Origin of the sequence: Pigmentiphaga sp. YJ18 (assembly GCF_038066655.1) — a bacterium.
Taxonomy (GTDB): Bacteria; Pseudomonadota; Gammaproteobacteria; order Burkholderiales; family Burkholderiaceae_B; genus Pigmentiphaga.
In genome coordinates this window covers 1,005,181-1,117,969 of record NZ_JBBUKU010000002.1, presented here as the reverse complement: position 1 = coordinate 1,117,969, position 112,789 = coordinate 1,005,181, and the positions used below count along the sequence as shown (strand labels likewise).

Genomic DNA, 112,789 nt, shown 5'->3' with positions numbered 1-112,789 from the left:
ATCTGGGGCGGCTACTGGGATCCGCTGCTGGCGCGCGACAAGGAAGGCATCCTGCGCCAGATCATGGAAGAGACCGTCGACGGCGAATACCAGGCCTACAAGGCCAACGACGGCGCCTTCGTGCGCGAGAAATTCTTCGGCAAGCATCCCAAGCTGCTGGAGATGGTCAGCCGCATGAGCGACGAGGACATCTGGCGCCTGAACCGCGGCGGCCACGATCCCCACAAGGTGTATGCCGCGTTCGACGCCGCGCAAAAAAGCGAAGGCCGTCCGACCGTCATCCTGGCCAAGACCATCAAGGGCTACGGCATGGGCGCCGCCGGCGAGTCGCGCAACCCCGCGCACCAGCAGAAGAAGCTGGACGACGACATCATCCGCGCCTACCGCGACCGCTTCAACATCCCGGTGCCGGACGACAAGCTGTGCGACCTGCCGTACTTCAAGCCGGCGGACGAATCGCCGGAAATGAAGTACCTGCACGAGCGCCGCGCGGCCCTGGGCGGCTACCTGCCGCACCGCCGCCAGAAGGCCGACGAACACCTGCCCGCGCCGGCGCTGTCGGCGTTCCAGGCCGTGCTCGACCCCACCGCCGAAGGCCGCGAGATCTCGACCACGCAAGCCTTCGTCCGCATCCTCACGCAATTGCTGCGTGACAAGACGCTCGGCCCGCGCGTCGTACCCATCGTGCCGGACGAGTCGCGCACCTTCGGCATGGAAGGCATGTTCCGCCAGATCGGCATCTACGCCCACGCCGGCCAGAAATACGTGCCGGTCGACAAGGCGCAGGTCATGTACTACCGCGAGTCCGAAGACGGCCAGATCCTGGAAGAGGGCATCAACGAGGCCGGCGCGATGAGCTCGTGGATCGCCGCGGCCACGTCGTATTCGACCAACAACCGCATCATGGTGCCGTTCTACATCTATTACTCGATGTTCGGCTTCCAGCGCATCGGCGACCTGGCCTGGGCCGCCGGCGACATGCAGGCCCGGGGCTTCATGCTGGGCGGCACCGCCGGGCGCACCACGCTCAACGGCGAAGGCCTGCAGCACGAGGACGGCCACAGCCACCTGATGTCGGCCACCATCCCCAACTGCGTGTCGTACGATCCGACCTTCGCGCACGAACTGGCCGTCATCATCCAGAACGGCATGAAGCGCATGGTGGAAGACCAGGAAAACGTCTTCTACTACATCACGGTCATGAACGAGAACTATGCCCAGCCCGGCCTGAAGGCCGGCGACGAAGAGGGCATCATCCGCGGCATGTACCAGTTGAAGAAGAGCGAGGCCAAGGCCGAGCACCGCGTCCAGCTGCTGGGTTCGGGCACCATCCTGCGCGAAGTCATCGCCGCCCAGGAACTCCTCGAGAAGGACTGGGGCGTGGCCGCCGACATCTGGAGCGTGACCAGCTTCACCGAACTGCGCCGCAACGGCCTGGACGTCGATCGCCACAACCTGCTGCATCCGACCGAGAAGAAGGCCCAGGTCGCCTACGTGACCGAAGCCCTGGAAAAGACCGAAGGCCCCATCGTCGCCTCGACCGACTACATGAAGTCCTTCGCCGACCAGATCCGTCCGTTCATCCCCAAGGGCCGCACGTACAACGTGCTGGGCACCGACGGATTCGGCCGTTCCGACTTCCGCGCCAAGCTGCGCGAACACTTCGAGGTGGATCGCCACTTCGTCACGCTGTCCGCCCTGAAGGCGCTGGCCGACGAAGGCAAGATCCCGATGAAGAAGGTGGCCGAGGCCATCAAGAAGTACGGCATCAACCCCGAGAAAGCCAACCCTCAACACGCGTGATCGATGGCCGGGATGGGTAAGATAGGGACTGCCCCTGTTTTGCCCGCCCGGCCGGCGCGCGCCTGCCTGCGGCGGGGGCGCCGGTGGGGTCCGGCTTTCTGGAGACTACAGAATGAGTAATGTGAGCGAGCTGAAAGTCCCCGACATCGGTGATTTCAGCGAAGTCGAAGTGATCGAGATCCTGGTTTCGGTGGGCGACACCATCAAGGCCGAGCAAAGCCTGATCACCGTCGAGTCCGACAAATCGTCCATGGAAATCCCGGCCGCCACCGGCGGGGTGGTCAAGGCCATCAAGGTCAAGGTGGGCGACAAGGTCAGCGAAGGTACGCCGCTGGTCGAGATCGAAGCCGCCGGCGGCGCCGGGGCGCCCAAGCAGGAAGCGGCGCCGGCCAAGGCCGAGGCGCCCGCCGCTGCCGCTGCGCCCGCTGCCAGGCAGGAAGCCGCGCCCGCGCCCCAGGCCGCGCCCGCCCAGGGCGGTGCCGAGGAAACCGTGGTCGTGCCCGACATCGGCGACTTCAAGGACGTCGAAGTCATCGAGCTGCTGGTCAAGGTTGGCGACAAGGTCTCGGCCGAGCAAAGCCTGATCACGGTCGAGTCCGACAAGTCCTCCATGGAAATCCCGACCTCGACGGCGGGCGAAGTCACCGCCGTGCTGGTCAAGGTGGGCGACAAGGTGTCCAAGGGCAGCCAGCTCGTGAAGGTCAAGAGCGGCGCCGCCGCCGCCGCGCCCGCCGCCAAGGCCGAGAGCGCCCCGGCCCCGGCCGCGCAGGCCGAAGCGCCCGCCGCCGCGTCGGCTCCGGCCCCCGCGGCCAAGCAGCCGCCCGTGCCGGCCGATCCCGCCGCCGAACACGCTCCCTCCAAGGCCCATGCCTCGCCGTCCGTGCGCAAGTTCGCGCGCGAACTGGGCGTGGACCTGGCCAGAGTGCCCGCCACCGGTCCCAAGGGCCGCATCACGCCCGACGACGTGCGCAACTTCGTCAAGAAAGCGCTGGCTGGCGGCGGCGCCGCCGCGCCCGTGGCGGCCGGCGGTTCGGGTTCCGGCCTGGAAGTGCTGGCCTGGCCCAAGGTCGACTTCGCCAAGTTCGGCGAAATCGAAGCCAAGCCGCTGTCGCGCATCAAGAAGATCTCCGGCGCCAACCTGCACCGCAACTGGGTGATGATCCCCCACGTCACCAACAACGAGGATGCGGACATCACCGACCTGGAAGCCTTCCGCGTCCAGCTCAACAAGGAAAACGAGAAGTCCGGCGTCAAGGTCACGATGCTCGCGTTCCTGATCAAGGCCGTGGTCTCGGCGCTGAAGAAATTCCCCGAGTTCAACGCCTCGCTGGAAGGCGACAACCTGATCCTGAAGAAGTACTTCCACATCGGTTTCGCCGCCGACACGCCCAACGGGCTGGTGGTGCCGGTCATCCGCGACGCCGACAAGAAGGGCGTCCTGGAGCTGGCCAAGGAAACCTCCGAACTGGCCAAGAAGGCGCGCGACGGCAAGCTCTCGCCCTCGGAAATGCAGGGTGGCTGCTTCTCGATCTCGTCGCTGGGCGGCATCGGCGGCACCAGCTTCACGCCCATCATCAACGCGCCCGAAGTGGCCATCCTGGGCGTCAGCCGCTCGGCCATGAAACCCGTGTGGGACGGCAAGCAATTCGTGCCGCAACTGACGCTGCCCATGTCGCTGTCGTACGACCACCGCGTCATCGACGGCGCCGCCGGCGCCCGTTTCAACGCCTACCTGGCCTCGGTGCTGGCGGACTACCGCCGCATCCTGCTGTAAGGAGCAACGGATGGCGATAGAACTGAAAGTACCCGACATCGGCGACTTCAAGGAAGTCGAAGTCATCGAGATCCTGGTGGCCGTGGGCGACACCATCAAGGCCGAGCAAAGCCTGATCACCGTCGAATCCGACAAGTCCTCCATGGAAATCCCCGCCGAACAGGGCGGGGTGGTCAAGGCCATCAAGGTCAAGGTCGGCGACAAGGTCAGCGAGGGCTCGGTGCTGCTCGAGATCGACGCCGCCGAAGGCGGTGCCGCCGCCAGCCCGGCCCCGGCCGTGGACACCAAGTCCCGTACCGGCTTCCCCAAGGTCGAACTGGCGCCCGCCGCCATGCACGAACTGGGCGAACCCACCTCCGACAAGCCGGACCCCGATCCCGTCCCGCTGACGACTCCGGCACCGGCCGCCGCCAGCTTCGGCGGCAAGGCCGACCAGAGCTTCGACGTCGTGGTCCTGGGCGCCGGCCCCGGCGGCTACTCCGCCGCCTTCCGCGCCGCCGACCTCGGCCTGAAAGTGGCCCTGATCGAACGCTACGCCACCCTGGGCGGCGTCTGCCTGAACGTCGGCTGCATTCCCTCCAAGGCCCTGCTGCACACCGCCGCCGTGGTCGAGGAAGCCGCCAAGATGGCCGAACACGGCATCACCTTCGGCAAGCCCGAAATCGACCTCACCAAGCTGCGCGCGTTCAAGGACGGCGTCGTCGGCAAGCTGACCGGCGGCCTGGCCGGCATGGCCAAGGCCCGCAAGGTTACCGTCGTGACCGGCGTGGGCGCCTTCGTCGGCCCCAATCACATCGAAGTGCAGGGCAAGGACGGCAAACAGGTCATCCAGTTCGCCAGCGCCATCATCGCCGCCGGCAGCCAGTCCGTGAAGCTGCCCTTCGCCCCCGAAGACGAACGCATCGTCGACTCCACCGGCGCGCTGCTCTTGAAGAGCGTGCCCAAGAAGATGCTCATCATCGGCGGCGGCATCATCGGCCTCGAAATGGGCACGGTGTATTCGACCCTGGGCGCTCGCCTGGACGTTGTCGAAATGCTGGACGGCCTGATGCAGGGGGCCGACCGCGACCTGGTCAAGGTCTGGCAGAAGATGAACGAACACCGCTTCGACAACATCATGTTGAAGACGAAGACGGTGGGCATCGAAGCCAAGAAAGACGGCATCTGGGTCACCTTCGAGGGCGAAAAGGCCCCCAAGGAACCCCAGCGCTACGACCTCGTGCTGCAGGCCGTCGGCCGCAGCCCCAACGGCAAGAAGATCGGCGCCGACAAGGCCGGCGTGCAGGTGGGCGACCGCGGATTCATCCCCGTCGATTCCCAGATGCGCACCAACGTGCCGCACATTTATGCGATCGGCGACATCGTCGGCCAACCCATGCTGGCCCACAAGGCCGTGCATGAAGGCCACGTGGCCGCCGAAGCCGCGGCCGGCCAGAAGAGCCACTTCGACGCCACCGTGATCCCGTCCGTGGCCTACACGGATCCGGAAGTCGCGTGGGTGGGTCTGACCGAAGACGAAGCCAGGAAGCAGGGCCGCAAGGTCACCAAGGGCATGTTCCCCTGGGCCGCTTCGGGGCGTGCCATCGCCAATGGGCGGGACGAAGGGTTTACCAAGCTGCTGTTCGACGAAGAAACGCACCGGATCGTGGGTGGCGGCATCGTGGGTACGAATGCCGGCGACATGATCGGCGAGGTCGCCCTGGCGATCGAGATGGGGGCGGATATGGTGGATATCGGGAAGACCATTCATCCGCATCCGACCTTGGGTGAGTCGATCGGGATGGCGGCCGAGGTGGCGGAAGGGGTGTGTACGGATTTGCCGCCGGTTAGGAAGAAGTAGGGTACTCCTTTGCGATCACAAAAAAGCTGCACAGCTGTGCAGCTTTTTTTCGTTGTACGGGATAGCTAGCTAGAGATACCGAGAGGCGGGTGCGCACTTGTTGACAGATTCGTAAGTTCTAGCTATAAGTTGAATTACTTAGTCATATTTTGAATTAAATAGAAACATTTGCGCTCGGAGTCGGAGGGGACGAAATGAAAAAAGTTGCTTTTTTGATTCCTGTCACTGCTGCGGTAGCCGCACTAAGTGCCAATGCCGATGCAAAAACTATTGATCAGCCATTAGGTATAGATAATTTGAAAATGGCCGCTGATGGAATCAAAACTAATGATGCTGAGGTAGTCGAAAAATTCTATGTCAAGGGTGAGGAGTTGCACTCGCTCATGATGAAGCCTATGTCGACAGAACTAGTGCTGTCGTACCACCGTTCTCATTCTTCGCACTCATCTCATTCAAGCCACTCCAGCCACCGTTCTGGTCGTTGAGGAAACTACGGTTGTGCTGATGAATACGTAACGCCCCTAGGAAAACTTTGGGGCGTTTTTGTTTGTATATGTCTCGAGATAGTTTTACCTTCGAACTGTTGGTCTATGGAAAATTCTTTGAAAGAATCTATCTCTATCGAATTTGATGGAAAGTCGTATTCGATTTTGGCGGTTCAAAAAGCATGCTATCGATTTACTAACATCGCTTCGTTTGATGTTCGAGTGAAAGAAGGCAATGTTCTGTTGGTCGAAGTGAGCTATTTGAAAGGTGTTTCCCCGGATGTATGTGGAAATTTGGAGCAGAGGTTAAGGAATGAAGTGCTTGACCAGCAACTGCGGGAAGTAATTCGTGCTCAAACTGAGGGTGTGAGAAATCTGATCCTTGCTCATGCTTTCTCTAAAACCGGCTTAATCGCGGTTGATGGGGTATTGCCCAGCGTATGAGGTGTTATGAGCAAATTTCAGTCAATCGATTTTTATGATCGCCAGTTGTCGAGTGATCACGGCTCTTATCGTCTGTTGCCGTTTAGATTTACAGAACTGGAGCAGGGGGAGTATGTAGTTACCAATATGGTGGGAGAGTATCTGATTCTTACCCGGGAAGCTCTGCAACGTTTTGTGAATGGAGGCCTGAAAAGTTCTGAGCCTGAATATCTTGAACTCCGGTCTCACCATTTTTTGACTGATAAGCAGTCGGTAATGGGGCCTGATTTGCTTGCTATAAAAACTCGCACTCGGTATGAGAGATTAGCTCAATGGACAGGGTTGCATATATTTGTACTGACGCTTCGGTGCGAGCATTCCTGTCCGTATTGCCAGGTGTCGCGGCAATCCGAAGATAAAGCCTTGTACGATATGACTATTGATCAAGCAGACAAGGCAATAAGCTTGGTTTTTAGGTCTCCAAACTCTGCCGTCAAAATTGAATTTCAAGGAGGCGAATCCTTCCTAAATTTCCCGCTTATGAAGCATATCGTGTTGACTGCAAAGAGCGAGAACAAGAAACTTACAGTTCCAAAGGAGTTGGTCTTCGTCGCAGCTACAAATCTAGCTGTCATTACTGATGAGATGCTCAGCTTTTGTGCGGAACATGAAATAAAAATATCCACATCGCTGGATGGTCCAAAAGAGCTTCACAATAAGAATAGGCCACGCCCAGGTAGAGATTCATATGAGCGCACAATTGCAGGAATTGAGAAGGCGCGTCACTTACTAGGGCGCGATGCCGTGAGTGCGCTGATGACAACTACGCAGGCGAGCTTACCTTATGCTCAAGCCATTGTTGATGAGTATGTCGAACAGGAATTTAATGGAATATTTCTCCGTCCATTATCTCCTTATGGTTTCGCGCTGAAAACGAAATATTATCGTGCTTACGACTCCAAAGCTTGGTTAGAATTTTATGATCAAGGCTTGAATTATATTATCCAGCTCAATAAGGATGGAGTGGATTTTAGAGAATACTACGCCTGTACGATCCTGTCCAAAATGCTTACCAGTAAAGATCCAGGTTATGTTGATCTTATGTCGCCTGCTGGCATCGGATTGGGGGCACTCGTTTATAACTACGATGGAAAAATTTACGCCAGCGATGAAGCAAGAATGCTAGCAGAGATGCACGACTTCAAGTTTCAACTTGGCACGGTTGATGATGATTTTGAAATTCTCTTCACAAACGAGACTTTTCTGAGAGCGCTTGACGAGAGTTTTAGCTATTCCGTTCCAATGTGCAGTGATTGTGCTTTCGAAACTTGGTGTGGAGCAGATCCAGTCTTCCATTGGGGGCAACAGAAGGACTTCATAGGTAGGAAACCCGAGAGCGAGTTTTGCCAAAGAAATATGCACATATTTAAGGGGCTGGTTCGACGTATGGAGGCAGATCCCTTCGTGAAGAAGCTTTTTACGCGTTGGGCAAATTCATGTTGAAACTCCGAGGAAAAATCAGCGCTTTAAACGTTTCGGATGCCAAACCTCGCTTGCTTAAAATAACGAAAAATCCGAGGCTTCCATCACCGCTCCGAAAAAAGGCAGCGTTGCTACTACATTACAAAGATATTGAAAATTTGGTCGATGATGATTTGGAAAAATTGTTCAGATCCTCTCGGTTTTCTGCATTTTTCTTACGTGGATTATCGAAAGGGTTTGCTGGTGTTGGCGACCGCCTTTGTGAGCTAAGTGATGTTTATCTATTGCCGGATGATTATGAGTATTTGGATGATGGCGATATCGTCAAATTAAACCCAGAGGATCAGTATTTGTCTGTCGTTTTTCGGAATAAAACTCCGAATAATTCGATTTTTCTTACTGAGCGTTGTAATCACCTTTGTTTGATGTGTAGCCAACCACCGAGGGATGTTGATGATTTCTGGCTTCTTGATGATGCATTTGAGCTTTTAAAAATGCTCCCGTCGGATACGCCAAATATCGGCTTTACGGGTGGGGAGCCAACAATTTACGGTGATGAGTTTATTGATTTGATCAGGGCCGCAAAACTAAACCTTTCTCAAACGTCAGTCGATGTCTTGAGCAATGGGCGGGCCTTTAAAGACTTCGCTTATGCTCGACTGTTGGGACAGGTTGAACATCCTAATTTGATGTTGGGAATTCCGTTGTATTCTGACGATCCTGTACGGCACGATTATATCGTTCAGGCTCAGGGAGCGTTTGATGAGACTTTGCGAGGAATTATAAACTTAAAGAGAGTTGGGGTTCGGGTAGAAATTCGACTGGTAATACATAAGCAGACATTGCCGAGAATGGTTGAAACTTGTCGGTTCATCGTTCGCAACTTACTTTTCGTTGATCATGTCGCTTTGATGGGGTTGGAAATTACTGGCTATACTCGTGCGAATTTGGCCGCACTTTGGGTTGATCCAGATAGTTATCGCAATGAGCTGTCAGATGCGGTAGAGGTGCTGCGGGCATATGGGATAAATTGCTCTATTTACAATCATCAACTGTGCACAGTAAATAGTGACGTCGAGTTGGTATGCCGAAAATCGATATCTGATTGGAAAAATGAGTACTTGCCGATATGCCAGAAATGTTCGCGCAAATCTGAGTGTGGTGGATTTTTTTCGACTCAAATTATGTATCGCCATAGCGAGCATATCAAACCTTTTAATGCATGATTTGAAGCAAGGTTTGGTGAGGTTGCCGATGTCGATAATTTCCCTCTCTAGTTTATTTGCACGAATGACGATTCGTGGTATTTAGTGTGTCATTGTTGGACTTCAGAGCTGCCGCGTCGTGACTTGACAGTTAACCAAACATCGGCAGGCATGGAATAGAGCAGCACATGTTGTCGGGCTTGGGGTCTGGTAGCGACCGTATCGTGGAGGCCGGTAGAATGTTAATCAGTGAAGTCGCTACTGCGATCCAGATGTTCAGGGCCGTTTCAGAAACATGTTCAACCGATGATGCACAGTGCTTGCAGCACGCAGTTTATAATGAGTTAGGGGACCCGGTCGTCGATGGCGACGTGGTTTAGTAGCGGCAGAGTACGGGGCTGCTCAAGGTGTAAGCTATGAGACGACATTTACAATTACCGTCAAATGGCAATGAAACTCCTCACTCTTCAGAAAGGGAGGCATAAAGCGGCGGCTACAAGATGCTGGACTTATCAAATTACCCGAGCCGAACGTCAGAGCCGAATGACAACCGCGTAAAGATCCAACGCCGCGAGTGCGGCGTTCAGAAACAACAGCCCGCGCTCGCGCAGCAGGATCGCGTATAGGCCAAGGCAGATATGGCCGGTCAGGAATCCGCCGAATATCAGCGGTGACGATGCGCTCTCTGGTTGTACGGAAATCGCGATAGCCCCGCGATCAGCAGGAGGTTCGCTATATAAATCGTGAGCTGCGGGGGGCTGGCGAATGTTCGCCGGGGAGCGGTTTTCTCGCCGGCGGCGTGGACGATCCTCTCGCGTCCGCAATTCGGGCACGGCTCTGGAGGGGCGAGATGAATGGTCTGGGCGGAGGGCGATGCCATGTGTATCCTCGAAGCAGTCGAATAGACAGCGCATGGCCACAGGGCGGTACGCCGCTTTACCTGCATTGAGTGGCGGGAATGTGGACGTCGGGTCCTCCAGGGAGTTTCTGCCAATGAAACCCGCTCAAGCCGATTTCTTCGCCGATCGAGGCTACGTCCGGTTGGAGGGTTTTCATCCGCGCAAGCGGATGATGGCTGTCCGGCAGAAGCTGCTTGATGAACTCAAGCGCGTGTCCGAGGGAAAGGGCATGCCTGCTTTGGTGCGTGGCCTCCCTATCTTCCAGCAGATCGGCAAGCTGTCTTCGCTGGTCAGGCTGCCCGGCCTGCATGAATCGCTGGTCACGCGGGAATTGCTGGTCGAGGTGGCTCGACTGGCCGGACGAGCGCCGAACCTGGTCCAGGATGTCGAACTGCTGCTGTCGCCGCCCCGTCAGGGCGCCTGGACGCTGCAAGGTTTGAACTGGCATGTGGACGTGGCGGCGAAGCCGCCAGACCGCTTGCCGGGGATACAGGCATTCTTCCTGCTCGACGACGTGGCCAGCGGCGGCGGGGGAACGTTGGCGCTGGCCGGATCTCATCGTGTCGATACGCGGCCGGATATGTCGTCATCACAGTTGCGCCGGATATTGAAAACGGCGGGGGGGCTGGAGCGCCAGCTTGATGACCTGGGGATCGGGATCGTCGAGATGTCCGGACGCGCAGGCGATGTCTTCCTCATGGACATGCGCCTGCTGCACACTCCGTCGGTCAATTCGACGCAGCAGGTGCGAATGATGGCGACCTCTCGCTGCTTTCTCGACCCCTGATGCCGCGTACTTATTCGATCTTGATGTTGGCCTTCTTGATCACCTCGCCCCAGAGCCGATAATCGTCCTTGATCATCTTCTCGAACGCAGCCGGCGGTCCGCCGATTTTTTCCGCTCCCAGCGCCGTCAGCCGCTGTTTGAATTCCGGGGTTTCCATCACCTGGTTGATGGCCTGATTCAATTTGGCGACGATGCCGTCCGGGGTGCCGGTGCGCGCCACGATGCCGAACCACGAGTACAGTTCGAAGCCCTTGATGCCCTGTTCGTCCAGCGTGGGAACGTCGGGAAACTGAGGGGACCGCTTCAATGCCGTGACGCCCAGCGATCGCAGCCGGCCCGATTTCAGCAGCGGTTGCACCGAGAACTCGATGTCGAAGTGCACCGGCACGTCGCCCGCCACCAGCGCGACGTTGGCCGGTGCGGAGCCCCGGTAGGGGATGTGCTGCATCTCTACGCCGGTAACCTGTTTGAACCGCTCCGTGCCCAGGTGCGGCATGGTGCCTGAACCGCCGGAGCCGTAGTTCATCCGTCCGCCTTCTCGCTTGGCCAGGGCGATCAGGTCCTGGATACCCTTGCCCGGAAAGTCCGGCGCCACCGCCACCTGGTGCGGGCTGCGGAACACGCCGGCCACGGCGCGGAAGTCGCGTACGGGTTCGAAGTTCATGGAGGGGTAGAGCCATTTGCCGGTGGAGATGACGTTGCTGGCCATCAGTAGCGTGTAGCCGTCGGCGGGCTGGCCCAGCACGACTTCGCTGCCGATGATGGCGCCGGCGCCGGGCTTGTTTTCGACCACGACGGATTGCCCCAGCACCTTGCCCAGGCCTTCGGCAATGGACCGTGCGGTGGTGTCGGACGGGCCGCCGGCGGGGAAGGGCACGATCAGGCGGATGGGTTTGCTGGGATAGTCCTGTGCCAGCGCGGGGACGGCGCCGGCAGCCGTGATGGCCATCAGCACGGCCGTGGCCAGTGTCTTGCGTCGAACGATGTCGTGCATGGTTGTCTCCTTATCAATCCATTCAGGCGGGGCGAGCGTCGACCGCGTTTTGTTCCGCGTCGGCCACCGCCTCGTCGGCCGATATCAGGGCGCCCTGGCTGCGCAGCACCTGGCGCAGCGAGTCGATGGCGGGGTTCTCCAGGGTGCCCTGGCCGCTGGCCGCCAGGGCGGCGTAGGCGCCGGCGGCATGGCCCAGGCACATGGCGGTGCCCATGTGGCGGGCGCCGCCGTTGGCCTCGCGCGTGGCGGAGATGGCCCGGCCGGCCACGACGATGCCTTCGATGGACTGGGGCAGCAGGCAGGCCAGGGGGATCTCGAAAGGGGCGGGCGGCATCCACAGGTCGACGCCGGTGCCGCCGGCTTCGTGCAGGTCCATGGGACCGGCGCCCAGGGCGACGGCATCGGCAAAGCGTTTGCCGCCGACGATGTCGTCGGTCGTCAGGGTGTGGCGGCCGACGATGCGGCGTGTCTCGCGTATGCCCACGCGTTCGGCGATGCCGGCGAGCACGGATCGTTCGAAGCCGGGAACGTGTTCGCGCAGGAAGGGCACGATGGTCTTGATCTGTTGCCGCCCGATCTGTTCGGCCCGCGTCAGTTCGGCGCCGTCCAGCGCGTCGATGCCGTGGATGCGGCTCATCAGGCAGATGGCGTCGGTGTCGCCGGGCGTGCTGCAGAAGGACAGGCTTTCCCAGGCGAGCTGGCCGCGCCGCAATCCATCCAGGGCGATGGCGCGCTTGCGCTCGCGCGGGATGGCTCGGAAGGCGCGCACGTCCACGTTGGACACGCGGAACACCAGGGTCAAGGGCTGGCGTTTGTCGCGCAGTTCGGGTTCTTCGCCAACGCAGGGGACGCCGGCCGCGGCGGCGATGACGGCATCGCCGGTGGCATCGACCAGCATGCGCGAGCGCAGGGCGCGGCGGCCGGATACGTTTTCCAGCAGCAGGCCGGCCACGCGGCCGTCTTCCATCAGCGGCCCGACGACGCGCGAGTGCAGGAGCACGTCCACGCCGGCTTCGCGCGCCATGTCGTCGGCCACGATCTTGACGACTTCCGGATTGAAGGGGAAGTTGGTGATGGTGACGGGGTTGGCGCTGGCCTCGGCCAGGGTGTAGCGGCGGAAACCGTCGCTGCCGCCGGCGGCTTCGATGCGCTGCGTGAGTTCGAAGCCCAGGCCGCCCACGCAGCGCACGGTGCCGTTGAACAGGCCGATGTACTGCGCGACCATGCCGGAGGTGGCGGTGCCGCCCAGGCAACCGGCGCGCTCAATCAGCGCCACGCGCGCGCCGCCCCGGGCCGCCGCGACGGCGGCGATCAGGCCGGAGGCGCCGCCGCCCGCGACGATGACGTCATAGTGGTCGAGTACGGGCGTGTTCAGGGTTTCGGTAATGACCGAAGCATTCATGTCGTGTCTCCTTGCGGATCAGAAGGGCAGCGGCTCGGTCCAGCGCAACTGCTTGGGACTGACGCCTTCGCGGACGGCGCGCGCGGCGGCGTGGCCGGCCACTTCGCCGGTCTGGCAGCACCAGGGGAAGTTGCGCATGACCATGAAGATGGTCTCGAAGGTGAAGGACAGCGAGGCGCCGGTCAGCAAGAGGTTGTCCACTTCCTTGGGCAGGAAGCAGCGGTAGGGCACCTCGAAGCGGTACTTCGTGTACTGGTCCCAGAAGAAGGTCTTGGTCATGGGGCGCGTCACGGCGTCGGGGAAGCGCCGCTGCTCGCGCGCGTCGTCGATGGAGAACACGTATTCGCCGATGGGATGGCGGCCGTCCCGCACGCCCACGTAGCGGCCGACGTGGGAGATGAAGGCGTCCTGGAAGCCCGGCACGTATTGGCGCAGGAAGGCGGCCTCGATATCGATCAGGCGGCGCAGCTCGCGCTTGGCGCGCGAGGCGTGCTCGGTGTCCTCGTCCATGTGCAGCGCCCACTCGTAGGGCACGTTCTGCCACAGGATGAAGGTGCCCGGACCCTGGATGGGGCTCATGTCCACCGTCGGGTGGCCGATGTAGTGGTCGCCGTAGACGCCCTGGTCGGCCAGGCGCGGGCGATACAGTTCGGGCGGGATGTCGCCGGCCGCGCGCGCCGCGTTGATCAGCTTGCTCAGCGCCGGGTCGTTCTCGCGCTTCTGGTAGGCGGCGGTCCGGGCGAAGTCGATGCCGCTCATGATCCACAGCAGGCCGCCGGGTATGGGGCGCTCCTGGGCATCCCTGGCCACGGTCTCGGGTTGCCGTCCGCCGCCGCGCACGAAGGGAGCGCCGGCACGCGCCACCACTTCCGCGGTACCGCTGCCCTCCACGAAGACGCGGCCCCCGATGGCCTGGCGGCCTTGCACCGTTTCGATGATGGCGTGGGTGATGCGGCGCTGATCGCCCTCGGCCTGCACCTCGACGTCCACGAAGGCGGCGCCGTAGATGGCGTGCACGCCGGCTTCGTCCAGCATGCGCAGCATGATGTTGCCCGCAGCATCGGGGTTGAAGGAGGCGCGCCGGAAGGGCGAGCCCGGCTCCAGGTAGTGGTCGTAGTGGGACAGCGCGTTGCCGGCCCAGTCGGGCAGGTCCTTTTCGGTAACGGTGTAGATGGCGCCGGCCGAGGCGAAGCGCTCCATCAGTTCGGTATGGATGCCGCCGACGCCGGTATTGGCGGCGCCCTGGAGCCCGGAGGTGTGGACCCCGCCCGGCATGTCGAACTTCTCGACGAGGACCACGCTGCAGCCTTCGCGGCGCGCGCGCAGCGCCGCCGCGAAGCCGCCCGGCCCCGCGCCGATGACGACGACGTCGGCCTGCGCCACGATCGGCACGCCCTGGGCGGTGCAGCCCTGGGGCTGGTTGCTACGGCTTTTCACTTCTCGTTCTCCGTTTCACTATTCGGCGGTGATCTTGTTGTCGATGATCACGGGTTTCCAGCGCGCCAGTTCTTCCCGCATGAAGGCCTTGAACTGCGCGGGCGTACCGGGCGCGGGTTCCATCAATTGCTGGCGCAGCAACTCAACCACCTGGGGCTGGCGCAGCACCTCGCCGATCGACGCGCTGATGCGCGCGGCCAGCGCGGGGGCCATGCCGCCGGGCGCGACGAAGCCCATCCAGGCGCTGCCGACGATCTCGGGGTAGAACTCCCGCAGGGCCGGCACCTCGGGCAGCAGCGCTGCGCGTTCGGCGGTGGAGACGGCAATGGGCACCACCTTGTCGCCGCGCACCTGCGCCATCGTGGCCTGGGCGGGCAGGCAGCCCATCTGCACCTCGTCGGTCATCACGGCGGTGGTGGCCTGGACCGCGCCGGCATACATGATCGGGACGATCTGCGTGCCGCTCTTGTTGGCCAGCAGGGTCATGACCAGATGGCCCAGCGAGCCGTTGCCCACGTACGAGTAGTTGTATTTGCCGGGATTTTTCTTCAGCACGTCGACCAGTTCCGGTACGGTCTTGACGCCCAGCGCCTTGGACGCGATCAGCAGGCAGGGCTGGTGCACGCCCAGCGTCAGCGGCGTGAGGTCCTTGTCCGGGTCGTAGGCCATGCTCTTGTAGAGCAGGGGGTTGTGCACCAAGGGGCCGGCGATGCTGACGCCGAAGGTGCTGCCGTCCGGGTGGGCGCGGGCGACCAGCGTGGTGCCTATCATGCCGCCGGCGCCGGGCCGGGAATCGACGATGAAGGGGGTGCCGAATTTTTTCTGCAAGCCTTCGGCGACGACGCGCGCCACGGTGTCGGTGGTCGTGCCGGCGCTGAAGGGGTTGATCACCGTGGTGGCGCGGCTGGGCCAATCCTGGGCGGCCGCCACGGTGGCCGTGGCTAGCAGGGCGAGGCAGGCGGTGGCTTGTCGTGTTCTTTTCATGGATGTCTCCTGGGAAATCTCAGGCGGGCGGGTTCTGGGGCGCGACCTGCTCGCGGCGGAAAAGGGCATGGGCCTGTGCCAGGCGCTGCTGTACTTCCGAGGCGGGAACGTCCGAAGGGCGGCGGCCGCCGGCTGCGGCGATGGCGCCCAGCGTGCCGACCGCCTGTCCCATCGCCATGGAGGTCGCCATGTGGCGCGCGCCGGCCATGGCCTCGCGGGTCGCGCTCAAGGTGCGGCCGCATACCAGCAGGCCTTCCACGTCCACGGGCAGCAGCGCGCGCAGCGGTATCTCGAAGGGCTGGGGCGGCGCATACAGGCGGATGCCGGTGCCGCCCGGCTGGTGGCGGTCCATGGGGCCGGCGCCCAGGGCGATGGCATCCTCGAAGCCACGCGCCTGCATGATGTCTTCTTCGCTTAGCGTGTACCGGCCTTCGATGCGGCGCGTCTCGCGTACGCCCACGCGTTCGGCGACATCGGCCAGGACGGCGTGCTCGAAGCCGGGAATCTCGCGCCGCAGGAAGCCCACGATGCTGGCGATCTGCCGGCGGCCTTCCTGTTCGGCGCGCGAGGCGTCGCGCGCATCCAGCGCGTCGACGTCCTGGATGCGGCTCATCAGACAGATGGCGTCGGTGCCGCCCGGGGTGCTGACGAAGGACAGGCTTTCCCAGAACAGTTCGCCGCGCCGCAAGCCGTCCAGCACCCGGGCTCGGCGTTCGTCGGAAGGCACCGCCCTGAAGCGTGGCACGTCCACGTTCGACAGCCGGAAGGACAGCGTGCAGGGCTGGCGCTCGCCGCCGTCGTCCTTGGACGGCACGCCGGCGCTGGCGCACACCAGCGCGTCGCCGGAGGCGTCCACCACCACCGGCGCGAGCAAGGCCAGGCGGCCCTGTACGGTCTCGACCGTAACGCCGGTGATGGCGCCGTCCCGCGTCAGCGCGCGCGCGAAGCTCGTATGCAGCAGCACCTCCACGCCCGCTTCGCCGACCGCGCCGTCGAGCACCCATTTCACCGTTTCGGGATTGAAGGGCAGCACGCGCAGCGGGAACGGCGTGCCGGCGGCTTCGCCCATCACGTAGCGGTGGAAGCCGTCCGAGCCGCCGGCGGCCTGCACGCGCTCGGCCAGCTCGAACGGGATGCCGCCGACCACGCGCGTCTCGCCGTGGAAGAACGCGACCCATTGGGCCACGAGATTGGCGGTGGCGGCGCCGCCCAGGCAGCCGCCGCGCTCGACCAGCAGCGTGCGTGCGCCGGTGCGCGCCGCCGCGATGGCTGCCACGGTGCCGGAGGCGCCGCCGCCGACGACGATGACGTCATAACGGCCCGCGATGGGCGTGTTCAGGGTTTCCTGGATGGTGGCGGGGTGCGGCATGCATGTCTCCTGGGCACCCTGGGCGGGTGCCTCCTGTCATGCCGTGCAGTGTTGCGCTCAGCGCCGCCTGCCGCCAGAGGGTGTTCTCATATGTGAACACTTTTCGCTTCGGCGGACCGGGTCTTGTCCATGGCCGCCGTGATTTTCGCGGCGGCGCTGCGCAGGGCCAGTTCCAGCTTCGGCTTGCGCGTGTCGTCCAGGCGGCTGGCCGGCAGGGCGAAGCCCAGGGCCGCCAGCGCGCGTCCATGCACGTCCAGGACAGGCACGGCCAGCCCCACGATGCCGACCGTGAATTCACTGAAGGACCAGGCCACGCCTTCCTCGCGGACCTGGTGCAGTTGCCGCCGCAGGACCGCCGCCGAGCGTATCGTCTGCTCGGTGCGCGGTTGCAGCCTGACGCGCTGGAGATAGGCTTCGCGCTCGGCCGGCGGCAGCCACGCCAGCAGCACCTTGCCCGCCGAGCTGGCGTAGAGCGGCTGCATGACGCCCACGTGCACGGAATACAGCACGGCCTTGGGCGACTGCGAGGACGCGATGCGCTCGGCCATGTCGTTGCGCAGCACGCTGAGCCCGGCCGATTCCCCGGTGTCGTGCGTAAGCCGCTGCAGCCACGGCTCGCTGGCGCGCAGCAGGTCGCGATTGTGCGCGCCGCGCCGCGCGAGCGCGTAGGCGCCTTCGCCCAGCTGGAACTGCTGCGTATCCTGCAATTGCTCGATGTAGCCGCGGCCGACCAGATTGTGCAGCAGCGCGGTCAGGCTGCTTTTCGGGACGCCGGTGCGCCGCGCGATTTCGGCATGCGTCATGGCCCGGCCCGTGCTGGCCAGCAGCTCCAGCAGATCGAGGACGCGGTCCGCCGATTTGACGCCGGACCGGACGGGGGCGGGTTGGCCGCGCGCGGTCGAGGCCACGCGGCGCGGCTTGGACACAGGGGTGGGGTTCACCCGGGGGATTGTAGGGCAGGGTGCCGAAGCGCCTGTCAAGGCATCGCCATGGGTCCGCCGAGGCTTGCGGACGGCCTGTCCGTCAGCGTTTCCAGGAACGCATCGAAGTCCGGCGCGCTGCCCGCGGCCGCCAGCACGTAGTCCGCGGACTGCTGCGCCCCCAGGATGCTCAGGTGGTTGTCGTCCACCATCAAGGGCACGTGGTCGCGGGTCTGGTAGCTGTCCCTGAACAGCATCGACCGGGTCAGGATGTACAGGTTCGGCTTGTCCTTGGCGTAGGCGTCCAGCGCGCGGTGCGCGTCCACGTTCATCGCGTCGTGGGTGGCGGGCACCCGGTCCGCGGAAAACGCCAGGCCCAGCAGCAGGCTTCGTTCATAGGCCGACCGGAGATTCTTGTCGAAGCGCTTCGGGGCTTCCATGATGACGATCTTCCTGTCCAGGCGGTTCATGGATTCCAGCGTGTCCAGCATCGAATCCATGAGCCCCCGCTTGTACACCGGCCCCCAGTTCCCGGCCAGGAGGATGTAGTCGTACTGTGCCAGGTTGTCCTTCACGTAGGCCCTGTCCAGCAGACACTGTTCGTAGGCCTTGTGCGAGGTCGGGCCGATGAATGCCTTGCCCAGGGTCGGGAAGCACCAGCTCGTGGCGACGACATGCACGTTCAGGTGGAAATGCTTGCCGACCTTGTCCCAGAACGGCAGGTTGTGGCCGGCGAAGGAGTCGCCGAACAGCAGCGCGGTCTTGGGCGCGCCGGCCTCGCCCACGTGGCAGTCCAGGCCTTGTTCGCCGACTTCCAGGGTCTTGACCGCATCCAGGCTGTAGAAGCACCAGCCGGTGGCGGGTAGCGGCATGGACATGAGCAGCGCCTTGTCGGGGCTGATTCTTCCGGCCAGTCTTTCCGGAAATCCTTCCTGGCCGGCCGTGTAGAGGCTGGCGGCGACCAGGCAGGCCACGGGCAGGGCGATGACGGCGAATTGCCGGGCTTGCGGGTGTCGGACCAGCGATTGCCGGCTGGTGTTTTCGACCAGCTTCCAGGACAACCATCCGAGCGCCAGGCTCAGGACGATGGCCGCGACCGTGGGCGCGGGCTGGCCCTGGGTGCCCGTATAGATCAGCGCCACGCACAGCGGCCAATGCCAGAGATAGAGCGAATAAGAGGTCTTGCCCAGCCACTGGGCGGCCGGCGTCGCGCTGAGCGGGGAGTCGTCGTTCCCGGCCAGGATGACCAGCGCCGTCCCCAGCACGGGAACGATGGCCTTCCATCCCGGCCAGAGGCCGGCGCCATCGAACGCGGCGATGCTGGACGCGATCATCAAGAAGCCCAGAGCTTCCAGGATCCTGTTGCCGCCGCGGGCCAGCGGGTTCCTGTCCTGGTACAGGTAGACCAGGCCGCCCGCCAGCATTTCCCAGGCCCGGGTGGGCAGGAGGTAGAAGGCGGCGCTGGCTGCCCTGGGGGTGAAGGCCACGGACAGGAGGAACGATGCGGCGAACCCGGCCAGGACGGCCAAACCCAGAAACTTCCTGCCAGGGCGGATTTTCCAGACGAGCAGCAGCGCGAGCGGCAGGGCCAGGCAGAACTGCCATTCCACCGAAAGCGACCAGGTGTGAAGCAGGAGTTTTTCATGGGCCTGGGCGTCGAAGTAGCCGGCCTCGCGCCAGAACTGCACATTCGACAGGAACAGCAGCGCGGCGGCGGCATGGGTGGCCAGTTGCGCGTAGTCCAGGGGGCCGAGGAAGAACCCGCCCGCAGCGAGCAAGGCCGCGCACAGTACCGCCAGCGCGGGCAGGATCCGCCGGGCGCGGGCAAGGTAGAAGTCCAGGACATCGAACGTCCAGGACCTGGCCCCGCCCGGCCGCTCCATTTTCCCGACGACGATGCCGGTCATCAGGAAGCCGGAAATCACGAAGAAGACGTCGACGCCGACAAAGCCGCCTTCGAAGCCGGGAACGCCGAAGTGGTACAGGACGACGGCAACGACGGCCCAGGCGCGCAGGCCATTGATGTCTTTTCTGAAACGGTTCAAGGCGGTCCCTGGTCGAGCGGATGCGGTTTTCCGCCCGAACTGTACGCGAAATCGGACTCAGGGACCGCGGGGCAGAACGTCAATAGGGTTGCGGCCGGGTGAACAATATCGGCAGACCTACTTGCGCGGAGGGCAGCGCGGCCTTGAGTGCACGCAGCGCTTCGACCGCCTGGGCGAAGTCGGCATAGGTCGATACCGTGATGCCCGTTGCCTCGTAGCGCTTGACCGAAACGGGGCGCGGCTGCGTCTGTTCGATCAGGGCCTGGACGCCGGCGGACGCCTGGGCCACGACGACTTCGTTGGCGCTTTTGCCGACCACCCCTTGCTCGTTGAGCACCAGGGTGTCCTGGCTATCCGAATACTGGGGCGGGATCACCCGGATGCGGCTGCCGTCGATGTCGTAGACGGGCAGGGCGCCCCACTGGGCGATCTGCGACTTGGGAAGCTTCTGCCCCGGTGTCAGGGCAAACGCCGCGCCGCTGGCCAGCGCCAGCGACATGCCGATCAGCCCGATGTAGCGTCGAAAACTCTTTTTCATGTGTCGGATTCCTGGAACGGGTGGCGGCCTGGCTTATTGGGCGATGACGCGGGCTTCGACGACGAGTCTGAAATTCCGGTCGGAGCCGTCGTCGTTCGTCGAGGGGCAGGGCTCGGACAGGCGCTTGCGGGGGTTGCCGTCGGGATCGCGATCGACCACGGTGATCTGCGTGTCGGAGTTCGAAGCGATGGCGAAGAATTCCCAGGCGCCTTGTGCGGCCTCTCCATGGAAAGCATAACTTCCCAGCGTATAGCGCCGGAACTCGTCCCAGCCGTCCGCCTTGAAGTGGTCGTTGGGCAGCTTCAGCAGGGAAACCGTGCCCCCGGGCGACCTGGCGGCGATGCCCAGCGAGCCCAGGCAGACTCCTTCGCCGGACAGGCGGACCTGGAGCTGGTCCACCGTTCGCGCATCGCCCTGGAATTTGCCCAGCGACGTGATGCGCCGGTAGGGGAAGGGACCGGTGCGGACGGTCGCGCCTTCGAGTTCGTCGAGGTCCACGTCCGGCGCCAGCTCGTTCAACTGCCAGTAGGCCATGGGCCGGAACTCCGGTATCTGGACGTCGCCGGAACGGCTCAGGCCGGGATTTTCCTTGTACTTCAGCGCCAGGGCCACCGCCTTGGCGGCATCCGGCACGCCGAAGCCGTACCAGTTGGAGTACTCGTAGCCCGCGGCGTTCTTCTGCCAGCCCAGGTCCATGGGGAAGGCCGTGGCGCCGTCGTGGATGTCGGCGGGACCGCCGATGCGGTCGGTGGGCTTATTGGTGGCGAGGTCCAGCAGGGCGCCGAAGGGCTTGTCGCCCCGGAAGGGAATGTGGCGGATGTAGTCGGCATCCACCTTGCGGGCGGAGACGCGCAGGATGTCGCGCACGTCGCGCCACGTAAGCGCCGGATTGGCGCTGAGCACCAGGGCGGCCACGCCCGCGAGGGTGGGGGTGGCGGCGGAGGTGCCGTTCATGTAGGTGTAGTCGCAATCGACGTTGTCGGGCTGGCCGTTGCGCACGGTCTGGCCGCGCAGGAAGGGCGTGCCCGCGCCGGCGCGGCTGTAGCCGTGGACGCAGCCGCGCAGGTCCGTCGAGAAGATGGTCGGTCCGTCGTCGCCGGCGCCCGCGCCTTCGCCATAGGTGCCCTGGCTGCCGTATTCGCCGCCCATGCCCGTGACCCACACCACCGAGCCCGAGCTGCTGTAGCTGCTGGCGCTGCCCTTGGCGTTCAGGGCCGCGATGGTGATGATGTTCGGTTCCAGGTTGGTCGTGTCGTTGGTGGGGTTGGTGCAGTCGAAATAGGCGGCCTCGATGCCGCACAGGCCCGGATCGAAGGAGTTCCCGGCGGCCTTGAGGAAGACGGCGCCCTTGCCGTCGCGCAATTTCTTCAGGCCCCGGATCGCCACGATGTTGCCGATGCCGGTATCGGATTCATACGGCATCGCGACCGTATCGGCGCCATACGAGGCGTTGAACACGTGCGCCTTGCTGGACCAGGGCGCGCCGCCGTAGGCCTCGAAGATCCTGCCTGGCTTGCTGATGAAGTTGGCGCCCCCCACGGTGGCCAGCGGCGCGATGCCCATGACGCCTTTCCCGTTCTGGGCCGCGGCGATGATGCCCGCGACGACGGTGCCGTGCGGAGCACTGTCGGGGGCGGCCAGATCGGGATAGGGATCGTTCGTTTCCGTCAGGAAATTCCACGACATGCCGAAATCGGCGTTGGGCGCCAGGTCTTCGTTGCGCAGGTCGGTGCCGGTATCCAGCACCAGCACGTTCACCCCCTGGCCCTTGACGCCCTGCCGATGGACCGCTTCGACGTTCAGGTCCAGCCCGCCGCCGAACACGGCGGCGAAATCCTTGAAATAGCTGGCGGCGTAGTTCAGCGCCCATTGGAAGGTGTAGAGCGGCTCGGTCTCGCCCGTCTTGCAGGCATAGGGACCGGTTTCCACGCAGGCCACGGGCTGGTCGCCGTTCGAACCGCTGCCGCCGCACGCGGCCAGCAGGGCGGCGACCAGGGGCAGCAGGGCAAAACGCACTGTTCTCATGTTCATGGGTCGTGAGAGGGATAATTGCCAGGCCATGGCGCGAGGGCACATGGATGAGCGTCGCGAACCGACCCCAATATTATGAGTCAAAACATTTCAAATGTGACTATATGATTCTTGATTTCAACGCATCGGCGTGAATGTCCGATGCTCGATGACATCCTGCAATCGGTCCCGCGCCGCTACGGCCTGCCGCCGGATGCGCTCTGGCTGCCCGGAAAACCCGCGGCCCATCCGTCGGCCGCGCTCGCGCTGGCCATCGAGCAGGCCCGCCGGGCCGCCGCGGATGGAGGGCGGCCGGACGCGAAGCTGGCACGGGCCTTCACCGGGGCGCTTGCTTGCCTGATCCGCGAAGCGATGCAACCGGGATCCGGCGACCCGGTCATCCAGGCCATGGTGTTCAGGCACCGCCATGCGCACGTGCGCGAATACGCCTCGCTGGTCGCGCGTGCCGGCCAGGACGGCCGGCAGGTCCGGGCGGCGGTCGATGCCGTGGCGCATCCGGCCCGGCTGCAACGCATGCCCGATGGGCCGGTGCGGCAAGCCCTGGCGCGATGGCGCGCCGCCGCTTCCCACGCGTCCTGGCGCGACGTCCATACGGCCCTGCCGCGCCTGCTGGCCAGGCCGGACATCGCCGGCGACACGCCGCTTCAGACCGGCCTGGCCAAGTTGCTGGACAACCCGGCCCTGGCTCGCCTGCAACGCCTCGACGCCTTGGCCTCGGACGAACTCGTGCGCCACTACCAAGCGCTCCGGGAGCGGCATGGACCGCCCCCGGGAAGCGCCGAGGCCGTCGCGCAAGGCGGTATTTCGCAGAAACGCGGCAAGGCCGTCGAGGCGTCGGCCGCCCGTGCGCTCGGGGCGCTGGCCGAACGCCTGTGCAAGGAAGAACATGCCGAAGCGGCCTATCGGGTGGTGACGTCGATGCGGGTGCCGTCCTTGATACCGGCCAGCCACGAACACGCCAAGACCGAGTGGGACGCGGTCCTGCTGCGGCGCGCGCCGGAGGTAGAGGGCGAGCCGGCCTGGGACGTCCGCCTGCTGGTCGAAGCCAAGGCCTCCATCGAGGCGGCGACGACCGACCTGCCGCGGTTGCGGCGCGGCGTGCGCCTGTTGGCGCAGGCCGAGGAACACAGGGTCTATCCGTTCCAGGCCGGCGAAGGCACGGTGCATTTGCGCGGAGCGTCGCTGCGCGCGCTATCCGCCGACGAAGCGGGCCTGGCCCGTTCGGTGCTGTACTGCTGCGACGCGCCCGCCGAACCCACGCCGCGCCTGCTGGGCGCGGCCAGCCGCATGCAGTTGCTGTCGGCACCGGCCAGCCTGGCGTTCGCCGGCGCGCTGGAAGCAGGGCGCGACGCGGACCCGCGGGAGCTCGAACCGGTCTGGAACGAATTGCTGCATGCGCCGGGCTGGGCGGCGGTGCTGGATCAGTATCCGCGGCTGCGCCAGGTGCGCGGGCTGATGGTGCATGTCGACGACCTGATGGCCGCGATTGCCGGCAAGCCGCGCTGATCTTGCCGGCGATCGCGAACCTCAGTTCACGGTGATGCCGCTCTTCTTGACCACGTCCTGCCACTTCTGGATCTCCGCGCGGCGGAAGGTCTCGAGTTCGGCGGGGCTGGAGCCGACCAGTTCGGCCCCGATGCCTTCGAGCTTGGACTTGATGTCCGGATCCTTGAGCACGTCGGCCAGCGCGGCCGACATCTGGTCGACGATGGCCTTGGGAGTGCCGGCGGGCGCGAACACGGCGTTCCACTCGTAGGACGAGAAGCCCGGCACGCCGGATTCGGCGATGGTGGGAATCTGCGGCAGCACGGCCGAGCGCTTGTCGCCGCCGACCGCGATGGGCCGCAGCTTGCCGTTCTGGATGTGGGTCCACGCCGAGCCCAGGCTGGCGAACATGATGGGCACCTGGCCGGACATCACGTCGACCATGGCCGGGCCGCCACCCTTGTAGGCGACGTGGACGAGCGAGGTCCCGGCCATGACGTTGAACAGTTCGCCGGCCAGGTGTTGCGCCGACCCGGGGCCGGCCGAGGCGAAGTAGGCGGGGGTCTTGGACTTGCCGTTCCGGATCAGGTCCTGCACCGAGGCGATCTTGCCTTGCGGCGAGGTCACCAGTACGTTGGGCACGCGCAGCAGCAGCGATACGGAGTCGAAGGCCTTGAGCGTGTCGAAGCTCATCTTGCTTTGCAGCGCGGGGTTCTGAGCGTGGTTGGAGGCATCGAGCATGAAGGTGTAGCCGTCGGGGGCCGAGCGGGCCGCGGCGGCGCCGCCGATCATGCCGCCGGCGCCGCCCTTGTTGTCGATGATGACCGACTGGCCGAGCCGGGCCGACAGCTTGGGGCCGATGATGCGGGCCACCGTGTCCACCGTGCCGCCGGGCGGATAGGTGACGATCAGGGTGACGGCTTTCTCGGGCCAGGCCGCGTGCGCGGCCGACAAGGGCAGGGCGAAGGCCAGGGTGGCCAGGACGGGAATGCGGATCATGGTGTCTCCTTAGAATGCAAAGCAGCGGCTCGGGTTGGCCGCGAGGATGCGCAGGCGTAGATCGATGTCGCCGATCCAGTCGGCGAGTGCCTGAAAGGTTTGCGCATAGGTCACGCCGGGGTGCTGGGTGTGGGGCCAGTCGCTGCCCCAGACCAGGCGGTCCGGTCCGGCATGCTCGATCAGTAGTCGCGCGGCCTGGCGCGCCGCCGGTCCGGCGGGCTCGGACCCGTTGCGATAGGCGCCCGAGAGCTTGACCCAGACGCCGTCGTCGCGGGCGGCCTCGAGCAGCCATCGGAAACCGGGGTCGGCCGCTCCCAGCGCGGGGGCGGGCCGGCCGAAGTGGTCCACCACCACGCGGCACTGCGCCGCGCGCAGCGGGCCGACGATAGCGGACAGGCGCGCCGCTTCCACGTGGACTTCGACATGCCAGTCCAGCGCCCGCAGGCACGCCAGCAAGCGGGGCCAGCCGCCTTGATCCAGCAGCGGCAGCGGCTGCCCGATCAGGTTCAGCCGGATGCCGACGATGCCGCCGCGCGCCAGCCGCTCCAGTTCGGCCGGCGCGGCATGCTCGTCCACGACCGCCACGCCCCGCAGGCGGTTCGGCGCCTGGCGGATGGCATCGAGCATGTAGCCGTTGTCCGTGCCCAGGAAGCTGGGCTGGATCAGCACGCCGGCCCCGAGCCCGTGCGCATCCAGGTGTCCGAGATAGTCCTCCAGCGGCGCATCGGCCTGCGGCGCGTAGCGGCGGTCCGGCGCCAGCGCCAGCGTACGGGCGAAGACATGGGCGTGGGCATCGATCAGCGGGGGCGTGGGGTCGGCCACGGGGAATCTCTCCAGAGTCGGGTCCGGCCGGGGCGAGTGCCGGATTCGGGCCGATTCTAGGAAGGCTTGTTATATTTATCTATCCAGCACAGCATGTTTTTATATAAGGTTTTGTGATGGATATCCGGCGTCTGGAAGAGTTCATCGCGGTCCTGGATACGGGCAGCCTGAGCAAGGCGGCCGAGAAACTGGGCGTGGCCCAGCCGGCCCTGAGCCAGTCCCTGGCGCGGCTCGAACGCGAACTGGGCGTGAAACTGTTCCAGCGGTCGCGGCGCGGCGCCGAGCCCACGCCGGCGGCGCGGCAGATCGCCGAGGAAGTACGGCGCGGGGTCTTTCGCATCGTCAATGCCATCGATGCGGCCCAGGCGATCGCGGCGGGGCGGGCCGGGGTGCTGCGCGTCGGCCTGGTCTCCAGCGCGCTGGTCGACATCCTGCCGCGCGCCTTGCGCGCCCTGCGCGACGAGGCTCCCGGCCTGCGCGTCGTGCTGCGCGAGATGAGCAACGCCGAACAGGCGCAGGCCTTGTCGCGCGGCGAAATCGACGTGGCGCTGGTGCACACGCCGGTGGCCCTGTCCGGGGTCATGCACGAGAAAGTGCTGATGCGTGAACGCCTGGTGGCGGCGGTACCGGAAGACCTGTTGCCCGGCGGCCAGGACCGGGTGTCAATGGCGGACATCGCCCGCGCCGGCCTGGTGATGTTTCCGCACGAGCAATTACCCACCTTCTACGAGTCCGTCATGGACGCGTTTCGCAAGGAGGGCCTGGACGCGGAAATCGTGCAAGAGGCGAACCGGACCCTGACCGTGCTGGCGTGCGTGGCCGGCGGCTGCGGCATCGCGCTCCTGCCCAGCTGGATACGGTCGCTGGATTTCGCCGGCGTGCGTTATTGCGAAGTCGTGGACGGCTCGAGGCTGCCCAGCTTCGACGTCAGCGCCATCTGGCCCAAGCGCGCCGTGGCGGGGCTGGCGGACGATTTCGTGCGGGCGTGCGGGGCGGGACAGTAAGCGCGGGGCGCGTCACCAAGCCGCGCGGTAGTCCCGCGCAGGGGGCCGCCTGTCCGGCACCAATGACCGGTACACTGCGCGTTGCCGAGTCCCACCGACGACACGTATGCCTGATCCCTCGCCCCGCAAGAAGCCACGAATCAAGCGCTCCGCCGGCCATCCCACGGAGAGGACCATGGTGGGGAAGGCCGCGATCATCGACGCGGCGATCGCGCTGATGAAGACCAAGACGCCGCAGGAATTGAGCGTGCTCGAAATCGCCACGGCCGCCGGCGTCGATCCCGCCTTGATCCGGTATTACTTCACCAACAAGCAGGGCCTGATGCGCGCCGCGGCCACGCATATCATGGACCAGCTCCAGGCCAGGAGCCAGGTCATGCTGGGGCAGGATGCGCCGCTGGAAGCGCGGATCCGCAAGCGCCTGGTCCTGCTGATCGAGGCGCTGAAGGACAATCCGCGCTTCCTGCAACTGGTGCTCAACGAGATCTACAGCCACGTCGACACGCCCGAGCGCATCGACACGCTGCAAGGCGTGGCCTTGCGCGGCCTGGCGCTGAGCGAGGCGCTGCTGGTCGGGCGCGACGGCGATCCGCAGCTCGATGCCATCGACCCGCGTTTCCTGCATGTCGCCTTCCTGGGGCTGTGCACCTTCTTCGTCGATGCCCAGCCCATGCTCAAGGTGTTGTTCAACGGCGAGCCCGACGCCGAGGACCTGACCGGACGCTACCTGGATTTCGCCACGCGCCTCATCCTGCACGGCATCGTGAAGTAGGCGTTTTCGCTAGTCTGAAAATTCTTGACACCTTTTTTCGCGGTCGATAATCTGCTCTCTATTCCTAGTTTTAGGAATAGAAAAAACTCAATGCCAGCGCCGTTTCTGGCCGACTCATCGCGAGGAAGGTATGCCCGAGCAATTCAACGTCCACCTGAGCAGATGGAAGGGGAACGAGCCCAGTCCGCACGCGGGCCTGGGCATGGTGGAAGCCCCCGGCGAAGGGGTGAACCTTCGCTGGCAGAGCAGGGAATCGGCTCCCACCGATTACGAGAACGCGCTGGCCGATGCGATCGAAAGCGCCTACCTGGCAGGCGCCAGGACGTCGCAGCAATTCGCCGACCACCTGAACACCGCCGGCGTCGCCAACCTGTCGGGACGGGCCTGGAGCGCCGCGAGCCTGGAACAGGAAATGTCCCGCCTCGGCTACTAAGCCGCCCACGTTCACCCAAGGAAGCCGCCATGAGCCTGCTGTCCGCCGCAAGAGCCGCCGCCTGTATCGCCGCCGTGTCCCTGATGCTCCCGCAGGCACGGGCGGAAAACCTCCGGGACGTGACCTATCTGCTGCCGGCCCCGCCCAGCCTGCCCGCGTTCGCGCCGTGGATGATCGCGCAGCAGAAGGGCTACTACGCGCAAGAGGGCCTGAAGATCAATTTCGTGGTCGGCAAGGGCGGCGCCGACGTCGCCAAGCAGGTGGGCGCGGGCAATGCGCCGCTGGGCGGCGGCGTGGGGGATACGCCCATCATCGTCCGGCCCAACGGCGTGCCGGTCAAGGCGGTGGCGGTACTGGGCGGCGCCTCGCTGATGCACCTGGCCATCAACCGCGCCGCCGCGCCGGGCGGGATCCCGGACCTGAAGGGCAAGACCATAGGCGCGATGTCCTACGCCGACACGACCTACTACGCGCTGCTGGGCATGCTGCGGGCGAACGGCCTGCCGAAGTCGTCGGTCGACATCCAGGCCAGCGGCCCCTCGGTCTGGCAGCTCTTCGCCGAACAGAAGATCCCCGCGCTGGCCTCGGTGCCGGAGTGGACGGTCAGCGCGCAGGAGGCGGGCGTGAAGGTCGAGCTGATTCCGGCGGACCGCTATTTCAAGAGCATGGCCCAGGCCATCCTGGCTTCGGACGAGACCATCAGGAAGGAGCCCGAGCTGATCCGCAAGTTCGTCAAGGCCACGCTGCGCGGCCTGGCCGACATCTCGCGCGATCCGGTCGCGGCCACGGCCGATTACGTCAAGGCGGTGCCGGGGTACCAGGGGCGGGAGAAGTACGTGGAGTCGGTCCTGCGGCTGTACAACGCCACCGTCTACCAGGGCCAGCCCCGGCTGGGCGCGATCGACCCGGACCGCGTCGCCACGCTCCAGGCGTTCTATCTGAACGAAGGCATCATCTCGCGCGCGGTCCCGCTGAACGATTTGTTCACGAACGACTTCGTGCCGGCGAAACAGTAGGAAGACATCCCCATGAACCCCATCGTCCAGGACGGCCTGGCCCTTGCCGCCGCGACCCGCGTGGAAACCGGCCTGCGCAACCTCTGGTACCCCGTCACACCCAGCTATGCCGTGCGCGATACCCCGCTGGGCATCACCCGGCTTTCCGAGAACATCGTGCTGTGGCGCGATCGCGCCGGCACGGTGCGCGCGGTCGAGGACCGCTGCCCCCATCGCGGCGCCCGCCTGTCGCTGGGCTGGAACCTGGGCGAGCGCATCGCCTGCTGGTACCACGGCGTGGAGGTCGACGGCGAAGGCAAGGTGGCCGACGTGCCGGCGCTGGAAAGCAGCCAGCTCGTGGGCAGGAAATGCCTGCGGTCCTATCCGGTGGTCGAGTACGGCGGCGCCGTCTTCCTGTGGTTCGGGTCCATGGAGCACGGGCAGCCCAGGCCGTTCGCGCTGCCCGAGGAAATGACGAACGACGAGTACTCCGGCTTCCTGTGCATGCAGAACTGGAAGTGCAACTACCGCTACGCCATCGATAACGTGATGGACCTCATGCACGGGACCTATCTGCATTCGAACTCGCATTCGATGGCCGAGGGCGACAAGAAGGCGGAAATGGTCATCCGCCACACCGACTGCGGCCTGGTCTTCGAGAAGGTCGGCCAGCGCGGCGTGAACTTCGACTGGGTCGAGTTCGGCCACACGTCCTCGCTGTGGATCCGCCTGTCCGTTCCCTATCGTCCGCAGTATGGCGGCGGCGAGTTCTTCATCGTGGGCTTCGTCACGCCCGTCGACGACGGCAATTGCCAGGTGTACTTCTGGCGCATCCGCAAGTCCCAGGGCTTCGAGCGCAACCTGTGGCGCTTCCTGTACCGCAACCGCCTGGAAGGCCTGCACTGGGACGTGCTGGAACAGGATCGCGTCGTCATCGAAAGCCTGGCGCGCCACGCGCGCAGCCAGGAGAACCTCTATTCCCATGATCTCGGTCTCGTGCGGGTAAGGCGCGTGATGGAGAAGCTGGCCAGGGAACAGGTCGAGGCCGAACAGGCCGCGGCGGTCCACTGAACGGCAACGACGAGTAGTCCCCTCGGGCGGGCCTGCCCGATATCCTCCTTTCCTCAGGAACGACCATGAAACTCGGACTTTCAGGGGGGCTCGCGCTCGCCCTCGTTTCCCTGCCTTGCCTGGCCCAGTCGCCCGCCGGCAACGTGACGCTGTACGGCGCCATCGATACCGGCGTCGAATACATCACCCATGCCAGCGCGAGCGGCGGATCGGGCGTGCGCATGCCCACGCTGACCGGTGGGCAGCTGCCGTCGCGCTGGGGCCTGCGCGGCAACGAAGACCTCGGCAACGGCTGGCGCGGCATCTTCAACCTGGAAAGCGGCTTCTTCGCCGACTCGGGTTCGTCCGGCCAGGCGGGCCGCCTGTTCGGGCGCACCGCGATCGTCGGTGTCGAGGGGCCATGGGGCAGCTTCACCCTGGGGCGCCAATCGACCATGCTGGCCTGGTCGCTGATGGACGCCGACGTGATCGGACCGTCGGTGTTCAGCATGGCGAGCTTCGACAGCTACATCCCCAACGCGCGCGCCGACAACTCGCTGGCCTACCGCGGCAGGTTCGGCGGCCTGACCGTGGGCGCGACCTATTCCCTGGGCCGCGATACCTCCGCCGCGGGCAATTGCGGCGGCGAGCGCCCCGGAGACGCCCAGGCGTGCCGCGGATGGTCGGGGCTGCTGAAGTACGACGGCGGCGGCTGGGGCGTGGCGGCCGTCATCGACGAACAGCGCGGCGGTCCCGGCGCCGCCCCGGCGGTGGTGGTGCCGGGCGTGGCCGGGGTCGCGATCGCGTCGTCCGACAGCCGCGACCGGCGCTACATGGCCAACGGCTACCTGCACATCGCCGATCTGAAACTGGGCGCCGGCTGGATGCACCGCCGCATCGAAGGCAGCGCCGCCGATGTCTCGACCAACCTGTATTTCGTGGGCGCGACCTATCCGATCGGCAGCTGGACCCTGAACGCGCAGGCCACGCGCATGATCGCCAACGCCTACCAGGCCAAGGGCACGATGCTGGTCGGCCGCGCCAGCTACAGCTTCTCGAAGCGCACCGCCGCCTACGCCATGCTGGCCCACATGGGCAACAGCGGCGCGGGGGCGGTGTTCTCGGTGTCCAGCAGCAGCATCGTGCCGTGGTCGCCCAAGGCGGGGCAGGGGCAGATGGGGGTGATGGTGGGGCTGCGGCATTCGTTCTAGCGGGCCAGGCCGGGGCCGCGGGCCTGGCGTGGACCGGAAACTGTCGTGTCGGCATGAGATGATGGGGCTTTGCCATGCCTTGCCCCAAGGAGTCCCATGACCAGCACGCTCGCCATCGTCGTTTCCCTGGCGCTGTTGATGTACCTGGCCTATCGCGGCGTTACCGTGCTGCTGCTGGCGCCGCTGATGGGCGCGCTGGCGGTGGTGCTGTCGGGCGACGCCGCGCTGCTGCTGCCCATTTATACCGGCACCTTCATGACCGCCCTGAGCGGCTACGTGCTGCAGTTCCTGCCCATTTTCCTGCTGGGTTCCCTGTTCGGCCAATTGATGGCCGACTCGGGGGCGGCCAATACGCTGTCGCGCTGGATCGTGGCCAGCGTGGGCGAGAAGCACGCCATCGTCACCGTGGTGCTGGCCTGCGCGCTGCTGACCTATGGCGGCGTGTCGCTGTTCGTCGTGGCCTTCGCGATCTATCCGGTCGCGGTCGACCTGTTCAAGGCGGCGCGGATACCCAAGCGGCTGATTCCCGCCACGATCGCGCTGGGGGCCTTCACGTTCACCATGACGGCCTTGCCCGGCACGCCCGCCATCCAGAACGCGATTCCCATCCCGTACTTCGGCACCAACGTCTTCGCGGCGCCCGGGCTGGGCATCATCGCGGCCGCGATCATGTTCGGGGGCGGCACCTGGTGGCTGCGCCGCCGCGCCGCTTCCGCCCAGGCCGCGGGTGAAGGCTACGGCGACCACGACGACGCGGAGGAGGGCGCGCCCACCGACGGCCGCGCGGAGCAGGATGCCCGGTGGTCGATCATGCCCGTGCCGCTGGCCTTGCTGCCGCTGCTGCTGGTGGTCGGGATCAACGCCCTGTTCACCTACGTGGTGTTCCCGGCGGTGGATTTCTCGTTCCTGGCCCGGCGCTTCCCCGACCTGGAACCGCAAAAGATCGTCGGCCTGTGGGCGTTGATCATCGCGCTGGCCACGGCCTGCACGGTGCTGGTGCTGCTGCGGCTCAAGCACTGGAACAACCTGAAGGACACCATCAACCAGGGCGTGTTCGGTTTCATGCTGCCGCTGTTCAACACGGCTTCCGAAGTGGGCTACGGCGCGATCATCGCGGGCCTGGCGGGGTTCGCCATCATCCGCGACACGGTGTTGAACGTGGCGCCCGGCAATCCGCTGATTTCCGAGGCGGTGGCGATGAACGTGCTGGCTGGCATCACGGGTTCGTCCTCGGGCGGCCTGAGCATCGCCTTGCAGACGCTGGGCCAGGACTACTTGCGCATGGCCCACGAGGCGGGCATCAGCGCCGAGCTGATGCATCGCGTGGCCGTGATGGCCGCCGGCGGCATGGACACCTTGCCGCACTGCGGCGCCATCATCACGCTGCTGGCCATCTGCAAGCTGACGCACCGGCAGTCGTATGGAGACATCGCCGCCGTGACGATCCTCTTTCCGCTGCCGGCGCTGGCCCTGGTCATCGCACTGGGCACGATGTTCGGCGGGTTCTGAGGCGGGCGTTCAGAACTTGTACTTCAGGCTGACCGTGACGTTGCGCGGCGCGCCGTAGGTCAGCTGGCTGTAGGCCGCGAACATGCCGTAGTACTTCTTGTCGAACAGGTTGTTGATGTTCAGCTGCGCGGTCATCTGCTTGTTGATCTCGTAGCGCGCCATCAGGCCGACCAGGGCGTAGTCCTTCTGCTCGACCTTCTCGACCACGCCCAGCGGGTTGGCGGCATGCGTGTAGGTCTTGCCCTGCCAGCTCAGGCCGCCGCCCAGCGTCAGCCCGCTCCATGCGCCGGGCAGGCGGTAGGTGGTGAAGAGGCGAAACAGCCGGCGCGGATACAGGCTGTTCACGTCCGTGCCGTCGGCGGCCTTGGCCCGGAAGTGCGTGTAGCCGGCGCTCAGGTTCCAGTTGGGAGCCAGTTCGCCCGCGACTTCCAGCTCGAAGCCCTTGCTGGTCGCGCCGTCCACGGCGCGGTAGGCCGTTTCCGGCGGGTTGGTTCCGGGCACCGTGTCCGTGGTCTGCTGTGCCAGGTTGTTCTGCTTGATGTGGAACACGGACGCGGACGCATTCACCCGGCCATTCAGGAACTCGCCCTTGATGCCGGTTTCCATGGCCTTGCCCTTGACGGGATCGAGATAGCGCCCGGTGACGTCGCGCGCGTTCTGGGGCAGGAAGATGTTGGTGTAGCTGGCGTAGAGCGAGTACGTGTCGTTCAGGTCGTAGATCACGCCGGCGTAGGGCGTCACTTCGTTGTCGCTCTTGACCTCGTAGGCGCCGCTGTAGGCCACGTCGCCTTTCTTGCGGTAGTCGGTGACCCGGGCCCCGACGATCACCTTGAGCGGATCGGTCACGTTGAAGCGCGCGACGCCGTACAGCGCCTGCTGCGTGGTGGTGCCGTTCTCGTAGAAGGTGGGGGCGCCCCAGACGGGTTCCGGGAAGGAGCCGTTCCAGGCGTTGAAATCCGGCGCGAGGCCGCCGGCCGGCGTGGCCGCCCGCGCATCGGCGTTGAACTTCTGGTTGGCGTAGACGTAGCCGAAGGCCAGTTGGTGCTTGCGGCCCAGCAGTTCGAACGGGCCGTCGGCCTGTACCGCCACGTCGTCCTGGGTCGTCTTGACGTCATAGGAACCGGCGAAGGTGGTCATGCCCAGGCCGGTCGTCCGATCGGGCGCGCCCGACAGGTACAGCAGGTAGGAGTCGGCCTTGCGTTCGCTGCGGTTGTAGCTGAGCTTGACCCGCCAGTCGTTGTCGAATCGGTGCTGGAGCGAGGCGAAATAGGTCTGGTAGGTGGTGTTCCAGCGCGTCCAGTCGGCCGCCGCGCTCTTGGATCGGTCCCAGTTCGTGGGCGTGCCGTCGCTGTACCACAGCGGCAGGCCGCCCCACATCGGGCCGCGCGCCTTGCCCTTCTGGTAGCTCAGGCCCGCCGTCAGCAGGGTGTTGCTGGTCAGGTCGGCTTCCAGCGTGGCGAACAGCGTCTGATTCTTGTTGCTGAGCCGATCGGCCCAGCTGTCGCGTTCCGCGTGTTCGCCCACGACACGCAGCCGCACCGTCTTGGCCGTATTGACCGGGGTGGACAGGTCGACCATGCCGCGGCGCTGGTTCCAGCTGCCCAGGTCCAGTTCCGCGGCGCCGGTGAATTCCTTGCTGCTGGCCCGTTTGCGGACCATGTTGACGGCCGCGGAGGGATTGCCCGAGCCGGTGGTCAGCCCGGTCGCGCCGCGCACGATTTCCACCCGGTCGTAGGTGACCAGGCTGCTGAAGATCTCGCCCGAGCTCCAGGGCTGGTCCCAGGTGGTCGGCACGCCGTCGATCATCAAGGCATTGATGTCGAAGCCACGCGCGTTGAACTGGGCGCGATGCGTCTCGTACTGGTTCACCGAGACGCCCGTGGTGTTGTTCAGCACGTCCGTGATGGTCTGCAACCGCTGGTCTTCGAAACGCTGCTGCGTGACCACCGTCACGGACTGGGGCGTGTCGCGCAGGCTCAGGCCCAGCGGGGTGGCGGTGCGGGAGGGGCCCGTCGTGGTGTATGACCCGGTGCCTTCGGTGGTGGCGGAGTCCTCGCCCTCGGGGGCGGCGTTCACCGTGATTGCCGGCAACACGGCCGGAGTTTCCTGCGCCAGGGTGGACAGGGGCAGGGCTGCGGCGATGCACAGGCTGAGCTGCTTGAGTCGAACGGGTACGGCTGGGCGGGCTGCCATTTTCTCCCTCATGATGGTCGGTTTGAGTTCCCCAATTTATTATTGAATAATAATTGTTTTCATTTGTACTTATGTTTACTTTTTGTTCGAATGTTTGCTGAAGGCAACAGTCTGGGGCCGGAGGAGAGCGCTGCTAGCCGATGACGCGCTGTTCCCGCAGCGCCTGGATCGCGGCGTCGTCCAGTTCCGCGAGGCCGTGCAGGACCGCGTCCGTATGCTCGCCCAGGTAGGGTGCGCGCACGATGTCCACGTGCGAGCCGGACAGCCGGATGGGCATGCCGACGGTGGCCCAGGGGCCGCGCCGGGCGTCGTCGATGTGCACGTACATGCCGCGCTGCCGGACGTGGTCGTTGGCGGCCAGCTCGCCCGTGCCCAGCACGGGGCCGCAGGCGACGCCCAGCTTCGTCAGGGCCTCGAACATGTCCGTCTTCGTGTGGCGCCGGGTGATGGACTCGATGCGGGCCCAGAGCGCGCCCTGGTTGCGCTGCCTGGCGGCCGCCGTGGCGAAGCGCGGATCGCGCGCCAGCGCCTCGCCGCCCAGGAAGCGGGCCAGGGGTTCCCAGGTGGTGTCTTGAAGGACGATGTAGAGATAGTCGTTGGGGCCCTCGGGCTTGCACCGGACGGTGTTGCCCGGCAAGGCGCCGCCGGAATGATTGCCGGCGCGGGGCAGGTCGCCACCGGCATCCTGCTCATGGGCCAGCCGCTGGTGGTCGCGCCACTTGACGCGGCCCAGGTTCATGACCGCATCCATCATGGCGCATTCGACCCGCTGGCCCAGGCCCGTGCGCGTGCGCTGGTGCAGGGCGGCCAGCAGGCCGACGGCCAGGTGCAGGCCGGTGCCCGAGTCGCCGATCTGCGCGCCGCTGACGGTGGGCGGGCCGTCGGCTGTGCCAGTCACGCTCATCGCGCCGCCCATGGCCTGAGCGATGTTCTCGTAGGCCTTCAGGTCCTTGTAGGGGCCGGTGTCGCCGAAGCCCTTGATGGAGCCGACGATCAGCCCGGGTTGCGCGGCATGCAGGGTCTCCCAGCCCAGCCCGAGCCTGTCCATGACGCCTGGCGCGAAGTTCTCGACCAGCACGTCGCAGCGCCGGGCCAGCCGCAGCAGCAGCGCCACGCCTTCGGCCTGCCTGAGGTCGATCACCACGGATTGCTTGTTGCAGTTGAGCATCGAGAAATACAGGCTGTCGATGCCGTCGGCGTGTCGCAGGTGGTGGCGGGTGATGTCGCCCTGCGGCGGTTCGACCTTGATGACCTCGGCGCCCAGCCACGCCAGCAATTGGGTCGCGCTCGGGCCGGCCTGGACATGAGTCAGGTCGAGTATCCGGACGCCATGCAGCGATGTCTCCATTCTGGAATCCTTATCCATGGGCCGGGCGAAAAAAAACAGGCCGCGGCCTGTTCGGAGTGTATGGCAGGGCGGTCCGCCTAGCGCGATCCGGTGTAGCGCTCGACGTGTTCGACGAAGCGGGCGGGATCCTCGATCATGGGGAAGTGTCCACAGCCTTCCATGATGGACAGGCGGTCGGGCGGCAGGGCCTGGCGCAGCGCATCGAGACTGTCGCCCACCGGGCCTTTCGAGCCCAGGATCGCGTAAGTGGGGACCTGGGAACGGGCCAGCCCTTGCGGCGCGTCGTACTCGCGCAGGGCCCACATGGCGTCCATCATGGCATGCGCGCCGGCCTTGCTGCGATCGATGTTCCAACGCTGGTGCAGCTCAGGTGTCAGGTTGCCGAGGCGGGCGGCCACGTTGTCGAAGGTCTGGATGGGCAGCGCGAAATTGCTTTCCACGTAGGCCCAGCGGTCCGCCCAGGCCTGGGCCGAGCGGATGGGCGTCTCGACCAGGATGACGGCGCGCATCCGCTGCGCATGGTGTTCGGCCAGGGCCAGGCAGATGACGCCGCCTATGGAGGTTCCGAGCACGGTGGCCTGGGCCAGACCGTGCTCATCCATGAAGGCGGCCACGGCGCGGGCATACATGGGATAGGTCCAGTGATGGACGAGCGGATCGGAGTCCCCCTGGCCGGGCAGGTCGATGGCGTATACGTGGTGGCGCCGGGCCAGGTCCTCGATCACGAACTGGAACTCGAAGACGGAGCTGCCGTTGCTGTGCAGGAGGATCAAGGGTTCCCCCTGGCCGGCCTCGACGTAGTGCAGCCGCGTGTCCCCCAGTGCGGTGAAGCCTTCCTTCCATCGCGGATCCGAACTTCCAACCATGTCTGTCCCTGCTCCAGGTTCTTGCCCGCCGGATGCCGGCGGGACGGGTTCATCGTGCGGCCAGTCTAGCGAGCGGGGTCTGGCGCCATCAACGGCGTCACGGGCGATTTCCCGCGGTCCCGGCGAATATTCCGTATCATGGAAATATTTTCCGACATCATCCACGAGACATGGCCACGACGACATCGACGACGCGCATGGAAGGCGCCCAGAGCACCGCCCGGGCGGCATTGCTGCTGCGGACGCTGGCGACCTTCGGATCCATGGGGGCGCCGCTGATGGACATCAGCCGCTTGACGGACCTGCCCAAGGCCACCGTGCATCGTTTGCTCGCGGCCATGGTGGACGAGCGCCTGGTCGAGCGCCCGGCGGGCACGCGCAACTATCGGCTGGGGCCGGACATCTTCGCCTTCGGCATTGCCGTGCGTACCTGCTTCGACCTGCAGCCGCTGGCCGGGGCGTCCCTGGCGCGTCTGGCCGAAGGGACGGGCACCGCGGCGTACCTGGGCGTGCGCAGCGGCTACGACATGCTGTGCCTGGACAAGCACGTGGCCGTGGCCGACGAGGCCGGCCTGCTGCTGGAGGTGAACGACCGCTGGCCGCTGGGCATAGGCTCGTTCAGCCTGGCCGTGCTGGCCTTCCTGCCCGAGCCGGAAATCCAGGACGTCATCGGCTTCAACCGCCGCCGCGTCCGCCCGGAGGACACCCTGACCTTCGAGCATATCGCCGAGTCCATCCTGAAGACCCGCCGCAACGGCTACGCCCGGCGCACGATGCGTTCGTACAAGGGCAACGCGGGCGTGGCGGTGCCGATACTGGACGAGCGGAACTATCCCATCGGTTCCTTGTGCGCGGTGGCCGAGGCCAGCCGGATGAAGGGGGGCTACCTGCAGGAACTGGTGGGCAGGCTGCGGCACGAGGCCGCGCTGATCGCCAAGCTGTACGAAAGCGCGCGCCTGCAACAGCAGCAGGAAGAGAAATGGCGCGTGGCGGTGCGCGGGTCGGGTTCGCGGCACCTGCTGGGGTAGGCGGCTCCCGGGGCTGTCCGGGTGTTTTTCATGAATTCCATAACATGGAACTTTGACCGTTCTTGTGCTTGATCCTCCTGCCTATACTGGCGTCAATCAAAACGACAGGAGGAGACCACCATGTCCGTGCACCGCTGGCTGGCGGGATCGATGCTGGCCATCGCGGCATTCGCCGCGCCCTGGGCCGCGCATGCCAACGACACCTACCCGGACCGCCCCGTGCGCCTCGTCGTGCCATTCGCGCCCGGCGGCTCCAGCGACATCGTCGGACGCGTGTTCGGCGAATACCTGCAGAAGAAGACGGGGCAGCCCGTGGTGGTCGAGAACCGCGCTGGCGCCAACGGCATCATCGGCACGCGCTACGTGAAGGAAGCGGCGCCCGACGGCTATACGCTGGAACTCAGCACCAACACCACGCACGCTGCCAACGTCAGCCTGTACAAGCAGCTTCCCTACGACGCGATGGCCGATTTCGAGCACATCGCGCCCTTCGGCCTCTCGGCTTCCGTGGCCATGGTCAGCAAGGAATCGGGCATCACCTCCGTCCGCCAGTTGGCGGACCATGCCAAGGCGCATCCCGACAAGGCCTTCTTCGGCTACTACAACTCGGCTTCGCAGATGTCGGGTGAACTGTTCCGGCTGAAGTCCGGCGCACCGCTCAAGGGCGTGTCCTACAAATCCATCGGCAACGCCACCTCGGACCTGCTGGGCGGCCACATCCAGGTGATCTTCATGGAGTACCTGCCGGCGGTCGGCCAGATCCCGGGCGGCAAGCTGGTGCCGCTGGGCGTGACGGCCAGCAAGCGCTACGGCGCCTGGCCCGACGTGCCCACCATCGCCGAGACCTACCCGGGATACGAGCTCGACTTCCACCTGGGGCTGGTCGCGCCCAAGGGCACGCCCGCGCCCATCCTGGCCAAGCTGCACGCCTGGATGGACGAGGCCGCCCACGACCCGGCCTTCGTCGCCAAGCTGAACGAACTGGGCATGGAGCCGCTGCCCATGAGCCGGCAGGAATACGTGCGCTTCTCGCGCGAAAAGATCGACTACTGGGCCCGCCAGGTCAAGGCCGCCGGCGTGCCGCCGCAATGACACCGCAACGAGATAGGACATGGACATGCGCCTGGGTTACTTCACGATGCCGCTGCATCCCCTGCATCGCAACCCCACCGAGACCCTGCAGGAAGACCGCGAGGCCATCATCCTGGCCGACAGGCTGGGTTTCCACGACGCCTTCGTGGGCGAACACCTGACCGACCAGGCCGAGAACGTCACCAACAGCCTGCTGTTCCTGGCGACCCTGATCCCCGTCACCACCCAGATCAAGCTCGCCTCCGGCACCTCGAACCTGTCGCACTCGCACCCCACGCTGCTGGCCGCCCAGGCGGCCATGTTCGACCACCTGGCCAAGGGCCGCTTCATCTTCGGCATCAGCCCCGGCGCGCTGGCCTCCGACGCCGAGGCGCTCGGCATCCTGGACCAGGACCGCAACCGCCTGTTCGCCGAAGCCATCGACGTCATCCTGGCCATCTGGGAAAAGAACGCGCCCTACGACATCGACCTGCCCGACAACCGCTACAAGGTCACCACGGCCACCACCTCCGCCTTCGAGATCGGCCGCGGCATCATGCCCAAGCCCTACCAGCGGCCGTATCCCGAGATCGTCGGCACCGTGGTGGCGCCTTTTTCCAAGGGCGTCGTCGCCATGGGCCGGCGCGACTTCCACCCGATGTCGGCCAACTTCCTGCTGGCGCACTGGCTGCGCAGCCATTGGGACAACTACGCCGAAGGCAAGCGCTCGGTGGGCGTGGAACCCGACGTGGCCGACTGGCGCATCGCCCGGACCATCTTCGTGGCCGACGACGACGCCACGGCGCAGGCCTACGGCAAGCGCGACGCCAACAGCCCCTACCGGTACTACTACAAGCAGATGCTGACCAAGATGAAGATGTCCAACCGGCACGTCATCTTCAAGAAGCACCGCGACGAGGACGACAGCGCCGTCACCCTGGACCGGCTGGTCGACGAACTGGTGATCGCCGGCACGGTGGACGAAGTCGTGGACCAGATCCTGGCACTGCGCGAGACCGCGGGCGACTTCGGCGAAATCGTCTACGCCGGGATGGACATGGTGGACAAGGCCATGGCCTATCGCTCCATGGAGCTGATGGCCACCCAGGTCATGCCCCGGGTCAACGCCGCCATCGGCGGCCGCTAGCGGGAGCCGGCCATGGCGCTGAGCGCGGAAGAATTCCGGCGGATGATGCGGCGCTACCCGGCCGCGGTCACCGTCATCACCACCGGCCAGGCGCCCGACCGGGCCGGCATGACGGCCACCGCGGTGATGTCGCTGTCCATGGAGCCGGTGCAACTGGTGTGCGCCATCAACCGGTCCACCTATACACACGAGCGGCTGGTGCGGCATGGCCGGTTCTGCGTGAATGTGCTGGAGCGCGGGCAGATCGCCGTGGCGAAGCTGTTTTCGGGGCAGGGCGGCATGATGGGCGATGCGCGTTTCGGCGATGAGGCCTGGACCGTCGCGCCGTCGGGCGTCCCCATGCTGAAGGGAGCGGTGCTGGCGTTCGACTGCCGCCTCGCGCAGTGTGTGGACGCGGGCACGCACACCCTGGTCATCGGCGAGGTGGAGGCGGGTTGCGGGACGCAGGCCGTGCAACCGCTGCTTTACCTGGACGGAGCGTGGGCGCGGGCGGAGAAGGTGGCCGAGCCGGCCTGAGCGCGGGCGGTCAGACCGGCTCCGGATGCACGTCATGCAGCGACGTGCGCCGGAAAATATCGAGCAGCTCGGCGGCGATCTGCTGCTTCGATCCCCCGATGGCTTCGGCAATGCCGATGCGCCGCATGAGGGGCGGAGTTCCCAAGGGCATGACGCGTAGCCCGTACAACTGCGAAAGCCTGGGATTGCCATCGGGAACGATGGATACCCCCAGGCCGTTCAGGACCAGCAGCTTGATGGCGTCCACGGATTCGACATCCATCGCATCCTTCAACTCCAGTTGGCGGGCCGCCAGGTGTTCTTCGATGTCCCGGCTGACAAGGAAGTTGCTGCCGAACCGGATGTAAGGGAACTCACGCAGCAAGGCTTCGTCGGTGTGCCCGCGCGCGTGCGGCGGGGCGATCACCACGATGGGCTCCAGCGCGCACATCGTCCACTTCACGCTTTCGAGCTGGGTCCTGGGTTCGCTGATGAACGCGACGTCGATTTCATCGTGTTCGAGCCGCTTGATGAGAAAGGCCGGGCGTCCATACCGCATCCGCACCTGGAGACGGGGGTAGGCCTTGCGCAAGGCCGCGAGCGAACGAGGAATGATGCTGGTCAGCACGGTGGGGGATGCGCCGATGCGCAGCACGCCGCTGAAATTGGATGAATCCGCCACCGCGTTGTGCAGTTGGTCATGCAGCCTGAGTATCTCCCTGGCCCGCTCGACGATGACCAGTCCTGCTTCGTTGAGCCGGGCGGGCTTGCGTTTGCGGTCCAGCAACTGGACGCCGAATTCCCGCTCGAGATTGGCCACATGGGCGCTGACCGCGGGCACGGTCAGGAACAGCGCTTCCGAGGCGGCGGTGATGCTGCCGTGATCGGCTATGGAAACCAGAGACCGCAGTTCGCGTGACGACATGGAGGGTTTCTCCGACTGTGCAGGACGTTCCGCAAAGGACGCAGTCACATCCTAACAAAAGAAATCCTTAAGTTTTCCTTCAGAAAATACAGAGAAACCCGCGGGCATCCGATGCTAGGCTGAACGACATAACGAGACCACCCGCGAGGTGCAAGCCATGTCCCCGTTCTTCCGTGCAATCCGATTCCTGTTGGGGCTCGCCGTCCTGTCGGCGTCGACATATGTGCATGCGGCCTATCCCGACCGGCCCGTGCGGCTGATCGTGACGTATCAGGCCGGGGGATCCGCGGACGTCCTGGCGCGCATCTTCGCCAAGTCCTTTTCCGACCAATTGGGCCAACCCGTGGTGGTGGAGAACAAGCCGGGCGGCGCGGGCGTCATCGGCATCAGCGCGGTGACCCAGAGCCCCGCGGACGGCAACACGCTGCTGTTCTGTCCGCCCGGCCCGCTGGTGAATCTGCCGTTGATGGGCATGAAACTGCCGTTCGACGTCTACAAGGATCTGACCTACATCACTCTGCTGACCGACACGTCGAAGGTGATCGTCGTTCCCGCGAGCCTGGGCATCAAGACGCTGGAGGAGTTCGTGGCCCATGTGCGAGCGCATCCGGGGAGGCTCTCGTTCGGGTCGGCTGGCACCGGTTCGATGACCCACCTCACGGCCGAACTCATGATGTCGCTCGCGAAGATCGACATGGTGCACGTGCCCTACAAGAGCGGCTCGCCCATCGTCATGGACATGCTCAACGGCAATCTGCAGATGTTCATAGGCGAGATGCCGAACGTGCTGCCTCAGGTCCGTGCGGGGAAGCTGGTGGCGCTGGCCGTCACGGACGCGAAGCGCAGCACCTTCCTGCCGGACGTTCCCACCACCGCCGAGGCGGGATATCCGGAGCTCATCGGAGGCGGCGGCGCCTACGGCTTGTGCGGCCCGGCGAACCTGCCACCGGCGGTCACCAAGCGTATCCACGAAGCGGCGGTCGAAGCGCTCAAGTCCCCGGGGCTGGTGGAGCTCTTCTCCCAGCAAGGTTCCCGTCCTGAGCAGTCGACCGGCGCGCAGTACATGGACTACATCCGCAGTGAGACGGCGCGGTGGAGCCCGATCATCAAGAACAGGAACATCTCGTCCACCAACTGAACGGCCGGTCGCGGCCCTTGCAACGGTAAATCACCATGTCGATGACGATCACTGCGCTTTGCGCATCCCTCGGCGCCGAGGTCCATGGCCTGGACTTGCGCCAGCCTGTTTCCGACGATCTGCGCGAGCAGCTCCACGAGGCATGGAACCGCCATCTGGTACTGGTCTTTCGCGACCAGCGGCTCGATGCCGGCCAGTTCCTGGCCGCCAGCCAGATCTTCGGCGGGCTCGACATGCCGCCGGGCGTGCGCTACGGCCGTGTCCATATTCCCGCGCATCCCGAGATCGCGCTGATGTCGAACGAAGAGGAAAATGGCAAGCCGAAGGGACTGCTGGGGAGTTCCGAACTGGTCTGGCACGCCGACATGACGTTCGACGAGTTGCCTCCCAGGGGCGCCATCCTGTATCCCCTTCGCCTGCCGGAAACGGGCGGCGAAACCTTTTTCTCGAACCTCTATCTTGCGCACGACACGCTGCCGGAGGCGCTGCGGGCGCAGGCCCAGGGGCGGCATGCCTTCCATGACGGATCGCTCAACAGCGCGGGCAAGCCGCGGGCCGACGGCGCCGCGCTGCGCGAGGGGGAACGCCCCCCTGGTGCGGTCCACCCGCTGCTGAGGGTGCATCCGGCCACCGGTCGCTCGGTGGTGTTCCTCGGCCGCCGGCAGAAATCCTACGTGACGGAGTGGCCCGATGAGCGCGGCGAGGCATTGCTGGACGGGCTTTGGGCGCATGCCACGCAGCCGCGGTTCGTCTACAAGCACGAGTGGCGCATGGGCGACATGCTGATCTGGGACAACCTCGCCACGATGCATCGCCGGGATGCCCTGGATGCGAGCCAGCCGCGCACGCTGTACCGCACGCAGATATCGGGCCGGCAGCCCGTGCGCGCGGCGGCGGAACCGGCCTGAGGACGCGGCGATGCGCGCGGTTCGTATTGATCGTTTCGGCGGGCCGGACGCCCTGCGGCTGGTGCAGGATCTTCCCGTGCCCGAACCCGGCCCCGGCGAGGTGCGGGTGCGCATGGCCTACGCCGGCGTGAACTACACGGATATCTACCGGCGCGAGGGAGACTACGCGGCGTCCGCCACGTATGAATCGCGCTTGCCCCTGACGCTGGGGATCGAAGGGGCCGGGCGCGTCGACGCCTTGGGGCCGGATGTCTCGGGTATCGAGCCGGGCGCGCGGGTCGCGTTCACCCGCACCCTGGGCGCCTGGGCCGACCATGCCATCGTTCCCGCGCACCGCCTGGCGCGCGTGCCCGACAGCGTATCCCTGGCTCGCGCGGCCGCCGGCATGACCAATGCCATGACGGCGCACTATCTGACGACCGAGTTCGGCCTGCGCGCGAACGACTGGTGCCTGGTGCATGCGGGAGCCGGCGGCGTCGGACAATGGCTCATCCGGCGGGCGAGGGTGCTGGGCGTGAACGTGATCGCGACCGCGGGCAGCGAGGCCAAGGCGCGGATCGCCCGCGATCTGGGCGCCCGGGAAGTGGTCCTGTATCGCGAGGCGGATTTCGTCGCGCAAGCGCGGCGCGCGACCGAAGGGCGAGGGGTGGACGTGGTATTCGATTCGGTGGGCCGCGACACGCTTGCCGGGTCGTTGCGATCGCTCCGGCGGCGCGGCACATGTGTGCTGTACGGACACGCATCGGGCCGGGTGGATGCGCTGGACACCATGGCGCTGGCGGAAGCCGGATCGGTCTTTCTTACCCGCCCCCATATGGCGGACTACATCGCGACGACCCAGGAATACGCCTGGCGGGCCGGCGATGTGATGGATTGGCTGGCGGCCGACGCGGATGCCGGCACCGCCCCGCGCATCTGGCCGCTGGAGCAGGCGAGTCTGGCGCAGACCGAACAGGCCTCGCGCGCTACGACCGGCAAGGCTATTCTCGCCATTGCGCCTCATCTCGATGGCCCGGCGCCGGAGATCGCGGCATGAAGATAGATGCCATTCATCTTTACCGGCTGTCGATGCCGCTGAAGACGCCGTATGCGGTCTCCCGCAAGGTGTTCCACGAGGTCACGCCTATGGTGGCCGAGGTTCGGGGCAGCGAGGGCGGGCAGGGCTGGGGCGAAGCCCTGATCACGCCGGGCTACACCCATGAAAGCGTGGAGGGCGGCTGGGATTTCTGCAGGAACGCGGCGTCGGCGCTGATCGGCATGGATCCGATCGCCGCGCTGGCGATCCTGCGGCGCCAGGTCGACCTGCATCCGTGCGCGGCCAGCACGCTCATCGCGGCATTGGAAATGTTGACGGAACACGATGCGCTGCGGGTGACGCAAACCGCGAGGATTCCGCTGTTGGCGCCGTGCCACGCGAAGGACCGCGAGGCGTTGACGGACGAGGTGAACGGGCTGATCGAATCCGGTTTCGCCACGCTCAAGGTCAAGGCCGGCTTCGACGTCGACGGCGACCTGGCGCGTCTGCATGCCATCGCCGACGCGGCACGGGGCAGGGCAAAGCTGCGCATCGACGCGAACTGCGGTTTTTCGCTGGACGATGCCCGCCGCTATCTGGACGGTTTGCGCGGTGTGCCGGATATCGAGCTGCTGGAACAGCCTTGCGGTGCGCAGGATTGGGACAGCAACGCCGAAGTGGCGCGAATCTCGCCGGTGCCCGTGATGCTTGACGAATCGATCTATAGCCTGGCCGATATCGACCGCGCCGCCTCGCTGCTGGGTGTCGGGTTCATCAAATTGAAGATGAAGAAGACCGGCGGTGTCGAACTGCTCTGCCAGGCGCTGGATCACATTCATGCCCGCGGACTACTGCCCGTGTTGGGGGACGGCGTGTCCACCGAGATCGGGTGCTGGGCCGAAGCCTGTGCGTGGCGGGGTCGTGTGCGGCACGCGGGCGAGATGAATGGCTTTGCCAAGACGCGCGAGCGGCTGTTTCAAACCCCTCTGGCCGTGGAACAAGGCGCGCTGTCGTTGGAGGCCGGAGAGATGCCTGCCATCGACCGCGCGGTCCTGGATGCCCACAAAGTCGGGCAGGAGAACTACACGCTTGCCCGATCCGGTGGGAAACGATGAGATTCCCCAGCCATGCGGGCTCCACGGCCAGGGACGCCGCCGAGGCGCCATCCGTATCGGCGCGCGATCTGCATGCCATGCTGACCGATGGGTGCGAGCTTGCGCTGCTGGACGTGCGCGAGACGGGAGTCCACGTTCGCAGCCACATCTTTCACGCCGCCTCTCTGCCACTGTCCACGCTCGAACTGGGTATCGAGCAGGCGCTGCCCTGCATGGCAACGCGCATCGTATTGGTGGACGACGAGGACGGCCTGGCGGACGCCGCCTTGCGCCGGTTGTCCATGATGGGCTATTGCAACGTGGCCGTGCTTGGCGGTGGGCAGACCAGTTGGCGTGCAGCGGGGTTCGCCGAATATTCCGGTCTCCACGTGCCGAGCAAGGCCTTCGGCGAGGTGGTCGAGCACGCCTACGGCACCCCGTCCATCACCGCAGAGGAGCTGGATGAGCGACGGGCAAGCGGCAACGTGCTGGTGCTCGACAGCCGCAGCGAGGAGGAGTTTCACGCGATGTCCCTACCAGGCGCGGAGTCCTGTCCCGGCGGCGAACTCGTCGCCCGGGCGCTGCGCCATGAAGGTCTTCTGGTGGTCAACTGCGCCGGTCGCACGCGTTCGATCATGGGCGCGCAATCGCTCATCAGCGCCGGCAAACACGACGTCCGGGCGTTGCGGAACGGTTTGATGGGACAGCGCCTGGCGGGCCTGCCATTCCATCATGGCCGACGCGACACACGCGGCGACCGGCCCGTGGCGGCCGGCGCCGCGCAAGCCGCAGCGCGGCTGGCATCCGCGCTGGACATCGCCGTGATCGGAAGCGAAGGGGTGAACGAGTTGCTCGCCGACACGACCCGAACCTGCTATCTGTTCGATGTTCGGCTACCGGGTGCCTGGCGGGCTGGCACGCTGCCCGGGGCGATCAACGCGCCGGGTGGTCAACTGGTGCAGCAGACCGACGCCTACGCACCGGTGCGCAATGCGCGCGTCATCGTGTTCGATACCGATGCCGTGCAGGCGCCGATGACGGCTTTCTGGCTGCGCCAGATGGGATGGGAGGTGTACGTCCACCGTGCGCCGGCCGACTCGCTCGGACCGCCTCGGCCGGCGGTATCCGCTGCCACCGATGACGAGGGGACGCAACTGCCGCTGGCCCCCGCCGTGCGGGTAATCGACGTGGGCGATTCGCGCCAGTACCGGGCGCGTCACCTGCCGGGCGCGGCCTGGACCGTGCGCTCGCGTCTTGCGCAGACACTGGCGGGCATGCCCGCCGGCGCTTCCCTGGTATTTACCTGCGCCGATGGCCGCCTGTCGGCCCTGGCCGCGGCCGATGCAAGAGCCCTGGGCCACGTTGCCACCCATTTGGGTGGAGGCGTGCGGTCTGTCGGAGCCGCCGGACTCACCGCGGACGACCCGCGATACCTGACCGCCGTCGATGACGTGTGGTATAGGCCCTACGACCGCGATACCGGGATCGAGGAGGCCATGCGCGAGTACCTGAGTTGGGAAACCGGCCTGCTCGAGCGGGTGATGGCCGATCCCACGGTCCCGTTTCGCCATGAAGCGATCCTGGCCATGGCCGGACGCGGTTAGGACTGAGGAGCCATGCCCGATCCCGCCCGGGCATGCCGCTGTTCGTGCTCCAGCAACCACTGCTTGCGGGCCAGGCCGCCGCCGTAGCCCGTCAACGCTCCATCCTTGCCCACGATCCGGTGGCAAGGCACGACGATCGCCACCCGGTTGGCGCCATTGGCGCCGGCCACCGCGCGCACGGCCTGCGGCTTGCCCAGTTTCTGCGCCTGGTCGGCGTAGCTGGCGGTGCGGCCATAGGGAATGGCTTGCAGCGCCTGCCACACCGACTGTTGGAACTCGCTGCCCGGTGTGTCCAGCACCAGATCGAACCCCTGTCGCGTGCCCGCGAAGTACTCGCCGATCTCGCGCTCGGCCTGCCGCGTATGGGCGTTTTCTCCGGCCAGGATGCGCGCCCGCAGCAGCCTTTGTAGATCCTTGAATTCGGTCTCCAGCATCCGGCGGTCGACGAACTCCAGCAGGCAGACGCCGCGCTCGCTGGCGCAGGCGAACATCGGCCCCAGCGGCGTGGTGAAGCGATGGATGAGCAGCACGCGCGCCTCGGCCGTGGGCGCGCCGCCGGTCAGCTTCTTGACGGTGTAGCCAAAGCCGCTAAGCGAGTCGTAGCCGTTGTCCAGCGCGGCGTCCGTCGCACGGCGCCCGGTCTTCAATTCCTCCAGCGCCGTATTGATGCGCAGCGAACGCTGGAACGCCTGGAAGCTCATGCGGTGGTGCTGCTGGAACCAGCGCCGGATGCGCTCGGGACTCAGCCCGCGCTGCCTGAGCTGCCAATCGCTCAGCCGCTCCTTGGGGTGCTGGCGCACCCAGTCGACGGCCTGGGCCACTTCCGGCGGCGCGGCATGGGCGTTCTCGGTCGGCCGGCATACCTTGCACGGCCGGTAGCCGGCGTCCAGCGCTTCCTTGAAGTCGGTGTAGAACACCACGTTCTCGCGCTTGGGCTTGCGCGCGCGGCAGGTGGCGATGCAGAACACGCCGGTGGTTCTTACGCCGACGTAGAAGATGCCGACGTGATCGGCGGCGCGGTCGAGCAGGGCGCGGTAGTAGGTGTCGATTTCCCGGTGGTCGGTGATCAGCATGGTCGGAGGCGGCTTGTCTGGACAGGGGGCCAGTATGGGGTTCGCCCTGGCGCGCTACAACCGAAAAATGGACGAGTATTTCAGGCTTCGTCGACGATACTGTCCATTGCCGCAAGAAGATCCGGGTCGCTTTCGATGGCCTCGCAGACCAGATCGATCAAGTGCTGATAATCGGGATCCAGGGCCAGCGAGTCGTCGCCGAACTGATGCTGCAGGATCGTCGCGATTGTGGCTCGGTGAAGCTGGCGTTCCTGGGCGCCGGGCTTCTCGCGGTTCACCTACGATGTAAACGGCAACGTCAAGAGCGCGACCGATGTAGTGGGCAAACGCGAGTTTCGCTACCTGGTCGATGGCGATGGACAAGTGCTGCGGCGGGACGAGTATCTGGGCAGCGAGACCAACGCGGCGGGGGAACTGGTCAGCGCACGCGGCAACCGCTCGCACTCCTACTACTACCTGGGCGGGCATCGCGTCGGCAACGTCGGCAACGATGGCGTTGAACGGGTGGACTACGCCCAGGAGCTGTCGCGGACGACGCCCGAGCAGACCAAGGCCGAGGACTACTACAAGCGGTTCAAGCCGTCGGCGGGCGCGGATTTCGACGAAAACTACATGCCGATCAACAGCGGCTATCCGGGATCGGCACCCGGCGCGTATACGGTTCGCACCGGGGAGACGCTGCGTAGCATTGCGACCTCGCTATGGGGCGATTCGGCGCTGTGGTGGGTCCTGGCAGATGCGAATGGACTCAGTGGCGATGACCCTCTGGTGGCCGGCACCGTGCTGCGGGTGCCCAACAAGGTCAAGAACGTGCACAACACGTCGGAGACCTATCGGCCGTATGACCCGGGCAAGGCATTGGGGAATACCAGTCCGACGCTGCCCGAGCCGCCTCCGCCGCCGGGGCGCGGTGGGTGTGGTGGATTCGGAGCGGTGCTATCCGTCGTGGTAGCGGTGGCGGTCACAGCGTGGACAGGCGGTGCCGCGTCGGCGCTACTGGGTAGCGAGATGCTCGGCTGGGCAGCGGCCGGTGCATTGAGTTCCGTCGCGGGTCAAGCTACGGCAATGGCGACAGGGGTCCAAGACAAGTTTAGTTGGACGGGCGTGGCACTTGGTGCCGTGGGCGCGGGAGTGACAACTGGCTTGACGCAGGCCGGATCGTTGAGCGCTGCATTAGCCAAGTTGGGAGATACGGGCAGCCAGATCGCTCTGGGCGGAATTCGTTCGGTAGCGACGCAGGGTATCGGGGTGATGACCGGACTCCAGTCCAGCTTTGATTGGAAGGGGGTGGCGGCCTCTGCGATAGCTGGAGGTATTGGACAGGAGGTACGCGACACTGCGCTGGGTAAGGTAGATCTATTTGGTGATATGGCAGTGGGGCTGTCGGCGGGAGTGGCAAGTGCGCTAGTACGAGGGCAGAGCATAGGGAGAAATTTGGGAGCGATTACGGCTGATGCTATCGGAGCAACAATCGGTAGCCGGATTACTAGGACACTACAGCAAGCTGACCCAACTCCAGTCACGTTGAACGGAATACAGATAGGGGGAATGCCTGCAAGGGTGAAATTGCCGACGCAGTATTTGCGAGAATCTGTTTCCTCAGATTTCGGCCCGAATTTCGAGTCGGATGGAGTTGTGGCGGTTTCCTTTCCTGTAGAGTTTAAGGATCCTGTCTTGGTGGCGGAGCTGTCGCCGCTAACAGAGAAGGTCGACCGTACGTCGGCACAGTTGAGTGCTATGCAACGTACTCAGGCAATCGGACTGGGGGGTTTATGATTTTGGAGCTGGTTCGTTGGAGTCAACGGCCTACAGTCTAGGTGTAGCCGGTACACAGGAAAGCCGAGTGGCATGGGCGATTCAAACAGCTCAGGAGAACTCAGAGAGTTTAATGCGTATTGCGCAAAATCCAAGGGGGGTGGTGAATCGCTTTTGGGATAAGATCACGAGTGACGATCCAGCCGCAATTCGACAGGCAACGGGAGAGGGGCTGGGGGTTGCCTTTAGTGTCGGTTCGGTTCTTGGCATGAAGATCGGGGCTGGTCGGATCGGGAGAGTATTGCATAGTGTTGACGAAGGTGGAGGAGCAAGCGCCTTAGGGGTTGATGTTCCTTACAGCGCAAGAAATATTGGAGATGCTCTCGAAATTCGTTATCCTGGACAAATAACGTCAAGCACGTTGCCGTCAGCGCTAGACAAGAATGTCTCACTAGCAGGGACGAAGCACCCTGTCTCCGGTATTGTGTTTGATAACCGCGGGTTTCCTATTTTTGATGACGTCGCTGTATTTGATACGCGCATTGCTAGGCAATATTCGACTGTCGAGAACAGTTCATTGCACATGCGTGCTGCGACCCGGGACCTAAGGGATGGATTAGTGCGTGAAGAGGTTAGTTCCTCTATGTTTACGCAGCAGCAAATGACCGCAATTCAAGCAGGACAACCAAAAATTCCAGGCTTAACCTGGCATCATCATCAGGACACCGGTCGTATGCAACTAATTCCAACCAAAATTCACCAACAGACAGGACATGTTGGCGGGTTTGAAATGTGGTTCCGTTGAGAGGAAATCGTGAAAGAACTACAATGGTTTGACCCAGGGGAAAGGCTTGAAGATGGTCAAGTGTATAGCGCAGAATCACGCTTGGCTGTCAATTTCCCCCCGGATTACATCGCGATTGTCGTAAATCATTCTGGTGCAAGCAATCCAGATAAATGCGAATTTGAATATGAAGACAACGGTCGGGTGCGGGTAGGGAATTTTGGGCTGCTTTTGAGTTTGGGTGATGGCCAGTCTGAGAATATTTTTGAAGCAATTGAAAATTTAGGCGATCAGCTGCCGGAAGGGGTTATTCCGATTGTTGATACTGGAATGGGCGATTTTGTTTGTTTTGACTACCGCAAGGAGGGGGCGCCTTGCATTGTTTATTTTTCCCATGAAAAAAATGATGAATATGCAATTATTCCGCTTGCCTCGTCGTTTGCCGGGTTTTTGGGAAAATTAAGAAAACCCGACGATCTTTGAATTTTCATGCTGCTGGGAAAATTAGGGAAGAAGCGTTGGCGGGACGGTGTCTCTTATAGGCCGTGGATTGTCGTTGCGGTTATTGTTTATGGAAATTTCTTCTCGAAAACGATACTTCAATTTGGAGTGAGAAATTACTGAACCGTCTGTAGTCGGGAAATTGAACGAGGACCTGTGGGTTAGTGAGTCAGTCATCGATTCGGCTGCCGTTGTGTCGCATTGATGAGTGTTCCAAGGCCAGATAACTATCCGTCTGCGCGTGCTATTGCGGTGAAAGTGATTTTCTCAGCATCTCAGTCCAGCGCACCTGAGACTATCTGGTTTAGGAATGCCGAAGCATCGTGTGTGGCCACTGCAGCATCCGGCGATATTTCGGAATAAGCCGAGAATCCATGCGGCATGCCGGGATACACCGTCAATTCATGCGGGCATCCGATACTTGCCAACTGCTTCGCAAACAACCGCGAATCCTCAATGAGCGGATCGATATCTCCGACCCCCAACCAGATCGGTAAACAATCCCGAATCTCCGTCTTGGCGGGTATGGCAGAGGCAGGCGGATTGCCCCACGCGGGCCCTAGGTATTGCTCCCATACCCATTTCGACTGCGGCCGCAAATTCTTCCGCGGACCGCCCAGGTTGCCGTAGAACAAAATCAGGCAAGGCAGCGCGGCGCTCCACCCGGCATCCGTCAATCGACGCCAACCCAGCACACACAGCGACGCACCAGCCGACTCTCCCCATAAGACCACGCGAGCAGGCAGATCTAATCCGGCCGCATGATCCAGCAACCACGCCACGCCAGCCACCACATCATCGCGCTGTGCAGGAAACACATGCTCCGGAGAACGCCGATAATCCAAGGCGACCACCGATCGCGAAGTGGCATTGGCAATGCCCCGGCAGACCGCCTCGTGCGAATCCAGCCCGCCCGCCCACCAGCCCGCCCCGCGCACGAACACGACAAAAGCATCGTCGCGACAGATAGCCGGCCGATACAAACGTGCGCGCATATCGCCCTGGGCACCCGCAACAGTCAGATCACGCGTGTTCGCAATGGGCGGCAACCGCGCGTTGATCGCCGCAAAGTATCGATCCTGCTGAGCTCGTGCCTCGGCCAGCGGCAGCACAGTGGGATCCGCCTGGGCGCACCCAGCAGCTTTGAGACGGGCTTGCTCGGCGGCAATCAGAGGATCGAGAGACGGGAGCGGTGCCGCCGTCATGCCTCTGCCTCCTGTCGCATGCTCTTGGGCACCAGGGAAAAATCCCAACCATTGTTCTCCATCTTGTCCAGCACGTCGGCGCCGTACTGGTCGATGATCTTTTGCCGCACGGCGGGCAGGCGGCCGACGTCGTCGAAGTCTTCCAACTGGCCCTGGATGATGACCAGCAGGTGGGCATCCTGGTCGGAGATGTTGATGAACTGGCGGGCGACCTTGGGCGGCATGGCGATCATGTCGTAGGGTTCCAGTTCGATGCTTTCCTGGCCTTCGTCGCCCCAGCGTATCAGCCATCGGCCCGACAGCGCCATGAAGGTTTCGTGAGTCTTCCAATGCACGTGGAGTTCGGGGCCGTCGTTGGGCGCGGCAACGGCAAGGCCGACGCGGATGACGCCTTTGTCGCCGTCGACGATGGCGGGGTTGGGGGAAAGCCGTCCCGGTAGGGACGCGGGCGCCATCAGCACGTAGTTGGCCTTGGGGTTGAAGATGCGCAGTACGTCCGCGGGGATGCCCAGGTTGTCGTTCCAGTGGGCGGAGCGCGGTTTGAGTTGGTCGAAGCGGGCGATGCGGGATTGCATTTCGTCCAGGGTGGGGCAGAGGGTCTTCATGACGGTTCCTGGTGGCAAGGGAAGGGACTCAGTTCTGTACGCTGATGGCCGCATCGGATACGACTTTTTTCCAGGCGGTGTAGTCCTGTTTGATGAAGGCGGAGAAGTCGCGCGGATTGGAATAGACGACTTCGATGCCGTTGTCAGCCAGGCGTTTGCGGACCTCGGCGGCCGAGAATCCGTGCTTGATGGCGGCGGAAATCTTGTCGACGATGGGCGACGGCGTGCCTCGTGGCGCGAGCACGCCGTACCAGGTGGTCACGACCATGTCGGGCAAGCCGACTTCGACCGCCGATGGGGTGTCGGGCAGCAGGGGCTGGCGTTCCCGGGTCAGCACGAACATGGCTTTGAGTTGCTGGCCCTTGATGAGCGGCACGGAGCTGGGCAGGCCGTTGATGACCATGTCGATCTGTCCGCCCACCGCCGAGGTCACCGCCTGCGAGGCACCCTGGTAGGGGACGTGCAGGATGTCGGTGCCGGTCAGTGCCTTGAATTTCTCGAAGGCAAGGTGGTTGGAGGATCCGGCACCGCCGGAGCCGTAGCTGAACTGGCCCGGATGGGCGGCAAGCCGCGCGCGCAGGGCGGAAAAGTCGTCCTGGCCGAATTTCTGTGGATTGACCACGAATACGTTGGGAACTTCCGCGACCATGGCGACGGGCGCCAGGTCGGCCAAGGGGTCGAAGCGCAGGCTCTGGTTGATGGCGGGGGTAATCGTCAGTGTGGGCGAGGTCAGCAGCAGGGTATAACCATCGGGCTGGGCCTTGGCGACGTGTTCCATGGCGATGCGTCCACCGGCGCCGGACTTGTTTTCCACCACGACCGGCTGGCCCAGTTCCTGCGTCAGCCGCTCGGCCAGCATCTGGCCGACGACGAAGGTGGCGCCGGTGGGGAAGGGCAAGATCAGCTTGACGGGCTTGGCGGGGTAGTTCTTTGCATCGCTGGCGATCGCAAGCGTGGAACAGGCCGCCAACAGGGCACCCAGAATCCAGATCGGTTTCATCGCTGCCTCCTGTGTTTGTATTTGGCAGGCATGCTACGCGCCGTCGAAGGGGGTGTCGGTGGGGCGGCGCTTATGAAGAAAATAAGCAGCGTCTAATGGGCGCAGGTCCGAGACTGCGCTTGCCCATTACCGGGGAGTCCCTATGCATCCGTTGGCCAATGTCGACTTTCGCACCTTGCAGATCTTCCTGACGTTGATGACCGAGCGCGGCGTGACGGCCACCTCGCTGGTGGTGGGCGTCTCGCAGCCGGCCATCACGCAGGCGCTGAACAGGTTGCGCAAGACCTTCGGCGATCCGCTGCTGGTGCGCAGCCCGCAAGGCATGCAGCCGACGGAAAAGGCGTTGGCCCTGGAGCGCGAGATCAGGCGTTTCCTGGAGGAGGTCGCGCATATCCAGGCATCGCAGCAGGATTTCGATTCCTCGCGCGAGCAGCGCGAGGTCGTGCTGACCGCCCCGGAGTATCTGGAGCAGTTGCTCTTGCCGACCATCGCCACGGTGCTGCGGCGCGATGCTCCGCGCGTCACGTTAAGCATACGTTCGCCCGACCAGCGGCGTATTGATGCGTTGCTGGCCGCCGGCGACGTGGATTTCCGGCTGGGATGGGTGCGCGATCCCCAGCCTTCCGTGCGGACCATGCCGCTGTTCGAGGACGACGTGGTGGTGATCGGCGGACCCGGCAACCGGGCGCTGGCCGAGCCGTTGACGTTGCCGGCCTACGTGGCCTTGCCGCACGTGCGATTGCTGGGAAGCGGCCGCACCACGTCGGGCAGGGTGATCGACGAGTTCATCAAGCAGCAGGGCCAGAGTCTGGCGGTCTGCATCCATGCCCAAGGGTTGATGGCGTTGCTGGGAACGTTGATGGTGTCCGATGCGGTCGCCACGGTGCCCCGGCGCATGGCGCTGAAGATACGGGAGGTGTTCCCGGTGCGGATGGTTGATTTCCCCGGGCATTTGCCTCGCGTCAGCAATGCCTTGTACTGGCACGAGCGCACCCAGCGTAGCGCGTTCCACCAATGGTTCCGGGGCGTCATAGGCGAGGCGGCCAGGCATGCCGCCGCGACGTACGCATGACCGGGTAGCGGCGGCCAGGTTTTTGTGGAATGATTGTGAAATATCACAAATATTTCACACGGAGAGCCCTCCATGCCCCGCAAGCAACGCATCACCACCCCTCACGTCGCCGAAGCCGCTCCCGGCCTCTGGTCCAACTGCCTGCAAGTGGGCGACACCCTCTACCTGTCGGGCCTGACCTCCCGCGCCAACGACGGCGACACCATCCAGGGCAGCGACGAATACGAGCAGTCGCAGTTCATCTTCGCCAAGATCAAGCACCTGGTGGAAGCGGCCGGCGGCAAGATCGACGACGTGGTCACGCTGACGGTGTTCGTGACGCGCATGTCGGGCAACCAGGGGGTCTGGAAGGCGCGCCGCGAGTTCTTCACGGGCGATTTCCCGGCCTGCGCGCTGGTGGAGGTGAAGGGGTTGGCCAAGCCGGAAATCCTGGTCGAGATCCAGGGCCAGGCCAGACTGGGCGCGGGGGGCTGATCATGAAGAAGCTCGTGTTGGGCCTGGCGTTGTCGCTGGCATCCACCGCCCCGATGGCGCAGTCGTTTCCCTCGCAACCCCTGACGCTGATCGTGCCCTATGCCGCGGGCGGGTCGTCCGACGCCTTGGCGCGCGCGCTGGCCCAGGTGGTGGGCAAGGCGGCGGGGGTATCGGTGGTGGTGGAGAACCGTCCCGGCGGCGGCACGGTCATCGGTGCGCAGGCGCTGCTGGCCAAGCCGGCGGACGGGCAGACGGTGTTGATGATGGCGGCGAGCTTCGTCATCAATCCTTATCTGATCAAGAATCTGCCGTTCGATACGCGCAAGGATTTCCAGCCGGTGACGGCGCTGGCCTCGAATCCGCATGTGCTGGTCGTCTCGTCCAAGGTCCCCGCCCATGACCTGAAGGGGTTCATCGACTGGGCGAAGGCGCAGCAGGGCAAGGCGAGTTTCTCGTCCTTCGGCAATGGGTCGTCGGGCCATCTGGGCTTCGAGCTGTTCAAGCAGCGCGCGGGCATGGAGATGCTGCACGTGCCCTATAAGGGCTCGGCACCGGCCACGATGGCGGTGCTGTCGGGCGAGGTGGACGCGACGCTGGGCGACGTGGGCGTGGTGGCGCCGCACATCGCGGCGGGCAAGCTGAAGGCGCTGGCGGTGTCCGGGGCGAGCCGTTCGGCCGCGCTGCCGGGGGTGCCGACTTTTGCCGAGGCGGGGCTGACAGGGTTCGCGTCGGAAACCTGGATGGGCTTGCTGACCCGCGCCGGCGTGGCGCAGGATCGGGTGGACCGTCTGCATGACCTGTTCGCGCAGGCCTTGCAGGATCCGGAGGTGCGCAAGACGCTGCAGCAGCAGGGCATGGAGGCCAAGCCGTCGGCCCCGGCCGAGTTCGCGCGTTTCCTGCAGCAGCAGTCGGACCAGTACCGCGTCGCGGTGGAGAAGGCGGGACTCAAGCCGGAGTGAGCCGGGGCAGGGGGCCCGCGAGGCTACAATCGCGGGCGCACCCGCCACGCTTGACCATGCCGCATGCCCAGACCCTCGAAGACCTCGCGACCTGCCGCCGCCCGCGACGGCGATGAACACGCCAGCGGCTCGCCCTCGCTGGGCGAGCAGGCTTATGTTGCGGTCAAGCGGATGATCCTGTCGCACGAACTGCGGCCGGGCGAACACATCAACGTCGCGCAGTTGTGCCAGCGGCTGGACCTGGGGCGCAGTCCCATCCATCTGGCGACGCACCGGCTGGCCCGCGAGGGGCTGGTGGAGATCCTTCCGCGCAAGGGGCTGCTGGTCAAGGCCGAGACCCTGGATGGTTTCCTGGAGCTGATCGCCGCGCGCCAGTTGATCGAACCCTATCTGGCGGGGCTGGCGGTGGACCACATGCATCCCGAGATCGTCCAGCAGTTGCAGGAGCTGGTGGACGCCGGCTGGGAACGCTATCGGGCCAAGGACCACGCGGGCGGCATGGAGATCGACCGGCGCTTCCACCATCTGCTGTACGACACGGCGGACAACCGCACCTTGTCGGATTTCGCGGCGCTGCTGCTCGATCGTTCCATGCTGCTGTGGTTCCGCCCCAAGGTGGACGCGGGCGAGCGGGCGAACGTGGCGGAGCTGGAGGACCTGCTGGACTGTATCCGGCGCGGCGACCGTGCCGGGGCGGTGCGCACGATGGAGGCGCACGTGGGGTCGATCCGGCAGAAATACCTGGGTTGAATTCTCCGTTTACCTTCCATTCATCTTTCTTGTAATGCAAAATTGCATTGCAATGACTGGGTAACTGGAGGTAAGCCATGGGCAGATTGACGGTGACCGCCCCGGGGCCGTCCTTCGGACAATTGCGCGGCATTCTGAAAGGCAAGACCAACGGCGCCAAGCTAAGCATCGAGGACATCAACGCTGCGATAGCGGAAGGCGCCATGAAGGCCGACGGGCCATGAAAGTCACCGCCGATACGTACCTTTGACGAACAATCGCCCGAACGACCCGATGGCCAAGCTGCCGCCCGCCGAAGTCCTGGACCTGCTGCTCGACGCCATCTGCGTCGTGGACCATGACGGCCGTTTCCTGTCCATTACCGGGGCGGGCGAGGGCATCTTCGGCTACAAGCCCGAGGAAATGGTGGGGCGGCGCATGATCGAGTTCGTCCATCCCGATGACCGGGCGCGCACGCTGCACGCGGTGGAGCGGATCGAGGCCGGCTATCTCCAGCGTTATTTCGAGAACCGCTATGTCCGCAAGGACGGCAGCGTGGCCCACATCATGTGGTCGGCGCGCCTGTCGGACGACAAGGCGCATCGCGTGGCGGTGGCCCGCGACATTTCCGCCCGCGACGACGTGCTGCCGGACGAGCGCCTGCAGCCGGCCGGGATGGCCGACGAGACATGGCGGCTGTCCTCGGCGCCGCCCAGCCTGACGCCTCCCGGGTTCGCGCCGATCCCGCTGTCGGGACAGGACTACCGCGTGCTGCGCGCCCTGGCCGACGGCACCGGCGAATGCGTGACGCGCAAGGCCATCGTGCAGGCGCTGGGCGAGAATTTCCTGGATTACGACCAGCGTCGCCTGGATACGCAGATGCGCCGCCTGCGGCGCAAGGTGGAACAGGCGTGCGGGCTGGAGCTGCCGGTGGCGACGGTGCGCAGCCAGGGGTTCAAGGTCTACCGGAAGATCGAAGCGGCCGACTAGGGCCGGCTCTGTCAATGCAGATGTAACCACTTCTATTCCCGTTGCCCCAGGCGGGTTGGGGGGCGGCCAGCCGTGTAAACTTCCGGCTTTTGCCCGTCCGGTCTCATGGCGCACATGTCCGGGCGCACAGGCGCCAGCGGCCCGGCTTTCGTCCGCCTGCTTGCCCGCCTGGCGCACGCCCACGTTCCCACCCCCCGGCAGCCGCTTGCCGACCGGCTGAGCCTGTGGCTCGGCTGGACCGATGCCATCGCGCTGTCCGCGGTATTGAGCGGCAACGCGAAAGCGGCGCCCGCCAGCATGCCCGCCAGCGATACGGCCGCGCGGGAGGATAGCGCGCGGGTGCGGGACGAACTGGCCCTGGCCATCGAGCGGGACCGGGTGCTGCGCCCCGTGCGCAGCCGCCACCGGCGCGATCCCGCGCTGCTGGTCGATCCGGACGACGACACCGATTTTTCCCGCTACCGCCAGCGCTGCCTGGCCAAGCAGCAGCAGATGGAGACCGGCATCGCGGCCCTGCGTGGCCGCCTGCGGGCCATGCTGGCCGCCGGCTCGCCCGAGATGGCGCGGCTGGCCGCGGTGGACGCGGTCATGGAGCGGGTGCTGGGCACGCAGGAGCGCAATCTGCTGGCCTCGGTGCCCGGCCTGCTGGAAGGCCATTTCCTGCGCCTGCGCAAGGCCGGCCAGGATCCCGCCAACAACGACAACGATCCCGGCCCCTGGCTGGACACCTTCCGCGCGGACATGCGGGGCGTCCTGCTGGCCGAGCTGGATTTCCGATTTCAACCGGTCGAGGGGCTGCTGGCGGCCCTTCGCGCAAGCTGATCCGTCCTAGATGAGCAGATATCTTCCTTTCGTGGTTTTCTTCGTGGGTCTGGCCGTGGTGGGCTGGGTGGGCGTGGGCTATGTCGGCTCGAACCTGCTGGCGCTGGCGGTGATCCTGCTGATCGCCGCGTTCTATGTGCTGGGCGGGCTGGAACTGCGCCGTTTCCACGAGGCGACGTCGTCGCTGGCACGCGCCGCGGCGGATCTGTCGGCGCCGCCGTCCAGCCTGGGGACGTGGCTGGAGCAGGTGCATCCGTCGCTGCGCAACGCCGTGCGGCTGCGCGTCGAGGGCGAAAGGGTGGGGCTGCCGGGGCCGGCACTGACGCCGTACCTGGCCGGCCTGCTGGTGTTGCTGGGCATGCTGGGGACGTTCCTGGGCATGGTGGCGACGCTGCGGGGCACGGGGGTGGCGCTGGAAAGCGCGACCGACCTGCAGGCGATCCGCGCGTCGCTGGCGGCGCCGGTCAAGGGGTTGGGCTTCGCCTTCGGGACCTCGGTGGCGGGCGTGGCGGCGTCGGCGATGCTGGGCCTCCTGGCCTCGCTGTGCCGGCGCGAGCGCCTGCAGGCGGCGCAGGCGCTGGATACGCGCATCGCGACGGTGCTGCGTCCGTATTCGCTGGCCCACCAGCGCGAGGAATCGTTCAAGCTGTTGCAGCGGCAGGCGGACCTGATGCCGGCGCTGGTCGACCGGTTGCAGGCTTTGGCCGAGTCGGTGGCCAAACACAACGAGGCCCTGGGCGAGCGCCTGGCGGCCGGGCAGGAAAGCTTCCATGGCCGGGTCGAGGCCGAGTACCGGCGCCTGGCCGGTTCGGTGGAGCAAAGCCTGAAGGAGAGCCTGGCCGACAGCGCGCGGGTGGCCGGCGCCACGATCCAGCCGGCGGTCGAGACCGCGATGGCCGGCCTGGCGCACGAGGCGGCCAGCCTGCACGAGACGGTCACGCAGGCGGTGCAGCGGCAACTGGACACGCTGTCCAGCCGCTTCGAGACCAGCACCGCCACGGTGGCCGATACCTGGAATACCGCGCTGGGCGAGCACCGGAAGACCAGCGACGCGCTGGCGGGCGACCTGCGCACGGCGCTGGACGCGTTCGCCCGGACCTTCGAGCAGCGTTCGGCCAGCCTGGTCGAAGGCGTGTCCGCCCGCCTGGAGGCGTCGGTGGACCAGGTGTCGTCGACCTGGGGAACGGCGCTGGCGGCGCACCAGCAGACCAGCGAGACCCTGTCGGGCGAGCTGCGCGCCACGTTCGATGGCGTCGCGCAGGCCTTCGCGCAGCGTTCGACCGAGATGGTGGAGACCGTGGCCGCTCGGCTGGAGAACGTGGCCGGACAGGTGTCGCAGGCGTGGGGCGCGGCGCTGGACGGGCACCAGCGCACCAGCGAGGCGCTGGCCGGCGACGTCCGCGCCTCGTTCGACCGGCTGGCGGAAGATTTCGAGCAGCGTTCGGCGGGGCTGGTGGACGGGATCGCCGTCCGCCTGGATGCCACGGCGGGGACAGTGTCCGGTGCCTGGAGCACGGCGCTGGACGAGCACCGGCGCACGGGCGAGGCCCTGGCCGGCGACATGCGGGCGTCGTTCGACCGTTTCGCCGAAACGTTCGGGCAAGGGGCGGCCAGCCTGGTGGAACGGGTGGCCGGCCAGTTGGAGGCCGCCGTCCAGAACGTATCGGGCGCCTGGAACGAGGCGCTTGCGCGGCATGGACAGGCCAGCGAGCAGTTGTCCGGTGACACGCGTCAGGCGCTGGCCGAGGCCGCGGCCACCTTCGAGCGCCATGCGGCCTCGCTGCTGGACACGGTGGGACAGGCCCATGGCGAACTGCGGTCCGAGCTGGCCTCGCGCGACGAGGCGCGGCAGGCGGCCTGGACCGGCGCCCTGGAAACCCTGGCCGGCTCGCTCAGCCAGGAATGGCGCGAGGCCGGCGCGCAGATCGCGGGCCGGCAACAGGAGGTCTGCGAGACGCTGGCGCGCACGGCCGGCGAGATCTCGTCCGAGTCCCAGGCCCATGCCCGCGCCACCATCGCCGAGATCGAGCGGCTGGTGCAGGCGGCCTCGGAAGCTCCGCTGGCGGCGGCCCGGATCATCGGCGAATTGCGGCAGCAGTTGTCGGACGGCATGACGCGCGACAACGCGATGCTGGAAGAGCGCGAGCGGTTGCTGCAAACGGTGGGCAGCCTGCTGGACACCGTCAACCACGCCAGCACCGAACAGCGCGAGGCGGTCGATGCGCTGGTGGCGGCGTCGGCCGACATGCTGGACCGGGTGGGCACGCGCTTCACCGAGCAGGTCGGCGCCGAGACCGGCAAACTGGAGTCGGTGGCCGCGCAGGTGACCGGCAGCGCCGTCGAGGTGGCCAGCCTGGGCGAGGCGCTGGGGCAGGCGGTCAAGCTGTTCGGCGAATCCAGCGACAAACTGATGGAGCAACTGCGCGGCATCGAGGGCGCCCTGGACAAGGCCGTCGCGCGTAGCGACGAGCAGCTTGCCTACTACGTCGCGCAGGCCAAGGACGTGATCGACCTGAGCATGATGTCGCAGAAACAGATCGTCGAGGAGCTGCGGCAGCTCGACGCGCAACGGGCGCCGGCGGGCGACGTGTCCTGATGGCCGACGACATCGAATCCAACGTCGAGGCGGCATCGCCCGTCTGGGCGGTCTTCGGCGACCTGATGTCGGTCATGCTGGGCGCCTTCGTGCTGCTCCTGGTGGGCGTGATCGGCACGCAGCTGGAACTCTCGACCAAGCTCGAAGAGGAAGTCCAGCGGCGGCAGGGCGAGGTGCAGCGGCGGCAGGCCCTGGAGCAGGCGCTGGCCGGGCCGCTGGCCACGGGACGGGTGACGCTGGTCGATGGCCGCATCGGCATCAGCGGCAACGTGCTGTTCGCGCTGAATTCCGATGCCTTGCAGCCGGAAGGCCGGCAGGTGCTCAAGAGCCTGGTGGGGCCGCTGGGCGCCTACCTGAAGGCTCGCGACGAGATCATCATGGTGAGCGGCTTCACCGACGACCGGCTGATACGCGAGGGCAACCGCCGCTTCGCCGACAACTGGGAGCTGTCGGCGCAGCGGGCGCTGACCGTGACGCGGGCCCTGATCGACGAGGGCATTCCATCGTCGTCGGTGTTCGCCGCCGCCTTCGGCGCCGAGCAGCCCGTGGCGTCCAATGCCAACGACGAAGGCCGGTCGCGCAACCGGCGCGTGGAAATCGCGCCCATGCCCCGGTCTTCCCAGCGCCGTGAGTAGGGACACCGTGTCCGACGCGGCGACGCTGCTCGACACCTGGCGCGGGCAGGGAGCGGATCGCGTCGATCCGCTGCGTTTCCATTTCATCGAGGCGCTGGCGCGGCGGGCGTCCGGGCACGAGGGCGAGGCGCGCCGCGTCCTGGACGAGAAGCTGGCCGGCGTGCTGGACGACTATGCCCGCCGCGTGGAGCAGGCGGCGGGCGCGGGCGAAGCCGTGGCGGCGCCCGTGCCGGCAGACGGCCTGACCACGCTGGTCGATCTGTTGTCGGCGAACGGCGCCGCGCTCCAGGACGCCGCCGGCGACATGGCGGTGCTGGACTACTTCCGGGGCCTGTGGGCCGAGCTGCGCGTGGGCAGGGAACTGCGGCAGGCCCTGGAGAACGTGCCCGAGAACGCCGGGCCGCTGAACTCGCTGCATCTCGTCCACCAATCGCTGATGCTGATGCACGACCTGGCGCCGGGATACCTGCGGCATTTCCTGTCGTATGCCGATACCCTGTCCTGGATGGAGCGCATGAGCGGCGCCGATCTGCTGCTGGGCGCCGCCCCGCGCGCCGAGGCGCCGAAGAAGACCGGCAAGGGCAAGGCCGACTGAGGCGGGCGCCTCCCGCAGGAGGCGGGAAAACGTCTATGCTTGGCGGGTCGTCCGGCGCGGCCTCTTGGCCCAGGCGCCGGCGCCGTTCCCGGAATGCCCGCGCCATGCCCTTGTTCTACCTACGCAGACTGACCGCCGTCGAGCGCACGCCCCAGGCCAACCGCCACCTCGCCTACATCCTGGCACTCGTCGCCGGCGCGGTGAACGCGGGCGGCTTCCTGGCGGTCCAGCAATACACCTCCCACATGTCCGGCATCCTGTCGTCCATGGCCGACCATCTGGCCCTGGGCGGCGTGGCCTTCTTCCTGCAAGGACTGGCCGCGCTGCTGTTCTTCGTGCTGGGCGCCGGGACGTCGGCGGTGCTGATCAATTTCGGCCGCCGCTCGCGGCTGGCCAGCGAGTACGCGCTGCCGCTGCTGCTGGAGGCCGGGCTGCTGCTGTGCTTCGGCCTGCTGGGGGGCAACATCGAGCAGTTCCGCTGGCTGGCGGTGCCGGCCACCGTCATGCTGCTGTGCTTCATCATGGGCTTGCAGAACGCCATCATCACCAAGATCTCGCGCGCCGAGATCCGCACCACCCACGTCACCGGCATGGTGACCGACATCGGCATCGAACTGGGCAAGCTGTTCTACTGGAACGCCTCGCGCGAGGCCGATCCCGGGCATTTCGTGAAGGCCGACCGCGCCAAGCTGCGCGTGCTGGTCATGCTGGTCGGCCTGTTCTTCGCGGGTGGCGTGGGCGGCGCGCTGTCGTTCGCCTATTTCGGCTTCGTGTCGACCGTGCCGCTGGCGGTGCTGCTGGGCCTGCTGGCGGTCATGCCGGTGGCCGAGGACCTCCAGGGCTACTGGCGGCACCACTAGGGGCGCGGCACGCGACGGCGTGACGGGGCTAGGCGCCCTCGGCCTTGAGCGCGCAGTCGCGCGCGTAGGCGTCCTCGTGGTTGGCCAGCACGTTCGGCACCAGCACCTTGAAGGCGGGCTTGCCCCCGGCGCCTTCCACTACCTGGTAGATGTGGTAGTTCTGGATGGGGTAGTTGTTGCGGTTGAACCGGAACGGGCCACGCACCGACTTGAACGGCGCGCCGCGCAGCGCGGCGGCCAGCGCCTGGCGGTCGGACACGTTGCCCGAGCGGGCGCGGACGGCGGCGTCGATCAGCATGGCGGCGTCATAGCTGAACGCGGCGTAGGACGTCGGGGTGCGCTTATACTTCTTCTCGAAGGCCGCGACGAAGCGGCGCGACTCGTCGTTGTCGGCGCCGGGCTGCCAGGACTCGGCCACGATGGCGCCGACGCCGGCCTTGCCCATGGCGTTGACGCTGCCGGGCTCGACGGTGTGCACCGAATACATGGGCAGCTTTTGCAGCATCCCGAACTGCTGGTACTGGCGCACGAAGCTGACGCCCTGGCTGCCCGGGAAGAAGGCGAACAGGCCTTTCGCGCCCGAGGAGCCGGTGGCGGCCAGTTCGGCCGAGAAATCGAGCTGGGTGAGCGGGGTGTAGGTTTCCTGGGCGACCTTGCCCCGGTAGAAGCGCTTCAGGCCGGTGACCTTGTCCTTGGAGCCCAGGAAGTTCGGGGCGAGGATGGCGACGGGGTCGACGCCGGTGTCCTGCAGATACTTGCCCATGGCTTCGGCGGTGGTGTCGCTTTGCCACGAGGTGATGAAGAGATTGGACTTGCACTGCGCGCCGGCCGTGGGCGAGGGGCCGGCCACCGAGCCGATGAAGGGGACGTCGGTGCCGGCGATCTTTCCCTGCAGGGCCATCAGCACGTTGGCGTAGGTCAGCCCGGTGACCACGTCCACCTTGTCGCGGTCGAGCAGCTTGGTCAGGGCCTGGACGGCGATCTCGGGCTTCATCTGGTCGTCCTCGCGGAGGACGCGCGTGGCGACGCCCCCGAGCTTGCCCTGCATCTGCTCCACGGCCAGCATGAAGCCATCGTACTGGTCCTGCCCGACGTCGGCCGACGGGCCCGACAAAGTGGCCAGGAAACCTATCTTCAGATCGGCTGCCGCCGGGCTGCAGGCGGCCGCGGCGGCCAGGCCCAGGGTCAATGCCAGAGTGCTTCGCATGCTTGTCTCCCTTGCTTGAATGTCCTGCCCGCGCGCCAGCGCGGATCGGGCATCACTGTGTTTTATAGTTACGGCGTTGGCTGGCCAGTATCCTCGCCCGCCGGCCCGTCATCCATGGGCTGGCGATGATTCCAAGCTATTAGCGGAATTGATAGTTCTTCCCAAGCCGCGACAGGAGCCGCGCCGTGAAAGACCTGAATCTGCTGTACGTGTTCGAGGCCCTGTGGCGCGACCGCTCGGTCACGCTGGCGGCCGAGAACCTGGGGGTGACCCAGGGTGCCGTCAGCAGCGCGCTCAAGCGCATGCGCGTGGAATACCGGGACAAGCTGTTCGTGCTGGCCGGACGCCGCATGGAACCCACGGCACTGGCGGCCGAGATCGCCCCCGCGCTGCTCGAATCGCTGAATGCGATACGCAAGACGTCGGGCATGCTGTCGTCGTTCGACGCGGCCGAGTCGAGCAGGGCCTTCACCATACGCACGCGCGACGTGGGCGAGGTGGTGGTGCTGCCCAGCCTGTTCACACGCATCGCCCGGGCCGCGCCGGACGTCAAGCTCAACGTCGTGTTCGCCCCCATCGACGAGACCGTGCAGGGCCTGTCGACCGGGCGCATCGACGTGGCGCTGGGCTACCTGCCGGCGCTCGAGCGCAACATCCACAGGAAGGTGCTGTTCAAGCAGCGCTACCTGTGCCTGATGCGGCGGGACCACCCGATCGCCCGGCAGGAGTTGACGCAGAAACGCTTCGTGGCCCAGCAGCATCTGCTGGTGGAATACGCGGGCAGCGGCCACATCCTGCTGGAACGCGCATTGAACGAGGTGGGGGCCCGCGACCGGATCCAGGTGCGCATGCAGCAATACCTGGCGGCGCCGCACCTGGTGCTGAACTCGGATCTGATCTGGACCTGCCCGGAGTCGCTGGTGGTGGAGCTGTGCAAGTATTTCCCGCTGGTGGTCAAGCCGGTGCCGCTGCCGCTGGGCCATTTCGAGGTAGCCCTGTACTGGCATGACCGTTTCCATAAGGATCCGGCCAGCCTGTGGTTCCGGGAACAGGTGGTCGACTGCATCGACGGCATCGGTTTCCGGCCCTGAGCGGCGGATCGCGGCGCCCGGCTTCATTGCACGATGGTGAAGCGGAATTCGCCGATGTGCTCGATCCATTGCCGCACGACGTCGCCCGGTTTCAGGAAGCGCTTGCGCGCGGCGCCCACGCCCGCCGGCGTACCGGTCAGGATCAGGTCGCCCGGCCGCAGCGTCAGGCGCGAACTCAGGTGGGCGATCTGGTCGGCGATGCTGAACAGCATGCGCGACGTGTTCGAATCCTGCATCAGCTCGTCGTTCACCCACAGCTTCATGGCCAGGTTCATGGGGTCGGGCACGAAGCGCGCCGGCGTGATGGCGGGGCCGAGCGGGCAGGCGCCGTCGAAGGATTTCTGGCCTATCCAGTCCCACTTGAAGGGCGAGCCCTCGGCCACGCCGGGCCGGCCGAAATGGCCGCGCGCCGACAGGTCGTTGGCCACCACGTAGCCCGCCACGTAGTCCATCGCCTCATCGACGGCCACGTCCTTGGCGGTCCTGCCCACGATCACGCCCAGTTCCAGTTCCCAGTCCAGCAGGGGCGCGCCGCCGGGCACGCGCACCTGGGCCTCGGGCCCGACCACCGTGGTGCCCGAAGCCTTGATGGCATGCCAGGGCGTCTGGCCCGCGCCCTTGGGGTCGATCTCCAGCGGCATGGACAGCTCGCGCTGCATTTCCTCGACGTGGTCGCGGTAGTTGGCGCCGGCGAAATAGATGGTGGGCGGGTGGGGATGCGGCGCCAGCAGGGTGGCGCCGCGAACCGGCTCGCGGCCCGGCAGGTCGCCGGCCAGCACGGCCAGCTTGCCGTCGGCGCGGGGCCAGTCGTCCAGCACGTCCTGCACGCGCGCATAGCGCGGCGAGGCGTAGATGTTGCCCTGGTGGAGCAGGCCGGTCCGACTCTGGCCGTCGTGCAGGAAGGTCACGAGCTGGATCATGCGTCACCCTGGTTGCGGATCTTGAGTTCTTCCAGCGAGCCGATGTCGGCCGCGTCGTCCATCGAGAAGCGGTCGCCGAAGTCGAACAGGTCGTCGTGCTGGAAGCCGTTGTCGTAGCACTGCAACTCCCACCAGTTGTGGTCCAGGTCCTCGAGGTAGAAGGAGTACACGCCGTGCATGTCCTGCACCGGCAGCACCTGGCGGATGCCGTATTTGTCCTGCAGGCGCACGGCGTCGGCGTGGGCCTGGTTCACGGCCTCGCGGCTGGGCAGGTCCAGGCCCCAGTGATTGAGCAGGTTGGCGGGGTGGACCTGGTCGCCCACTTCCACGCAGATGATGTGGAAGCGCATGGCCAGGCGCACCGCCATCGCCGGCTTGCCGTGGCGCACGCATTCCAGTCCCAGGAATTCCTCGTAGAAGCGGCGCGAGGCCTTCAGGCTGTAGCACTCCAGCGTGCCGTGGCCCAGGCAGAAGGGCTTGACCACGGAGTCGTGGGCCGGCGTATCGACCCTGCAGTTTTCGGGCAGCATGATGTCTCCTTGTTCCAAAGGCATGAGTTCGTGTGTCAGCACTTGTCGGCGGCGGTCAGGAACGCGTCGGCGAAGAATTCGTCCTGGGGCAGGCCGCAGCGCGCCACGTAGTCGCGCCGTGCCGCGTCCACCACCACCGGCGCGCCGCAGGCGTAGACCTGGTGGCCCGACATGTCGGGAAAATCCTCCATGGCGGCCAGGTGCACGAAGCCGGTGCGCCCGGTCCACGCGCAGTCCGGCGTGGGCTCGCTCAGCACCGGCACGAAGCGCACGTGCTCGTGCCGGTCGGCCCACGACTGCGCGAGGTCGTGCAGGTAGAGGTCGCCGCGCCTGCGGCCGCCCCAGTACAGCGTGATGGGACGGCGGTTGCCGCGCGCCAGGGCGTGTTCGATCAGGGACTTGATGGGGGCGAAGCCCGTGCCCGAGGCCAGCATGATCATGGGCTTGTCGCCGTGCTCGCGCAGGAAGAACGAGCCCAGCGGGATCTCGAGCTTGTGGATCTCGCGCAATTTCATCGCGCCGAACACGTGGTCGGTGAAGCGACCGCCGGGCAGGTGGCGCATGTGCAGCTCGACCTGCCGGACGCCCTCGTTGTCGGGAACGTTGGCGATGGAATAGCTGCGGCGGGTGCCGTCCTGCAGCAGGATGTCCAGGTACTGGCCGGCGCGGAACAGCGTGGGCTCGTTCATGGGCAGGCCCAGCGTGACGATCATCACGTCGTCGGCGGCCCGCTCCATCTTCAGCACGCGGGCCGGCATGTATTTCGAGCGGATGGCGTCGGCCGGGTCCAGTTCGTTCACCTGGACGACCAGGTCGGTCAGCGGCGTGGCCTTGCACAGCAGCGCGTAGCCCTGGCGCTTGTCGTCCTCGTCCAGGCAGCTGGGGTGAACGTCGCCGTAGTCGACCCGGCCTTCGACGATGGTGGCGCGGCAGGTGCGGCAGATGCCGGAGCGGCAGCTGTAGGGCATGAACAGCCCGTTGTCGAGACCGGCCTTCAGGACCGGGGTGCCGGGCGGACAGGCGTAGGCATGTCCGCTGGGATGCAGGGTGATGGTGTAGTCCATGTCTCTCCGCCGCGCCGGGTGCGTGGCCGCGGCGCAGTCATAGTGTCCGACGCCAGTCTAATGACGGTTGCGCCGGGGAACTATCGTTCGGAGAGAAGGCTTGCTATTAACGGTGTTATTGCCCCGCGATCTGCGCCACCACCGCCGGCAGCCCGGCCACGCTGTCGATCACGTAGTGCGCCCCCGCCGCCCGCAGCCGCTGGCCGGCCGCCTCGCGCCGCGCCGCCACGTGTTCGGGGGGAAGGGCGGACAGCTCCTCGAGGGTGAGGCCGGTTTCGTTGCCCGACAGCGCCAGCCCCACGCACCACATGCCCGCGTTGCGGCCTTCCTCGATGCCGGGGATCGTGTCGTCCACCTTGATGCAGGCGCGCACGTCGCCGATGCCCAGCGCCAGCACGTTGGCCAGCGCCATGTAGGGGCCGGGCCGCCCGCCCGCGCGCAGTTCGTCGCCGGCGACCACGTGGTCGGCCGCGATGCCGTGGCCGGCGGCAATCGGCAGCAGCACGTCCAGGACCTCGCGCGGATAGCCGGAGCAGGAGCCGATGCGGATGCCCTGCCGGCGCAGCCATGCCAGGGTTTCCCCGGCGCCCGGGATGGGGGCCGAATAGTCGCCCACCTTCTCGATCTGCATGGGCATGAAGCGCCGGTAGATGGCGTCGACGTCGGGCTCGCCCGGCGGCTGGCCGAAGCGTTCCAGCCATTGCGCGCGGATGGCGGGATGGTCGAGCAGGGTGCGGATGTGGTCGCGCTTGGACAGGCCCATGGGGCCGCGCGCCTGGTCCAGGCCGACCTCGATGCCGAAGGAGGCGAAGGCGTCGACGAAGATCTGCGTCGGGGCCAGGGAACCGAAATCCACCAGGGTGCCGGCCCAGTCGAAGATGACGGCCTGGACGGCGTGGGGGGCGGGAAGGTCGGGGGGAAGGGGGAGGGACATGGTGGGGGTCGATGAAGGAAGGGAAGTCATGCGGCGGCGATGAAGTTGCGGCCGCGCGGGCCGCGCAGGGCATGGTCGATGCGAAGCTGCCAGTCGGCGTCCGCGATGCCGTAGCTGGCGGGGTCGGTGTTCACGCCGGCGGCCTGGAGAAAATCCGTCAGGCGGGCGACGGCGCCGTCGCGGTTGGCGGCGTCGAAGATGGCCAGCATCTGCGCATCGACCTCGGGGTCGCGTCCCCAGGCCAGCTCCAGGATGCGCGGCAGGCTGAACGAGCAGGCGATACCGTGCGGCACGCCGTGTTCCAGCGTGATGTCGTAGGACAGCGAATGAGCCAGGGCGGTGCGGGTATTGGAGAAGGCCAGGCCGGCCTGGAGCGCCGCGGTGGCGAGCCGTTCGCGCAGGTCGAGGTCGCCCGGGGCGTCCAGCAGCCGGGGCAGGGTGCGGACGATGCTGCGCGCGGCGGTCACGGCCAGCGCGGCCGAGACCGGGTTGCGATGGACGTTCCACAGGGATTCCAGCGCGTGGGACAGCGCGTCCAGGCCGCTCGCCAGGGTAGCGGCGCGTGGCAGGCTGGCCATCAGGCCGGCGTCGACCACGGCGGCCTCGGGCCAGGTGCAGGACAGGTGCAGCGACAGCTTGCGGGACCGTGCCTGGTCCCACAGGGTGGCCCAGGGCGTGACTTCGCTGCCGGTGCCGGCCGTGGTTGGGACGGCGATCAGCCGCCGGTGCCCGTGGGGCGTGCCGGGCGCGCCGGTCTCCAGCCAGTGCAGGAGTTCGCCGAACGTGCCCGAGGGCGTGCGCACCGCCATGGCCTTGCCGCAGTCGATGGCGCTGCCGCCGCCCAGCGCGATCACGCATTCGACCTCGGGGTGGTCACGCCAGAGGCGCTCATACAAGGGGCCGAGCCAGGCGATGTCGGGGTTGGGCAGGACATCGGTCTCGACGGCCGCCAGGCGCTGCCCCAGCAGGGTGCGCAGGCGGTCGACCAGGCCCAGCGGGCCGGCCTCGGGAAACGCGACCAGGATGGCGCGGCGGGCGCCCAGCAGGCGCGGCAACTGGTCCAGCGCGCCACGGCCGACATGCGCGGCGACGGGGTTGGTATAGGTCCACATGAGTCGGTACGGGGTAGGTAGGTGGCCGGGCTTCAATGCCGGCCGGTGCGTTGGATTCGATGGCGCAGCTGGCTGGAAACGGCGTCGGCGGCGACCACCATCGCGGCGATGACGATGATGCAGGTGGCCGTCTCGGTGTAGCGGAACAGCTTCAGGCTGCTGACCAGCTCGAAGCCCAGGCCGCCGGCCCCCACCATGCCGAGCACGGTGGCCGATCGCAGGTTCACCTCGAAGCGATACAGCACGACCGCGATCCAGGCCGTCACCACCTGGGGCAGCACGCCGAACACGATCACTTGCAGCGGCCGCGCGCCGGTGGCCCGCAGCGCCTCGATCGGGCCCTGGTCGATTTCCTCGATGGCCTCGGCGAAGAACTTGGCCAGCATGCCGGCGCCGTGCACGGCCAGGGCCAGCACGCCGGGAAAGGGGCCCAGCCCCACGGCCGAGACGAAGACCAGCGCGAGTATCAGTTCGTTGATGCTGCGCACGACGTTCAGCACCTGGCGTGTGGCCAGGTAGACCCAGCGGCGGCCCTGGAGATTGCGCGCGGCCAGGAAGGACAGCGGAATGGCCGGCAGGATCGCCAGCAGCGTGCCCCAGATGGCGATCTGCACGGTTTCCAGCGCGGGGGCGGCCAGGCGCCCCAGCATGCTCCAGTCGGGCGGCAGGGTGCGTCCGGCGAAGTCGATGATCTGCGGCAGGCCGGACGCCAGTTCGGTCCAGCTGATCTGCGCGCCACTGGCGCTCCATTGCAGGGCCCAGGCCAGTGCCAGGGCGCCGCCCGCCAGGGTGATCCAGCCCTGCGCGTTGCGCGGGGCGGGACCCATCCAGCGATACCGGTTGGTCGAGGTGTTCATGCCCGGGCTCCCGAGGGAACGGCCAACCGCGCGGCCAGCGGTGGGGCGATGCCGCCCGCGTCCGCCGGATCGGGCGAGTGCCGGTAGATGCGATCGACGCCGGATTGATCCAGCGAGCCGGCGGCGCCGTCGAACACGACGCGGCCGCCGTTCAGGCCGACGATGCGGTCGGCGAACTCGCGCGCATAGTCGACCTGGTGCAGGTTGCACAGCACGGTGATGCCCAGGTCGCGCGAGGCGTCGCGCAGGTATTGCAGGACCTTGCGCGAGGTGTGCGGGTCCAGGCTGGCGACCGGTTCGTCGGCCAGGATGACGCGCGGCTGCTGCGCCAGCGCGCGGGCGATGCCGACGCGCTGCATCTGGCCGCCGGACAGTGCGTCGGCGCGCTCGTGGGCCTTGTGCGCCAGACCCACGCGGGCCAGGCATTCGTGCGCCAGCGCCACGTCGTCGCCGCGGAAGCAATGGAGCACCGAGGCCAGCGTGGACATGGCGCCCAGCCGGCCGGTCAGGACGTTCTTGAGCGCGGTCAGCCGGGGCACGACATGATGGTGCTGGAAGATCATCGCCACGCTTCGCCGCAGCGCCCGCGTATCGGCGCCCTGCATGGCGTCGATGCCGGCCATGCGCAACCGGCCGCCGTCGGCCACGGCCAGGCGGTTCATGCAGCGCAGCAGGGTCGACTTGCCCGCGCCGGACTCGCCCAGCACCACCACGAATTCCCCGGCCGCGGCATCGAGGTCGACGCCGCGCAGGACCGCGTTGTCGCCGTAGCGCTTGGTCAACTGGCGTACGTGGATCACTTCATGCTCCGCAGGTCGAGCTTGAGCACCTTGGCGGTCTCGCGCACGACGTCGTAGGCCGCGTCGTTGGTCGGCTGGAAGCCGTTCAGCACGCCCTGGTCGCCCCAGGGCAGGTCCTTGACGTTCGCCAGCGCCTGGGCCAGCTTCTGCTTCAGGGCGGGGTCCAGGTCCTTGCGCCAGACCATGGGCGATTCGGGAATCGGGTTCGAGCTCCAGACGACCCGCAGGTCGTCCTGCCTGACCTGGCCCTTGGCGATGGCGCTGGCCAGGATACGGTCGGCCACCGAGGCGGCATCGACCTTCTTGTTGGCCACCGCCAGGATGCTGGCGTCGTGCGAACCGGAGAAGACCACGCGGCCGAAGAAGCTGTCGGGATCGTAGCCGGCTTGCAGCAGGCCGGCCTTGGGGAAGAGGTGGCCCGAGGCGGAGGTCGGATCGACGAAGGCGAAGTTGCGGCCCTTGAGGTCGGCCGGCGTCGCGATGCCGCTGTCCTTGCGGGCGATGATCAGGCTCTTGTACGAGCTTTGTCCGGTCTTCTTGGTGACCGCGACGGCGAAGGCCTCGACGTTGGCGACCGAGTGGGCCAGCACGTAGGAGAACGGTCCCAGGTAGGCGGCGTCGAGCTTCTTGGCGCGCAGCGCCTCGATCACGCCGTTGTAGTCGGTGGCGACGAAGGGCTTGACCGGCATGCCGAGCTGGCGCTGCAGGCTGTCGAGCACCTGCTTGCTGCTTTCGATCATGGCCTGGGAGTCCTCGGCGGGAATCAGGCCTATGGTCAACGTATCGGCGGCGTGGGCCGGCGCGGCGGCCAGCAGGGGCAGGGCCAGGGCGAGCAGGGCGCGGCGCAGGCGGGGGAAACGCAGGGACATGGAGATTCTCGCTGGGGTTGGTTCGAGTGCCGCCAGATTAAGAACTCAATGTGACAGGGGTTTATCAAGACATTCACGATTTCGTCATCGTTCCATAGACACAATCTATGGATGTCAGCCGCCAAGCTTCGCGCCTTCCTTGCCGTCGCCCAGTACGGGACCTTCAGCGCCGCCGCGCGGGCGCTGGGCATGAGCCAGCCCACCCTGACCACGCAGGTGCAGGGGCTGGAGCGCCGCTACAACGTCGAACTGTTCCACCGGCGCGGGCACCGGGTCGAGCTGACCGCCATCGGCGCACGCCTCTTGCCGCTCGCGCGCCAACTGGGCGAGCTGGAAGCCGACGCCTACAGCCTGCTGCACGACAGCGGCGAACTGAACGCGGGCCAGCTCAGGTTGGGCGCGGTGGGCCCTTTCCACGTGATCGAGATGGCCGATGCCTACCACCGCCGCTATCCGCGTATCGACGTGTCGATACGCATGGGAAATTCGACCTCGGTGTTCAAGGACCTGGAGGACTACACCGTGGACATCGGCGTGCTGGCGCGTTTCCACGATGCGCCCGGGTTCAGCGCCATGCCCTATGCCCGGCACGCGGTGATCCTGTTCGTGCCGGTCGGCCATGCCTTCGCCGGCCATGCCAGCGTGCCGCTGGAGGCCTTGCAGGGCCAGCCGCTGCTGCGGCGCGAGAGCGGATCCAGCACGCGCCGCGCGGTCGAGGAGGCGCTGGCGCGGCAAGGCGTGGTGCCCGACAACGCGATGGAGATCGGCAGCCGCGAGGCGCTGCGCGAGGCGGTGGCGCGCGGCATGGGCATAGGCGCCGTGTCCGAGGCGGAGTTCGTGCCCGACCCGCGCTTCGTGCCGGTCCGGATCGAGGGCGACCCGGCCTTCACCGAGACCTATCTCTACTGCCTGGAGGAACGCCGCCACAGCCGCATGCTGGAGTCGTTCTTCGACGTCGCGCTAAGCCTGCGCAAGGCCGGCGGCGGATAGGGCGCGCGGTCCGCGCCGCCCCTGCGCCGTATACTGCCCGATTGCCCGACGCAGACAACCAACCAAGGCATTCGATGGAGCCGTCCGCTATCACCCGATCTTCCGCATTCCTGCAGGCCAACGACGAAGGCAGCGCGACCAGTTTCCGCTGGCTGCTGGGGCAGTCCAAGACCCTGACGCTGCCCGAACAGATCGCCGCCCACGTGGGCGACCGCATCCTGAATTCCGCCATCGAGCCGGGCGAGTGGATACGCGAACAGGACCTGGCCGACGAGTTCGCGGTCAGCCGCAGCCCGGTGCGCGAGGCGATGCGGCTGCTGGAGAAGGAAGGGATCGTGCGCATCCATCCCCGCCGGGGGGCGCAGGCCACGCAGTTGTCGCTGAAGGAAATCGAAGACTTGCAGGAGGTGCGCCAGGCCCTGGTCCGCGTGGTGGCGCGGCGCGTGGCCGTCCTGTCGTCGCCCGAACTGGTGGCGATCCTGGAGGCGGGCGTGGCCCAGCTCGCGCCGCTGGCCGAGGACCCGGCGGGGGGCGATGCGTTCGGCGAGACGCTGTCGCGCCTGACGCTGTGCTGCGCCGCCCATAGCGGCAACGACCGCCTGTTCACGCTGATCACCTCGCTGTCCTTGCAGATGTCGCGCTATACCCGGCTGGGCCTGCGTTCGGTCGAGCGCCGCAAGCGTTCGCTGGCGCTGTGGCGCAAGTCGCTGCAGGCGATCCGCAAGGGCGACGCGGACGAGGCCGAAAGGCTGTGGGCCGCGCGGCTGGACGAGAATAGCCGGGAGATACGGCGCCTGTTGAAGGACAGCGGCGTCGTGTAGGACGGGGCGCCCGGGAGGGCGTCCTGCGGGTTCAAATTCGTCCTGAATTGTCGACAATGTTAAGATGTCCAAAATTACAGCCACCAAGGAGACGTCATGACAGCCCAAGCATTGCCACCTATCACCGGTCCCGAAGCCTGGAGCGGCACCAGCCTGGCCGGTACCACCGACTGGATCTGGCGCCTGGCGCCGGACGAGATCCGCGAGCTGGCCGAGGCCACCGCCACGGCCCGCGCGAAGGGCATGAAACCGACCGAGTTCGGTGCCGCCGACTTCCCCATCCCGCGCATGGCCGCCCGCCTGGAAAAGGTTCGCCAGGAACTCGAGGGCGGCCGCGGCTTCGCCTTGCTGCGCGGCCTGCCCATCGCCGACTACACGGATGACGAGGCGCGGCTGCTGTTCTGGGGGCTGTCCGTGAACCTGGGCGAGCCGCAGGAGCAGGACGGCGCCGGCAACCGCATGCACAGCGTCACCAACACCGGCCTGAAAGTGTCGAACGACAACTCGGTGCGCAGCTACCAGACCGACGACGAACTGACCTTCCACAACGACGGCGGCGATGCGTTCATGCTGCTGTGCCTGCGTACCGCGGTGTCCGGGGGCGTCAGCAAGCTGGTCAGCGTCGCGGCGCTGTACAACGAAGTGCTGCGGCGCCGGCCCGACCTGGCCGGCGTGCTGCAGGAGCCTTTCCATTTCGACACGCGCGGACAGCACCGGGGCGGCTTGCGCATCCAGACGGTGCCCATCCTGAATTTCTTCGAAGGCCGGCTCAGCGCCCTGTACAAGCGCCGCTACCTGAAACTGGCGCAGGACCTGCCCGGCGTGCCGCGCTGGACCGACGCCCAGGCGCAGGCGATCGAGCTGGTCGAGGAAATCTGCAACGACCCCGCGGTCCAGCTGAGCTTCAGCATGGAGCCGGGCGACATCCAGATCGGCAACAACTATTCGGTGCTGCACGCCCGTACCAAGTACCAGGACCACGACGATCCGGCCCGTCGCCGGCACTTGCTGCGCGCCTGGCTGACCCTGCCCAACGGCCGGCCGTTGCCGGCGGTGTTCGGCCAGACGCGCGAGTTCGGCACTTCGTACGAGCGCCGCCATGGACAGGCCGCCGTGTCGGCTTCGTGAGGAGAGGGCGATGATCTTCAAGCATCTGTTGGCCGCCGCGCTGGGCGGCATGCTGTGCGCCGCGCCGGTAGCGCAGGCGGAGGACGCGTTTCCGTCGCGGCCCAGCCGGCTGATCGTGCCCTATACGCCGGGCGGCAACACCGACCTGCTGGGACGGGTGGTCGCGCAGGGGCTGTCCCAGATCTGGGGGCAGTCGGTCGTGGTCGAGAACAAGCCGGGAGCGGCCGGCACCATAGGCGTGGAGATGGTGTCCAAGTCCAAGCCGGACGGCTACACCACCGTGCTCGGCTCGTTCGGTAACATCCTGGTCGCGCGCAGCCTGTACAAGAGCCTGAGCTACGATCCGGCCAAGGACCTGGAGCCGGTGGTGTTGCTGGCCACGCCGCCGGTGGTGCTGGTCGCCAACGAGAAGATGCCGTTCGACGACGTGAAAGGGCTGATCGAGTATGCGCGGCGCAACCCGGGCAAGCTCAACTACGGTTCGTCCGGCAACGGATCGTCCAATCACCTGTTCGGCGAATTGTTCGCGTCCATGGCGGGCGTCAAGCTCACCCACGTGCCTTACAAGGGCAGCGGACCGTCCGTTTCGGACACCATCTCCGGACAGATCCAGTTGAACTTCGCGCCGTTTCCCCTGGTGCGCGAGCACATCAAGGGTGGCAAGCTCAAGGCGCTGGCGGTGACGAGCGCCAAGCGCTCGCCGGTGCTGCCCGACGTGCCCACGGTAGCCGAGGCCGGCCTGCCGGGTTACGAGGCGGTGGGATGGTTCGGGCTGATGGCCCCCGCGGGCACGCCCAAGGCTGTCCTGGACCGGATCAACCGCGACGTGAACCAGGTGTTGAAGTCGCCCGCCATCCGGGAGAGCCTTGCGAGCGAAGGCGCCGAGCCGGCGGGCGGTTCGGTGGACGACGCGCGGCGTTCCATCGCCGAGGGCGAACGCAAGTGGGGAGGGCTGGTGGAGAAGCTGAACATCCAGCTCTGAGCGCCAGCCGGATCACTTCAACTGGCTGAGTGTCCGCACGGCCTCGCGCAGCGGTCCGATCAGCTTGTCCGGATCGAAGCGCGAGGCCGGCGTGACCAGGGACAGCGCGGCGATGCACGCGCCCTTGGCATCGAACACCGGCATGGCCACCGACTGCACCCCCGGCGTGTCGGTGCCTTCCGAGACCGCGTAGCCCTGCGCCGCGATCTCTTTCAGCATGGCCGGCCTGGCCAGCACGGCGCCCTGGCGCTGGAGCATTTCCCGGTAGGCCGGGCTGGATAGCGCGGTCAGCACCCGGCCGGACGAGCTGTCGTTCAGGGATAGCAGGGTGCCGACCTTGACGTCGGCGCGCACCGCCACCTGCTGTGCTTCCACGCGGCGCACCAGCCGCACGCAATTGCCGTTCAGCACGGCCAGCGAGGCCGTCTCCCCCACCTGCAGGACCAGCTCCTGCATCACGTGCGCGAACCGTTCCCCCAGGTTGGCCTGCACCAGCGCCGTTTCGCCCACCAGCGCCGCGTGCAGCGACAGTCGGTAGCTGCCCTGGTCGGTCTGTTCCAGCCAACCCGCTTCCATCAGCGTCAGCAGCTTCTGGTAGGTCGTGGCGCGGCTGCTGCCCGAGGCGGCCGCGAGTTCCATCAGCTTCATGGGCCGGTCGGACTTGCCCAGCAGATCCAGCAATTGCAGCGTCTTCAGTACCGAACTGAGCGGCCGGACGCCCCCGGCCTCGCGCGCTTCGAGCATGGCGCAGCTTCCTCGTCAGAAAAATTCTTGCATTCCCGGATGGGGAGTATAGAATGATTTAAATAGAATCATAAGTATTCTAATAGAATACATCAAAGCCGGGCAGCCGGCCAGGTGTTTCCCCTTGCGCCGCGTGGCCGGCGCGATGACGACAGGAGCATGCATGGACTTTGCCGACGTGGAAGAGGCCGTTGCGGCCCAGGCGCCAGCCGGCGCCGCGGCCGGGCGCGAGCCCCGCATCCGCAACGCGGATCTATTGATGACGCCCGCCCGCATGGGGGTGATGCAGGCCAGCCGCCTGAGCGTGAGCCGGCTGCTGATGGCCAAGGCCATACGCGAGCGCTGGACCATCGAGCGGGTGCGCTGGCAGATCGACGACCGCGCGCGCGGCACCGCGCTGTACCGCATCGACACGGGCGCGATGCCGTTCGATTTCATCGTCCATTCATTCGAACCGAAGATGGAGGGGCGGGCGGGCCGCATCATCGGCCGTGCCTGGGACATGATGGCGGCGCTGGTCGAAGGGCCCGTGTCCGAGCGCGACATCCGCATCACCGGCGAGGAAATCCCCAAGCTCTACGCCGGCCGCGCCACGCCGGGCACCTTGATCTGGGCCCGCTCGAACCGCAGTGCGCGCGTGTTCAACCACACGGTCGAGTCGCTGGCACAGGGGCGCCAGCCCGACGTGCCCACGCTGGCCGACGTCTGCTATCTGATGCGCAATACCGGGCTGGACGGCAACGGCACCTTCGGCACCCGTTCGTTCCGCGCGCTGGAAAGCACGCATCCGCTGCGGCGGCCGCTGGACGCGCAGATGCTGTGCGCCTACATGATGCGGGTGTTCTCGGTGGACCTGGTCAACCACCTGGCGCGCTGCGCCTCGCCGGCGGCGGCGAGGCTGGCGCCGGAGATCGAGCGTTTCCTGGGCGTGGGCAACGCCTCGGCGCTGGGGCTGATCCTGTATGTGAACAACCATCCCAAGCTGGTACACCACTGGGTACAGGCGCGCGAACAGGCCATCGTGGGCGCCAAGCGGCTGCGCGTGGCGGCAGGCGACGCGAAGCTGGCGCTGCTGCTCAAGCTGCTGGACAAGGCCATTGCCTACCGGCGCGAAGACCGGATGGACTATGAACAGTTCACGGCCAGCGCCGACCTTGCCGCCGACCTGGCGGCCATCCGGGCGCAGGTACAGGCGCTGCACGACACCGGCACGGTGCGTGGCAATGCCGAGCGCTATCCCTTGTCCGCGCTGTGCGACGCGCTGGACGGCACGGTGCACGAAGAAGCCTACGAGACCTTCCTGGGCCTGCTGACCGAGCTGGTGCCCGAGCTGTGCGACCGCCTGGCCGAGGGCCTGGCGGTGGACGAGGAATACGCGACCGATCCGTCGATGTCCATCGGCCACCTGCGCGATCTGCTGCATGCCGAATACGGTTGGGCCTTCGACATCGACCTGGACGCCGAGGGCGCGTCGAAGTTCGTCTGGTACAAGTCGGCCACCGCCGAGGAACCGCGCCGCGGCCCGCGCGCCGAGGCGGGCGAGGTCTTCAACCTGGGGCTGGACCTGCCGCGCCTGGTGACGGGGCTGGACCGCGAGATCGCCCAGCGTCCGGCCGCCACCAGCGTCGCGCGCTTCCTGCTGGAGAAGCCGGAATACCGCTTTATCGTCAGCCGCGTGCAGACGCTCAGCGGCCTGGCCTTCCACTCGCCCCACGCCAACATCATGGGCGAGCAGTTCGTGCCGTGCGAGATCACGCGTTTCATCAACATCGGCATACACGGCATCGACAAGACGCGCGACTACCTGCAGCGCAACCTGCGCGGCGTCATCTATCAGGGCGCGCCCACGGCCGCCGACATCGCCGCCGGTGCCGATCCCCATTGGTTCTATCCCCAGGAGCCCGTCCTATGAACAGGGAAGTCGTCGATTCTCCCCGCGTGTTCGATGTATCCGTGCGCGAGGCGCGCATGTGCATAGACCGCATCCTGCTGGTGTGCCGCCTGCCGCCCGGCTACGTGCACGGCGTGAGGGAAGTGGTGCTGCTTTCCCAGTCCATGGGGCTGGGCGGGTTCCGCGCCTTGTACGAAGGTTATGAACGGCTGCGCGAAGGGTCGCTGGACCGGGTGTCGGTGCAGGATGCCGACGACGGCGCGCTGGTGGTGGATGGCGGCGGCATCCACGCCTGGGTGCTGCTGCCCACCCTGATGGACCTGGGCGTGGAGCGCGCCCGGTCGGCGGGCCGCGCCACGCTGCGCGTGTCGGGCGTGCAGGACCTGCACGAGCTGCACGTCATGGCCGGGCTGGGCCGCCGCTACGGCACGGGCGCCGAGGTGTCGCAGCCCGACGAGGGCGAGGGCCACGGGCAGAAGGCGGTGGTGACGCTGTTCAACACCGCGCGGCCGCTGGGCATGGACGAATGGGATCCGCTGCTGGCCCGGGCCATCCGCCACGGCTATCCGGTCGACGGCGGCCTGTGGCGCGCCATTCATGCCTTGTCGAACGGGGCGCTGGCGCCGGACTCGGTGGTCTCGCGCCGCCATGCCGGGCCGGTCATCCTGCGCGACGACGGCACGCTGCAAGGCCGCCCGCCCGCCGACGACGACATGGACCTGAACATGCTCCGCCATGTCCCCTCCAGCCAAGGATGCGCGTGACGCGCGAAGGACGATGCAGATGAATACGGTCAACAAACAGGTCGGCATCATCGTCGACGGATTGTCGATGCCGGTGCCGGAGCGGCGCTGGTTCGAGGAGTGGCGCGAGGCCGGCATAGGTTGCGTGAACACCACGGTGGCGGTGTGGGAGAACGCCGCCCAGACCCTGGGCCTGCTGGGCAAATGGCGCGTCGTGCTGGAACAGAACCAGGACCTCGTCGCGCCCGCCGCCAGCGTGGCCGAGATCGAGGCCGTGGCCGCCTCGGGCCGCACGGCCGTGATGTTCGGGTTCCAGAACACCGCGCCGGTGGAGCACGACCTGGACCTGTTCGGCATGTTCCGGCAACTGGGCGTGTGCGTGATGCAGCTGACCTACAACCTGCAGAACTACATCGGCTGCGGCTACTGGGAGGAAAAGGACACCGGGATCTCGTCGCGGTTCGGCCAGCTGGCGCTGGAGGAAATGAACCAGCTCGGCATTCTGATCGACCTGTCGCATTGCGGCGAGCGCACGACCCTGGAAGCCATCCAGATGTCCGGCAAGCCGGTGGCCATCACGCATGCCAACCCGCGCGAATACGTGGGCACGCCGGTATATGGCGCGGGCCGCCTGAAGCAGACCGAGGCCCTGCGCGAGCTGGCCCGGCGCGGCGGCGTGATCGGCCTGACGCCCAACCGCAACATGACCCGGCACGGTGCCGCGACCACGCTGGAACAGTTCGGCGACATGGTGGCCTGGACCGTGGACCTGCTGGGCGTGGACGCGGTTGCCATCGGCACCGACTACTGCCCCGGCCATCCGCGTTCGGTGCGCACCTGGTGGCGCTACGCGAAGTGGTCGCGCCAGAGCGCGCCGGCCAAGGAAATGGAGATCGCGCCGCACGAAGGCTGGTCCGAGTGGATGCGCACGCCGGCCGGATTGCAGAACATCATTGTCGAACTGGAGCGGCGCGGATTCGGCCGGGCCGACATCGACAAGATCATGGGGGGCAACTGGATGAGGCTGTTGCGTGAAACGATAGGCTGATTCATCGATTAGGAGCTGGGCCATGAACCGATTGCTGCGGTGTATGTTGGGGGTGGGGGTGGTGGCGGCACTGGGCGCTGCCCCGTCCGCCCGGGCGCAGGACGACGCATTTCCGAGCCGGCCCATCCGGCTGCTGGTGGGATTCGCGCCGGGTGGCGGGACCGATGTGGTGGCGCGGGTCATCGCGCCCAGGCTGTCCGAGATCCTTGGCCAGTCGGTCGTCGTGGAAAACAAGCCGGGCGCGAGCGGCATCGTGGCCGGCGGCATCGTGGCCAAGGCGCCGCCCGACGGCTATACGTTGATGATGGGAGTGGTGTCGGTCAACACCATCCTGCCGCATCTGTTCAACAACATTCCGTACGACACCGCCACGGACTTCGCGCCCGTGACGCTGACGGCGTCGGTGCCGCACTTCATCGCCGTCCATCCTTCCGTGCCGGTGCACAGCGTGCCCGAACTGATCGCCTACGCCAAGGCGCATCCGGGCCAGCTCAGCTTCCCGTCGGCCGGCAGCGGCACCACGCCGCACATCGCCGGCGAGATGTTCAAGAGCATGGCCGGGGTGCAATTGCTGCACGTGCCGTACAAGAGCACCGGGCAGTCCATGCCCGACCTGCTGGCGGGGCGCCTGCAGGTGGGGTTCGACACCTATCCGACCACGGCGCCCTACGTGAAGACGGGCAAGCTGCGCGCGCTGGCGGTGACCGGCGCGCGCCGGCTGGCGGAGTTTCCCGACCTGCCCACGGTAGCCGAGTCGGGCCTGCCCGACTATCGCTTCGCCACCTGGTACGGCGTCTTCGCGCCCAAGGGCACGCCGGCCGCCATCGTCAACCGCCTGCACGACGGCATCGCCAAGGCCATGGCGGCGCCCGACGTGCGCGAGCAACTGGTGAAGATGGGCGTGGATGGAACCGAAACCAGGACGCCGGAGGAGTTCGCGTCATTGGTGCGCGCCGACACGGAGCGCTTCGGCAAGCTGGTGAAGGCGGCGGGCGTGCGGGTGGACTAGGGCCCTGCGCGGCGAAGGCCTCCCGCGGCGGTGGCGCGGGAGGTGTGCCGTGCAGGGCTAGGGATTGAGGATGGCCTGGAGCACGATGCCGGTGGCTACCCCGACCAGGAAGTAGTCGGCGCCGACGTTGATCCAGTGGTAGCCGCGCGGGGGCGGGGAGAGGCGATGGCCGCGCCAGTTGTCCACCACGTACTGCGGCCCGCGATAGGGGTAGGGGACGCGATCGCCCTTGGACCAGTGTCGATAGGCGGGGTCTCCGGGGCCGGGGCCCTGCGGCCCGCGGTGGCCGTGGCCGGGTGCCCGGCCCGGGCCGCGTCCCATGTCGTGGCCGGGACCTTGTCCGGGATGATTCATGCCCGGGTGGCCCGGTCCGCCGGGGCCATGGCCGCCGCCGGGCCGTCCGCCGGGAGGCCCGCCCTGCGCGTAGGTCGCGGCCGAGGCCGCGAGCAGGATACCGGTCAGCAGATGCGCCAGCAGGCGACTGGGTGCCATGATGATCTCCTTGAGGCAGTGCAGCGCCCGGAACACGGGCGTTGCATTGATTCTATGCCTCGCGCATGGCCGCGCCACCCCCACCGGGCCATGCAGGTATTGCAGCCTGTTTCAACCGGCTGGCGGCCTCATTCCACCGTGACGTTGGCGGCGCGCACGATGTCCTTCCACTTCAGGTAGTCGCTCTTGAGCAACTGGGCGAATTCCTCGGTCGACATGGCCTGCGCCTCGGCGCCCTGGGCGTGGATGGCATCGCGGGTCTCGGGCTGGGCCAGCAGCTTGTTGACCGCCGTGTTGACGGTGGCGACGATCTCCTTGGACGTGCCCGCCGGCATGAACAGGCCATACCAGGTGCTGACGTCGAAGCCCTTGTAGCCGAGCTCGGCGACGGTGGGCACGTCGGGCAGCGAGGTGCTGCGCTTGGCGCTGGTGACGGCCAGGGCGCGCAGCTTGCCGGACTGGATCTGCGCCATGGCCGACGGCACGGAAGACACCAGCAGGTCGACGTTGCCGGCCAGCACGTCCATCATGGCGGCGTTCGAGCCCTTGTAGGGGATGTGCCGGATGTCGATCTTCGCCGCGCCCTTGAAGATCTCGCCGGCCAGGTGGATGGTGGTGCCGCTGCCGGGCGACCCATAGGTGATGGCGCCGGGCTCGGCCTTGGCCGCCGCGACCACGTCGGCCAGGGACTTGAAGCGCGAATTGGCCTGCGTGACGATGACGATGGGCGTGTAGCCCACGTGCGCCACGGCCACCAGGTCCTTGGTCGGATCGTAGGCCACGCTCTTGTACAGCCAGGGCGCGACCACCAGGTTGTCCTTCTGGCCCATCACCATCTCGTAGCCGGTGGGCGCCGCGCGCACGGCCGCCGCGATGCCTATGGTGCCGCCCGCGCCGGCGCGGTTCTCGGCCACGATGGTCCATTTCTCGGATTCGCCCAGCCGGGTGGCGACGAGGCGGGAAAGAATGTCGGTGCCCCCGCCCGGCGGGAAGGGAATCAGGAGGCGGATGGGCTTGGACGGATAGGCCTGGGCGTGGGCGCCCGTGGCGGCCAGCGCCAGTGCGGCGATGGCAAGACATTTGCGGAACATGGGATGTCTCCTCGTTCTGAGGGCGTCAAGCATACCGGAATCCGCCGCCATGCCCGTGCCGGCCGGGCCTGTCGGCCGTCGCGCCTAGCACGTGGCGATGGAAAACAAGCGTCATTTCCTGGATCATGGGGGCATTCCAGTCAATAGAATATCGGGCGGACCGTTTTTCCCGACCGCGCCGGACCGGCCTTGCGCGTCCGGAGGGGAAAACGGCCCAGCCGTGGAGGAGGGAGCGCGTGCCCCCGCAGTACAACAACAGCCGGCGGACAGTCGGCACGAGGGAACCCGCCAACGACGCGAGGTTCCCGGGCGGCCTCGAGCCGGACACGGATTTCATACGCTACGCGCTGGACTGTGCCGCCATCGTGGCCAGTACCGATGCCCGGGGCACGATTACCTATGTCAATGCGCGGTTCTGCGAGATCAGCGGCTATTCCAGGCAGGAGCTGCTGGCTTCCAATCACCGCATGTTGAAGTCGGGCCTGCACGGCACGTCGTTCTTCCGCGCCATGTACCGCGAGATCGCGCAAGGCCGGGTCTGGCACGGCGAGATCTGCAACCAGCGCAAGGACGGTTCGCTCTATTGGATGGAAACGACCATCGTGCCGCATGTCCTGCAGGACGGGACGGTGGACAGCTACACCTCGATCTGCCTGGACATCACCGAGCGCAAGCTGCTCGAGGACGCCTTGAGGAGCAGCAAGGAGAGCCTGCGGCGCATCGCCTACGTCGATCCGGTGACGGGGCTGCCTAATCGCAGCTGGTTCCACCACCACGTGGCGTCGCTGGTGGGCGAATGCCGGCGGGCCGGCACGGGGTTCCACCTGGGGCTGATGGACGTCGACGCCTTCAAGGAGATCAACGACTTCTTCGGCCACCTGGCCGGGGACGAATTGCTGCGGGAAGTCGCCCGGCGGCTGGGCGCGATGGGCGACGCCCGCCTGTCGGTCTCGCGGATGGGGGGCGACGAGTTCGGGCTGGTGCTGACCGGCGCGACCGACGACGAAGCCACCGCGGTGTTCGAACGGGCGCTGGAACGCGTGCGCGATCCCCTGCGCATCGCCGAGACGTCGCGGCGGTGTTCGGCCAGCCTGGGCGTTTCCGTGTATCCCGGCCATGGCGAGGACAGCGAAAGCATGTTCCGGGCGGCCGACCTCGCGCTCTACCATGCCAAGTCGCTCGGCCGCGATCGCCTGGAATGCTTCGAGCCCACGCTCAGGGAAACCGCCGAGCGCAAGTCCGAGCTGCTGGCCGAGATCGAGACGGGGCTGCGCCGCGAGGCCTTCGAACTGCATTACCAGCCCATCGTTCCGGTCGCGCCGGGCGGCAAGGTCGCGCTGGAAGCCCTGATGCGCTGGCGCCACCCGCAGCGCGGCCTGCTGCCGCCCGCCGCGTTCCAGGAAGGCTTCGCCGATCCGGCGGTACGCGCGGCGCTGGGCATGTTCATGCTCGAACGCGTGTTCCGCGACGTCGACGCACTGTACGCGCGGAACATCCGGCTCGGCCGCGTGGCGATCAACCTGACGAACTCCGATTTTCGTTCCGAGGTCTTCCTGGATCGTTTTTTCGCGCTGTTCCGCGACAGCGGGATCGGTCCGGACCGATTCTGCGTCGAGGTCACGGAAAGCATGTTCCTGGGACTGAACCAGAAGCGGGTCGAGGACGGCCTGCGCCGCCTGCACGAGGCCGGCGTCGAGATCGCGCTGGACGACTTCGGCACCGGCCATGCGTCGCTGACCCACCTGCGCCTGCTTCCCATCGACAGGTTGAAGATAGACCGCAGCTTCGTCGCCAACCTGGTGGCGTCGGCCGAAGACCAGGCCATCGTGCGGGGCATCATCGACATCGCGCACAGCCTGGGCAAGACCGTGACGGCCGAGGGCGTGGAAACCTCGGAGCAGGCCAGGCTCCTGGCCCGCATGGGCTGCGACCTGCTCCAGGGCTGGTATTTCGGCAAGGCATGCGACGCCGGCGGCCTGTCCGACGTCCTCGACATGATGCCGCCCGTCGGCGATCCCTAGGCCGGAGGAAGCGCAAGGGAATGGACGCCAAGTCGGTCTTCGTGACGGTTGCGCTGATGGTGCTGGCCAACGGCGCCGTGCTGGCGAACGTCTACCGCGATCTTCCCGGGACGCTGAGGCCCGCCGCGATCCGCTGGCAGGCCGGAACGGCCCTGGTCGCCCTGGGCAGCGGCTTCTTCGCGTTCGGCAACATCATGCCCTTGCCGATCATGGTCACCCTGGCCAACGGCATGCTCCTGTCCGGCCTGGGCGCCTACCACCGGGCGTTCGAACGCTTCTACGGCCGCCGTTCGTCGCCGGCGGACGTCGCGATCGCCCTGGTCGCGGTGGCCGGCACGTTCTGGCTGTCGGCCATCGAGCCGTGCTTCATCTGCCGCGTCGAGCTGCTGTCGGCCGCCTGGACGCTGCTGCTGCTCCGGTCGATGTGGCTGCTGCACGCCATGCGCGCGGAGGACGAGTCGCGCAGCCGGCGCATGCTGATCGTGATCTATGGCCTGGTCGTCATCTACGTCCTCGGCCGGCTCGTGGTCTACCTGCATCTGGACGTGCCGCGCGAGACCACGATCGCGACCAACGACTACGGCATCAATCTGATCTCGCCCATGTTCGTGGCGCTGCTGCCGGTGATCGGCACCACGGCGTTCGTGCTGCTGTGCGCCGAACGCGTGAAGCGCCAGCTGGAGATCGCGGCGGCCACCGACTATCTGACCGGCCTGCCGAACCGGCGCACGCTGGTGGCGGACGGGAACACGGCGTTCCGCCGGACGCGCGAGACCGGCGTCGGGCTGGCCGTGGGCGTGATCGACATCGACCATTTCAAGGCGATCAACGATACCTACGGCCACGGCGTGGGCGACGAGGTGCTGACCTTCGCCGCGGATTGCCTGAAGCAGGCGGCCCGCAAGGGAGACCTGGTCGCGCGCACCGGCGGCGAGGAGTTCGTGGTGCTGATGGACGACCTGGACCTGCAGGCGGCCGCCGCGGCGCTCGAGCGCATCCGCGTCGCCGTGGCGGACAGCCGCTTCAGCATCGACGGCGCGCCGGTACCCATCACCATTTCCGCCGGCGTGGCCAGCTGCGAGCCGCGCGATCGCGACTTCGACGACGTGTTCCGCCGGGCCGACCGGGCGCTGTACCTGGCGAAGCTGGCGGGGCGCGACCGCGTGAAGCAGGCGGTGGCCTAGGCACTGTTACAGCATCGCGCTCAGCATCCGGCGGCCGCCCAGCAGCTCCGGCAGCAGGATCTCCACCATTTTTTCCAGCGTATAGCGGCCCGTGGCCGCGACCAGGCTCATGGCCGCGACCGTGCGGCCGGTCTGGTCTTGGATGGGAACGGCGATGGAGCGCAGGCCCAGTTCAAGTTCCTCGTCGCTGGTGGCATAGCCCAGGCGCCGCGTTTCCTCCAGCAGCGCCGTCAGCTCGGGAATCCCGGTGCGGGTGCGCGGCGTGAGCGCGCGGCGCGGCATGCGGCCCAGCAGGCGCGCGATTTCCTCGTCGGGCAGGGCGGCCATCAGCACTCGCCCGGTGGCGGCGCAATGGGCCGGCAGGCGCGAGCCCATGCTCAGGCCGTCCGACAGGCTGCGGCGGGTGGCGGCGCGCGCCACGAACACGACTTCGCCGCCGTCCAGCACGGCCAGGGAACTGGATTCCTTGGTGCGCTCGCTGATGGTTTCCAACACCGGCTGGACCAGCTTGGGCAGGGGGCTGGAGCTGACATAGGCGTGCCCCAGGCGCAGCGCGCGGGGCGCCAGCCGGAAATACCTGCCGTCGCTTTCCACGTAGCCCAGCCGCTGCAGCGTCAGCAGCGAGCGGCGCGCCGTGGCGCGCGGATGGCCCGTGATCTCGGCTGCTTCGCTCAAAGTGAGCGGGCCGCTGCGCAGGCCGAAGGCCTCGATGATGGCCAGGCCTTTCTCCAGGCCGGCCACGTATTCCTTGTCTTCCTTGCTGCGGGGTTCGGGCACGATGCTCATGGTCGAGGGAATGTTCGTTTTGCGAACATTCTAACCACTTTTCTTGATCATCGGATATTGCCGAACTAACGTTCGCTTTGCGACTTTATGTTCGAATTTAACCCAACGAGGTCAAGGATGAGACAACCAGCATGGACAGCCTGTGCCATCGCGGCATGGGCGGTGATCGCGAGCCCGGCCCAGGCCGACGAGGGCGCCTTCCCCAATCGCCCGATACGCATCGTCGTGCCTTATTCGGCCGGCGGCACCGCCGACGTGCTGCCGCGCATCATCGGCGAAAAGCTCAACGCGGCGTGGGGCCAGCCCGTCATCATCGACAACCGGCCCGGCGCGGGCGGCAACATCGGCGCCGACATGGTGGCCAAGGCGGCGCCCGATGGCTACACGCTGCTGGCCACGCCGCCGGCGCCGCTGGTCATCAACCAGTATCTGTACAAGAGCCTGCCCTTCGATCCCGAGCGCTTCGCTCCCGTGGCCGTGCTGGCGCGCGTGCCCAACGTGCTGGCGGTCAAGACCGCGCTGCCGGTGAAGTCGGCGCAGGAATTCATCGGCTATGCCCGCAAGAACGGCGGGCAGGTCACGGTGGCGACCCAGGGCAACGGCACGACCTCGCACCTGACCGGCGCGCTGGTCGCGGCCCAGGCCGACCTGGACTTCGTGTTCGTGCCGTACAAGGGCACGGCGCCGGCGTTGGCCGACCTGATGGGCGGCCAGGTCGATGCCTTCTTCGACAACATCAGCTCGACCTTCCGCCAGCACGAATCGGGCAAGCTGCGCATCCTGGCCGTGACCAGCGCGCAGCGCAGCCCCTTGCTGCCCAAGACGCCCACGCTGGCCGAGTCGGGGCTGCCCGGCTTCGACGTCAGCACCTGGTTCGGCGTGGTCGCGCCGGCCGGTACGCCGCCGGAGGTGGCGCGCAAGCTCAACGCCGCCATCGTCGAGGTCCTGAAGATGCCGGACGTCAGGCAGAAATTCATCGAGCAGGGCGCCGAGGTGGCAGGCGACACGCCGGCCCAGATGGCCGAGTTCATGCGGACCGAACGCGTCAAGTGGAAGAAGGCCATCGACACGGCCGAAGTCACCATCAACTGATGCTTGCAGCAACGAGGAAGTCCATGTCCCACAGCGACACCCGAGAACCCCGGACCTGGGAGCCCGGCCTGACCCGCGTGCCTTACTGGCTCTACCGCGACCAGGAAATCCACGACGCCGAGCAGCGGCGCGTCTTCCAGGGGCCGACCTGGAACTACCTGTGTCTGGAGGCCGAGATTGCCGAGCCGGGCGCCTATCGCACCACCTTCGTGGGCGACATGCCGGTGATCGTCGCGCGCGACGAGGACGGCGAACTGCAGGCCTTCGAGAACCGCTGCGCCCATCGCGGCGCGCTGATCGCGCTGGACGACGGCGGCCAGACGCGCGACTTCGCCTGCGTCTACCATGCTTGGCGCTACGACCTGCAGGGCAACCTGCGCGGCGTCGCGTTCCAGCAGGGCGTGAACGGCAAGGGCGGCATGCCGCCGGAGTTCCGCATGGAGGACCATCACCCGCGCAAGCTGCGCACCGCCAGCGTGGCGGGCATGGTGTTCGGCAGCCTGGACGAGGACGTGCCGCCGATCGAGGAGTACCTGGGCGAGGAGATCCTGGAACGCATCGAGCGCGTGCTGTGCAAGCCGGTGGAGGTGATCGGCCGTTTCAAGCAGACCATTCCGAACAACTGGAAGTTGTACATGGAGAACGTCAAGGACTCCTACCATGCCAGCCTGCTGCACGTGTTCTTCACCACCTTCAACATCAACCGCCTGTCGCAAAAGGGCGGGGTGATCGTGAGCGAAAGCGGCGCCCACCACGTCAGCTATTCGAAGGTCGCTCACCAGCCGCAGGCCAGCGCCGAATACAGCGCCGAGAAGCTGCGGTCGGACATGGAAGGCTACGCGCTGGCCGACCCCAGCATGCTGGACGGCTGCGACGAGTTCGGCGACGGCGTGACCTTGCAGATCCTGTCGGTGTTCCCGGGCTTCGTGTTGGCGCAGATCCAGAACACCCTGGCCGTGCGCCAGATCCTGCCCGACGGGTTGGACCGGACGGTGCTGAACTGGACCTACCTGGGCTTCCAGGACGACACGCCCGAGTTGCGGCGCATGCGGCTCAGGCAATCCAACCTGACGGGGCCGGCGGGCTTCGTGTCCATGGAGGATGGCGCGGTGGGCGGTTTCGTGCAGCGCGGCATCGCGGCAAGCCGCGATCAGGAGGCCGTGCTGGAGATGGGCGGCGGCGGCATCGAGACCCAGGAGAACCGCACCACCGAAGCGTCGGTGCGCGGATTCTGGAACGCCTATCGCGGCTACATGGAGATCTGAAGCATGGCCGAATTCACCCAAGAGCGGCTGGGCATCCTGAACGCCGCCTACGCGCGCTGCATCGACAACGACGAGGTCGAGGCCTGGCCGGCGTTCTTCGAGGAGCGCTGCCTGTACGTGGTCAATACCGCCGAGAACCACGCGGCCGGCATGGAGGCGGGGGTGATCTACGCCGACACGCGCGCCATGTTGCACGACCGCGTGTCGGCGCTGCGCGATGCCAACGTCTACGAGCGCCACCGCTATCGCCACATCGTCGGCCAGCCGTTCGTGCTGGGCATCGAGGATGGCGCGGCCAGCGTCGAGACGCCCTTCATCGTGGTGCGCATCATGCGCGATGGCGCCACCGAGGTGTTCGCGTCCGGCCGCTACCTGGACCGCGTGGTCGAAGGCGCGGACGGGCAGCTCAGGTTCGCCCGGCGGCTGGCCATCTGCGACAGCCGGAACATCGATACCTTGCTGGCGATACCGCTATGAGCGGAGCCGTCCGACCACCGGGGGAAAGGGCGCGCAAGCGCATCGCCATCGCGCTGGGCGATGCCAACGGCATCGGTCCGGAGATCGCGGTGAAGGCCGCCCGTGCGCTGCGCGGCGAGCCGGTCGATTGCGTGCTGGTGGGCGATGGTTTCGTGCTGCGCGAGCAGGTGGCCCGCCATGCGCCCGGCATGGCGCTGACGGCCTTCGAGCCGGGCGCGGTGCGCCTGCCGGATCAACTGCCGTGGGTCGACGTGGCGGCCCTGCCGCAGGCGGAGTACGCACCGGGCGAGGTGCGCGCCGGCGCGGGCGCGGCCATGGTGGCCTACGTCCGCGAAGCGGTGCGCCTGGCCCGGGCCGGGCTGGTCGACGCCGTGGTCGGCTGTCCGCATTCGGAGACGTCGGTGGCGCGGGCCGGCATTCCGTTCTCGGGCTATCCGGGGCTGATCGCGCAATTGACCGGGACGCCGGCCGACCGGGTGTTCCTGATGCTGGCCACGCCCGATCTCAGGATCGGCCACGTGACGCTGCACGAGCCGGTGCGCCAGGCGCTGGCCCGGCTGGATACGCAACTGGTCGTGGACGCGGCGCTTGCCATCATAGACGGCGCGCGTGCGATAGGCATCGAACGGCCGCGCCTGGGCGTCTTCGGCATCAACCCGCACGCGGGCGAGGGCGGCCTGTTCGGCGGCGAGGACCAGGCTATTACCGAGCCCGCGGTGGCGCGCCTGCGCGCCATGGGCCTGGACGTGGACGGCCCGCAAGGGGCCGACCTGATGCTGGCGCAGCGCGGGCACGACGTGTACCTGGCCATGTTCCATGACCAAGGCCACATTCCCGTCAAGCTGCTGAGCCCCCGGCAGGCCAGCGCGCTGTCGCTGGGCGGCGGCGTGCGCTTCAGCAGCGTCGGACACGGCTGCGCCTTCGACATCGCAGGCCAGGGCACGGCCGATGCCTCGGCCGTGCTGCGCACCGTGCGCCTCTTGGCCGGGTTGGCCGATCACTAGGTCCGCCGGACCGGATGGAATCCATGCAATACACCATACGCATCGATCAACGAGACATCGAATTTCCCTGCGAGGACGGCCAGACCGTCCTGGACGGCGCGCTGGCCGCCGGCTACGAGATCCCGTACTCCTGCCGCACCGGTATCTGCGGCAGTTGCCGGGGGCGCATCGTGCGGGGGGACGTCCGTGGCGGGGCCGGCCAGGGCGTGCTGGACGAGGACGAACGGCGCGAGGGCGGGGCGCTGCTGTGCCAGGCCAGGCCCTGTTCCGACCTGGACGTGGCGGTGCGCGACATCGAGCGCCGCGATCCGGCCGCCAGCAAGACCGTGGCCGCCAAGGTCTACCGGCTGGCCCGCGCCGCCCACGACGTGACGGTGCTGCACCTGCGCTTTCCCGCTGGCACGCGGGTGCGCTTCAAGGCGGGGCAGTACCTGCACGTGCGGATGGCGGACGGCGCCGTCCGCCATTTCTCCATGGCCAACCCGCCGCAGCAGAGCGACGGTGTGGAACTGCACGTCCGCCACGTCCCCGGCGGCAAGTTCTCCGGCTACCTGGCGGAGTCGGTGCAGGCCGGCCAGTTCCTGGACGTGTCGCTGCCCTTCGGCGATTTCTACCTGCGCGATACCGGCCTGCCGGCGGTGCTGGTGGCCAGCGGCACCGGTTTCGCGCCCATCAAGTCCATCGTCGAGGACGCCATTCGCCGCAAGCTCGATCGGCCCATGACGCTTTACTGGGGCGCCCGGCGGGAAGAGGACCTGTACCTGGCGGACCTGCCGCGCAAGTGGGCCGACAAGCATCCCTGGTTCCGCTTCGTGCCCGTGCTGTCCGACAGCCCGGCGGACGCCGGCTGGCAGGGGCGCCAGGGGTTCGTCCACCAGGCGGTGCTGGACGACTTCGCCTCGCTGGCCGACCATGAGGTCTATGCCTGCGGCGCGCCCGCGATGATCAGCGCGGCGCGCCAGGGCTTCGTGCACGAGCGGGGGTTGGCCATCGACCGCTTCTATTGCGATGCCTTCGTGCCCATGGCGCCGCAGGCGGCATAGCGGCCGTGTCCGCTCCGGGCTGTGCCAGAATGAGGCGTCGTCGGGTGCGGAGCTTTCATGGACTGGATTCAACGCCTGCGTGTCAGGCAACTGTATGTGCTGGTCTCTCTGCACGAGACGGCCAACCTGAGCCTGACCGCGGCGCGGATGCACATGACCCAGCCCGCCTTGTCGAAATGGCTGCGCGAACTGGAAACGGACCTGGGCGTGGAGCTGTTCGAGCGGCATTCGCGCGGGCTGGTGCCCACGCGCTTCTGCGACACGCTGGTCGGGCATGCGCGGACGGTGCTGGGGGAACTCGAACGCACCGGCGAGACGCTGCGCGCGATGAGCGACGGCTCGGACGGGCAGTTGCTGGTCGGCACCACGCCCATCGGGACCAGCGGGCTGCTGCCCGCGTGCCTGGGCAATTATCGCCGCCTGCGGCCGGGCATCTGCACCGTCGTCCACGAGAACTCGCTGGAAAAGCTGCTGCCCCAGCTCAAGGAAGGCAGGCTGGATTGCATCGTGTCCCGCATCGAGGCGCCCGTCGATCCCGCGGTCGTGGCCGAGCCGCTGCAGGAGGAAGGAATATGCGTGGTGGCCAGCCGCGGCCACCCGCTGGCGCGGCTGCGCAAGGTGACCTGGGCCCAGGCCCGCGATTATCCGTGGGCGATGCCCCAGGCCGGCACGCCCCTGCGGCGCGAAATGGAGCTGGCGCTGGCAGCGGTGGGCGAGCCGCTGCCGCGCGCGGCCATCGAGGCCTCGTCGGTGGTGCTGATCGCCTCGCTGCTGCAGGACGACGAGATGCTGGCGGTGATGTCGGATGCCGTGGTGCTGGCGCTGTCCCGGCTGGAACGCCTGAAGGTCCTGCCCCTGGCGCTGGGGCGCCGGGCCACGGTGGGGGTGCTGCGGCGGGCCGGCACGATGCCAACGCCGGTGCTGGAGGATTTCCTGTCCTGCCTCAGGCAGGCCGCCCGGGCGGGCGGCCGGAATAACCAGAATTCATGACAGCGGGCCCATTAGTCATTATCCAGCCTGGGCCCGGGCATCCATACTCCCGGCACAAATCCATCATGCAAGGAGACAACATGGGTGCGACCCGTATTCTCGTCGCGGCCTGTGCCACGTTCGCGGTGGCCGCGACCGCCGCCGCGCAGCCGGCGGCCTTTCCGTCCCGGCCCGTGCGCATCGTCGTGCCCTTCGCCCCGGGCGGCGCCGTGGACGTGATGACGCGGCAACTGGCGCGCGTGATTGCCGAGCAGCAGGGCTATACCGTCATCGTCGAGAACAAGCCCGGCGCGTCCGGCCTGATCGCTTCCGAGGCGGTGGCCAAGTCCGCGCCCGACGGCTACACGCTGCTGATGGCGACCTCGAACACGCACGGCGTGAACAGCTTCCTGTTCAAGCAATTGCCCTACGATCCGATCAAGGACTTCACGCCGGTGGCGATGGTGGCCGACAACGTCGTGGTGCTGCTGGCGCACCGGTCGTTCCCGGCGACGAATTTCCAGGAAGCGGTGGCCCTGATCCGCAAGGAACCGGGCAAGTACAGCTATGCCTCGCCCGGGTCGGGCACGGTCCATCACATGGGCATGGAGCTGCTGAAGGCGGCCGCCCGCCTGGACGTGGTGCACGTGGGCTACAAGGGCGCCGGCCCCGCGGTGGCCGACCTGGCGGCGGGACACGTGCCGCTGATGATGGGCGGCATCGCGCCGGCGGCGCCGTTCATCAAGTCGGGCGCGGTGCGCGTGCTGGCCGTGGCCAATCCCGAGCCGTTCCCCACGCTGCCCGGCGTGCCGCTGTTCAAGGACGTGGCGCCGGACGTATCGGTGACGTCATGGATGGGACTGACCGCGCCGGCCGGCACGCCCGCCGCCGTGGTGGACCGCCTGAACGCCGACGTGCGCAAGGCGCTGGACAAGCCCGGTTTCGCGCAGACCATGGCCGATCTCGGCATGGTGCCCCATCCGATGAGCCCGGCCGACATGGGCCGCCAGATCGCCGCCGAGATGCCCAAGTGGAAGCGGGCGGTGCAGATTTCCGGCGCCACCGCCGAATGAGCCCGGACGACAACGCCTCGATGGAATCCCCGATGCCGCAATCGCAACGCCCCGTCAATTTCCTGCTGTTCATCACCGACCAGCATCGCGCCGATCACCTGGGCGCCTACGGCAACCGGGTCGTCGCCACGCCCAACCTGGACGCGCTGGCCGCCGCCGGCTGGCGCGGCGACGAGATGCACGTCGCCACCCCCATCTGCATGCCCAACCGCGCCAGCCTGTTGACCGGCCGCTATCCGTCGGCCCATGGCGCGCGCCACAACGGCATCCCGCTCGACCTGCAATCGGCCACCTTCGTGGACGTGCTGCGCCAGGCCGGCTACCGCACCTCGCTGGTGGGCAAAGCGCATTTCCAGAACATGACGGACAACCCGCCGCCCTGGCCGCCCAATCCCGCCGACCGGCTGGCGCGCGAGGCGAAGGTGCGCGGGCCCGGGCGCTACGACCAGGAGAACCGCAACAAGTGGCTGACCCGGGAGGGCTACGATCTCGACTATCCGTTCTACGGTTTCGAGGACGTGGACCTGGTGGACGACCACAGCGACTCGGTCCATGGCCACTACCGCCAGTGGCTGCGCCGCCACCATCCCGAGGTCGAGGCTCTGATCGGGCCGAAGGCCGCCACGCCCGCGCCGGACTACGTGCTGACCTCGTTCGGCCAGGCCTGGCGCACGGCGGTGCCCGAGGAACTCTATCCCAGCGCCTACATCGCCGACCGTACCATCGAGCGCCTGGAGCGCGCCGGCAGCCAGCCGTTCTTCATTCAGTGCTCGTTCCCCGATCCGCACCATCCCTTCACGCCGCCGGGCAAGTACTGGGACATGTACGACCCCGACGAGATGGCGCTGCCGCCGTCCTTCCACACCGGCGAGGCGCCGCTGCCCCACGTCGAATGGCTGTACCGCCAGCGCGACGGCGGCAAGGCGGTCAAGCACACGCCCGCCATCTTCGCCTGCACCGAGCGCGAGGCCAAGGAAGCGCTGGCGCTGAACTACGGATCGATCACCAACATCGACCACCAGATCGGCCGGGTGCTGGCGGCGCTGAAACGGCTGGGGCTGGACCAGGACACGGTGGTGATCTTCACCAGCGACCATGGGGACTACCTGGGCGACCATCAGTTGATGCTGAAGGGGCCCATCCACTACCGCGGCCTGGTGCGCGTGCCGTTCATCTGGCACGACCCCGCGCTGCCGGGGCGGGGCGCCGGCAGCGCGCTGGCCAGCACCATCGACGTCGCGCCCACGATCCTGGAGCGGGCCGGCGTGGCGGGCTTCAACGGCATCCAGGGCAAGAGCCTGCTGGACGTCATGGCCGGCAAGGCCGAGCGCGTGCGCGAACACCTGATGATCGAGGAAGAGGGCCAGCGCGTCATCCTGGGCTTCGATGCGCGCATCCGCTGCCGCACCCTGCGCTCGGACCGCTATCGCCTGACCATCTACGACGGCGCCGAGTGGGGCGAGCTGTACGACCTGGAGCGCGATCCCATCGAGGCCAGGAACCTGTGGGACGATGCCGAATACGCGGGCGTGAAGGCCGACATGATGCAGGCCCTGGCGCGCGACATGCTCTACCACATCGACACCAGCCCCTATCCCGACGCATTAGCTTGATCCCCCCTACGCGCTGACGCGCGCCCCCCGGGGGGCGATGCGGGTGGACCGGAAGGGAAGCCCACCCCCACGCCCTTCGGGCGCCCCCTCAAGGGGGCGATGCGGGTGGACCGGCAAAGCCGGATCCACCCGCATCCTTGGGGGTAGCTGATCAGTCCAGGGTGATTTTCAGATCGCGGATCAGTTTTTGCCAGAGCTCGCTTTCGCTCTTGACCAGGGCGGCGTATTCCTGGGGCGTGCTGCCTACGGGCTCGATGCCGAATTCCACCAGTTTCTTGTTCACGGCCGGGGTCTTGATGGCGGCGGTGACTTGTTTCTGCAGGGTGGCGATGACCTCGGGCGGGGTGTTCGCGGGAGCGACCATGCCGACCTGGGCCGACGCTTCCACGCCCTGGATGCCCAGTTCCGCGAAGGTGGGCACGTCGGGCAGCTGCGGCAGGCGCGTGGGGTTGGCCACGGCCAGCGGGCGGACCTTGTGGCCCTTGATGAAGGCGTTGCCGGCCGCGAGGTCGGTCATCATGGCCGGCAGCTGGCCGCCGGCCACGTCGACCAGCGCGGGCGCGGCGCCGCGATAGGCGATGTGCAGCATGCGCATGCCGGTGCGTTCCTTCAGCAGTTCCATGGCCAGGTGGTGCGGGCTGCCCGCGCCGGCCGAGGCGTAGCTGTACTTGCCCGGCTGGCTCTTGACCTTGGCGATGAAGTCCTTGGCGTCCTTGAACTCGGTGTTCGGGCCCACGATCAGGATCATGGGGAACTTGCCCATGAGCGTGACGGGCGCCAGGTCGCGCGTGGGGTTGTAGCTCAGGTTCTTGTACAGGGCGGGGTTGAACACCAGCGTGCCGTTGTCGGCCGACAGCACCGTGTAGCCGTCGGGCGCGGCGCGCGCCGTCTCGACCGCGCCGATGGCCGTGTTGCCGCCGGGCTTGTTGTCCACCACGACCGGCTGCTTGATGAGCTCGGACAACTGGGCGCCGATGGTGCGGGCCAGGAAGTCGGAACCGCCGCCCACCGCGTAGGGAACGATCCAACGGACGGGCTTGGAGGGATAGGCGTCGGCCGCAGCGGCCGCGCCGGTCCAGAGGACCAGCGCCGAAGCCGCCAGTGCCGTCGTCCACGTGCTTTTCATGCTTGTCTCCTTGGGGTTGTCAGGGTTGGGGCAGGGCGGGCAGGATGGTGCCGGCGCACGAGCCGAAGCCCACGCGGTAGCCGTCGCCCTGGCACCAGCCGGTCAGGATGACTTCATCCCCGTCCTCGATGAAGGCGCGGGTCGCCCCGCCGATGTCCACCGGATGCTTGCCGTTGCCGGTGAGTTCCAGCAGCGATCCGTACGAGCCCGCGTCGGGCCCGCTGATCGTGCCGGACCCCATCAGGTCCCCCACCCGGGTATTGCAGCCGGACACCGTATGGTGCGCCAGTTGCTGAGCCATCGTCCAGTACATGTGCTTGAAGTTGGTACGGGCGATGGAGGACGCCTGGTCGCGGCCCTGCGGGCGCAGCGAGACTTCCAACTGGATGTCGAAGGCGTGCTGGCCGTCGTGGCGCAGGTAGGGCAGGGGCTCGGGTTCCTGCCGGGGCTGCCGGGTGCGGAAGGGCGCCAGGGCATCCATCGTGACCACCCAGGGTGAAATGGTCGTGGCGAAGCCCTTGGAATTGAAGGGGCCCAGCGGCACGTATTCCCAGGCCTGGATGTCGCGCGCGCTCCAGTCGTTCAGCAGGACCATGCCGAAGATGTGCGATTCGGCCTCGTCGCTGGACACCGGTTCGGCCATGCCGTTGGGCACGCCGACGAAGAAACCGGTTTCCAGTTCGAAGTCCAGCTTCAGGCAGGGCGAGAACACCGGCCTCTCCTGGTTGGGAAGCTTGATCTGTCCGTTGGGGCGCCGTACGGGCGTGCCGCTGACGACCACCGACGAGGCGCGGCCGTTGTAGCCGATGGGGATCTCCAGCCAGTTCGGCAGCAGTGCGTTCTTGGGATCGCGGAACAGGGCGCCGACGTTGGTCGCGTGTTCCTTCGACGAATAGAAGTCGGTATAGCCGGGGATCTCGACCGGCAGCAGCAGCGTGGCGCCCGCCTGCGGCACCAGCGCCTGGGCGCGCGCCGCGGCGTCGTCGCGCAGGGTGGCGGTATCGGCGGCCAGCAGCGTGCCGAGCTGGCCGCGCACGCTGCGCCAGGTTTCCCGGCCGGCGGCCATGAAGGCGTTCAGGCTGCCGGTGGCGAACAGGGGGCGGGGCGTGCGCAGCAGTCCCGTCTGTTCGAGCCGGGCGAGGTCCAGGATCTGGTCGCCGATGGCCACGCCCACCCGGGCGTCGGCGCTGGCGGACGGCTTGAACACGCCGTAGGGCAGGTTCTGGATGGGGAAGTGGCTGTCGGCGGCATTGGCCGACTCGACCCAGCTTCTCAGGCTGGGAGCGATCGTGGGATCGGCGGGATTCATCGGGTCTCCGGGGAAAAATGCTTGGTCAGGTTCTGCCAGCACTGGAAGTACTGGCTTTGCAATTGGGCGGTGTCCAGCGCGTAGCGGGTGGGCTTGATGACGTGCCGGGTCTCGAACATGAACGCCATCGTATCGCCGACCTTGTGCGGCTGGGAGGTGTCCGCGCGCGAGGCTTTCTCGAAGGTGTCGCCGTCGGGGCCGTGGCCGGTCATGCAGTTGTGCAGGCTGGCGCCGCCCGGCACGAAACCCTCGGCCTTGGCATCGTAGGCGCCGTGCACCAGCCCCATGAATTCGCTGGCCACGTTGCGGTGGAACCAGGGCGGACGGAAGGTGTCCTCGGCGGCCAGCCAACGCGGCGGGAAGATGACGAAATCCAGCGAATCCACGCCCGGCGTGTCGCTGGGCGCCTGCAGCACCAGGAAGATGGACGGATCGGGATGGTCGTAGCTGATCGAGCCTATGGCGTTGTAGCGCCGCAGATCGTACTTGTAGGGGGCGTAGCTGCCGTGCCAGGCCACCACGTCCAGCGGCGAGTGGCCGATGGCGGCGCGCCACAGGCGGCCGCCGAACTTGGCCACCAGCTCGAAGCGGCCTTCGCGGTCCTCGTAGCTGGCGCAGGGGGTCAGGAAGTCGCGCGGGTTGGCCAGGCCGTTCGAGCCGATCACGCCCAGGTCGGGCAGGCGCAGCAGGGCGCCGAAGTTCTCGCAGATGTAGCCGCGCGCCTCGCCGTCGGGCAGCGACACCTGGAAGCGGCAGCCGCGCGGCACGACCGCGATCTCTTGCGGTTCGAGGTCGATCACGCCCAGCTCGGTGGCGATGCGCAGGCGCCCTTGCTGGGGCACGATCAGCAGTTCGCCGTCGGCGCTGTAGAAGTAGCGGTCCTGCATGGAGCGGTTGGCGGCGTACAGGTGGATGGCGCAGCCCTGCATGGCATCGGCCGATCCGTTGCCGGCCATGGTGACCCAGCCGTCGACGAAATCGGTAGGCGCCTGCGGCATGGGCAGCGGATCCCAGCGCAACTGGTTGGGCGAGGTGGGCGGCACCTGGCTGAAGTCGCCCACCAGGCGCGGGCTTTCCATGGGTTCGAACGGCAGGTGCACCGCGGCGGGCCGGATCCGGTACAGCCACGAGCGGCGGTTGTGGCTGCGCGGCGCGGTGAAGGCCGTGCCTGACAGTTGCTCGGCATACAGCCCGTAGGGCGCGCGCTGGGGGGAATTGCGTCCCACGGGCAGGGCGCCCGGCAAGGCTTCGGTGGCGAATTCATTGCCGAAGCCCGACATGTAGCCGGTGCTGGTGGCAGTTTCGGCGGGATGAGGGGTCGTGGTCATGATCGTCTGCGGGGTGGGATCAAAAATTTACGTCGAAAGTAACGCATTTACGTTAAGCGTAATTTTTGTTGGCGACGGCGTCAAGTAATTACGTCATGCGTGCTAGGATTACGTTAAACGTAATTTTGCGGGGGCGGCGTGGCGACCAAGGGAAGCGCGAACGCAGGCGAGGACGAGGCGCCCGCGCGCGGCGGCAGCGGGGTGCAGGCACTGGAAACGGGCCTGACGGTGCTCGACGCCTTCGCCGACGTCATCCGCCCCATGATGCTCAAGGAAATCGCCCTGGCGGCCGACATGCATCCGGCCAAGGTGCACCGCTACCTGGCGAGCTTCATCAAGCGTGGCTATGTGGAGCAGGATGCGCAAGGGCGCTACAGCCTGGGGCGCGGGGCCCTGCGCATCGGCCTGGCCAGCCTGGCCTCGCTGGACGCCGTCCGGCTGGTCACGCCGCTGCTGGACGAACTCAGCAACGCGCTGGGCGAGACCGTGCTGGCGGCGGTCTGGGGCAATCGCGGTCCCACCGTGGTGCAATGGCGCGATTCGCCCCGTCCGGTCATGGTGAACGTACGTCCCGGCTCGGTCCTGCCGCTGCTGTCGTCGGCGACCGGACGGGTATTCGCCGCCTTCATGGCGCCGTCGCTGACGGCCGCGCTGGTCGATGAAGAACTGAAGGAACGGGCCGCCGAGGGCGCGTATCCGTCGAACGCTCGCGACGTCGCGGAGTTGCTGGACGGCGTGCGCGCGCTGCACGTGGGCCGCGTCACCGGCGACGTCCTGCCCGGCGTGGACTCGGTCAGCTCGCCCGTATTCGATTACGACTCGCGCATGGTGCTGGCCATCACCGCCCTGGGCAACAGCGCCCGTTTCGACTCCGATCCCGCCGGCCCCATCGCCGCCGCCGTCCGCCAGGCCGCCGAAACCCTGTCCCGTCGCCTGGGTTACCCGGGCGACGCCGTGGCCCCATAAGAAAAAGCCGCTCGACAGAGCGGCAAATGACTGCACCCAACACTGGGATGGCCCACCCCGTACCCGCGGCGTCGTGGATCAAGGCAAGCATGCGGTGCTCCGCCCCGAAACATCTCCGCTCAGACCCAGGATGCGGTGGATCCGGCTTTGCCGGTCCACCCGCATCGCCCCCTGGGGGGCGCGCGTAAGCGCGTAGGGGGGGTCAGTATTCGACCGGCAAGAGGATTTCGCCCCGGATGCCGGCGCCGTCATTGATCACCACGCGCAGGGTCTTGGCCTTGCCATCGGCCTTGGCGCGATAGGTGATGATGTAGCCGCCGGCGGCCACTTCAGCGATGGGCAGGTCGACCAGGCTGAACTCCCGTTCGTCCCATTCGAAATACGCGCCGCCCGTGCCTTCGGTGCCGGCGAAGACCTTCATGTCGGTGTGGATGCCGGGATCGCCGATGGCGGGCGACACCACGTGCACCACGGCCTTGCCCTTGAGCTTGGTGATGAGGTCGGCCGCGGTGGGCGGGATCCAGCGTCCGCTGATGTTGGCGCCGGTGTAGCTGCCGCCGTTGTGCGACACGACGTCGGTGACGACGATCAGCACCCGCTGGGCGCCGGTGCGCCACGGCGTATGGTCGAACGCGAACTGCAGGGCGCCGACCGCGTTCTCGGGGCCGTCCCCGCCGCCCGTGGCGGTTTCTTCGGTAATGAACTGCTTGAACTTGGTGAAGTCGGTGGTGGGCGCGAAGACCTGACGCTCACTGCTATCGAAGGGCGGCGGCGTGGTGCTGCCGGTGCCGATGCGCGTCGAGCCCGTGACCTTGGTGTCGAAGGCATCGCCGAAGGTGACCGCGCCCAGCTGGACGTCCAACCCGCTCTTGCCGAGGAAGTCGGCGAACTCGATGATGGACGACTGCACGCTGTCGAGGGCGCCGCCCATGCTGCCCGTCGTGTCGAACACGAAGACGATGTCGGCCTTGGCGCGGGTGGAGTCCTCGCCGATGCGGCGCACGGTGTGGCCCTTGACGATGCCGCCTTCGACCACGACGAAGTCGTCGGTGTCCAGGTCAGGAACGGCTGCCTTGGTCAGGTTCGCGCGGGTGGCCGCGAACTTGTTGGGACCGGAGCGCATGGACAACTGCCGCGCCGACAAGGTCGTGGCGGTAGGCGCCGCGAAGCCCGCGACGTTGATGTCGTACAGGCCGCTGCCATCGGTCCTGGCCGAGACGGTACCGGCCGCCGTGATGGTCGGGTCGGTGATCGTCGCGGGCGGCTTGGCCGTGCTGTCGGCATAGGGGTCGGGGGGAGGGGGCGGAGGGGTGCCGCCACCGCCTCCACCGCCGCCGCTCGACGTGACCGAGCCGTCGCCGCCACAGCCGGCGAGGAATCCCGCCATCAGCAGCGCCATCAATCCATTCCTGGAAAACAGTTTCATTGTCGTGCTCCCTTATGTTCCCCCCCAGGGGGCGCATGGCATGAATACGCGGCGCGCGGACCATCCTGCATGGACGAGGGTGGGCCGTGCGGCGCGGACTGGTTGAACCGCTGTCCGGATGAGATCAGGGGTTCGTGCAGGGGATGGTAGGGAGGAACCGCAAGCCGCTGAATATGGCAAACGGTAGGGCGGGACTAGGCCGAATGGCGGGGGGCTCAGGCGACTTCGTAGTCGACCATGCAGCCCGAGTCGAGATAGCGGTCCATCCTGGCACGCGTTTCCATGTGCACGGGATGGGCGTGATAGCCCTGCAGCGCGTCGCGGTCGGTGAACACCGTGTAGACCACGACGTCCAGCGCCTTGCTCGACGTGCTGAAGTTCAGGCCGGCCTCGGACTCCAGCAGGCCCGGAATGCGCCCGCGCTGCGCCGCGATGGTTTCGCGGATGATGGCGAAAACCGATTCGCGCGTTTCGCCTTCATCGAGTTTCAGGCGCCACATGGCGATGTGCTTGATCATGGGAGGTCCTTGGTGCGTGGGTAAGGGGGCTAGCGCGCCGCGAGCCGCCACAGCGCGGTGGTCTCGGCGGCCCGGGCCGTGTGCAGGGGGTCGTTGCCGTCTTGCGCCTTGGGATGCCGGGGACGCGTTTCGATCCGGTCGATCACCCGCAGGCCGGCGTTCTCCACCAGCGCCAGCAGTTCAGACCGGGGGCGCAGGCCCAGGTGTTCGGCCAGGTCCGACAGGATCAGCCAGCCTTCGCCCCCGGGCGCCAGATGTTCGGCCAGCCCGGCCAGGAAGCCGCGCAGCATGCGGCTGTCCGGATCGAAGACCGCGCGGTCCAGGCTGGAGTGCGCCGGCCCGGGCACCCAGGGCGGATTGCAGACGATGAGCTGCGCGCGGCCCGCGGGAAAGAGGTCGGCCGCTTCGATGCGGACACGGTCCGCCAGGCCGAGCCGCTCGATGTTCTCGCGCGCGCAGGCCAGCGCGTGGGCATCGGTGTCGGTGGCCACGATGCGGCGCACGCCGCGGCGGGCCAGCACGGCGGCCAGCACGCCGGTGCCGGTGCCGATGTCGAAGGCGGTGTCCTGTCCGGGCAGCGGCGCCTTGGCCACCAGTTCCACGTATTCGCCGCGTATCGGCGAGAACACACCGTGATGGGGATGGATGCGGGCATCGAGCGCCGCCACCGGCACGCCTTTCTTGCGCCATTCGTGGGCGCCGATCACGCCCTGCAGTTCGCGCAGCGAGACCACCGCGTCACGGCCGATGTCGCCGTAGGCTTCCTGGCAGGCCAGGCGCACGTCGGGCGCCCGCCGCAGCGGGATGCCGAAGTCCGCGTCCAGGGGCACCAGCAGCATGCCCAGCACGCGCGCGCGCTGCAACTGCGCCTGGCGGTACAGGTGGAAGGTCTGGGTAAGGGTGGCGCCGGGCTTGAACGGCCGGCGATCCACCCGCCGCGCCATGGCCTGCAGCAGCAGGCGGGCATTCTGGAAGTCGCCATGCCATAGCAGCGCCGTGCCCTCGCAGGCCAGGCGGTAGGCCTGGTCGGCGGGCATGCGGTCGTCGGCCGCCGCCACGCGCCGGGGGGGCGGATGCCCGCCAGCCGACAGCCAGGCCGCCTCGCGGGGTTCGGGGTCGTTCCAGTGCAGGATGTCGTCGGCAGTCGTCACGGTGGGGAAAAAGGCTGGGGCGAAGGGGGCCGAGTCTACTCCATCGGCGTGGCCCGGCGCCGCCAGACGGTGGCGAGCCAGGGCTGCTGGGCGCGCGGCAGGCCGGCGGGCCGGTAGTAGTGTTCGAGTTCGTCGAAGCCGGCGGCGTCCAGGTAGCGGCGCCAGTGCTCCAGGTCATGGTAGACCCCGTAGCGGCCCCGGTTCCAGCCTTCCTCGTTGTTGCCGCGCGGATTGGAGCAGAACAGCACGCCGCCGGGCTTGAGCGTGGCGTGCAGCGCCGCCAGCACGCGCGGCAGGTCCTGGCTGGGAATGTGGAACGTCGAGGCGTTGGCGAAGATGCCGTCGAAGCGGCCGGCCGGCAGCTCCAGCGCCAGGAAGTCCTGGCACCACACGTCGCAGCCGCTGTGTGCCCGCGCCATGTCGGCGAAGGACGGCGAGCCGTCCAGGCCCACGGGCGCGTGGCCGCGTTCGCGCAAGGCCTTCAGGTCGCGGCCGGGCCCGCAGCCGAAGTCCAGGATGGCCAGCGGCGCGGGCGCGGCGATGTGCCGCAGCAGCGCGTCGATGTTCTGCCCGACGTCGTGGTCGCGCGTGCCTTCCCAGAAGGCGGCGGCGTTCTGTTCGTAGTAGTCCAGCGTGGGGGCGGAAAGCTCGCGATGGGGTTCGGTCATGGGTTCGGTGGCGTGGGCCGTGCGGGTTATGATCCAGGGCCTACGTATCGTTTCTTGTTGCGGAGACCTGCCTGATGCCTGCGTTCGACTACGACCTTATCACCATTGGCGCCGGTTCGGGCGGCGTGGCCGGTTCGCGCCGGGCCGCGTCGTACGGGGCGCGCGTGGCGATCTGCGAGGACAGCCGGGTAGGCGGTACCTGCGTCATCCGTGGCTGTGTGCCCAAGAAGCTGCTGATGTACGGGTCGCAGTTCGCCGACGCCTTCCAGGACGCGGCCGGCTATGGCTGGAGCGTTCCGGACGCCAGCCTGGACTGGGGCGCCCTGGTGGCCGCCAAGAACCGCGAGATCGACCGCCTGGAGGGCATCTACCGCCGGATGCTGGACCAGGCCGGCGTGGCGCTGATCGAGGGCCGGGCCGTGGTGGTGGATCCGCATACGGTCGAGGTCGCCGGCAAGCGCCATACGGCCGAGCGCATCATGGTCGCCACCGGCGGCCATCCCGTGCTGCCCGACATCCCCGGCATCGAGCTGGCGATCACCTCCAACGAGGCGCTGTCGCTGGACAAGCTTCCGGGCGACGTGCTGATCGTGGGCGGCGGCTACATCGCGCTGGAGTTCGCGGGCATCTTCCGCGGCGCCGGCGCGCGCGTGACGTTGGCGATCCGGCGCGATCAGGTGCTGGGAGGGTTCGACCAGGACATCCGCCAGACGGTGGCCGAGGGGCTGCAGCGGCGCGGCGTCGTCATCCGCCCGCACACCCGCGTGGTGGGAATGGCGCGGCGCGACGGCCGCGTCGCCGTGCAGATCGACGACGGCGAAGTCTTGATGGTCGACCAGGTGATGATGGCCACGGGCCGCGCGCCCAATACCCGAGGACTCGGGCTCGAGGCTTGCGGCGTGGCGCTGGGCGAGCACGGCGAGATCAAGGTGGATGGGCAGTCGCGCACCAGCATGCCCAGCATCTACGCGGTGGGCGACGTGACCGACCGCCTGAACCTGACGCCCTGGGCGATCGCCGAAGGGCGGGCCCTGGCCGAGACGCTTTATAACAACAACCCCATGCAGGCCGATGCCGAGAACGTGCCCGCGGCGGTGTTCAGCCAGCCCCCGGTGGCCACGGTGGGCCTGTCGGAAGAGGACGCGCGCAAGCGCTACGGCAGCGTCCGCGTCTATCGCTCGCGCTTTCGGCCGATGAAGAACACACTGTCGGGACGCGACGAACAGACCATGATGAAGCTGGTCGTGGACGATGCCAGCGACCGGGTGGTGGGCTGCCACATGGTCGGCCCCGATGGCCCCGAGATCATCCAGGGGCTGGCCATCGCGATGAAATGCGGCGCCACCAAGCGGCAGTTCGACCAGACCATAGGCTTGCACCCGACGGCGGCCGAGGAATTCGTCACCATGCGCGATCCGGTCGGCGCCTGAGGGAAGAAAAGATGAACATGCCCGCTCCCGCCCCGTCCAGCCTGGACGCTCCGCTGATCGTCACGGTGGCGCCCAACGGCGCCTACAAGAAGACCGCCGACCACGCCGCGGTGCCGGTCACGCCCGGCCAACTGGCCGAGACCGCCAAGCTGTGCCTGGACGCCGGCGCCTCCATGCTGCACATGCACGTGCGCAAGGCCGACCAGTCGCACAGCCTGGAGCCCGACGCCTATCTTGCCGCCACGCGCGCGGTGCGCCAGGCGGTGGGCAACGAACTGGTGGTGCAGATCACCACCGAGGCCGCGGGCGTGTACGCCCCCGACGAACAGGTCGCGGCGGTGATGGCCGTCAAGCCCGAGGCCGTGTCCGTGGGGCTGCGCGAGATCGCCCTGGGGCCGCAGGCCGACGCCCGCGTGGCCTCGCTGTTTTCCTGGCTGGCCCGGGAACGGGTGATGACCCAGGTCATCCTGTACGACATCGGCGACGTCGAGCGCTGGCAGGCCTACCGCCGCCAGGGCGTGGTGCCCGATGCGCCGTGGTTCCTGCTGTTCGTGCTGGGGCGCTACAGCGCCGGCCAGACTTCGTCGCCGTCCGACCTGCTGCCTTTCTTGGCCGCGCACGATCAAGCCTACCCGTGGGCAATGTGCGCCTTCGGCCGCCACGAGCACGCCTGTGCCGGGGCGGCGGCCGCGCTGGGCGGCCATGCGCGCGTGGGTTTCGAGAACAACCTGTACCTGCGCGACGGGGCCATCGCGCCCGACAACGCCGCGTTGGTGCGCCAGGTGGCCGAGGTCGCCGGTGCGCTGGGGCGCCGGCTGGCAAGCGCGGACCAGGTGCGCGCGCTGTTCCTGGGCGACGAGCGCTAGGACCGCGCGCCCGTCGCCTGCGCCGGATCAGTCCAGGCGGATGTCCGCGGCGCGCACGATTTCCCCCCACTTGGCGGCTTCGGCGCTGCGGTACCTGGCGAAGTCCGCCGGCGTGCCGCCCAGCGGCTCGGTGCCCGAGGCCGCCAGTTCCTGCTTGTAGTCGGCGCTGGACAGGATTTTGTTGACGGCCTTGTTCAGGATGTCGACCGTGGCGGCCGGCGTGGACGCCGGGGCCACCAGGCCGAACCAGGCCTCGGAGGCGAAGCCCGGCAGGGTTTCGGCCACCGCCGGTATGTCTTCCATGCCTTTCACGCGCTTGGGCGAGGCCACGCCCAGCGCCCGCATCTTGCCGCCCTTGACGAAAGGCAGCGTGCTGGGCGAGTTGTCGAACATCACCTGCACCACGCCGCCCATCAGGTCGGTCGCCGCCGGCGCGCTGCCGCGGTAGGGAATGTGCTGGATGCCGATGCCGGCCTGGGTCTTCAGGAGCTCCATCGTGAGATGGCTGGTGGTGCCGTTGCCCTGCGAACCATACGACAGCTTGCCGGGATGCTTGCGCGCGTAGTCCACCAGTTCGGCCACCGTCTTGAACGGCGCGGACGGATTGGCGACCAGCATGATGGGTACCGCCGCCACCAGGGCGACCGGGGCGAAGCTGGCGGCCGGGTCGTAGCCGGGATTCTTGTACAGGTGCTGGTTGATGCTGAGCGGGCCGGCGGTGGACAGCAGCAGCGTGTAGCCGTCCGGCTGGGCGCGGGCCACGGCCTGCGCGCCGATGTTGCCGCCCGCGCCGGGGCGGTTCTCGACGACCACCGTCTGCTTGAGTTCCGTTCCCAGGCGGGCCGCCAGCGACCGGGCGATGATGTCCGTCGTGCCGCCCGGGGGGAAGGGCACGACGAAGGTGATGGGCTTTTCGGGATAGCCGGCGTGGGCGGACGCGCCGGCGGCGAGCATGGCCGCGGCCAGCAGGAAGCGCGGGTTCAAGGGCATGGGAGTCTCCTGGATCTTTGTGGTGGGGAAGGGGAGCGGATTACGCCTGGCGAGGCAGCGGTTCGAAGCCGTACAGCGCCTGCGGGTTGTCGACCAGCATTCGGTGGCGGTCGGCCGCGTCGGGCACCCAGAGCGGGATGAGGTCGACCAGGTCGCCGTCGTTGGGCATGGGGCCGGTATGGATGGGATGAGGCCAGTTGCTGCCCCAGATCATGCGATCGGGACGGGCGGCCACCACGCGGTGGATCATCGGCAGCATGTCGGCGTGCGGGTAGGGCTCGCTGGACAACCGATACAGGCTGGCCAGCTTGATCCAGCAGCGGCCGGTATCCAGCAGCGACATCACCGTGGCGAAGGCCGTGGAATCCAGGCCCTCGTCCGCGCGGATGCGCGCCAGGTGGTCCAGCACGTAGTGGCAGCGCAGCCCGCGCAGCCGGTCGGCCACGGCCACCAGTTCTTCCGACCGGTGGAAATGCAGCAGCAGGTGCCAGCCCATCTCCTCGGCCTCGGCGGCCAGCGCTTCCAACTGGTCGAAGCCCACGCCGCCCGAGACGACGGTGGACATGCGAAAGCCCCGCACACCCTTGGCATGCAGCGCCTCGCGCTCGCGCAGCGGCGTACCGGGCGGCAGCACGGCGATGCCCTTGATGCGGGGCCCCAGCCGTTCCATCGCGTCCAGCATCGCGGCGTTGTCGATGCCATGGGCGCCGCCCTGGACCAGCACGCCACGGTCGAATCCCAGCGTGGCCAGCATGTCGCGGTACTGGTCGGCCGTGCAGTCCTCCGGCGTGTAGCTGCGCTCGGGCGAGAACGGAAAGCGGTCGCGCGGACCGAAGACGTGGGCGTGGCAGTCGCAGGAGCCGGGGGGAACGGCGAAGGTGGGCGCGCGGGTGTCGCGGTCCGGGCCGGGGCAGGCTTGCATGGGGCGGACTCCTTTTGTCAGGCCTGGGCGGCCAGCTCGCGCTCGCGTTCGGCGATGCGTATCAGCATCTCGGCGCCGCGGTTGGCGGCCGAGACACCCCGGAAGACGAAGGCCAGGTTCACCACGGCCTGCATCTCGTTCCAGCTGGCACCGGCCCGGCGGGCGGCCACGCCGTGGATGACGGCGGCATCGCTCAGTTCGGCCACCAGCATGGCGAAGATCAGCAACTGCACCTGCTTGTCGTCGAAATGGGCGGTTTCCAGCGCATGGGCCCGGACCTTCTCCTGCAACTCCACCATGAGGGGGTCGAGCGCGCCAGTCACGTCGAGCCGGGCTTCGACCCGCGGGGGCAGGAAGCCGGCCATCTGGCGGTAGCTGGCGGCGCGGTCTTCCTTGGTGGCAAGGGGGTCGGCATAGGGGCCGAAGGTCTGCTGGACGAAAGCCGGATCGGGGCGCGAACGCGTCATGGAATCTCCTTGATCGATTTAAATATAGTAATCGATTATTTTTTTATAATTCAATTTTTTGTTTAAATCGATAATTTCTGCGAAGCAGGATGGAAGCCGCTAGAATGCGCCTTGCGCGCACGCGCTTTCATTCCGGGTTCCAGCATGACCACATTGACCGATACGCCTTCCCCAAGCGGACCCACGCTGTCCACCACCCTGGTCGAGGCCCTGCGGGGTTCGATTCTTGGCGGCACACTGCTGCCCGGCAGCAAGCTCAGGCTGGACGAATTGCGGGAGCAGTACGACGTCAGCCTGAGTCCCCTGCGCGAGGCCCTGACGCGGCTGGTGTCCGACGGGCTGATCGTGACGAACGACAAGAAGGGCTATCGGGTGGCGCCGGTGTCGGCGGACGATTTCCGGGAAGTCACCGCCTTGCGGATGAACCTGGAAGTCATGGCCCTGGGCGAGTCCATCCGGCGCGGGGACGAACACTGGGAGGACGCCCTGGTGGCGGCCTACCACCGGCTGAGCCGGCTGGAAGCGGCGGACCGCAGCGGCGACAAGCTGCCGGCCTGGGAGAAGGCGCACCGCACTTTCCACATCACCCTGTTCTCGGCCTGTGGCATGCCGCTGCTGCTGCGCTTCTGCAATACGCTGCACGACCTGAGCGACCGCTATCGCCGCCTGTTCCTGGCCAGCAACTCGCCCGATCGCAACGTGCCGGCCGAACACGAGGCCATCTACCAGGCCGCGCTGGGCCGCAACGCCGAACGGGCGTGCGACATCCTGCGGCAGCACCTGTCGCGCACGGGAACGAATCTGTTGAGCGTGCTGCCGGGCGGCGAGACCGGCCGCTGACCGCTTCAGCCCGCGGGCGGATAGCCTCGGCTGCCGAGCAGCGAGGACAAATCGCGCGCGGCCTGGCCAATGACCTGTTCCGTGCGCGCGCGCGAATCGGCATCGGCGCCGAATGCGGTTTCCGGACCCGCCACGCTGATGGCCGCGGCGGCTTCGCCCAGCGCCCCGAATACGGGCGCTGCGCATGAGTTGATGCCTTGTTCGAAACCCGAGAAGCTCCAGGCGCAGCCGCGTTCGCGGTCCGCCGCCAGTTGCGCGCGCAGCTTGCCGGCCTGGGCCGACGCGGCGGGATCCGCCCGCAGCAGCGCATCCAGGGTGGCCGGCGGCTGCCAGGCCAGCAGCATGCGGCCCGGCGTGGTCAGGTGGGCGGCGACGCGGCTGCCGACGCGCACGCTGCTAATCAGGCCGGCCTCGGGCATGTCGCGCAGCAGGTAGACGACGTGGCCGCCGTCCAGCGCGGCCAGGTAGGCCGAGACGTTCAACTGGCGCCGCACGTCGGCCAGCACCCGGCGGCCCAGGTCCAGCATGTCGTTGGCCGCGGTGGCGGCGGTGGCCAGCTTCAGGAAGGGCAGGCCGATGCGGTGTCCGCCCTGCGGCAGGGCTTCGATCACCCCTTCGTGTTCCAGCGTGGCGATCAGCCGCATGACCGTGACGCGGTTGACGTCGATGTTGCGGCCGACCTCGCTCAGGTTGGACGTGCTGCCGCCGTCGACCACGTAGCGCAGCAGCCGGAACGCCCTGGCCACCGGCGAGACCAGGGCGCCGGGCTTGCCGGCGGATTCGTCGCTGTCCAGGGGGTCTGCGGGAAATGACATGGGAGATCAGGCCAGGGGCACGGTCCAGGCATTGTATTCGTACACCCAGTCGGCATTGCCGCCTTCCTTGAGCCAGTTGTTGCCGCGCGAGCCGATCTGGACGCGGGCGGTGCGGTCGTGGCGGGCGGCCTCGTAGCGCTTGAGGGCCTGGGCGGGCGCCTCGGGCGTGTCCGCCAGATAGCGGGCCAGCACCACGGCATCCTCGATCGCCATGCCGGCGCCCTGCGCCATGAAGGGCATCATCGGGTGGCAGGCGTCGCCTAGCAGGGTGACGTTGCCGCGCGACCAGGAGGGCAGCGGATCGCGTACGTACAGCGCGGACTTCAGCACTTCGTCGCAGGCCGCGAGCAGCGCGCGCGCCTCGGGGTGGAAGTCGGAATACGACGCGCGCAGTTCCTCGACGCTGCCCGGCATGGTCCACGATTCATGGCGCCAGCTGTCCTGGGGCGTGGTGGCGAAGATGAAGATGTCGCGGCCCAGGTTGAGCGGGAAGGTGACGATTTGCGTTTCGGGGTTGGGCCCCCACCACTTGGTGAAGGCGCCCAGGTTGGGCACGCCTTCCAGGCGCGAGGCCGGCACCACGGCGCGGTAGGCCACCACGCCGGTGAAGTCCGGATATTCGTCGCCCAGCAGGTGCTTGCGGACCGTGGAGTGAATGCCGTCCGCGCCGACCAGCACGTCCACGCGCTGGGACGTGCCGTCCTCGAAGCGCACGGTAATGCCGTCCGCGCCTTCGTCTATGCCCACGGTGCGCTTGCCCAGGTGAATGGTCGCGGCGGGCACGGCCTGCTCCAGCGCGGCCAGCAGGTCGGCCCGGTGCATGGTCAGCTGGGGCGCGCCGTAGCGCGTCTCGGCGGCCTGCGACATTTCCAGGCGGGACGTTTCTTCGCCGGTATCCCAGGTGCGGCTGATGCGGTGCGTGGGGCGAGCCG

General features: G+C 66.9%; 107 protein-coding genes (2 of these 107 running past the window's edge). 62 read left to right on the top strand and 45 right to left on the bottom strand.

All coding sequences use genetic code 11. The features are described from left to right. The 8 genes from aceE to WKR98_RS19010 form a co-directional block, all read left to right on the top strand. Positions 1-1,803: the 3' portion of a pyruvate dehydrogenase (acetyl-transferring), homodimeric type gene (gene aceE, locus WKR98_RS19045; protein WP_341434391.1), read on the top strand. Its footprint begins 912 nt before the window's first position; 1,803 of the gene's 2,715 nt are visible here — the last part of the coding sequence; its start codon lies off the left edge, out of view; it ends in the stop codon at positions 1,801-1,803. 112 nt (positions 1,804-1,915) lie between these two features. Next, entirely contained in the window at positions 1,916-3,577 is a 1,662-nt protein-coding gene (gene aceF, locus WKR98_RS19040) for a dihydrolipoyllysine-residue acetyltransferase (RefSeq protein ID WP_341434390.1), read from the top strand. A gap of 10 nt (positions 3,578-3,587) precedes the next feature. Further along, positions 3,588-5,417: a dihydrolipoyl dehydrogenase gene (gene lpdA / locus WKR98_RS19035; RefSeq protein ID WP_341434389.1), complete on the top strand. Its 1,830-nt coding sequence runs from the start codon at positions 3,588-3,590 to the stop codon at positions 5,415-5,417. Positions 5,418-5,611: 194 nt separating this feature from the next. Continuing rightward, positions 5,612-5,902: a His-Xaa-Ser repeat protein HxsA2 gene (hxsA2, locus tag WKR98_RS19030; RefSeq protein ID WP_341434388.1), complete on the top strand. Its 291-nt coding sequence runs from the start codon at positions 5,612-5,614 to the stop codon at positions 5,900-5,902. 117 nt (positions 5,903-6,019) lie between these two features. Further along, a complete protein-coding gene (gene hxsD / locus WKR98_RS19025; RefSeq protein ID WP_341434387.1) occupies positions 6,020-6,346 on the top strand; it encodes a His-Xaa-Ser system protein HxsD in 327 nt (108 codons plus the stop codon). A 6-nt stretch (positions 6,347-6,352) separates the two neighbouring features. Continuing rightward, a complete protein-coding gene (gene hxsB, locus WKR98_RS19020; protein WP_341434386.1) occupies positions 6,353-7,828 on the top strand; it encodes a His-Xaa-Ser system radical SAM maturase HxsB in 1,476 nt (491 codons plus the stop codon). Beyond that, the gene (gene hxsC, locus WKR98_RS19015; RefSeq protein ID WP_341434385.1) at positions 7,822-9,033 is read left to right on the top strand and encodes a His-Xaa-Ser system radical SAM maturase HxsC; all 1,212 of its coding nucleotides are present in this window, start codon (positions 7,822-7,824) and stop codon (positions 9,031-9,033) included. The genes hxsB and hxsC overlap by 7 nt, the downstream gene beginning before the upstream one ends. A gap of 972 nt (positions 9,034-10,005) precedes the next feature. After that, positions 10,006-10,698, top strand: coding sequence for a phytanoyl-CoA dioxygenase family protein (locus WKR98_RS19010; protein WP_341434384.1), 693 nt, complete (start codon positions 10,006-10,008; stop codon positions 10,696-10,698). A 10-nt stretch (positions 10,699-10,708) separates the two neighbouring features. Here the strand turns inward: WKR98_RS19010 and WKR98_RS19005 are convergent, their stop codons facing one another. From WKR98_RS19005 to WKR98_RS18965, 9 genes are all read right to left on the bottom strand, one after another. Next, complete coding sequence (locus WKR98_RS19005; protein ID WP_124689170.1) at positions 10,709-11,692, bottom strand: Bug family tripartite tricarboxylate transporter substrate binding protein; 984 nt, start codon at positions 11,690-11,692, stop codon at positions 10,709-10,711. 22 nt (positions 11,693-11,714) lie between these two features. Next, positions 11,715-13,094, bottom strand: coding sequence for an FAD-dependent oxidoreductase (locus tag WKR98_RS19000; RefSeq protein WP_341434383.1), 1,380 nt, complete (start codon positions 13,092-13,094; stop codon positions 11,715-11,717). 18 nt (positions 13,095-13,112) lie between these two features. Next, complete coding sequence (locus tag WKR98_RS18995; protein ID WP_341434382.1) at positions 13,113-14,531, bottom strand: FAD-dependent oxidoreductase; 1,419 nt, start codon at positions 14,529-14,531, stop codon at positions 13,113-13,115. Positions 14,532-14,549: 18 nt separating this feature from the next. Beyond that, positions 14,550-15,515, bottom strand: coding sequence for a Bug family tripartite tricarboxylate transporter substrate binding protein (locus WKR98_RS18990; RefSeq protein WP_161567794.1), 966 nt, complete (start codon positions 15,513-15,515; stop codon positions 14,550-14,552). 19 nt (positions 15,516-15,534) lie between these two features. Next, positions 15,535-16,884 carry an FAD-dependent oxidoreductase gene (locus WKR98_RS18985; protein ID WP_341434381.1) on the bottom strand — a complete coding sequence of 450 codons (1,350 nt, stop codon included), beginning with the start codon at positions 16,882-16,884 and terminating at the stop codon, positions 15,535-15,537. An 86-nt stretch (positions 16,885-16,970) separates the two neighbouring features. Then, entirely contained in the window at positions 16,971-17,825 is an 855-nt protein-coding gene (locus tag WKR98_RS18980; RefSeq protein WP_341434380.1) for an IclR family transcriptional regulator, read from the bottom strand. Positions 17,826-17,860: 35 nt separating this feature from the next. Continuing rightward, a complete protein-coding gene (locus WKR98_RS18975; protein ID WP_341434379.1) occupies positions 17,861-19,849 on the bottom strand; it encodes an acyltransferase family protein in 1,989 nt (662 codons plus the stop codon). A gap of 79 nt (positions 19,850-19,928) precedes the next feature. Continuing rightward, a complete protein-coding gene (locus WKR98_RS18970) occupies positions 19,929-20,387 on the bottom strand; it encodes a hypothetical protein (protein ID WP_124689177.1) in 459 nt (152 codons plus the stop codon). Positions 20,388-20,420: 33 nt separating this feature from the next. After that, a complete protein-coding gene (locus WKR98_RS18965; RefSeq protein WP_341434378.1) occupies positions 20,421-22,412 on the bottom strand; it encodes a S8 family serine peptidase in 1,992 nt (663 codons plus the stop codon). Positions 22,413-22,559: 147 nt separating this feature from the next. Here WKR98_RS18965 and WKR98_RS18960 point away from each other — a divergent pair, with 147 nt between their 5' ends. Beyond that, positions 22,560-23,924 carry a 3-deoxy-D-arabino-heptulosonate 7-phosphate synthase gene (locus tag WKR98_RS18960; protein WP_341434377.1) on the top strand — a complete coding sequence of 455 codons (1,365 nt, stop codon included), beginning with the start codon at positions 22,560-22,562 and terminating at the stop codon, positions 23,922-23,924. Between the two features lie 21 nt (positions 23,925-23,945). Here WKR98_RS18960 and WKR98_RS18955 read toward each other — a convergent pair whose 3' ends face one another. Together WKR98_RS18955 and WKR98_RS18950 are read right to left on the bottom strand one after the other, a co-directional pair. Beyond that, entirely contained in the window at positions 23,946-24,902 is a 957-nt protein-coding gene (locus WKR98_RS18955; RefSeq protein ID WP_124689180.1) for a tripartite tricarboxylate transporter substrate binding protein, read from the bottom strand. Between the two features lie 9 nt (positions 24,903-24,911). Further along, positions 24,912-25,724: an amidohydrolase family protein gene (locus WKR98_RS18950; RefSeq protein WP_341434376.1), complete on the bottom strand. Its 813-nt coding sequence runs from the start codon at positions 25,722-25,724 to the stop codon at positions 24,912-24,914. Positions 25,725-25,840: 116 nt separating this feature from the next. On the opposite strand from WKR98_RS18950, the gene WKR98_RS18945 reads away from it, so the two are divergent. The 7 genes from WKR98_RS18945 to WKR98_RS18915 all read left to right on the top strand — a co-directional run bounded on the left by WKR98_RS18945 (position 25,841) and on the right by WKR98_RS18915 (position 32,698). Then, entirely contained in the window at positions 25,841-26,728 is an 888-nt protein-coding gene (locus tag WKR98_RS18945; RefSeq protein WP_341434375.1) for a LysR family transcriptional regulator, read from the top strand. Between the two features lie 175 nt (positions 26,729-26,903). Beyond that, complete coding sequence (locus WKR98_RS18940) at positions 26,904-27,500, top strand: TetR/AcrR family transcriptional regulator (protein ID WP_341434374.1); 597 nt, start codon at positions 26,904-26,906, stop codon at positions 27,498-27,500. A gap of 130 nt (positions 27,501-27,630) precedes the next feature. After that, positions 27,631-27,933: a recombinase-like helix-turn-helix domain-containing protein gene (locus WKR98_RS18935; protein ID WP_341434373.1), complete on the top strand. Its 303-nt coding sequence runs from the start codon at positions 27,631-27,633 to the stop codon at positions 27,931-27,933. Between the two features lie 29 nt (positions 27,934-27,962). After that, positions 27,963-28,949 carry an ABC transporter substrate-binding protein gene (locus WKR98_RS18930; protein WP_341434372.1) on the top strand — a complete coding sequence of 329 codons (987 nt, stop codon included), beginning with the start codon at positions 27,963-27,965 and terminating at the stop codon, positions 28,947-28,949. Between the two features lie 12 nt (positions 28,950-28,961). Next, entirely contained in the window at positions 28,962-29,999 is a 1,038-nt protein-coding gene (locus WKR98_RS18925) for an aromatic ring-hydroxylating oxygenase subunit alpha (protein ID WP_124689186.1), read from the top strand. A 65-nt stretch (positions 30,000-30,064) separates the two neighbouring features. Next, entirely contained in the window at positions 30,065-31,189 is a 1,125-nt protein-coding gene (locus tag WKR98_RS18920; protein ID WP_341434371.1) for a porin, read from the top strand. A gap of 96 nt (positions 31,190-31,285) precedes the next feature. Continuing rightward, complete coding sequence (locus WKR98_RS18915; RefSeq protein ID WP_341434370.1) at positions 31,286-32,698, top strand: GntP family permease; 1,413 nt, start codon at positions 31,286-31,288, stop codon at positions 32,696-32,698. 9 nt (positions 32,699-32,707) lie between these two features. Here the strand turns inward: WKR98_RS18915 and fhuE are convergent, their stop codons facing one another. From fhuE to WKR98_RS18900, 3 genes are all read right to left on the bottom strand, one after another. Further along, a complete protein-coding gene (fhuE, locus tag WKR98_RS18910; protein ID WP_341434369.1) occupies positions 32,708-34,891 on the bottom strand; it encodes a ferric-rhodotorulic acid/ferric-coprogen receptor FhuE in 2,184 nt (727 codons plus the stop codon). A 133-nt stretch (positions 34,892-35,024) separates the two neighbouring features. Next, entirely contained in the window at positions 35,025-36,239 is a 1,215-nt protein-coding gene (locus tag WKR98_RS18905; protein WP_341434368.1) for a formyl-CoA transferase, read from the bottom strand. Positions 36,240-36,316: 77 nt separating this feature from the next. Beyond that, on the bottom strand, positions 36,317-37,105 hold the full coding sequence (locus WKR98_RS18900; RefSeq protein WP_341434367.1) for an alpha/beta fold hydrolase: 789 nt from the start codon (positions 37,103-37,105) through the stop codon (positions 36,317-36,319). Between the two features lie 170 nt (positions 37,106-37,275). On the opposite strand from WKR98_RS18900, the gene WKR98_RS18895 reads away from it, so the two are divergent. From WKR98_RS18895 to WKR98_RS18880, 4 genes are all read left to right on the top strand, one after another. Further along, positions 37,276-38,133, top strand: a complete 858-nt coding sequence (locus WKR98_RS18895; RefSeq protein WP_341434366.1) for an IclR family transcriptional regulator — start codon at positions 37,276-37,278, stop codon at positions 38,131-38,133. Between the two features lie 120 nt (positions 38,134-38,253). Continuing rightward, positions 38,254-39,225 carry a Bug family tripartite tricarboxylate transporter substrate binding protein gene (locus WKR98_RS18890; RefSeq protein WP_124689193.1) on the top strand — a complete coding sequence of 324 codons (972 nt, stop codon included), beginning with the start codon at positions 38,254-38,256 and terminating at the stop codon, positions 39,223-39,225. Positions 39,226-39,244: 19 nt separating this feature from the next. Then, entirely contained in the window at positions 39,245-40,351 is a 1,107-nt protein-coding gene (locus tag WKR98_RS18885) for an LLM class flavin-dependent oxidoreductase (protein WP_238160378.1), read from the top strand. Between the two features lie 12 nt (positions 40,352-40,363). Further along, on the top strand, positions 40,364-40,867 hold the full coding sequence (locus tag WKR98_RS18880) for a flavin reductase family protein (protein WP_341434365.1): 504 nt from the start codon (positions 40,364-40,366) through the stop codon (positions 40,865-40,867). Positions 40,868-40,877: 10 nt separating this feature from the next. On the opposite strand, the gene WKR98_RS18875 is transcribed toward WKR98_RS18880, so the two are convergent. Continuing rightward, positions 40,878-41,771 (bottom strand): LysR family transcriptional regulator, encoded by an 894-nt coding sequence (locus WKR98_RS18875; RefSeq protein WP_341434364.1) that lies wholly within the window; start codon positions 41,769-41,771, stop codon positions 40,878-40,880. 157 nt (positions 41,772-41,928) lie between these two features. Between WKR98_RS18875 and WKR98_RS18870 the strand changes: the two genes are divergently transcribed. The 5 genes from WKR98_RS18870 to WKR98_RS18850 are packed head-to-tail and all read left to right on the top strand — an operon-like array spanning position 41,929 to position 47,530. Further along, on the top strand, positions 41,929-42,909 hold the full coding sequence (locus WKR98_RS18870; RefSeq protein ID WP_341434363.1) for a Bug family tripartite tricarboxylate transporter substrate binding protein: 981 nt from the start codon (positions 41,929-41,931) through the stop codon (positions 42,907-42,909). A 35-nt stretch (positions 42,910-42,944) separates the two neighbouring features. Then, positions 42,945-43,817, top strand: coding sequence for a TauD/TfdA dioxygenase family protein (locus WKR98_RS18865; protein WP_341434362.1), 873 nt, complete (start codon positions 42,945-42,947; stop codon positions 43,815-43,817). 10 nt (positions 43,818-43,827) lie between these two features. Continuing rightward, positions 43,828-44,853 (top strand): quinone oxidoreductase family protein, encoded by a 1,026-nt coding sequence (locus WKR98_RS18860; protein WP_341434361.1) that lies wholly within the window; start codon positions 43,828-43,830, stop codon positions 44,851-44,853. Beyond that, the gene (locus tag WKR98_RS18855; protein ID WP_341434360.1) at positions 44,850-45,947 is read left to right on the top strand and encodes a mandelate racemase/muconate lactonizing enzyme family protein; all 1,098 of its coding nucleotides are present in this window, start codon (positions 44,850-44,852) and stop codon (positions 45,945-45,947) included. Before WKR98_RS18860 ends, WKR98_RS18855 begins: the two co-directional genes overlap by 4 nt. After that, positions 45,944-47,530, top strand: coding sequence for a rhodanese-like domain-containing protein (locus tag WKR98_RS18850; protein ID WP_341434359.1), 1,587 nt, complete (start codon positions 45,944-45,946; stop codon positions 47,528-47,530). The genes WKR98_RS18855 and WKR98_RS18850 overlap by 4 nt, the downstream gene beginning before the upstream one ends. Here WKR98_RS18850 and WKR98_RS18845 read toward each other — a convergent pair. Both WKR98_RS18845 and WKR98_RS18840 read right to left on the bottom strand, forming a co-directional pair. After that, on the bottom strand, positions 47,527-48,603 hold the full coding sequence (locus tag WKR98_RS18845; RefSeq protein WP_341434358.1) for a bifunctional transcriptional activator/DNA repair enzyme AdaA: 1,077 nt from the start codon (positions 48,601-48,603) through the stop codon (positions 47,527-47,529). The two genes, WKR98_RS18850 and WKR98_RS18845, sit on opposite strands and share 4 nt — an antisense overlap. Positions 48,604-48,683: 80 nt before the next feature. Next, on the bottom strand, positions 48,684-48,881 hold the full coding sequence (locus WKR98_RS18840) for a hypothetical protein (protein ID WP_341434357.1): 198 nt from the start codon (positions 48,879-48,881) through the stop codon (positions 48,684-48,686). 40 nt (positions 48,882-48,921) lie between these two features. Between WKR98_RS18840 and WKR98_RS18835 the strand changes: the two genes are divergently transcribed. From WKR98_RS18835 to WKR98_RS18825, 3 genes are all read left to right on the top strand, one after another. Then, positions 48,922-50,379 carry a LysM peptidoglycan-binding domain-containing protein gene (locus WKR98_RS18835; RefSeq protein WP_341434356.1) on the top strand — a complete coding sequence of 486 codons (1,458 nt, stop codon included), beginning with the start codon at positions 48,922-48,924 and terminating at the stop codon, positions 50,377-50,379. A gap of 67 nt (positions 50,380-50,446) precedes the next feature. Next, positions 50,447-51,163, top strand: a complete 717-nt coding sequence (locus WKR98_RS18830) for an HNH endonuclease (protein WP_341434355.1) — start codon at positions 50,447-50,449, stop codon at positions 51,161-51,163. 9 nt (positions 51,164-51,172) lie between these two features. Then, positions 51,173-51,625: an SMI1/KNR4 family protein gene (locus tag WKR98_RS18825; RefSeq protein ID WP_341434354.1), complete on the top strand. Its 453-nt coding sequence runs from the start codon at positions 51,173-51,175 to the stop codon at positions 51,623-51,625. Positions 51,626-51,918: 293 nt separating this feature from the next. Here WKR98_RS18825 and WKR98_RS18820 read toward each other — a convergent pair whose 3' ends face one another. From WKR98_RS18820 to WKR98_RS18810, 3 genes are read right to left on the bottom strand one after another with little or no spacing between them, the layout of a single operon-like run. Continuing rightward, positions 51,919-52,848, bottom strand: a complete 930-nt coding sequence (locus WKR98_RS18820; RefSeq protein ID WP_341434353.1) for an alpha/beta hydrolase — start codon at positions 52,846-52,848, stop codon at positions 51,919-51,921. Then, complete coding sequence (locus WKR98_RS18815; RefSeq protein ID WP_341434352.1) at positions 52,845-53,453, bottom strand: cupin domain-containing protein; 609 nt, start codon at positions 53,451-53,453, stop codon at positions 52,845-52,847. Before WKR98_RS18815 ends, WKR98_RS18820 begins: the two co-directional genes overlap by 4 nt. Before the next feature lie 28 nt (positions 53,454-53,481). Further along, on the bottom strand, positions 53,482-54,453 hold the full coding sequence (locus WKR98_RS18810; RefSeq protein ID WP_341434351.1) for a Bug family tripartite tricarboxylate transporter substrate binding protein: 972 nt from the start codon (positions 54,451-54,453) through the stop codon (positions 53,482-53,484). Positions 54,454-54,595: 142 nt separating this feature from the next. On the opposite strand from WKR98_RS18810, the gene WKR98_RS18805 reads away from it, so the two are divergent. The 11 genes from WKR98_RS18805 to WKR98_RS18755 all read left to right on the top strand — a co-directional run bounded on the left by WKR98_RS18805 (position 54,596) and on the right by WKR98_RS18755 (position 64,185). Beyond that, on the top strand, positions 54,596-55,525 hold the full coding sequence (locus WKR98_RS18805; RefSeq protein ID WP_341434350.1) for a LysR family transcriptional regulator: 930 nt from the start codon (positions 54,596-54,598) through the stop codon (positions 55,523-55,525). A 72-nt stretch (positions 55,526-55,597) separates the two neighbouring features. After that, on the top strand, positions 55,598-55,999 hold the full coding sequence (locus WKR98_RS18800; protein WP_124689196.1) for a RidA family protein: 402 nt from the start codon (positions 55,598-55,600) through the stop codon (positions 55,997-55,999). 2 nt (positions 56,000-56,001) lie between these two features. Then, positions 56,002-56,958, top strand: coding sequence for a Bug family tripartite tricarboxylate transporter substrate binding protein (locus WKR98_RS18795; RefSeq protein ID WP_341434349.1), 957 nt, complete (start codon positions 56,002-56,004; stop codon positions 56,956-56,958). Positions 56,959-57,021: 63 nt separating this feature from the next. Continuing rightward, on the top strand, positions 57,022-57,708 hold the full coding sequence (locus tag WKR98_RS18790) for a GntR family transcriptional regulator (protein WP_124689198.1): 687 nt from the start codon (positions 57,022-57,024) through the stop codon (positions 57,706-57,708). A 77-nt stretch (positions 57,709-57,785) separates the two neighbouring features. Then, a complete protein-coding gene (locus WKR98_RS18785; RefSeq protein ID WP_192901811.1) occupies positions 57,786-57,932 on the top strand; it encodes a hypothetical protein in 147 nt (48 codons plus the stop codon). A gap of 22 nt (positions 57,933-57,954) precedes the next feature. Beyond that, positions 57,955-58,677: a PAS domain S-box protein gene (locus tag WKR98_RS18780; RefSeq protein ID WP_238160379.1), complete on the top strand. Its 723-nt coding sequence runs from the start codon at positions 57,955-57,957 to the stop codon at positions 58,675-58,677. A gap of 105 nt (positions 58,678-58,782) precedes the next feature. Further along, positions 58,783-59,499 carry a DUF3348 domain-containing protein gene (locus WKR98_RS18775; RefSeq protein WP_124689199.1) on the top strand — a complete coding sequence of 239 codons (717 nt, stop codon included), beginning with the start codon at positions 58,783-58,785 and terminating at the stop codon, positions 59,497-59,499. Between the two features lie 10 nt (positions 59,500-59,509). Further along, a complete protein-coding gene (locus WKR98_RS18770) occupies positions 59,510-62,095 on the top strand; it encodes a DUF802 domain-containing protein (protein ID WP_341434348.1) in 2,586 nt (861 codons plus the stop codon). Then, positions 62,095-62,730 (top strand): OmpA family protein, encoded by a 636-nt coding sequence (locus WKR98_RS18765; protein WP_124689201.1) that lies wholly within the window; start codon positions 62,095-62,097, stop codon positions 62,728-62,730. The genes WKR98_RS18770 and WKR98_RS18765 overlap by 1 nt, the downstream gene beginning before the upstream one ends. Beyond that, positions 62,723-63,325, top strand: coding sequence for a DUF2894 domain-containing protein (locus WKR98_RS18760; RefSeq protein WP_341434347.1), 603 nt, complete (start codon positions 62,723-62,725; stop codon positions 63,323-63,325). Before WKR98_RS18765 ends, WKR98_RS18760 begins: the two co-directional genes overlap by 8 nt. 104 nt (positions 63,326-63,429) lie before the next feature. After that, the gene (locus tag WKR98_RS18755) at positions 63,430-64,185 is read left to right on the top strand and encodes a YoaK family protein (RefSeq protein ID WP_124689203.1); all 756 of its coding nucleotides are present in this window, start codon (positions 63,430-63,432) and stop codon (positions 64,183-64,185) included. A 28-nt stretch (positions 64,186-64,213) separates the two neighbouring features. Here WKR98_RS18755 and WKR98_RS18750 read toward each other — a convergent pair whose 3' ends face one another. Next, positions 64,214-65,392, bottom strand: a complete 1,179-nt coding sequence (locus WKR98_RS18750; RefSeq protein WP_341434346.1) for an ABC transporter substrate-binding protein — start codon at positions 65,390-65,392, stop codon at positions 64,214-64,216. A gap of 185 nt (positions 65,393-65,577) precedes the next feature. Here WKR98_RS18750 and WKR98_RS18745 point away from each other — a divergent pair, with 185 nt between their 5' ends. Further along, complete coding sequence (locus tag WKR98_RS18745; RefSeq protein WP_341434345.1) at positions 65,578-66,483, top strand: LysR family transcriptional regulator; 906 nt, start codon at positions 65,578-65,580, stop codon at positions 66,481-66,483. A gap of 23 nt (positions 66,484-66,506) precedes the next feature. Here the strand turns inward: WKR98_RS18745 and WKR98_RS18740 are convergent, their stop codons facing one another. From WKR98_RS18740 to phnD, 8 genes are all read right to left on the bottom strand, one after another. After that, the gene (locus WKR98_RS18740; protein WP_341434344.1) at positions 66,507-67,403 is read right to left on the bottom strand and encodes a fumarylacetoacetate hydrolase family protein; all 897 of its coding nucleotides are present in this window, start codon (positions 67,401-67,403) and stop codon (positions 66,507-66,509) included. Next, complete coding sequence (locus tag WKR98_RS18735) at positions 67,400-67,933, bottom strand: VOC family protein (protein WP_124689214.1); 534 nt, start codon at positions 67,931-67,933, stop codon at positions 67,400-67,402. The genes WKR98_RS18740 and WKR98_RS18735 overlap by 4 nt, the downstream gene beginning before the upstream one ends. 35 nt (positions 67,934-67,968) lie before the next feature. Next, entirely contained in the window at positions 67,969-68,997 is a 1,029-nt protein-coding gene (locus WKR98_RS18730; RefSeq protein ID WP_341434343.1) for a CDP-6-deoxy-delta-3,4-glucoseen reductase, read from the bottom strand. A 115-nt stretch (positions 68,998-69,112) separates the two neighbouring features. After that, positions 69,113-69,931: a phosphonoacetaldehyde hydrolase gene (gene phnX, locus WKR98_RS18725; RefSeq protein WP_341434342.1), complete on the bottom strand. Its 819-nt coding sequence runs from the start codon at positions 69,929-69,931 to the stop codon at positions 69,113-69,115. A gap of 26 nt (positions 69,932-69,957) precedes the next feature. Next, positions 69,958-71,043 (bottom strand): iron-containing alcohol dehydrogenase PsrA, encoded by a 1,086-nt coding sequence (gene psrA / locus WKR98_RS18720; RefSeq protein WP_124689217.1) that lies wholly within the window; start codon positions 71,041-71,043, stop codon positions 69,958-69,960. A gap of 32 nt (positions 71,044-71,075) precedes the next feature. Continuing rightward, the gene (phnE, locus tag WKR98_RS18715; protein WP_341434341.1) at positions 71,076-71,900 is read right to left on the bottom strand and encodes a phosphonate ABC transporter, permease protein PhnE; all 825 of its coding nucleotides are present in this window, start codon (positions 71,898-71,900) and stop codon (positions 71,076-71,078) included. Next, the gene (phnC, locus tag WKR98_RS18710; RefSeq protein WP_341434340.1) at positions 71,897-72,700 is read right to left on the bottom strand and encodes a phosphonate ABC transporter ATP-binding protein; all 804 of its coding nucleotides are present in this window, start codon (positions 72,698-72,700) and stop codon (positions 71,897-71,899) included. The genes phnE and phnC overlap by 4 nt, the downstream gene beginning before the upstream one ends. Further along, positions 72,697-73,569, bottom strand: a complete 873-nt coding sequence (phnD, locus tag WKR98_RS18705) for a phosphonate ABC transporter substrate-binding protein (RefSeq protein WP_124689220.1) — start codon at positions 73,567-73,569, stop codon at positions 72,697-72,699. Before phnD ends, phnC begins: the two co-directional genes overlap by 4 nt. A gap of 111 nt (positions 73,570-73,680) precedes the next feature. On the opposite strand from phnD, the gene WKR98_RS18700 reads away from it, so the two are divergent. From WKR98_RS18700 to WKR98_RS18685, 4 genes are all read left to right on the top strand, one after another. Further along, positions 73,681-74,559: a LysR substrate-binding domain-containing protein gene (locus tag WKR98_RS18700; protein ID WP_341434339.1), complete on the top strand. Its 879-nt coding sequence runs from the start codon at positions 73,681-73,683 to the stop codon at positions 74,557-74,559. Between the two features lie 74 nt (positions 74,560-74,633). After that, complete coding sequence (locus tag WKR98_RS18695; protein WP_124689222.1) at positions 74,634-75,380, top strand: GntR family transcriptional regulator; 747 nt, start codon at positions 74,634-74,636, stop codon at positions 75,378-75,380. A gap of 96 nt (positions 75,381-75,476) precedes the next feature. Beyond that, positions 75,477-76,508, top strand: a complete 1,032-nt coding sequence (locus WKR98_RS18690; protein WP_124689223.1) for a TauD/TfdA family dioxygenase — start codon at positions 75,477-75,479, stop codon at positions 76,506-76,508. Positions 76,509-76,518: 10 nt separating this feature from the next. Then, a complete protein-coding gene (locus WKR98_RS18685) occupies positions 76,519-77,490 on the top strand; it encodes a Bug family tripartite tricarboxylate transporter substrate binding protein (RefSeq protein ID WP_161567800.1) in 972 nt (323 codons plus the stop codon). Between the two features lie 12 nt (positions 77,491-77,502). Here the strand turns inward: WKR98_RS18685 and WKR98_RS18680 are convergent, their stop codons facing one another. Then, entirely contained in the window at positions 77,503-78,234 is a 732-nt protein-coding gene (locus WKR98_RS18680; protein WP_124689225.1) for an IclR family transcriptional regulator, read from the bottom strand. 163 nt (positions 78,235-78,397) lie between these two features. Here WKR98_RS18680 and WKR98_RS18675 point away from each other — a divergent pair, with 163 nt between their 5' ends. Genes WKR98_RS18675 through WKR98_RS18660 form a run of 4 tightly spaced genes read left to right on the top strand, consistent with a single transcriptional unit; the run spans position 78,398 to position 82,925 of the window. Then, positions 78,398-80,146 carry a hypothetical protein gene (locus tag WKR98_RS18675; protein ID WP_341434338.1) on the top strand — a complete coding sequence of 583 codons (1,749 nt, stop codon included), beginning with the start codon at positions 78,398-78,400 and terminating at the stop codon, positions 80,144-80,146. Continuing rightward, entirely contained in the window at positions 80,143-80,889 is a 747-nt protein-coding gene (locus tag WKR98_RS18670; protein WP_124689226.1) for a hypothetical protein, read from the top strand. The genes WKR98_RS18675 and WKR98_RS18670 overlap by 4 nt, the downstream gene beginning before the upstream one ends. A gap of 19 nt (positions 80,890-80,908) precedes the next feature. Then, positions 80,909-81,916: a dipeptidase gene (locus tag WKR98_RS18665; protein ID WP_161567801.1), complete on the top strand. Its 1,008-nt coding sequence runs from the start codon at positions 80,909-80,911 to the stop codon at positions 81,914-81,916. A 22-nt stretch (positions 81,917-81,938) separates the two neighbouring features. Beyond that, positions 81,939-82,925 (top strand): Bug family tripartite tricarboxylate transporter substrate binding protein, encoded by a 987-nt coding sequence (locus tag WKR98_RS18660; protein ID WP_341434337.1) that lies wholly within the window; start codon positions 81,939-81,941, stop codon positions 82,923-82,925. A gap of 57 nt (positions 82,926-82,982) precedes the next feature. On the opposite strand, the gene WKR98_RS18655 is transcribed toward WKR98_RS18660, so the two are convergent. Both WKR98_RS18655 and WKR98_RS18650 read right to left on the bottom strand, forming a co-directional pair. Continuing rightward, positions 82,983-83,417: an RcnB family protein gene (locus WKR98_RS18655; protein WP_124689229.1), complete on the bottom strand. Its 435-nt coding sequence runs from the start codon at positions 83,415-83,417 to the stop codon at positions 82,983-82,985. A 128-nt stretch (positions 83,418-83,545) separates the two neighbouring features. Then, on the bottom strand, positions 83,546-84,508 hold the full coding sequence (locus WKR98_RS18650) for a Bug family tripartite tricarboxylate transporter substrate binding protein (RefSeq protein WP_341434336.1): 963 nt from the start codon (positions 84,506-84,508) through the stop codon (positions 83,546-83,548). Between the two features lie 236 nt (positions 84,509-84,744). Here WKR98_RS18650 and WKR98_RS18645 point away from each other — a divergent pair, with 236 nt between their 5' ends. Both WKR98_RS18645 and WKR98_RS18640 read left to right on the top strand, forming a co-directional pair. Continuing rightward, a complete protein-coding gene (locus WKR98_RS18645) occupies positions 84,745-86,529 on the top strand; it encodes a putative bifunctional diguanylate cyclase/phosphodiesterase (RefSeq protein ID WP_161567802.1) in 1,785 nt (594 codons plus the stop codon). A 20-nt stretch (positions 86,530-86,549) separates the two neighbouring features. Continuing rightward, positions 86,550-87,713 (top strand): GGDEF domain-containing protein, encoded by a 1,164-nt coding sequence (locus WKR98_RS18640; protein WP_341434335.1) that lies wholly within the window; start codon positions 86,550-86,552, stop codon positions 87,711-87,713. A 6-nt stretch (positions 87,714-87,719) separates the two neighbouring features. Here the strand turns inward: WKR98_RS18640 and WKR98_RS18635 are convergent, their stop codons facing one another. Further along, entirely contained in the window at positions 87,720-88,499 is a 780-nt protein-coding gene (locus WKR98_RS18635; protein WP_341434334.1) for an IclR family transcriptional regulator domain-containing protein, read from the bottom strand. Between the two features lie 117 nt (positions 88,500-88,616). On the opposite strand from WKR98_RS18635, the gene WKR98_RS18630 reads away from it, so the two are divergent. The 8 genes from WKR98_RS18630 to WKR98_RS18595 all read left to right on the top strand — a co-directional run bounded on the left by WKR98_RS18630 (position 88,617) and on the right by WKR98_RS18595 (position 97,035). Further along, a complete protein-coding gene (locus WKR98_RS18630) occupies positions 88,617-89,591 on the top strand; it encodes a Bug family tripartite tricarboxylate transporter substrate binding protein (RefSeq protein ID WP_124689234.1) in 975 nt (324 codons plus the stop codon). Positions 89,592-89,614: 23 nt separating this feature from the next. Beyond that, complete coding sequence (locus WKR98_RS18625; RefSeq protein ID WP_124689235.1) at positions 89,615-90,856, top strand: aromatic ring-hydroxylating dioxygenase subunit alpha; 1,242 nt, start codon at positions 89,615-89,617, stop codon at positions 90,854-90,856. Positions 90,857-90,859: 3 nt separating this feature from the next. Further along, positions 90,860-91,333, top strand: a complete 474-nt coding sequence (locus WKR98_RS18620) for an aromatic-ring-hydroxylating dioxygenase subunit beta (RefSeq protein WP_124689236.1) — start codon at positions 90,860-90,862, stop codon at positions 91,331-91,333. Continuing rightward, positions 91,330-92,337, top strand: a complete 1,008-nt coding sequence (locus tag WKR98_RS18615) for a PdxA family dehydrogenase (protein ID WP_124689237.1) — start codon at positions 91,330-91,332, stop codon at positions 92,335-92,337. The genes WKR98_RS18620 and WKR98_RS18615 overlap by 4 nt, the downstream gene beginning before the upstream one ends. A 23-nt stretch (positions 92,338-92,360) precedes the next feature. Beyond that, positions 92,361-93,380 (top strand): 2Fe-2S iron-sulfur cluster-binding protein, encoded by a 1,020-nt coding sequence (locus WKR98_RS18610; RefSeq protein ID WP_341434333.1) that lies wholly within the window; start codon positions 92,361-92,363, stop codon positions 93,378-93,380. A 57-nt stretch (positions 93,381-93,437) separates the two neighbouring features. Continuing rightward, on the top strand, positions 93,438-94,370 hold the full coding sequence (locus tag WKR98_RS18605) for a LysR family transcriptional regulator (RefSeq protein ID WP_341434332.1): 933 nt from the start codon (positions 93,438-93,440) through the stop codon (positions 94,368-94,370). 80 nt (positions 94,371-94,450) lie between these two features. Further along, positions 94,451-95,422, top strand: coding sequence for a Bug family tripartite tricarboxylate transporter substrate binding protein (locus tag WKR98_RS18600; protein WP_341434331.1), 972 nt, complete (start codon positions 94,451-94,453; stop codon positions 95,420-95,422). A gap of 32 nt (positions 95,423-95,454) precedes the next feature. Next, the gene (locus WKR98_RS18595; RefSeq protein ID WP_341434330.1) at positions 95,455-97,035 is read left to right on the top strand and encodes a sulfatase family protein; all 1,581 of its coding nucleotides are present in this window, start codon (positions 95,455-95,457) and stop codon (positions 97,033-97,035) included. Positions 97,036-97,186: 151 nt separating this feature from the next. Here the strand turns inward: WKR98_RS18595 and WKR98_RS18590 are convergent, their stop codons facing one another. From WKR98_RS18590 to hmgA, 3 genes are read right to left on the bottom strand one after another with little or no spacing between them, the layout of a single operon-like run. Continuing rightward, positions 97,187-98,161 carry a Bug family tripartite tricarboxylate transporter substrate binding protein gene (locus tag WKR98_RS18590; RefSeq protein ID WP_124689242.1) on the bottom strand — a complete coding sequence of 325 codons (975 nt, stop codon included), beginning with the start codon at positions 98,159-98,161 and terminating at the stop codon, positions 97,187-97,189. 19 nt (positions 98,162-98,180) lie between these two features. Then, positions 98,181-99,470 carry a fumarylacetoacetase gene (gene fahA / locus WKR98_RS18585; protein ID WP_341434329.1) on the bottom strand — a complete coding sequence of 430 codons (1,290 nt, stop codon included), beginning with the start codon at positions 99,468-99,470 and terminating at the stop codon, positions 98,181-98,183. Beyond that, positions 99,467-100,798 (bottom strand): homogentisate 1,2-dioxygenase, encoded by a 1,332-nt coding sequence (gene hmgA, locus WKR98_RS18580; protein WP_124689244.1) that lies wholly within the window; start codon positions 100,796-100,798, stop codon positions 99,467-99,469. Before hmgA ends, fahA begins: the two co-directional genes overlap by 4 nt. A gap of 138 nt (positions 100,799-100,936) precedes the next feature. Here hmgA and WKR98_RS18575 point away from each other — a divergent pair, with 138 nt between their 5' ends. After that, positions 100,937-101,764 carry an IclR family transcriptional regulator gene (locus WKR98_RS18575; protein WP_341434328.1) on the top strand — a complete coding sequence of 276 codons (828 nt, stop codon included), beginning with the start codon at positions 100,937-100,939 and terminating at the stop codon, positions 101,762-101,764. A 202-nt stretch (positions 101,765-101,966) separates the two neighbouring features. On the opposite strand, the gene WKR98_RS18570 is transcribed toward WKR98_RS18575, so the two are convergent. From WKR98_RS18570 to WKR98_RS18555, 4 genes are all read right to left on the bottom strand, one after another. Further along, positions 101,967-103,190, bottom strand: a complete 1,224-nt coding sequence (locus WKR98_RS18570; protein ID WP_341434327.1) for a VWA domain-containing protein — start codon at positions 103,188-103,190, stop codon at positions 101,967-101,969. A 215-nt stretch (positions 103,191-103,405) separates the two neighbouring features. Further along, positions 103,406-103,708, bottom strand: coding sequence for a Dabb family protein (locus WKR98_RS18565; protein ID WP_124689247.1), 303 nt, complete (start codon positions 103,706-103,708; stop codon positions 103,406-103,408). Positions 103,709-103,737: 29 nt separating this feature from the next. Beyond that, positions 103,738-104,859 (bottom strand): methyltransferase, encoded by a 1,122-nt coding sequence (locus WKR98_RS18560; protein WP_445936110.1) that lies wholly within the window; start codon positions 104,857-104,859, stop codon positions 103,738-103,740. Between the two features lie 35 nt (positions 104,860-104,894). Then, positions 104,895-105,527, bottom strand: a complete 633-nt coding sequence (locus tag WKR98_RS18555) for a class I SAM-dependent DNA methyltransferase (RefSeq protein ID WP_341434326.1) — start codon at positions 105,525-105,527, stop codon at positions 104,895-104,897. A gap of 74 nt (positions 105,528-105,601) precedes the next feature. Here WKR98_RS18555 and gor point away from each other — a divergent pair, with 74 nt between their 5' ends. Together gor and WKR98_RS18545 are read left to right on the top strand one after the other, a co-directional pair. Next, on the top strand, positions 105,602-106,957 hold the full coding sequence (gene gor / locus WKR98_RS18550; protein WP_341434325.1) for a glutathione-disulfide reductase: 1,356 nt from the start codon (positions 105,602-105,604) through the stop codon (positions 106,955-106,957). Positions 106,958-106,974: 17 nt separating this feature from the next. Then, a complete protein-coding gene (locus WKR98_RS18545; RefSeq protein ID WP_238160382.1) occupies positions 106,975-107,823 on the top strand; it encodes a 3-keto-5-aminohexanoate cleavage protein in 849 nt (282 codons plus the stop codon). Between the two features lie 27 nt (positions 107,824-107,850). Here the strand turns inward: WKR98_RS18545 and WKR98_RS18540 are convergent, their stop codons facing one another. Genes WKR98_RS18540 through WKR98_RS18530 form a run of 3 tightly spaced genes read right to left on the bottom strand, consistent with a single transcriptional unit; the run spans position 107,851 to position 110,202 of the window. Next, entirely contained in the window at positions 107,851-108,813 is a 963-nt protein-coding gene (locus WKR98_RS18540) for a Bug family tripartite tricarboxylate transporter substrate binding protein (protein ID WP_341434324.1), read from the bottom strand. Positions 108,814-108,853: 40 nt separating this feature from the next. Continuing rightward, the gene (locus WKR98_RS18535; protein ID WP_124689252.1) at positions 108,854-109,735 is read right to left on the bottom strand and encodes an amidohydrolase family protein; all 882 of its coding nucleotides are present in this window, start codon (positions 109,733-109,735) and stop codon (positions 108,854-108,856) included. A gap of 17 nt (positions 109,736-109,752) precedes the next feature. Then, positions 109,753-110,202, bottom strand: a complete 450-nt coding sequence (locus WKR98_RS18530) for a carboxymuconolactone decarboxylase family protein (RefSeq protein WP_124689253.1) — start codon at positions 110,200-110,202, stop codon at positions 109,753-109,755. A gap of 144 nt (positions 110,203-110,346) precedes the next feature. Here WKR98_RS18530 and WKR98_RS18525 point away from each other — a divergent pair, with 144 nt between their 5' ends. Then, positions 110,347-111,042, top strand: a complete 696-nt coding sequence (locus WKR98_RS18525; protein ID WP_341434323.1) for a GntR family transcriptional regulator — start codon at positions 110,347-110,349, stop codon at positions 111,040-111,042. A gap of 5 nt (positions 111,043-111,047) precedes the next feature. Here WKR98_RS18525 and WKR98_RS18520 read toward each other — a convergent pair whose 3' ends face one another. Both WKR98_RS18520 and WKR98_RS18515 read right to left on the bottom strand, forming a co-directional pair. Beyond that, on the bottom strand, positions 111,048-111,857 hold the full coding sequence (locus WKR98_RS18520; protein ID WP_341434322.1) for an IclR family transcriptional regulator: 810 nt from the start codon (positions 111,855-111,857) through the stop codon (positions 111,048-111,050). 6 nt (positions 111,858-111,863) lie between these two features. Next, positions 111,864-112,789, bottom strand: partial view of an FAD-dependent monooxygenase gene (locus tag WKR98_RS18515; RefSeq protein WP_341434321.1) — the 3' portion only. The gene runs 202 nt beyond the window's last position; 926 of the gene's 1,128 nt are visible here — the last part of the coding sequence; its start codon lies beyond the right edge, outside the window; it ends in the stop codon at positions 111,864-111,866.

Excerpts from the sequence above, each read along its gene's own strand:
- WKR98_RS18730 (WP_341434343.1), bottom strand. The coding sequence starts at position 68,997 with ATGGACTACACCATCACCCTGCATCCCAGCGGACATGCCTACGCCTGT.
- hxsC (WP_341434385.1), top strand. The coding sequence starts at position 7,822 with ATGTTGAAACTCCGAGGAAAAATCAGCGCTTTAAACGTTTCGGATGCC.
- hxsA2 (WP_341434388.1), top strand. The coding sequence starts at position 5,612 with ATGAAAAAAGTTGCTTTTTTGATTCCTGTCACTGCTGCGGTAGCCGCA.
- WKR98_RS18630 (WP_124689234.1), top strand. The coding sequence starts at position 88,617 with ATGAGACAACCAGCATGGACAGCCTGTGCCATCGCGGCATGGGCGGTG.
- WKR98_RS18680 (WP_124689225.1), bottom strand. The coding sequence starts at position 78,234 with ATGCTCGAAGCGCGCGAGGCCGGGGGCGTCCGGCCGCTCAGTTCGGTA.
- WKR98_RS18690 (WP_124689223.1), top strand. The coding sequence starts at position 75,477 with ATGACAGCCCAAGCATTGCCACCTATCACCGGTCCCGAAGCCTGGAGC.
- phnE (WP_341434341.1), bottom strand. The coding sequence starts at position 71,900 with ATGAACACCTCGACCAACCGGTATCGCTGGATGGGTCCCGCCCCGCGC.
- WKR98_RS18810 (WP_341434351.1), bottom strand. The coding sequence starts at position 54,453 with ATGAAACCGATCTGGATTCTGGGTGCCCTGTTGGCGGCCTGTTCCACG.
- WKR98_RS18555 (WP_341434326.1), bottom strand. The coding sequence starts at position 105,527 with ATGACCGAACCCCATCGCGAGCTTTCCGCCCCCACGCTGGACTACTAC.
- WKR98_RS18525 (WP_341434323.1), top strand. The coding sequence starts at position 110,347 with ATGACCACATTGACCGATACGCCTTCCCCAAGCGGACCCACGCTGTCC.
- WKR98_RS18675 (WP_341434338.1), top strand. The coding sequence starts at position 78,398 with ATGGACTTTGCCGACGTGGAAGAGGCCGTTGCGGCCCAGGCGCCAGCC.
- WKR98_RS18570 (WP_341434327.1), bottom strand. The coding sequence starts at position 103,190 with ATGAAACTGTTTTCCAGGAATGGATTGATGGCGCTGCTGATGGCGGGA.
- WKR98_RS18800 (WP_124689196.1), top strand. The coding sequence starts at position 55,598 with ATGCCCCGCAAGCAACGCATCACCACCCCTCACGTCGCCGAAGCCGCT.
- WKR98_RS18875 (WP_341434364.1), bottom strand. The coding sequence starts at position 41,771 with ATGTCGTCACGCGAACTGCGGTCTCTGGTTTCCATAGCCGATCACGGC.
- aceF (WP_341434390.1), top strand. The coding sequence starts at position 1,916 with ATGAGTAATGTGAGCGAGCTGAAAGTCCCCGACATCGGTGATTTCAGC.
- WKR98_RS18545 (WP_238160382.1), top strand. The coding sequence starts at position 106,975 with ATGCCCGCTCCCGCCCCGTCCAGCCTGGACGCTCCGCTGATCGTCACG.
- WKR98_RS18925 (WP_124689186.1), top strand. The coding sequence starts at position 28,962 with ATGAACCCCATCGTCCAGGACGGCCTGGCCCTTGCCGCCGCGACCCGC.
- WKR98_RS18985 (WP_341434381.1), bottom strand. The coding sequence starts at position 16,884 with ATGCCGCACCCCGCCACCATCCAGGAAACCCTGAACACGCCCATCGCG.
- WKR98_RS18940 (WP_341434374.1), top strand. The coding sequence starts at position 26,904 with ATGGTGGGGAAGGCCGCGATCATCGACGCGGCGATCGCGCTGATGAAG.
- hxsB (WP_341434386.1), top strand. The coding sequence starts at position 6,353 with ATGAGCAAATTTCAGTCAATCGATTTTTATGATCGCCAGTTGTCGAGT.
- WKR98_RS18850 (WP_341434359.1), top strand. The coding sequence starts at position 45,944 with ATGAGATTCCCCAGCCATGCGGGCTCCACGGCCAGGGACGCCGCCGAG.
- WKR98_RS18740 (WP_341434344.1), bottom strand. The coding sequence starts at position 67,403 with ATGATCCAGCTCGTGACCTTCCTGCACGACGGCCAGAGTCGGACCGGC.
- WKR98_RS18805 (WP_341434350.1), top strand. The coding sequence starts at position 54,596 with ATGCATCCGTTGGCCAATGTCGACTTTCGCACCTTGCAGATCTTCCTG.
- WKR98_RS18535 (WP_124689252.1), bottom strand. The coding sequence starts at position 109,735 with ATGCAAGCCTGCCCCGGCCCGGACCGCGACACCCGCGCGCCCACCTTC.
- WKR98_RS18600 (WP_341434331.1), top strand. The coding sequence starts at position 94,451 with ATGGGTGCGACCCGTATTCTCGTCGCGGCCTGTGCCACGTTCGCGGTG.
- WKR98_RS18670 (WP_124689226.1), top strand. The coding sequence starts at position 80,143 with ATGAACAGGGAAGTCGTCGATTCTCCCCGCGTGTTCGATGTATCCGTG.
- WKR98_RS18795 (WP_341434349.1), top strand. The coding sequence starts at position 56,002 with ATGAAGAAGCTCGTGTTGGGCCTGGCGTTGTCGCTGGCATCCACCGCC.
- WKR98_RS18790 (WP_124689198.1), top strand. The coding sequence starts at position 57,022 with ATGCCCAGACCCTCGAAGACCTCGCGACCTGCCGCCGCCCGCGACGGC.
- WKR98_RS18900 (WP_341434367.1), bottom strand. The coding sequence starts at position 37,105 with ATGGTTGGAAGTTCGGATCCGCGATGGAAGGAAGGCTTCACCGCACTG.
- WKR98_RS18960 (WP_341434377.1), top strand. The coding sequence starts at position 22,560 with ATGCTCGATGACATCCTGCAATCGGTCCCGCGCCGCTACGGCCTGCCG.
- WKR98_RS18635 (WP_341434334.1), bottom strand. The coding sequence starts at position 88,499 with ATGAGCATCGTGCCCGAACCCCGCAGCAAGGAAGACAAGGAATACGTG.
- phnD (WP_124689220.1), bottom strand. The coding sequence starts at position 73,569 with ATGTCCCTGCGTTTCCCCCGCCTGCGCCGCGCCCTGCTCGCCCTGGCC.
- WKR98_RS18965 (WP_341434378.1), bottom strand. The coding sequence starts at position 22,412 with ATGAGAACAGTGCGTTTTGCCCTGCTGCCCCTGGTCGCCGCCCTGCTG.
- WKR98_RS18640 (WP_341434335.1), top strand. The coding sequence starts at position 86,550 with ATGGACGCCAAGTCGGTCTTCGTGACGGTTGCGCTGATGGTGCTGGCC.
- WKR98_RS18930 (WP_341434372.1), top strand. The coding sequence starts at position 27,963 with ATGAGCCTGCTGTCCGCCGCAAGAGCCGCCGCCTGTATCGCCGCCGTG.
- WKR98_RS18820 (WP_341434353.1), bottom strand. The coding sequence starts at position 52,848 with ATGACGGCGGCACCGCTCCCGTCTCTCGATCCTCTGATTGCCGCCGAG.
- WKR98_RS18870 (WP_341434363.1), top strand. The coding sequence starts at position 41,929 with ATGTCCCCGTTCTTCCGTGCAATCCGATTCCTGTTGGGGCTCGCCGTC.
- WKR98_RS18895 (WP_341434366.1), top strand. The coding sequence starts at position 37,276 with ATGGCCACGACGACATCGACGACGCGCATGGAAGGCGCCCAGAGCACC.
- WKR98_RS18935 (WP_341434373.1), top strand. The coding sequence starts at position 27,631 with ATGCCCGAGCAATTCAACGTCCACCTGAGCAGATGGAAGGGGAACGAG.
- WKR98_RS18695 (WP_124689222.1), top strand. The coding sequence starts at position 74,634 with ATGGAGCCGTCCGCTATCACCCGATCTTCCGCATTCCTGCAGGCCAAC.
- gor (WP_341434325.1), top strand. The coding sequence starts at position 105,602 with ATGCCTGCGTTCGACTACGACCTTATCACCATTGGCGCCGGTTCGGGC.
- WKR98_RS18955 (WP_124689180.1), bottom strand. The coding sequence starts at position 24,902 with ATGATCCGCATTCCCGTCCTGGCCACCCTGGCCTTCGCCCTGCCCTTG.
- WKR98_RS18775 (WP_124689199.1), top strand. The coding sequence starts at position 58,783 with ATGGCGCACATGTCCGGGCGCACAGGCGCCAGCGGCCCGGCTTTCGTC.
- WKR98_RS18860 (WP_341434361.1), top strand. The coding sequence starts at position 43,828 with ATGCGCGCGGTTCGTATTGATCGTTTCGGCGGGCCGGACGCCCTGCGG.
- WKR98_RS18770 (WP_341434348.1), top strand. The coding sequence starts at position 59,510 with ATGAGCAGATATCTTCCTTTCGTGGTTTTCTTCGTGGGTCTGGCCGTG.
- WKR98_RS18885 (WP_238160378.1), top strand. The coding sequence starts at position 39,245 with ATGGACATGCGCCTGGGTTACTTCACGATGCCGCTGCATCCCCTGCAT.
- hmgA (WP_124689244.1), bottom strand. The coding sequence starts at position 100,798 with ATGACCACGACCCCTCATCCCGCCGAAACTGCCACCAGCACCGGCTAC.
- lpdA (WP_341434389.1), top strand. The coding sequence starts at position 3,588 with ATGGCGATAGAACTGAAAGTACCCGACATCGGCGACTTCAAGGAAGTC.
- WKR98_RS18755 (WP_124689203.1), top strand. The coding sequence starts at position 63,430 with ATGCCCTTGTTCTACCTACGCAGACTGACCGCCGTCGAGCGCACGCCC.
- fhuE (WP_341434369.1), bottom strand. The coding sequence starts at position 34,891 with ATGGCAGCCCGCCCAGCCGTACCCGTTCGACTCAAGCAGCTCAGCCTG.
- WKR98_RS18865 (WP_341434362.1), top strand. The coding sequence starts at position 42,945 with ATGTCGATGACGATCACTGCGCTTTGCGCATCCCTCGGCGCCGAGGTC.
- WKR98_RS18650 (WP_341434336.1), bottom strand. The coding sequence starts at position 84,508 with ATGTTCCGCAAATGTCTTGCCATCGCCGCACTGGCGCTGGCCGCCACG.
- WKR98_RS18765 (WP_124689201.1), top strand. The coding sequence starts at position 62,095 with ATGGCCGACGACATCGAATCCAACGTCGAGGCGGCATCGCCCGTCTGG.
- WKR98_RS18660 (WP_341434337.1), top strand. The coding sequence starts at position 81,939 with ATGAACCGATTGCTGCGGTGTATGTTGGGGGTGGGGGTGGTGGCGGCA.
- WKR98_RS18520 (WP_341434322.1), bottom strand. The coding sequence starts at position 111,857 with ATGTCATTTCCCGCAGACCCCCTGGACAGCGACGAATCCGCCGGCAAG.
- WKR98_RS18990 (WP_161567794.1), bottom strand. The coding sequence starts at position 15,515 with ATGAAAAGAACACGACAAGCCACCGCCTGCCTCGCCCTGCTAGCCACG.
- phnX (WP_341434342.1), bottom strand. The coding sequence starts at position 69,931 with ATGTCCCTCCCCCTTCCCCCCGACCTTCCCGCCCCCCACGCCGTCCAG.
- WKR98_RS19000 (WP_341434383.1), bottom strand. The coding sequence starts at position 13,094 with ATGAATGCTTCGGTCATTACCGAAACCCTGAACACGCCCGTACTCGAC.
- WKR98_RS18815 (WP_341434352.1), bottom strand. The coding sequence starts at position 53,453 with ATGAAGACCCTCTGCCCCACCCTGGACGAAATGCAATCCCGCATCGCC.
- WKR98_RS19005 (WP_124689170.1), bottom strand. The coding sequence starts at position 11,692 with ATGCACGACATCGTTCGACGCAAGACACTGGCCACGGCCGTGCTGATG.
- WKR98_RS18655 (WP_124689229.1), bottom strand. The coding sequence starts at position 83,417 with ATGGCACCCAGTCGCCTGCTGGCGCATCTGCTGACCGGTATCCTGCTC.
- WKR98_RS18785 (WP_192901811.1), top strand. The coding sequence starts at position 57,786 with ATGGGCAGATTGACGGTGACCGCCCCGGGGCCGTCCTTCGGACAATTG.
- WKR98_RS18565 (WP_124689247.1), bottom strand. The coding sequence starts at position 103,708 with ATGATCAAGCACATCGCCATGTGGCGCCTGAAACTCGATGAAGGCGAA.
- WKR98_RS18945 (WP_341434375.1), top strand. The coding sequence starts at position 25,841 with ATGGATATCCGGCGTCTGGAAGAGTTCATCGCGGTCCTGGATACGGGC.
- WKR98_RS18970 (WP_124689177.1), bottom strand. The coding sequence starts at position 20,387 with ATGAAAAAGAGTTTTCGACGCTACATCGGGCTGATCGGCATGTCGCTG.
- WKR98_RS18750 (WP_341434346.1), bottom strand. The coding sequence starts at position 65,392 with ATGCGAAGCACTCTGGCATTGACCCTGGGCCTGGCCGCCGCGGCCGCC.
- WKR98_RS18590 (WP_124689242.1), bottom strand. The coding sequence starts at position 98,161 with ATGAAAAGCACGTGGACGACGGCACTGGCGGCTTCGGCGCTGGTCCTC.
- WKR98_RS18620 (WP_124689236.1), top strand. The coding sequence starts at position 90,860 with ATGGCCGAATTCACCCAAGAGCGGCTGGGCATCCTGAACGCCGCCTAC.
- WKR98_RS18610 (WP_341434333.1), top strand. The coding sequence starts at position 92,361 with ATGCAATACACCATACGCATCGATCAACGAGACATCGAATTTCCCTGC.
- psrA (WP_124689217.1), bottom strand. The coding sequence starts at position 71,043 with ATGTGGACCTATACCAACCCCGTCGCCGCGCATGTCGGCCGTGGCGCG.
- WKR98_RS18845 (WP_341434358.1), bottom strand. The coding sequence starts at position 48,603 with ATGCTGATCACCGACCACCGGGAAATCGACACCTACTACCGCGCCCTG.
- WKR98_RS18595 (WP_341434330.1), top strand. The coding sequence starts at position 95,455 with ATGCCGCAATCGCAACGCCCCGTCAATTTCCTGCTGTTCATCACCGAC.
- WKR98_RS18735 (WP_124689214.1), bottom strand. The coding sequence starts at position 67,933 with ATGCTGCCCGAAAACTGCAGGGTCGATACGCCGGCCCACGACTCCGTG.
- WKR98_RS18880 (WP_341434365.1), top strand. The coding sequence starts at position 40,364 with ATGGCGCTGAGCGCGGAAGAATTCCGGCGGATGATGCGGCGCTACCCG.
- WKR98_RS18625 (WP_124689235.1), top strand. The coding sequence starts at position 89,615 with ATGTCCCACAGCGACACCCGAGAACCCCGGACCTGGGAGCCCGGCCTG.
- WKR98_RS18665 (WP_161567801.1), top strand. The coding sequence starts at position 80,909 with ATGAATACGGTCAACAAACAGGTCGGCATCATCGTCGACGGATTGTCG.
- WKR98_RS18890 (WP_124689193.1), top strand. The coding sequence starts at position 38,254 with ATGTCCGTGCACCGCTGGCTGGCGGGATCGATGCTGGCCATCGCGGCA.
- WKR98_RS18615 (WP_124689237.1), top strand. The coding sequence starts at position 91,330 with ATGAGCGGAGCCGTCCGACCACCGGGGGAAAGGGCGCGCAAGCGCATC.
- WKR98_RS19010 (WP_341434384.1), top strand. The coding sequence starts at position 10,006 with ATGAAACCCGCTCAAGCCGATTTCTTCGCCGATCGAGGCTACGTCCGG.
- WKR98_RS18905 (WP_341434368.1), bottom strand. The coding sequence starts at position 36,239 with ATGGAGACATCGCTGCATGGCGTCCGGATACTCGACCTGACTCATGTC.
- WKR98_RS18530 (WP_124689253.1), bottom strand. The coding sequence starts at position 110,202 with ATGACGCGTTCGCGCCCCGATCCGGCTTTCGTCCAGCAGACCTTCGGC.
- WKR98_RS18920 (WP_341434371.1), top strand. The coding sequence starts at position 30,065 with ATGAAACTCGGACTTTCAGGGGGGCTCGCGCTCGCCCTCGTTTCCCTG.
- WKR98_RS18855 (WP_341434360.1), top strand. The coding sequence starts at position 44,850 with ATGAAGATAGATGCCATTCATCTTTACCGGCTGTCGATGCCGCTGAAG.
- WKR98_RS18540 (WP_341434324.1), bottom strand. The coding sequence starts at position 108,813 with ATGCCCTTGAACCCGCGCTTCCTGCTGGCCGCGGCCATGCTCGCCGCC.
- WKR98_RS18700 (WP_341434339.1), top strand. The coding sequence starts at position 73,681 with ATGTCAGCCGCCAAGCTTCGCGCCTTCCTTGCCGTCGCCCAGTACGGG.
- WKR98_RS18685 (WP_161567800.1), top strand. The coding sequence starts at position 76,519 with ATGATCTTCAAGCATCTGTTGGCCGCCGCGCTGGGCGGCATGCTGTGC.
- WKR98_RS18605 (WP_341434332.1), top strand. The coding sequence starts at position 93,438 with ATGGACTGGATTCAACGCCTGCGTGTCAGGCAACTGTATGTGCTGGTC.
- fahA (WP_341434329.1), bottom strand. The coding sequence starts at position 99,470 with ATGAATCCCGCCGATCCCACGATCGCTCCCAGCCTGAGAAGCTGGGTC.
- WKR98_RS18915 (WP_341434370.1), top strand. The coding sequence starts at position 31,286 with ATGACCAGCACGCTCGCCATCGTCGTTTCCCTGGCGCTGTTGATGTAC.